The sequence below is a fragment of the Streptomyces sp. NPDC018045 genome (assembly GCF_044327445.1).
Lineage (GTDB): Bacteria > Actinomycetota > Actinomycetes > Streptomycetales > Streptomycetaceae > Streptomyces.
The window spans coordinates 1-99,793 of record NZ_JBIRFL010000026.1 but is presented as its reverse complement, the minus strand read 5'-3'; the positions used below and the strand labels follow the sequence as shown (position 1 = coordinate 99,793).

The following is a 99,793-nucleotide window of genomic DNA, read 5'->3' as shown; positions in this document are numbered from 1 at the left end:
CGCCTCACCGGCGAGAACACCATCTCCTGGCGCCACCCGACATCACCGGATCAAACACGCATGACGGGATGAAACAACGGGAGAAAACGACCTCTGAGGGCGCGGGCGATGTGCCGTGCGTCGGCGGCGGCCTGGTACAGCGCGCCGCTGAGCGGGTTGGTGTACCCGGCGAAGTACAGGCCGGGCGCGTCCGGGCTGGTGCGCGCGCCGGACACGAGCGGGTGCCCACGGGCGCCGAGGACGGGCAGGGGGTCGAGCAGGGGCTCCAGGCCGGGGCGGTAGCCGGTGGCGGCGACGACGATGTCCGGGGTCAGTTCCGTACCGTCGGCCAGTACGACCCGCGGTCCGTCGAGGCCGGTCACCGCGGCGACCGGCCGGACGTGCCCGGCCCGTACGGCGGCGACGATGCCCCGGTCGTGGACGGGGCTGGCGCCGTCCCGGGCGGAGCGGGAGTACAGGCCCTCGGCAGGGGCCGGCAGCCCGTGTGCGGACAGGTCCGGGAGGGACAGCCGCCGCATGAGGCCGGCGGCCCGGTCGCCCCAGGCGGGCGGGAGGCGGTGCGCCCAGAGGCCGAGGGCCTGCCAGCGGCTGCTGCCCCGGGGGACGATGTTCGGCGGGGTCCGTACGGAGAGCCAGACGCGCGCCGCCCCGGCCCGGCCGACGGCGACGGCAATCTCGGTACCGCTGTTCCCGGCGCCCACGACGAGCACCGTACGGCCGGTGCAGGACTCGGCACCGCGGTACTCCCGGGAGTGCAGCAGGCGGCCGGTGAAGGTGGCGCGGCCGGGCCAGTCGGGTACGTACGGGACGCGGTTGCGGCCGGTCGCCAGGACGACCGCGCGGGCGGGGTGTTCGCCGGAGCCGGTCCGCACGTACCAGCGGGCCGCCGCCTGCGCGTACGGGGTGTCCGCCGTGCACGCCGGTGCGGGCCGCAGGTGTTCGGCGGTGGTGTGCGTACGGATGTCGAGCCGGTGGTGGGTGGCGTAGCGCTCCAGGTAGTCGGCCCAGTCGTCGCGGCTCACCCATGTACCGCATCCGCGGGGCACGGCCAGGCCCGGCAGCCCGGACAGGGCGCGGGTGGTGTGCAGCCGCAGGTGGTCGTAGTGGCCGCGCCAACTGTCGCCGATCCGGGCGCCGCTGTCGATGACGACGGCAGGGACGCGAGCGCGTCGCAGCATCGCGGCGGTCGCCAGCCCGCTGGGCCCGGCACCGATGACGACGACGGGCGGGGGCGCGGAGTCTCGGGTAGCAGCCATGGTGACCTGCAAACGAATCGCCCGATGCCGGGTCACGGACGGCGGAAGCGGGCGGTGCGGCGGCGGGGCCGCCGTCGCGGGGGGGGGCGGGGGTTTGCCCAACTCACCCCGCGACGCGGCCTCGGCTCTTTCGGCAGCCCGCCCGACGCGCTCAGGCGTTGTCAGGAAGTACGGGGAACGCGCCGCATGGCCCACAGCACCGGGCCGCCGCCCGGCAGTTGCGCCTCCCCGAGCACGGCGAAGCCGAAGTGTTCGTAGATCGGGAGGTTGGCCGGCTTGGAGGACTCCAGGTAGACGGGCAGGCCCGCCGCGTCGGCCTGGGCCAGCCCGGAGCGCAGCAGCGCGGCCCCGTGCCCCTGCCCCTGGGCGGCCGGGTCGGCGCCGAGCACCGCGAGGTACCAGTGCGGCTCCTGGGGGGCGTGCTCGGCCGCCGCCGTGACGGCGTCGCGGAACAGTGAAGCCCGGTCGCCGAGGATCTCCTGGAGTTCCTCGACGGTCTCCGCGTCGGGAACGGCCTTCGCCTGTCCCTCCGGCGGCACCCAGAAGGCGGCCGCCGCGTCGGTGCGTTCGCACACGCCGTGGCGGGCGTACTGCCGGGTGAACAGGGTGGTGAAGTAACGGCCCAGCCCGGTCTCGCGGGTGGACTCCTCGGGGAAGAACCAACGCATCATCGGATCGTCGTCGAAGGCGCGGGCCAGGGTACTGCTGACCAGTCGGGCGTCATCGACCGTCGCCCTCTGCGGGGTGTTCGTTATCGGCACATCGGTCATTCTGCACCCCTGGTGATCTTCACGGGCCGGAGGGTGGGGTGTTCTCGTCCCGCTCGTCGCGAATCCGCGTTCAGCCGGCGGTGATCGCGAGCCGACCGGGCCGAAAAGCCGTTCCCCTCCTGCGTCCGAGCGACCCGAGCCGCCCTGCCGCCCCGGCCCCGGCCGCGGGACGGGGCCGGGGCGGGGCGGCACCGGGACCGGTCGGCGGCCCACCCGCCGATGCTCATCTGCCGCTCACCCGGCGCCCAGGGTGGCGCGGATCGTCTTGCCGCCCGTCGGGGCGTCGAGGACGTCGAGGGTGCGCGCGAGGGCGTACACGATCAGCAGCCCGCGGCCGCTCTCGTCGCCGTCGCCGGCCGGGTGGATCCGGGGCCGGTCCGGGCAGTCGTCGCTCACCTCGACCGTCAGGGTGCCGTCCTGGGCGCACAGGCTCAGCCGGCAGCTACTGCGGGTGTGGCGGGTGACGTTGGCGACCAGTTCCGTGACGACCAGCGAGGCGTCCGCCGGGTCGGCGGGGCAGGTCCCGGTGGTCCCGTCCCGGGTGAGGAAAGCGGCGGTCAGCCAGCGGGCCCAGAAGACGGTTTCGTGGGCGTGCGGCAAGAGGTATTCGGCCCGCGTCGTCCGGACGCGGGCGCGACGGCGGGTACCCAACGTTCGGCTCACTCCCCCCAAGGGCCAGCCGGCCCCCGTGGGTTGCGCCTCGGTGGCCGGATCGCGGCGGCTGGTCTGTACCACCCATGCCCCGTTCGAGTGACGGCCACGCACTCCGGGTGCCGTGTGTCTCCGGTGGGACGCTGCCCCGGCGCGTGCTTGTCCCCCCGGAATCGGGGGCATCACACCGGATGAGGCCGACGGGCGGGTCGGTGAACGCCCGGGACACCATCGGACCGCCCACGCGCTCGGCCACGACTGCCCGGCCACCTCGCAACGGGCCGGGACTCGTCCACCGACGGAGGAGACGCCCGTGTCTGGTCTCGCACGCTGCTTCCGTGGCCGCCGCGCTCCCCGCCGCCTCGTCCGTACCGGCGCCCGCTGGTGGCGGCACGACCGCGGGGCGCGCAGGCGGACGACCGGCTCGTACCTCAGGAGCGACGGACCGTGCTGGCGCGCGCGGCGGGAGGGGGAGACGCTGCTGCTGTCGGTCCACGGCGACCTGGATCTGGAGCTCGCCCGGCGGCTGGGTCCCGCCCTGCCCCAGGTGTCCTCGCCGGCCGTCCGCACGGTGGTGCTGGACCTGAGTCAGGTCACCTTCTTCGACTGCAGCGGGCTGCAGTGGCTGTGCGAGGTACGGGCCCTGGTGGCCGCGCACGGCGGGGAGACCTTTCTGCGCCAGCCGCCGCGCTGCGTGTACCGGGTGCTGCAACTGGTGCCCCTGTCCCGGCCGTTCGCCTTGCTGCCCGCCGCCGGTACGGGCTCCGCGCGCCCGGAAGGGACGGCGGGAAGCGGCCGTTCGGCGGGCAGCGGCGCCCGCCGCCTCGCCGTGCGCCGCCGGAGGGCCGCATACGGCCCCACCCGGCCGCACGGCGGCTAACGGGGCCCCTGGCGGGCCCGGATGCCGGACCGCGGCCGCCCGGCATCCGGGCCGCGGGCCCTCTCTCAGGGGTGGCGCAAGTCGCCGCCTCCGGTCCGGACACGCCTGGTACCCGTGCCCGCGTACGGATAGCGTGGTCGGCCCGGCCCATGGGTGTTGGTGCGAACGCGCTCGGAGGTGCGAGATGCCGCACGCTGACGGGTTGCTGGTCAACATGGTCGCCGACTGCGACGCGTGCGCGGTGGTACGCGTCAGCGGAGCCCTCGACCATGCCGGGGAGCAGTTCTTCCGTACGACGATGGGCGGCCATGTCGACGCCGGTTACCGCTACGTGGTCATGGACTGCTCGGCGCTGGTCTACTGCAACTCCCGCGGTCTGAACTGCCTGCTCGGGCTGCACTGGCTGCTCAGCCGCCGGCGCGGCCGCCTCCTGCTCGCCTGCGTGGGGCGCCGCGTGCTGTGGATGCTGGAGCACACCGGCAGCAGGGAGGTGCTGGTCGTCTTCCCCACCGTGACCCGGGCGCTGGCCAGCCTGCCCGTGCACCATCGCCCCACCTGGCCGCCGCCGCATCCGGTGAGCGCCGGTCCGGGCGCCTGATCCCGGACACGGGGCGCGCCGGCGCCGGATCACCGGCCGCCGAAGTCCTGGGGCCGGTCACGGCAGGCGTCCTCGACACCGGCGTAGCGGGGGAACTGCTCCGCGTAGCCGGTCAGCCGGAGCAGCAGGTCGACGGCTTCGTGGTCGTAGACCAGGCGCACCCAGCCGCCGACCGCCTCGCAGCGCGCCTGGGCCTTCATGAGTTCCTGGAGGCCGCTGCTGTCGATGAAGGTCACCCGCCGCAGGTCGGCGACCACGCGGGCCGGGAGTGCAGCATCGTTCCCTCTGAGCTGGTCCCGGAAGGCCGGTGCCGTGGCCAGATCGATCTCGCCCACCGGGCAGATCACCCGGCAGCCCTCCCTCAGCTCGGGACACCGGGTGTTCATGGCGGCCAACTCCTCGGGGACGGCGCGGCCCGCACGACCGGGTCTGCGGCGGGGCTGCTGGCAGCTTACGGACACCACACGCGCAGACGAAGCCGAAGGTTCATGAATCAATGAAACTTTCACGAAAGACTTCTACTGATCACCCAGCGATCGTCGTTGCCCGCTCGGCATCACAGTTCGCTCGGCCATCCCGGGCCGATCATCCAATAATCCGTGCACCGGTTCGAGAGGCGATACGGAGGCCGGACCGGAAGGCGCGATGCCGCCGGCCCGAGCCCGTCGTACGCATGACCGCCCCCACCGTGCACACGACCAGCCTGCCGTGCGCATGACCACTCCTACCGCTCCGCGGCCGCCCGATAGGTGCACACGTGAACGCCCGCACCACTGGTGACCGTGGAGACCAGTTCGAAGGTGCGCTTCCCGCCGTCCGCCGGGAAGATCGTCTTTCCGCCGCCGAGCAGTACGGGCATGATCATCAGCCGGAGTTCGTCGGCCAGCCCCGCCGCCAGGAGCGTGCGCGCGAGCGTGGGGCTGCCCATGACCAACAGGTCGCCGCCCTCGGTGGCACGCAGGTCCCGGACCCGGGCGACCGCCTCGCCGCCCGGGATGCGGACGGTGTTGTCCCAGGTCAGCTCGTCGTCCTTCAGCGTGCCGGAGACCACGTACTTCCTGATGGAGTTCATCCGGTCGGCGAACGGCTCGCCGCCTCTGTCCGGCCAGGCCGCGGCCATCGTCTGCCAGGTGCGCCGCCCGAACAGCAGGGCGTCGGCGCTCCTCAGGGCCTCGTCGAAGGCGCCGCCCACGGTCTCCGGATCGAAGAACGCCTGCGACCAGCCACCGTGCGCGAACCCGCCGTCGGTGTCCTCCTCGGGGCCGCCCGGCGCCTGCACGACACCGTCCAGACTCATGAACTCGTTGATCGCGACACGCATGGGGCTCGCTCCTCGTCCTCGGTACGGATGTCCGGCGCCGCGGCTCGCCGCGCCGCAGCGGCATCATCGGGCCCCCAGCCCGCCCCCACGAGTCGGCGCACCCCGTAAGGCCCCGGCCCGCGCCCCCGATCAGCGCTCAGGAGCGGGCCCGTGGTGGCGGTGGGCCCGCTCCTGAGGTCGTGCGCAGTGACGCGTCAGATCAGCACTTGTTGTCCGGGTGGACGGAACCGCCGTCGTCGAGGTTCTTGTTGTAGACCCAGCCGTTGACGTTGAGGCCGTCGATCCGTACGTGCGTCCACTTGTTGCCCGCGGAGTTCTTCACCCAGCAGTGGTAGAAGAGCACGCGGGCGGTGCCCACCGTGGCGACCACACCGCACTCCTTGTTGGGGCCGGTGCGGATCTTGACGGTGGCGTCGCGCGCGGTGCCCTTGGCGCCGGACTTGTTCGACCAGCCGGGGTGGGTACACGCGTCCGCACCGGAGGGCGCGGCGCCGGCGGACGGCGCGGTGACGGTGAGCGTGGCACCTGACAGGAGGAGCGGTACGGCGATGGCCACGGCGCATCTCGCGCGCTTCTTCAGTGTCATGGTTTTCCCCCTTGCTCGGCGGGCGCCCGTACGGCTGGCCCGGTTGCACCGAGCATGGCGTGCCGGAGCGTGATACGCGGGACACGAGAGTCATCTGTCCAGAAATCGCACCGGAGGGGCCAGTTCCTGAATGCGCCCCGTGTCCCCACTTGCACCCGTTGATCACCCCGCGTCCGCCCGGGCGTCCCGCTACGGCGCCATCTCGTACGCCCCGGAAAGGGCTTCGACGCGCTCCCAGACCCGCGCGGAGCGGGCCTCGTCGACGACCGGGCGGCGGACCGCGGACAGGGCCCAGTCCTGCTGGGCCTCGGTGGCCGAGTCCTTGCCGTGCAGTTCGACGGCGTGCGCGGAGAAGTCGCGGACGAGGACGGCGAACAACTCGTCGAGGACGTCCGTGTCGAGGTCCGTCAGGCGGGCCTGTTCGAGGATGAGCTGGCCGTGCACGACCAGCGCGAAGAGCTGGCCGACGGCGAGCAGCAGGTCGAGGTCGCGGCTCTGCTCCTCGTCGGGGGCGGCGGTGGTGACGAACGTGCACAGGGCGTCCGCCTGCTCCCGGAGGCGGGCGACGTTGGGCAGCTCGGCGTACGCGTCGTAGGCGGCGCGCCAGTCGTGGAACCGGACGGCCCCCAGTCCGCGGGCCGGGCCCTGCCGGAAGAGGAAGGCGTCGTCGGCCGCGTCGAGGCGGGTCGGTACGGGTGCGTACTCGGCCGGGTTCAGCAGATGGTTGCCCATGAACTTGAGGATCAGCGCGAGGTTGACGTGGACGGTGCCCTCCAGCTTCGGCAGGCCGCGGATCTCGGTGGCGGCCTGCGCGAAGTAGGTGTCCTTCTCGAAGCCCTTGGCGGCGATGACGTCCCACATCAGGTCGATGACCTTCTCGCCCTCGGTGGTCACCTTCATCTTCGTCATCGGGTTGAAGAGCAGGTAACGGCGGTCGTCGGGGCCGGCGGAGCGGAAGTAGTCGACGGCACGGTCGCTGAACAGCTTCATTCCGACGAGGCGTACGTACGCGTCGGTCAGCTCGCGGCGCACGTGCGGGAAGGCGGTGACCGGGCGGCCGTAGAGGATCCGGTTGCCGGCGTGGGTGACGGCCTCGTACATCGCGTGCTCGCAGATGCCGATCGAGGCGGTGCAGAGGTTGAACTTGCCGACGTTGACGGTGTTCAGCGCGGCGTCGAAGGCGGCGCGGCCGGTGTGCAGGATGTCGTCCGGGCCGACCGGGTAGGCGTCGAGGCGGAACTCGCTGACGTACTTCGAGGAGTCGACGACGTTCTTCACCAGGTGGTACGCCGGGTGGCGGCTGTCGGCCGCGAAGAAGACGTAGCCGTCGGGGCCCTCGACGTCGGTGCGGCGGCCGAAGACGGAGACGAGTCCGGCGGCGTTGCCGTTGCCGATGTAGTACTTGGCGCCCCTGGCGAGGAAACCGCCGTTGCCGTCGGGTTCCAGGAGCATGTCGGTGTGGTAGATGTCGGCGCCGTGCGCCTTCTCGGACAGGCCGAAGGCGAACACCTCACCCTCCGCGAGGAGTTCCGCCGCACGGGCGCGGGCGGCGGCGTTGTCGCTCTGCCAGACCGGTCCGAGGCCGAGGATGGTGACCTGCCACGCGTACCAGTAGTCGAGCCCGTAGAACCCGAAGATCTCGTTGAGGGCGGCGATGCGGGCGGTGTCCCAGCGCTTGTCCTCGGCACCGCCGGCCGCCGCGGCCGGGGTGAGGAAGGTGGCGAACAGTCCCTCCTCGGCCGCGAACGCGAGGAAGTCGGCCAGCCAGGCGCGGGAGCGGTAGTCCTCGATCAGCCGACGCTTGCCACGGCCCTCGAACCAGTCGACGGTGGCACGCAGCAGCCTGCGGGTCTCCGGGTCGAAGTGCGCCGGGTCGTAGGTACGCGGGTTGAAGAGCAGCGGGTCGGCCATGGGGTCCGCCTTTCGGGGTCGGGTGGGTGGTCGGGGTGTGGATACGGGAGGGGTATGTGGGCGCTACGGGGGTGGAGAGGCGGTACGGGCGCGGCGGGCGATTCCGAATACATCGGGCCGAACCGGGCGCCAGGCCACGGTTCTCGGCACGGCCGAGCGCACGGGCCGGACTGCAACCGGCCCTCCCGTTCCGCCGCTTGCGCTCACCCCGCGGGCCCGAGGCCGTGGAGCGTGGTGAGCACGTCCTCCAGCCAGGCGATCGTCATCCGCTCGTACGCGATGCCGCCGCGCAGCACGACGTGCTGGAGCTGCTGTCCGGCGTCGAGGACGGCCGGCGCTTCGGGACCGGTGAAGTCGCGCCGCTCCCCCGCCAGGTAGTGCGCGAGCCGGTCGGTGTGCACCTGATGGTGCCGTTCGACCTCACGGATCAGCGCGGCCGGGTCGTCGAAGGCCGCGCCGCGGATCTTGACGGCGAGGTCGTGGCGTACGCTCTCGGGCTCGATCGGCTCGTGCAGCCACGAGGAGAGGGCGTCCTGCCCGAGAGCGGCGACGGAGTACTCCTTCTTGTCCGGCCGCCCCTGCTGCGGCACCTCGCGGACATCGACCCAGCCGTCGGTCTCCATCCGTTTGAGGACGCGGTAGATCTGCTGGTGAGTGGCGGTCCAGAAGTAGCCGATGGACCGCTCGAACCGCCGGGCCAGCTCATAGCCGGAGCCCGGCTTCTCCAGCAAGGAGACGAGGATCGCGTGTTCGAGCGCCATACCCCGATCCTGCTATGCAACGAGTTGCATAGACAAGCGCCACCGCGCAGGTGAGACACGGGTCACCCGGTCGGCGCTCCGGACCGTCTCCTCAGCGATCAGCGAGACCGGACAAGACGCCCAGCCCGGCCCTGCCTACCTCGGCCCGTGTACCGCGCTACTCCTTGCGGTACGGACGGAGGCGGTCGTGCGAAGCACTCGCCGCGCCGGCCGCCGGGACGGACCGGCTCCGCGCGCCGGACGCACCCCGGACGTCCTGCGAGGGCACCGCCGGACAGGACTCGACCAGGATGAACGCCACGTCGTCGGCGAGGGCGCCGTCCGTGTGGCGCAGCAGGGCCTCCTCGACCGCGTCGGCGGCCTCGTCGAGCACTGCCCGGGAGCAGGCGGACCGCAGACCGGCGAGATCGACCATGTCGCCCTGGGGGCTGCGGGCCTCGGCCAGGCCGTCGGTGTAGAACAGCATGCGGTCACCGGGGGCGAGGACGGCTTCCTGGACGACCGGCATGGGGTGCAGGCCCAGCGGGGTGGTCGGTTCGGGCGGGGCGAGCAGGCGGGGCGGGGCGTCGGCGGGCAGGTGGAGGGGCGGGTGGTGGCCGCAGTTGGCCAGCCTGACGCGGGTGGCGGCGGGCCGGTCGGTGGTGCGGAACTCGGCGGCCAGGGCGGTGACGAAGTCCTCGGCACCGAGCATGGCGGCCAGGCGCCGGTCGGTGGCGTCCAGGACGGCGGGCAGGTCGGGGCGGGTGTAGGCGCTGTCCCGGAAGAAACCGATCGCGGCGGCCGACAGCCGCACGGCCTCCAGGCCGCTGCCCCGCACGTCCCCGATCAGCAGACGCAGCCCGGCGGACGTGTGCGCGAAGGCGTACAGGTCGCCCCCGATCAGGGCCTGCGGCGAAGCGGAGTGGTAGCGCGCGCACACGGCCACGCCACCGAGCCGGAAGGAGGTGGGCTGGAGGATGGCGCGCTGCGCGACGGACGAGGTCTCGGTCAGCTCACCTTCGTGCGACACACGCTGCGCGGCACTCCAGGTGGCGTACGCGCCGCCCAGCGCGAGCACGGCCAGGCGCACCTGCACGTCCCGTTCGCCGAGACCGCCCTCCCACACCGCGACACCGGCGGCCAGCACCACCACGTACAGGGCGACGGAGCCGGTAAGGGGGCCGTCGAGCCGGGTGGCGGCCAGCAGCGTACAGATCAGCAGCAGTCCGGCCAGACTGTGCCCCGCGCCCAGGACCAGGTCACCGACCGCTATGGGAACGCCTGAGAACAGCGCGAACAGCAGCCACCTGCGATCGCGGTCCAGGCGCATACGCCCTCTCCTCCTGCCTCGCGGCGCGGGAGGTCCCCGTGGGCAGCCCACCCCCGCCCGGCCCACCCGGGCAGATGTCGGCAACCGAACGGAATCGACAAGCACGGATCACGCGAGGGGCACTACCGACCGGCCTTGACCTCTCCTGCACCTTCCGCAGGAGATATGCCCGCTGGCCAGTCCACTTGCACATGCCGAACAGAGGTACGCCCATGGGGTGGTGGGAACCATGCGGGCATGTACGCGGGAGTGGCCATCGGGTCCGCAGGTCAGCCGGTGAGGCGCTTCAACCGGTCAACGCGGCAAGAGCGTTGGCGAGTGCTTCACCTCCTTGCTGGACCGCTGTCCCCGCAACCAGGGCCGGAAGGTCTTGCGCGATGCGGCGCAGTACGCCGCATCGCTCATCGGGGGACGTCAGCGAGGAGTCGATGTCATCGGCCATGGCGCGGAGCGTCCTCGCGTTGTACAGATCGTTTTCGTTCCTCGCGATGTCCGTCCTGAACGAGGCGAGGAGTTCGCGTACCGACTCGATGTCGACGGCGCCGTGGACCGAAGCTGATTGATACACCTGGGAGATGTTCTGTCCCACGACGTTCTGCAAGGGCGCATCATTGTTGCCGCCGATATTGATTCCCGAGCCACTTCCCGGCTCCTCAGGACGACGCCTTCCCAATGCCATCAGTTGTCTCCCTGATCCGTGTTCTTCTGCCTCACATCGCTGATGCCACTGCCCGCGACATTCTGGATGGGAGCGTTGTTGTCACCGAAAACCTGAATGTTGGTGATGACTGCGGCCACCTGCCTCTCGTATGCGGCGGTGTCGATGCCCAGTTCGTCGAGATACACGGCGACAGTCCGGAACACGCAGGTCTGCATCAGCACGACATGCCGCTTGGCGTCGTCGCTCATGTGCATGTCCACGACCTCTTCGGTCGAATATCGGTCGCGCAGGCTCACCGGGTCCTTCTCCGCCACCCGCGCTTCGGTCTTCTCACCGAGCCTGGCAGCCAGACGCCACAGTGTGACCGGGCCTGCCACCGAGTCCAGGAGAGACTGCACCGTCAGCCAACCGAGCAGGCGCAGCCCTCTCTTCCCGGCAGGTGCCACCGTCACCCGCAAATCGTTGTAGAGCGGCGTATTCACGTGCGGCCGTACGGTCAGACGCAACTCGCGCGCCTCCAAGGCGGCATGAACGAATACGCTGACCACAACTTGACCGCTCCAACTGATGCATTGCGCCCGTAAATACAGGCGGTTCGGCACACTGGAGGAAGAACTGCGTCCGAGTCCCCTCAGGTCGGGTGGTTCCGGCTCCGCGTCACGGGCACCTTGCAGCCACAGGACGGACGGTAGGCCGTTCACCTTCTCCATGGAGAAGCCGGGCAGCGGATCGGTGATCTCTCGGGCCCCGTGGCCCAGCTCGCTCAGGTCCATACCGATCCGGTGCAGCAGCTCGGACTGCCCCAGCCGCCCTGGTGACCTCCCCGGCTCTTTCGCCTTCAGCGGGATGTCGATATGTGCAGGGCCCCAGACCTCTCGTCCGGCTCCGACAAAGCGCTCCGGCGCGTCGTACGGCAGCTCCGGCCGCGTCTGGTCCTTCCCGATCCCGGCCAACCGGCGACCGGCCTTCGGAGCGACCCAGGGTATCCGGCCCACAGGACTGTCGTCCCGGCTCAGTACAGCGAGCGTCGCCCGGGCCAGGAGCCGGTCTCCCGCACACACCAGCCCAGTGGTGACAAGAAGAACGAACGGCAGCAGCACCAGCGACCAACCCATCCCGAGCACCCCGGTACCAGCGGATTCGAATGGCACCACCGCGAGAGCCCAGGGCACACACAACACGAAGTACGCCAGGCGCGGAGTCCGGGCCAGCCGGCTCGCCCTCCCTTTACGCGCCGCCCGGTACGCGGCCCATCGCATGATCAGGGCAACGAGCACGGCACCGCCCCAAACTGCGGTGGCCCACGGCATGACGTATCCGACGAATGCGCCCAGGAGGAGGATGCACACACGTCGTGCCCACCGCCGTCTCCGTGCACGGAGGCTGTGCGCCACCACTGGCACCAGGTCGAACCCGTACGACGGAACAGGCAACCGAGGCCCGTGGAGCACGTGGTCGACGACCCACTGCGCCGCTGGTTCCCCCAAAGGCGGGCAGTCGTCGCGGCCCTCCAGGTAAACGGGCCGCCGTGTGCTACGACGCGCCTTCTTCGGGGCCACCTCCTTGTGACGAACCTTGCGCCACCACGCCTTGACGTCGTCCACCCGGTCTCGGCGGGCGTAGACCGCCTGGCACAGGAGCCGCGTCACCTCGGACTCCGCGGGATCCTCCCGCGCCGCACGGGATCCGCCACTCCCCGGCCCGGCCTGCACCGGCACGGACGGTCCGTCTTCCGCTCCGCCTCGCACCCTTACGCGATCGCGCGCTCGTAGAAATCCCATGCCGCCCCCCGTTCAGCGATACGGCGGGCATCCTGGCGGCGAACGGCGCACTCCGCCAGTCCCGAACACGACAATGCCCACGGCACCCGACAGGCCGACCTTGCCACCGATCCGTTGCCGGTCGACGTCTGGCCGCAGAGCCTCCGTCTCACGAGTGACAACTGATCCGGCATGCAACAGGGATGAAGTCGACATCAGGTGCGGGAACGCAAACACCATGGGGCACGGGTGGACGACCGCCGCGCGACGGCACGGCTTCACCCCCTCCCCCGCGGAGGGTGAGAAGCCGTGCGGCGAGCGGGGGTGGTGACGGGGTGGTTCCGCTCGTCTGGGGTCCGATCTTGCGGAGAACGGTGGGCCGTGTCAACCAATAGGCGGAGGCTGTTCGGAAAGGGCAGGTCAGCGGGGTGAACATTCTGCGGGGGCGTCTACTGCCGTTTATTTGCTGGGGTGTTGAGGGGTACTGGTGTCCGGGTGCGCGGGCTAGGATGCGGCCATGTCGTCCACCCCCGAGCCGGATGTGCCGTCGCCGTCGCCCCCGTGCGGGGAGCCGGACGCGGCGCTGTTCGCGCAGCGTCTGCGGCGTCTGATCGACGTGATCTATCCGGCTGCCCAGGGGCGGCCGTACACGGACATCGAGATCGGCAGGCACACCGGCCTGTCCAACCAGTACGTGGGCAAGCTCCGCAAGGGGCAGTCCGTGCCGAGCCTGGTCAACGCCGGGCGGCTGGCGCGGCTGTTCGGGGTGTCCACGGACTACTTCCTCAATCCGCCCGACCACCCCGCCGTACGGTCCGTCGAACGCAACCTGCGGATGATCGAGACGCACCGTGCGGGCACACCGCAGCAGGTCGCGCACCGCTCCGCCGGGGGCGCGGCGGACGCCGGGCTCCTCGACGACGAAGAGGTGCGGCAGATCGCCGAGGGGGCCGCGGAGCTGCCGCCGGCCATGCGGGGGCCGGTGCGGGCCGTCATCGAGCAGTTGCGCAAGGCCATCGGGCTGGGCGGCGACGAGACCGTACGTGGCTGAGCGATGGCGGGCGGGGGCGGGCGGGGGCTGCGGGTGGCCGGTGGGTTGTGGTATGCCGTTGAGTTCGCCGAGACGGGAGGGGACCTGTGAGCGCCTCGCCTTCATCTGTCGGGCGTGCGGTTCGCTGGCGGTTGCCCGAAGGACAGGAGAGCGCGTTCGTGGGGTTACGTAGCGCCCGGCGCAAGTGCCGGGCCCTGCTGGAGCAGGCCGGCCTGCCGCCGTACTCCACCGTGCAGGAGTTGTGCGAGCGCCTCGGGGAGCGGCGCGGGCGCCCGATCGTGCTGGTCGCGCGGGAGACGACGCTCGATGAGCGGTCCGCGCAGTCCGGCCGGTTCGAGCAGCATCTGACCGAGGACCGGATCCACTACCCCTTGCACACCAGCGAGGCGCATCAGGCGCACATCATCTGCCACGAGATCGCCCACCTCCTGCTCGCCCACGTCCCCGAACTCGACGCGCTGGACCCTGAGGTGGCCCGGCTGGTCCTGGGCCGTTCGCACTACGCCGACCCGGCGGAGGAGCAGGCCGAGATCCTCGGCACCCTGCTGTGGCAGCAGCTCGCGCTGGCCCCCGACGAGGCGGCGAGCCCGTCGGTGGTCGGCTCGCTGGAGCACCGCGGGAGCCGGCATGTATGACCTCGTCGCCACCTGTCTCTACCTGGCCATCGGCGCGCTGTGGGTGGTGCTGGCCGTCTTCAAGTCGCGTGCCTGGCGGCGGCACCGGTTCCCGGCGCTGCTGGTCATGGCGGCGGCCTCGGCCGCCACGGCGGTCTCCTTCCTGTGCTCGGCCCCCGCCGTGGCGGCCGTCGTCAACGGGGCGTCCGGCGTCAGCTTCCTGGGCCTGCTGATCGTGTACGTCGCGAGGCTGCTGTTCGGCGCCGGTGCCGTCGTACTCGTCCTGCTGTGGGCGCCGCCGTCGCGGCGGCGGGCCGGGGAGCCGGCGTGGGCCGTTCCGTACGCGGCGGTGCGGACGGCGGTCCGGCGCAAGGTGGGGTGGGTGTACGGGCCGGTGATCGCGGCCATGATCCTGCTGTTCGCCTGCTTCCCGCCGGGGCTGGACAGTTCGCTGCCCCTGGACACCACGTACGCGGCGGAGCCGTCGGTCCTCGCCTTCCTGCTGCTCTACCAGGCGGCGTTCGCGTGGGGGCTGTGGCAGCTCGGACGTACCTGCTGGAGACACGCGGCCGCCGTGGCCGCGCAGCGGCTGCTGCGCCGGAGCCTGCGATGCCTGGCCGTCGGCAGCGGGCTGATCGGCGGCTACTGCCTCACCAAATGTGTCGCCATCGGCGCCGCGGCGGCCGGCACCCACGTCCTGGACCCGGTGGGGTCCATCGTCAGCCCGCTGTCCGGCTGTGCCGGCTGCCTGGTCCTCGCCGTGGGCTGGGCGGGCGCCGCCGCGGCCACCTGGCGTCAGCGGCGCGCCGACTACCGTGCCCTGCGGCCCCTGTGGGCGGCGGCCATGCAGGTGGACGGGCGGCTGGCGCTGGACGCGCCGCAGCGCCCGTGGGCGGAGTGGCTGACCGCGCGGGACCTGGAGTGGCGGCTGACCCGCCGTACGCGGGAGATCCGCGACGGGCAGCTCGCGCTGCGCCCGTGGGTCCCGGAGGACGTCGTGGCGGCCGCCCGCCGGTGTGCGGACGCGTACGCGGACATGGCGCCGCAGGAGAAGGAGGCCGCGGTCGCGGCGGCGGCGTTCGCCGGCGGCCTTCGCGCGCTGCGGGCCCGGCAGCGCCCGGAACGGCACTGCGCGCACCCGCCCGGGACGGATGTCGCCCCCGCCGACGAGCGCCGTCATCTCGTCCTCGTGGCCCGGCACCTCCAGGGGCCTTTCGTCACCCGGGTGCTGGCCGAGACGTGCTGAGAAGGAGGAGCAGGATGGGACGGACGAGAGGTGTGCGGGATGTCGGCTGACGGAGCGGGCGGCCGGGCCGGGGTGGAACCGGATGCTCACTGCGCGGCGGCGGATTCCCCGGACGGCGGTGTGGGCATGCCGCCGGCGGAAGCCGAAGCCGTTTACCGGCGGCTGGTCCGGCACGACCTCAGTGAGGACCTGGCGTTCGGGCTCAACATCGGCTTCTACCGTACGTTCGCCGTACCGCAGATCGCCGAACTTCTCGTTGCCACCGGGAAGATGACCGGCCAGGCGGAGGTGCGCGCCAAGACCACCGGGCTGATGATGCACCAGTTGTTCGCCGCCGGACTGGACAGTCCGCGAGGCGCCGAGACGGTGGCCGCCCTCCAGCGCATCCACTCCCGGTGGCAGATCGGCGACGACGCCTTCCGCTACGTCCTGTCCTGCTTCGACATCGCGCCGATGCGCTGGTGCGACACCTACGCGTGGCGCGCCACGACCGCGGCGGAGAAGGCCGCCTCCCACACGTTCTACCGTGGCCTGGCCGACCGGATGGGCATCCCCGGGGTCCCGGCGACCTGGGACGCGTTCGCCGGCTGGACCGACCGCTTCGAGCGGCGGCAGTTCGCGGCCACCGCCGCGTCCGCCACGTTGTGGGCCGCCACCCGCGGCATGCTGATCCGCCGCTTCTTCCCGGCCCCGCTCGGCCCGTTCGTCCGTACCGCCGCCGACGCGCTCCTGGACGAGCCGCTGCGCCGGGCCGTCGGCGCCCGCCGCCCCTCCGCTCCCGTACGCGCCCTGGTCGAGGGCGGGATGCGGCTGCGTGCCCGGCGCAACCGGCGCGCCCACGCCGACCCCGGCTACCGGCCGGACCTGCCGCCCGCCGTACGGGACCTCGCGTGAGCGCGTGACCCACTGATCGCGTGATCGCCTGATCGCCTGATCGCTTGCCGGTGGACCGCGCTTCCCGTTCGCCCGGCAGGCGCCCATCCCTCCTGCCCTTGGTGTCCAACGCGGGCAAACGACCGGTTGGACAGGCGCCTCGCCGCGGGCCCGTCCAACTGGACGCGGTTGACCCGGTACATCGGTGACCGCAAAGTGAGAACAATCGGTTCGTTAATTCTTGGCAGCGCCGATCTCCGCATCCCCGAATCGCCGGACCTCCGCATTCCCGAATCAGCGCATCACCAGATCGGCGGAAATCAGCCGATGCGGAATTGCGTCAATGCCATGGAATGCGTCGCGCTGCGGGCACGGAAAAGGCGGACATGAGGAATCGGACCCGGCGCCGGCCATCGGTCACCCCATTTCCTGGGGCCGGCTCTTCTTGAGTGAGCGGTCACCCGCAACCCGTCACCGTCGGCGTTCGCCTCCCGCCACCGCAGTTGACGACGGAGAAGGGATGTCAGGATGACCCAGCCCCACGAAATACCCGTACACGTCCGCCGGGAGCGCTTCGACCCGGTTCCCGAACTGCGGCGGCAGACGAAGGAGGCGCCGCTCACGGAGGCCGACATCGACTTCGGGCCCTTCGGCCGGGTGAAGTGGCTCGCCACCGGAGAGGCCGAGATACGGCAGGTGCTGGGCGACCTGAAACGGTTCAGCTCCGCGCTGCCCGACACCGGCGAGGACGGCACCGGGACCCCGACCCTGCCGGGAAACCTGCTGACGTGCGACCCGCCCGACCACACCCGCCTGCGGAAGATGGTGGCGCCGGAGTTCACGGCGCGGCGGACACGCAGGCTGGAGCCCCGCCTCCACGAGGTCGTGGCGGAGTGCCTGGGCACCATGGAGCGCGTCGGGCAGCCGGCCGACTTCATGCGGCAGTTCGCCTGGCCCATGGCGGGGCTGATCACCTGCGAGCTGCTGGGCATTCCCCGGGACGACCGGGCGGAACTGGCGCGTTACCTGGACATCTCCCAGAACGACGCCGGGTCCCCGGAACAGCAGACGGCCATCGGGAAGGCGTACTGGGCGTACATGGTCAAGCTCGCGAGCCGGCAGCGCCGCGATCCCGGCGACGGTCTGTTCGGCGCGGTGGTGCGCGCGCACGGCGCGGACATCGGCGACGAGGAGCTGGCGGGCCTCGGCGCGACCTTCGTGTCCGACGGGTTCCTGCAGGTCTCCAGCATGCTGGGGCTGGGCACGCTGGTGCTGCTGGACCACCCCGACCAGCTCGCGCTGCTCCGGCAGCGGCCGGAGCTGATCGACCGGGCCGTGGAGGAGCTGCTGCGCTACGTCACCGTCATCCACACGGTGACGCCCCGGACCGCCCTGGAGGACGTGACCATCGGGGACCGAGTGATCAAGGCCGGCGAACGGGTGGCCTGCTCCCTGTTCGCCGTCAACCGCGCGCAGGGTGAGAGTGCGTCCGACGGCTTCGACATCACCCGGGAGGCAGGGCCGCACATGGCCTTCGGGTACGGCATCCACCACTGCGTGGCCGCTCCGCTGGTCAAGATGGAGATGGCCGCCGCCTACCCGGCGCTGCTGCGCCGGTTCCCCGGACTGCGGCTCGCGGTGCCACCCGACGAGGTCCGCTTCCGGGCCTCGCAGACCCGGCAGTTCAGCCTGGAGTCCCTGCCCGTGGCCTGGTGATATCCAGGAGCCCGTGGCCCGGCGAGGCCCGGCGCGACCGTACCGTCCCGGCCCGGGTCCCGATGGTCACCGGCCCGGTCCGTCCGCCAAGGCGCGGGTGCCCGGGGCGCAGCTCTTGCTCAGTTCGTCGAACGCGGGGGCCGGCAGCCTGCGGGCGGAGCCGCGTCGGCCGGGGTCGAGGAGCGCGGACGCGGTGAGCAGCCACTGCGGGAGGGGTTCGACCCCGACGAACTCGGCCAGCCGGGTCAGCTCTTCGGCGGGACGGTCGATGAGGTCTTCGTAGGCGAGTGTGGAGCGCCGGCCGGCGGGCAGTTGGCCGAGGAACGCGGTGCCTTCGGTGACCAGTTCGGACCACAGGGCCCCGAATGTCCGCAGGGGGATGTCCCGGTCGAGTACGAGAGCCCGGTCGAAGCTCTCGTCCAGCAACGGTGACAGGTCCGCGGGGAGCGAGCGCACATGCCGGTCGGTGAGGTCGGCGAAACTGTCGACGCCGGCGCGTGCCTTGATCTCGCGCAGCAAGGAGATCGTGCGGTATCCGCAATGGCGGCTCATGGACAGGGCGCAGTCCGGCCCGTCCCTGAACATGTGTACGAACTTCGCGTCCGGGAAGGCGGCCCGTAGCTTTGGCGCCCAGCGGGTCGAGTAACCGGAGCGCTCGACGACGGCGGTCCGTCCGAACCGCGCGCAGAGCAGGCCGAACAGCGCTCGGTGGTGCCCGGCGGCGGTGCGCCGGGGCCACCGGACCACCGCCGCGTGGAGCTCGTCGAGGAGCCCGTCCGGATCGTCGGTGAGGTGGGGCAGCACCATCAGGGAGAGCGCGGGGATTCCGGCGGTCGTCGCCGTGTACCGTCCCGGCCGGCGGGTGTGGAGGAATTCCGGCATCGGCAGGCCGCTGCGGAGCATCCGGTCGAAGTGAGGGGTGGGCCGGAAGAGGAACTGCCAGAACTCCGCACCGGTCACCCTTTCCTCGGGGAAGGCGGCGTCGCCGACGGAGGCCATGAATTCGTTGAGGCTCAGGATGTCCGGGTGGGCGTTGAGGATGCGTGACAGAGCGGTCGAGCCGCTTCGTCCCGTTCCGATCACGAAGGTCAAGGAACGCATGGTCGGCCTCCGCGGCGTCGCGATACTCAGGGCCGGGGCCGCTCCGGCGCATGAAAGCTCCCGGCCGGAGGGCCGCTCCCTCCACATGAATACTCCCCTCCGCCAACGACTTCAGTGCCGGTTTCCGCGAGGCCACCGGCGCCGCCGGGCGCGCGGCGGCCGGGGTTCGCGCGCGGGACGGGCCATGATGATCCGGGGCGCGTGCCGGGCGCGTCCCGCTTCGGGCCGGGCCGAGCGAGGATCACGACGATGGACCGCAGTACAGCGAGCACCCCGCGCACTCCGCCGCGGCCGGTGGTCCGCCGGTTCGGAGGTGAACTCCCCCATGGGAGCGCGTGCCTGGTCCCGTGCGCTCCCTTGACAAGATCGGAGCGCCCTAAGAATATGGCTGGACGCTGCAACAGTGTGCCCAGAGGGACGCCCGTGACCGGTCCGGGCGTGACCGACCACCGTTGTCGGCGCCCCTCACCTCTGCCGCCGGTGCGTACCGGCTCCTCTCCCCCAGCCCCTTGCCGTGGCCGGCCCGCGCCCTGACGCGGGCCGGCCACGGCCGTCCACGGCGGCAGCGCGCGAAGACCACCCGATGCATCCATTCGTATGCGAGGACGGCGAGATGCCCGAAGGACCAGACCTGCCCGCGTTCCCGGACCGGGTGCCGTACACCGATCCAGGGACGCCCGACTGCCGCAGTCCGCTGCGGTACCTGTGGTGGCTGGTCGTGATGCAGCGCAAGCGGGTGCTGCTGGGCGCGCTGTGGGGCAGCGCCTGGATGTGCGCGCTGATGCTGCCCCCGTACCTGATGTCGCGGGCGATCGACAACGGCCTGCGGGGGCGGGACACCGGGGAGCTGGTCCTCTGGGTCGCGGTGATCCTCGTGCTCGGCGCGGCCATCGCGGCCCTGGGCATCCTGCGCCACCGCACCATGACACTGATCCGGGTGGACGCGGCGTACCGGACGGTGCAGGTCCTCGTACGGCAGATGACGCGGCTGGGGGCGGCGCTGCCGCGCAAGGTGTCGGCCGGTGAGCTGACCCACCTGCAGGCGGGCGACATCGGCCGGATCGCCCAGACCCTGACGATCACGGGGCCCGGGGTCGGCGCGGTGATCGCGTACGCCGCGACCGCGGTGCTGCTGTTCAGCATCTCCGCCGTCCTGGCGCTGGTGGTGCTGCTCGGGGTACCGCTGCTGGCGGTGACCATCGGGCCGCTGCTGGGCAAGCTGCACGGTGCCGAGGGGACGTACCGGGAGGAGCAGGCGTCGCTGACCGCCCGCGCGAGTGACATGGTCACCGGGCTGAGCGTGCTCAACGGCATCGGCGGCAAGCCGATGTTCGCCCGGCGCTACCGGGAGCGGTCCCAGGCGCTGCTGTCCCACGGCTACCGGGTCGCCGCGCTGACCAGTTGGGTGCAGGCGCTCGGCGTCTGCCTGCCGGTGCTGTTCCTGGCCACGGTCACCTGGATCAGCGCGCGGATGGCGGCCGACGGCACGATCACGGTCGGCGAGATGGTGGCGGTGTACGGGTACGTCGCCGCGCTCCTGGTGCCCGTCTCGTTCTTCATCGAGGGCGCCGACGACCTGCCGCGCGGGCTGGTCTCCGCGCGGCGGGTCGCCGGCATCCTGGCGATGCGGCCGGACCTCGCGGACCGCGAGGGGCTGGTGGAGCCGCCCGCCGGGCCCGCCGGTCTGTACGATCCCGAGTCGGGGCTGGAGCTGCCCGCCGGCCGGCTGACGGCACTGGCCTGCGCCCGGTCCGACGCGGCGTACGCGGTGGTCGAGCGGCTGGGCCGGTACACCGACTCCGAGGTCACCTGGGGCGGCGTACGACTGGCCGACGTGCCGCTCGACGAGGTGCGCCGCCGGATCCTGCTGTCCGACCACGACGCCTACCTGTTCGGCGGTCCGCTGCGCTCCGCCGTCTCCGTACGCGAGGACCACGCGGACGCGGACATCGGGCGGGCGGTGACGGCCGCCGTCGCGGACGACATCGTCGAAGCGCTGCCCGAGGGGCTCGACGCGCGCCTGGACAACCAGGCGCGCAATGTCTCGGGCGGCCAGCGGCAGCGGCTGCGGCTGGTCCGGGCGCTGCTCGCCGACCCCGAGGTGCTGCTGCTCGTCGAGCCCACCTCGGCGCTGGACGCGCACACCGAGGCCACCGTCGCGGCCCGGGTCGACGCCGCCCGGCAGGGCCGTACCACGCTCGTCGTGACCACGTCGCCGCTGCTGCTCGACCGGGCGGCGCGGGTCTGCCACCTGGTCGACGGCCGGGTCGCCGCCGAGGGCACGCACGGCGAACTGCTCGCGCGCGAACCCGGCTATCGCGCGCTGGTCTTCCGCGGCGGCCAGGACGGTGCACCGGCCGGCCGGGCGCCGGAGGTCAGGGAAGGAGCCGGCCGATGAGCGGCACGGGAGAAGAGTGGCGGCTGCCGGTCGCGGACGCCGCCGAGGTACGCCGGGCCACCGGGCACCTGCTCAGGGCCGACGGCCCGGCCATGGTCCGGGTCATCGCGCTGACCTGCCTCGCGTCGCTGGCGGGCCTGGCCGGGCCGTGGCTGCTGGGCCGGATCGTCAGCCGGGTCGAGGCGGGCGACGCCTCGCCCTCGCAGGTCGACCTCCTGGCGCTCGGCGTGCTGGGCTGCGCGCTGGCGCAGCTCGTGCTGACGCGGTACGCCCGCTGCTTCTCGCACCGGTTCGGCGAACGGGCGCTGGCCCGGCTGCGCGAGGAGGTCGTGGACCGCACGCTGGCCCTGCCGGCCCGGGTCGTCGAGCGGGTCAGCACCGGTGACCTGGTGACGCGTGCGTCCACGGACGTCGGCACGGTCGCCGCCACGCTGCGCAACGCCGCGCCGGACGTCTTCATCGCGGCCGTGCAGGTGCTGTTCATCTTTGTCGCGGTGTTCGCGCTGCATCCGCTGCTGGGGCTGTGCGCGCTGGTGGGGCTGCCCGTCGTGGGGGCGGTCAGCCGCTGGTACCTCAAGCGGGCCAGGGACGCCTATCTCGCCGAGGGCGCGTCCGCCGCCGGGGTGGCGGAAGCGCTGAACGCCACCGCGCAGGGTGCCCGCACCATCGAGGCGTTCCGGCTGCGCGAGCGCCGGGTGCGGGAGGCGGACCGGGCCGTGGACACCACCTACCGGGCCGGCCGGCGCACGCTGGCGCTGCGTACCGTGCTGTTCCCGGTCACCGAGTTCGCGCACTCGCTGCCCACGGCGCTGATCCTGCTGGTGGGAGGGGTCGCGTACCTCAACGGGACGGTCGGTCTCGGCGTGGTCGTGACCGGCAGCCTCTACATGTGGCAGCTCGTCGACCCGCTCGACCGCGCGCTGAACTGGGTGGAGCAGTTGCAGCGCAGTGGCGCCTCGCTGGCCCGCATCAAGGGGGTCGGCCTGGTCTCCGGCGAGCCGGCGACCGGGGTGCGGCAGCCGGCCGACGACCGTATCGAGGTGCGCGGGGTGCACTACGCCTACGCCTCGGGCCGCCACGACGTGCTGCGCGACGTGGACCTGACGGTACGTCCGGGCGAGCGGCTGGCCCTGGTCGGCACCTCGGGGGCCGGGAAGTCCACCCTCGGCAAGCTGCTGTCCGGCGTGGACACGCCGAAGTCGGGGTCGGTCCTGGTGGGTGGGGTGCCGGTGGCGGAGCTGGCCGCGGCGGACGAGCTGGGCAACCGGGTCGTCCTGATCACCCAGGAACACCATGTGTTCATGGGCACGCTCCGGGACAACCTGACGATGGCGGCGCCGGACGCCGACGACGACGCGCTGCTCGCGGCGCTCGCGCTGGTCGAGGCCGACTGGGCGCGCGCGCTGCCGGACGGGCTGGACACCGTCCTGGGCACGGGCGGCGTCCACCTGGACGCGGCGCAGGCCCAGCAGCTCACCCTGGCCCGGGTGGAGCTGGCCGACCCGCACACGCTCATCCTCGACGAAGCCACCTCGCTGCTGGATCCGGCGACCGCGCGGCAGGCCGAGCGGGCGATGGCCGCGGTCCGCGCGGACCGTACGGTGATCGCCATCGCGCACCGGCTGCAGACCGCCCACGACGCCGACCGGGTCGCCGTGATGGAGGCGGGCCGCATCGTCGAGCTGGGCTCCCATGACGAACTGATCGCCGCGGACGGCCCGTACGCGGCGCTCTGGCGGTCCTGGAACGGCGAGGACTGACCGCACGCGGGGGCGCCGTCCGGGCCGGTGACCGGCTCCGGGAGGCGCCCCGTACGGGTACCGAATCTTTCCGCTGCACGAGGGGACGTTGCCGTGCCTATGGCCGCCGTGAACGAGAAGGGCGCGGGCGCGAAGTTCGTGCTCGTGTGCGTGTGCTGTTCTGCCGAGCTGGAACCGGCGCTGGTGTACCGATGTCCGCGGTGTTCCGGGGCGCTGGAGCCCCGCTACCCGCTCGCGGGCGCGGCCCCGCGCGACCACGAGGACCCCGAGCGGGTCTACTTCGACTTCCTGCCGCTCACCTCCCCCGGGTTCCTGGACAGCCGGGTGACCGTCCGTACGCCGTGCCGTCCGGCGCCGCGGCTCGGTGCGGCGGTCGGGGTGCCGGGGCTGTGGGTCAAGGACGAGTCGCGGCAGCCGACCGGCACCACCAAGGACCGGCTGGCGTCGGTCGTGCTGGCGGTGCTGCGGCAGTTCGGGGTCAAGGAGTTCGTGGGTTCCAGTACGGGCAACAGCTCCACGGCGCTCGCCCGCGCGGTGCTGCGCGACCCGGCGATGCGGGCGCATTTCTTCTGCGGCGCGGAATTCGTCGGCAATCACGCCATGACGGAGAGCGAACAGATTTCGCTGACCGTCGTTCCGGGGACGTATGTGGACGCGTCCGCCGCGGCCCGCGCATTCGCCACGGAGAACCGGTTGCACCTCGACGCGGGTTTCTTCAACTGGGCCCGCCGCGAAGGGCTCAAGCTGGCCTACCTCGAAGCCCTGGACGCGATGGACCGCACCCCGGACGTCGTCGTGCAGGCGATCAGCAGCGGTATGGGTTTCCTGGCCGCGCACAAAGGGATGCGGGAATACCTGGAGACCGGCCGGATCGACCGGATGCCGCGGTTCCTCATGGTCCAGGAGGAGACCTGCGCCCCGGCCGCGAAGGGCTGGCGCGAGGGCCGTACCGAGCTGACCGAGGCCGACCGGATCGACCACCCCACCGGGCTGGCCACGGCCATCCTGCTCGGTGACGGCGCGCCGTACTACCCGTACCTGCACCGCATCGCCTCGGAGACCGGCGGTGCGATCGTCTCGGCGTCCCGCGCCGAGCTGGTCGAGGCGCGGCGGATGCTGGTCGAGCTGGAGGGCCTCGACGTGTGTTACGCGTCGGCGGCGACCGTCGCGGCGGTGCGCGCGGAGGCGGCGGCGGGACGGATCGGGAAGGACGCGACGGTGCTCGTCAACCTGACCGGGCGCAGCCGGATCGCGGCGGGTGAGAGCGTATGAGCGGGGAACGGGACATCGCCGTCGTCGGAATGGCCGGCCGCTTTCCCGGTGCGCGGAATCTGCGGGAATTCTGGGCGCAGGTGCGGGACGGGGTGGAAGCGGTCTCGTTCTTCACCGAGGAGCAGGTGCTGGCGGCGGGCGCGACGCCCGAGGATGTCGCGCGGCCGAATTTCGTGCGGGCCGGTTCCCGTATGGCCGACCTCGAACTCTTCGACGCGGAATTCTTCGGCTACACGCCGCGCGAGGCGGAACTGATGGACCCGCAGCACCGGGTCTTCCTGGAGACGGCCTGGGAAGCGCTGGAGCATTCCGGCTACGGGCCGGAGCACGTCACGGGTGACATCGGCGTGTTCGCGGGCGCGGGCACCAACAACTATCTGGCCAACATCCACACGCACCCCGAGGTGGTGGAGAGCGCCGGCGGTACGCAGGTGCTGCTCGGCAACGAGCTGGGTTTCCTCGCCACCCGGGTCGCCTACAAGCTCGACCTGCGCGGCCCGGCGGTCTCGCTGCGTACCGCGTGTTCCACGTCGCTGGTCGCGGTGCACCTCGCGTGCCGTGCGCTGCGCGCGCGGGAGTGCGACATGGCGCTGTCCGGCGGGGTGTTCGTCAACCTGGACCAGGAGCGGGGCTATCTGCACCAGGAGGGGTCGTTCCTCTCCCCCGACGGGCACTGCCGGCCGTTCGACGCCCGCGCGGCGGGCACGGTGTTCGGCAGCGGCGCGGGCGCGGTGGTCCTCAAGCGCCTCGACGACGCCCTGGCGGCCGGGGACACGGTGTACGCCGTGATCAAGGGATCGGCGGTGAACAACGACGGCGCGGTCAAGGCCGGGTTCACCGCGCCGACCGTGGCGGGCCAGGCGCGGGTGATCGGCGCGGCGCTGCGGGACGGCGGGGTGCCGGCGGGCTCCGTCGGCTACGTCGAGGCGCACGGCACCGGCACGGCGCTCGGTGACCCGGTGGAGCTGCGGGCCCTGGCGACGGCGTACGAGGGGGTCGCGCCGGGTTCGGTGGCCCTGGGCTCCCTCAAGGGCAACATCGGCCACTTGGACGCGGCGGCGGGCATAGCCGGTCTGATCAAGACGGTGCTGGCGCTGTGGCACGAGACCCTGCCGCCCACCGTGAATTTCTCGTCCCGCAATCCGGACATCGACTTCACCGGCGGGCCGTTCGCCGTGCAACGGGAGGCGGCCGCCTGGCCCCGGTCGGCGGCGCCCCGGCGCGCGGGGGTCAGTGCCTTCGGGTTCGGCGGCACCAACGCCCATGTGGTGCTCCAGGAAGCGCCGGCCGCCGCGCCGGGCGACGCTCGCGGGCGTTCCTCTCAGGTGCTGTTGCTGTCCGCGCGGTCCCCGGAGGCGCTAGAGGAGCTGAGCGAGCGGACGGCCGCACGGCTGCGGGCGGGCGACGTGAGCTTCGCGGACGCCGCGTACACCTCGGCCGTGGGCCGCAACCGCTTCCCGTACCGGCGGGTGGTGACGGGCCCGGACGGCACGGCCGCGGCCGCGGCCCTGGAGGCGCGGGACCCCGCGCGGGTCGCCACCGCGCACTGCGCCGGCGGCTCGCCGGGCGTCGCGTTCCTGCTCAGTGGGCAGGGCGGCCAGTATCCGGGCATGGCGCGGGAGCTGTACGCCGAGGAGCCGGTGTTCCGCCGGGCCGTGGACCGGTGTGCCGGGGTGCTGGCGGCCGGCGGCACCGGGGTGGACGTGGTCGGGCTGATGTTCGGCGACGGAGACGATCCGGAGGCGGTCGCCGCGCTCCAGCGGACCGAGGCGGCGCAGCCCGCGCTGTTCGTCGTCGAATACGCGCTGGCCCAGTTGTGGGAGTCGTGGGGCATCACTCCGGCCGCGCTGCTCGGGCACAGTCTCGGCGAGCTGGTCGCCGCGTGTCTGGCGGGCGTGTTCGCCGTGGAGGACGCGCTGCGGCTGGTGGCGCTGCGCGGGAAGCTGATGCAGGCGCAGCGTACGGGGTCGATGGTGAGCGTGGTGGCCGACCGGGCGACGGTCGTTCCGCTGCTGCCCGACGGCGTCGCCCTGGCCGCGCACAACGGGCCGAAGGACTGCGTGGTGTCGGGGCCGGCGGACGCGGTGGCGGCGTTCGCCGAGCGGTTGGCCGCGCGCGGTGTCGTCACCCAGCCCGTCGCCACCTCGCACGCATTCCACTCGGCGCTGATGCGGCCGATGGCGGCCGAGTTCACCGCCGCCGTCGCGGCGGTGCCCCGCCAGGCCCCCGGCGTCCGGTTCGTCTCGAACGTGACCGGGACCTGGATCACGGACGAGCAGGCGCAAGACCCCGAGTACTGGGGTCGGCACGTCCTGGCGCCCGTGGAGTTCGTCGCCGGGGTGGACACCCTGGCCGCCGACCCGGACCTGGTGCTCCTGGAGGTCGGCCCCGGCCAGACGCTGAGCAGCCTGGCCCGGCGCATCGTCACCGGCGGTGCCTCCCACCTGATCACGTCCTCGCTGCCGCACCGCCGCGACGCCCGCCACCCGGCCGAGGCGGTCCGGCGGGCGCTGGGGCAGCTCTGGCTGGCCGGGCGCGAGCCGGACTGGGCCGGTGTGTACGGGAACGAGCGCCGGCGTCGGGTGGCGCTGCCCTCGTACCCGTTCCAGCGGCAGCGGTACTGGCTGGAGCGCGGGACCGGCGGTCTGCCCGCCGCCCGGCCGTCCACCCGGCGTACGGACCTCGCCGACTGGTTCCAGGTGCCGTCCTGGGAACGCGCGCCCCTGCCGCCCGCCCCACGGGACCGCTCCGGAGAACGGTGGCTGGTGTTCACCGACGCGACCGGGCTCGGCACGGCGCTGGCCGCACGGCTGCGGCGGGACGGCGCCGAGACGGCGACGGTCGCCGCGGGCAGCGGCTGGGTGCAGGAGGAAGACGGCCGGTTCACGATCGGCCCCGGGGACGCGGACCACTACGCGCGCCTGCTGCGGACCGCGGGCGGGGACGGCCGTCCGCCCACGCACATCGCCCACTGCTGGACCGTCACCGAGGCGAGCGCGGCGCACCGGTCCGCGGCCGACACCGGGGTGCTGCGCCTGGGGTTCGAGAGTCTGCTGCTGCTCACGCAGGCGTTCAACGGCCTGCCGGACCGGCCGGGCTGCCGGATCTGGGCGGTCGGCAACGGCCTGCACGACGTCACCGGCACCGAACCGCTGATGCCGCTCAAGGCCACCGTGCTCGGTCCGTGCCGGGTGACGCCGCGCGAACACCCCGCGCTGGCCTGCCGCAGTGTCGACGTCCTGCTCGACGGGCCGCCCTCGGAGCGTCTGGTCGACCAGCTCGTCCGCGAGTTCGCGGTGCCGCCGGAGCACGCCGACGTCGCCTACCGGGGCGCGCACCGCTGGGTCCGCACCTACCCCCCGGCGCCGCTGCCGGCTCCGGCGGCCGGGGCTTCGGTGCTGCGTGCCGACGGGGTGTACCTGATCACCGGTGGCACCGGCGGGCTCGGGCTGGCGCTCGCCGCCCACCTGGCCCGGCCCGGCCGGAAGCTGGCGCTGGTCGCGCGGACGCCCGTACCGCCCCGGAGGGAGTGGGACCGGTGGCTCGGCCGGCCGGCCGGCGACCGGACCGGCGACGTCGTCCGCGCGCTGCACGGCATGGTGGAACAGGGCGCCGAGGTGCTGACGGTGCAGGCGAACGTCTGCGACCGGACCCGGACCGCGGAAGCGGTCGGTGAGGTGCTGGCCAGGTGGGGCAGGGTCGACGGCGTGTTCCACGCGGCGGGCCTGGCCGGCGGCGGACTCATCCAGCTCAAGACCCCCGACGAGGCCGCCGCCGTCCTGGGACCGAAGGTCGCCGGGACGCTCAACCTCGAACGCGCCCTGCGCGGGCAGCGGCTCGACTTCCTCGCCCTGTTCGGCTCCAACGCCGCCAACGTGGGGGACTTCGGGCTGGTGGACTACGTCGCCGCCAACAGCTTCCTCGACGCGTACGCGCACGCCCGTACGGGGCCGGACGCGCCCGCGCACCGGGTGGTCACGGTGGACTGGGGGCCGTGGCGGGACGTCGGCATGGCGGCCGCGACCGACCTCGGTGACGCGCTCGCGGACGCGCGCGGCAAGGACCTGGCGGAGCGCGGCATGGCCCCCGCCGACGCGCTGCTCGCCCTGGAGCGCGCCCTGTCCTCGTCCGAGGAGCCGCAGCTCATCGTCACCCCCGTGGACGCGCGCACCCTGATCGACAGCGCGTTCACGCTCACGGCCGGGGCCCCGGAGAGCGACGAGCGGGTGGCGGGGCTGGGCGCGCCCCGGCCGGTCCATCCGCGCCCCGAGGTGGCGAGTGCGTACGCGGCGCCCCGCAGCGCCACGGAGCGGCAGTTGTGCGCGGCGTGGCAGGAACTGCTCGGCATCGACCGGGTCGGTGTCGACGACAGCTTCTTCGACCTCGGCGGCAGTTCGCTGGTCGCCATCCAGCTCGTCGCGACGGTCAACAAGGCGCTGGGCGCCACGCTGACGGTCGCGCGGCTCTACGAGGCGCTGACCGTCGCGCGCCTGGCGGCCCTGGTCGACGGAGCGGCCGCCGCTCCCGCCGAGGACACCCGGCAGTCGCTCGACGAGGTGAAGAGCCGCGCCAGTTCGCGCCGGCAGCACCAGCAGAGCCGGATGGCCCGGTCCCGGGCGCGCCGACAGCCCTGAGGCGCGGGCCCGCCACCGGCGCCTCCCGCTCCGTACCGCCGTATCCGCGCGTACCGCCGTATCCACGCGTACTCCGTACACCCGTGCGTACGCGTCACCGTGCGCGTCCCGTTGTCCGAAGAGGTGTCCAGCATGCCCGCTCCCCCGCTCACACCGCGCCTGGCCCGGCTCGTCACGGACATCCGTACGGCCCTGCGCGCACCCGGCGGAGGCGCCCCCGCAGAGGCCGGACGGCGCGTCGCGGACGCGCTGGCCGCGCATCTGGGCCGCCCCGGCCTGCTGACGGCGGCCCAGTGCGCGGCCGATCCGCTGGACTACCGGCAGCACCTCCTGCACGCGGAACCGGACGGCACGTTCTCGGTCGTCGCGCTCGTGTGGCTGCCCGGCCAGCGGACCTGCGTCCACGACCACGTCGCCTGGTGTGTGACGGGGACGTACCGCGGCGTCGAGGAGGAACGGCGGTACCGCCTCGCGGACGACGGCACGGGCCGGTGCCTGGTGCCCGCGGGCCGCAGCACGAACGGGCCGGGCACCGTGGCCTTCGTCGCCCCGCCGGGCGACATCCACGAGGTCCGCAACGCCGCCGACGGCACCGCCGTCTCGCTGCACGTGTACGGCGCGGACCTCAGCCGCACCGGCACCAGCATCCGCCGGCGCTACGACCTGCCGGTCCGGCCGCCCGGCGACACGTCCGCGGAGCCGTCCGCGCCGGTACGCGACGGCGTTCGCCGCCCGTGAAGCAGCAGCCGGGAAGCGGCCCGTCCGCCACCGTGAACCGACATCGTGAGGAGTGAGACCGTGGCGAGTGGACCCGTCGAGGACACGTCGTACGGGCTGCGCGGGGAGACGCGCGCCGTCGGCGGCGCCGCGGGCGCCGACACCCTGCCGGGCCTGTTCTCCGCGCAGGCCGCGCGGACCCCCGGCGCGCTCGCGCTCGTCGGCGCGGACGGCGCCGGGCTGACCTACGCGGAACTGGACGCCCGGGTGGAGCGGCTGGCCAGGGCGCTGGCCGCGCGGGGCGCGGGCCCGGAGACGGTCGTCGCGGTGTCGGCGCCCCGGTCGGCCGGGCTGGTGATCGCCCTGCACGCCGTGCAGCGGGCGGGTGCGGCGTACCTGCCCGTCGATCCGGGGCAGCCGGCCGAGCGGGTCCGGTCGATGACCGAGGACGCGCGGCCGCTGCTGGTGCTGACGGCCGCCGACATCGAACGGCTCCTGCACGCGCCCACGGACGACGACGCGCACGGTGCGGACGACGCGGACGGCACACAGCGCACGGATGGTACGGGCCCCACCGCCGCCCGCCCCCCGCTCCCCCGCCCGCACCCGCTGAACCCCGCCTACGTCATCTACACGTCCGGCTCGACCGGGCGCCCCAAGGGCGTCGCGGTGCCGCACCGCGCCATCGTCAACCGGCTGGCCTGGATGCAGGCCGCGTACCCGCTGACCGCCGGCGACCGGGTGCTGCAGAAGACGCCGGCCGGCTTCGACGTGTCGGTGTGGGAGTTCTTCTGGCCGCTGTGCGTCGGCGCGTGCCTGGTGGTGGCCGAACCCGACGGGCACCGGGACGTGCGGTACCTGGCCGAGGTGATCCGGCGGCAGCGCATCACCACCGTCCACTTCGTGCCGTCGGTGCTGCGGCTGTTCACCGCCGAACCCGCCGCGGCCCGCTGCACCTCCCTGCGCCGGGTCTTCTCCAGCGGCGAGGCGCTCTCCGGGGAGCTGCGGGAGCGGTTCTTCGGCGTGCTCGGCGGTACCGAGCTGCACAATCTCTACGGCCCCACCGAGGCCGCGGTGGACGTGTCCTTCTGGCGGTGCCGCCCGGACGACGGGCCCGGGCCCGTGCCGATCGGCCGGCCGGTCTGGAACACCGCGCTGTACGTGCTGGACGCGGACCTGCGGCCGGCCGCCCCGGGAACGACCGGCGAACTGTACCTGTCCGGCGTGCAGTTGGCCCGTGGGTATGTGGGCCGCCCCGGGCTCACCACCGGGCGTTTCGTCGCCGACCCGTACGGTCCGCCCGGCTCCCGTATGTACCGCACCGGGGACCTGGCCGTACTGCGGCACGACGGGGCCGTCGAGTACGCGGGCCGGACCGACCACCAGGTGAAGGTCGGTGGCGTACGGATCGAACCGGCCGAGGTGGAGGCCGCGCTGACGGCGCATCCGGCGGTCGCCGACGCGCTGGTGACGGCCGCTCCCGACGGGACCGGCGGGACCCGTCTCGTCGGCTACCTCGTCCCGGACGCCGACAGCGCGGCGCCGCTGCGCACCGTGTGCCGGATGGAGGCCGACGGGGAACTCACCGCGCGGGAGCGGCACACCCTGCCGAACGGCATGGTCGTCGCCTCCCCCAACCCGGCGGAGACCGACTTCCTGTACCGGGAGATCTTCGAGGGCCGCGAGTATCTGCGCCACGGCATCGGCCTGCCGGACGGGGCGGTGATCTTCGATGTGGGGGCACACATCGGGCTGTCCTCGATCGCGCTCGCCCGGTCCTGCCCCGGCAGTGTGGTGTACGCCTTCGAGCCGGTCCCGCACCTGTTCCGGCTGCTGGAGCTGAACACCCGCATCCACGGTGTCGACGCCCGGCTGTTCCCGTGCGGGCTCGCCGAGGCGGCGGGCACCGCCGAGTTCACGTACTACCCGCACCTGTCGATCATGTCGGGCCGCTTCGGGGACGTGGCGCAGGAGCGCGGCGTGCTGGAGGCGTTCGTCCGCAACACCGCCCCGGCGGCCGCCCGGCCCGCGCCCGGTGCGGCAGCCGACCTCGACGCGCTGCTCGCCGAACGGCTGCGGCACACCGAGGTCACCTGCGCGCTGCGCACCCTCTCGGACGTGATCCGGGAGACCGGCGTGGACCGCGTCGACCTGTTGAAGATCGACGCGGAGAAGAGTGAGGCGGCGGTCCTGCGCGGGCTCGACGACGCGCACTGGCCGCTGGTCCGCCAACTGGTGATCGAGGCGCACGACGTGGCCGGCCGGGTCGGCTGGATCACGGAGCGGCTGGAGAGCCGGGGCTTCTCCGTCACGGTCGACACGCAGGCCGAGCTGGCCGGCACGGGGCTGGTCACGCTCTATGCCACCCGTGGCGGCGGGACGGCGGTGACCAGGGCCGGGTACGGAACGGCGGTGACCGGTGGCGCCCCGACGCACGGCACGGCGTCGGCGCCGGTGCTCCCCGGGCCGCCGTGGTCCGATCCGGAACGGTACGCCGCCGAGGTACGGCGGAGCGCGCTCGAACGCCTGCCCGCGCCCATGGTGCCGTCGTCGTTCGTCGTCCTGGACGCGTTCCCGCTCTCCCCCAACGGGAAGCTGGACCGTGCGGCGCTCCCGGCTCCCCGGCCGCACGCGGCCCGGCCCGCCACCGCCGGGGACGCTCCCCGTACCGCGGTCGAGGAGGTGCTCTGCGCGCTGTTCGCCGAGGTGCTCGGCGTGCCGGAGGTCGGTGTCCACGACGACTTCTTCCGTCTCGGCGGGCACTCGCTGCTCGCGATCACGCTGATCGGCCGGGTCCGCCCGGTGTTCGGCGCCGAGGTGAACCTGCGCAGTCTGCTGGAAGCGCCCACCGTGGCGGCCTTCGCCCGGCAGCTCGCGCACGGCACGGACGGCGGCGACCCGCTGGCCGGACTGCTGCCGCTGCGGCCGGGCGGCGACCGTCCGCCCCTGTTCTGCGTGCACCCCGGGGCCGGGGCCGGCTGGGTCTACGCGGGGCTGCTGCGCCACCTGGACGACCGGCAGCCCGTGTACGCCCTCCAGGACGAGCGGCTGACCGGCGGCGCGGCGGCCGCGAGCGTGGAGGAGATGGCCGGACGCTACCTCCGGCGGATCCGTTCCGTCCAGCCGGCCGGGCCGTACCACCTGCTCGGATGGTCCTTCGGTGGTCTGGTCGCCCACGCGATGGCCACTCGGCTCCAGGAGGCCGGGGAACAGGTCGCGCTGCTCGCCCTGCTGGACGCCTACCCGCTGCACGACCGTGCCACGCCCCACCCGCACCGGACCGGCGCGGGCGACGGGTTCGGGGAGCTGCTGCGCTCGTTGGGCCACCCGGAGCCCGGGTACGGCGGTGCCGTGCGGCTTCCGGGGTACGCCGGGTTCGCGGCGGCGGTACGCGACGATACCGCCCTCGCCGGCCTCGACGAGGCGCAGGTGACCGCCATGGCACGGGCGTTCCGGGAGAACACCGGCCTCGCGGACGGGTTCAAGCCGATGGTCTTCGACGGGGACATGGACCTGTTCACCGCCACGCTCGGCCGGGAGCCCGGCGCGCCGGGCGAGACGGACTGGGCGCCGTATCTGACCGGGCGGCTGCGGGTGCGCCCGGTGGCGTGCACGCACGGCGGCATGACGGGGCCGGGGCCGCTGTCCGAGATCGGTCCGGCGCTGGCGGCCCGGCTGGCGGAGGGGGCGGCGGTCGGCCCACCCGCCTGAACCCGCCGGGATCGGCCACACGAAAAGGGCCCGCCCGGCCGAGTGTCCTCCACTCGGCCGGGCGGGCCCTTTTCCGTTTCCGTGCCGCCGGTCACGCCGCGGCTCACGCTCAGCCGGCCGGTCCGCTCACCGCCTCCTCCAGCGACTCCGTCAGCTCCCTGACCGTCGGCCGGCTCAGCAGCCGGCGCAGGGAGATGTCCGGCACGCCGTCGTCCCTGATCGTCTCGACGATGCGTACGGCCTGGAGGGAGTCGCCGCCCAGCTCGTAGAAGTCGTCGTCCAGGCCGACGGGCAGGCCGAGCGTGTCCTGCCACACCGTCCTGATGCGCTCCATGAGCGGGGTGCCCCTCGGGGTGTCCGCGTCCCGGGCTCCGCCGTCCCGGGCTTCCGCGTCCACGGCGGGCCGGGCGGCGGGATCGGGCAGGGCCGCCACGTCCAGCTTGCCGTTGGGGGTCAGCGGCAGCTCCGGCAGCGCGGTGAAGGTGGCGGGCATCATGTGGCCGGGCAGCAGCCGCGCCGCCCCGGCCCGTACCGCGTCGATGTGGCCGCCGTCGAGGACGACATAGGCGTCCAGCCGCTGCGAGCGGTTCCCCTCCCCGCCCGTCCGCCGGACCGCCACGGCGGCGGCCCGGACGCCCGGCTGCTCGCGCAGCACCGACCGGATCTCGTCCGGTTCGACGCGGAAGCCCCGGATCTTGACCTGGCCGTCCAGCCGGCCGAGGTGTTCGAGTGTGCCGTCGGGGCGCAGCCTGCCGAGGTCGCCGCTGCGGTAGACCCGGCCGCCGCCGTGCGGGTCGGCGTGGAAGCGCCGGGCGGTCAGGTCCGCGCGGTTCAGGTACCCGTCGGCGACGCCCGCGCCGCCCACCAGGATCTCCCCCGCGACGCCCGGGGGCAGGGTCCGGCCGCGGCCGTCGGTCACGCGGACGTACCAGCCGGGCAGCGGCCTGCCGACCGCGCGGGTCCCCCGGCGCGCCAGGGCGGGCGTCAGGGTCTGCGCGGTGACGTGCACGGTGGTCTCCGTGATGCCGAACATGTTGACCGTCCGGCAGGTCTCGGCCGGGTGGCGCTCGTACCAGGGCAGCAGGAGCCGCGTGTCGAGCGGCTCGCCGCCGAACACCACCAGGCGCACGGCCAGGCCGGCCGGTTCGCGGCGGTCGGCCTCGGCGAGCTGCGCGAAGGCGGACGGGGTCTGGCTGAGGACCGTGACCCGGCGCGCGGCGAGCAGCGCGAGGAACCGGCGGGGGTCGCGTGAGTCCCAGTACGGGACGACGACCAGGTGTCCGCCGGTGAGCAGACAGCCCCAGATCTCCCAGACGGAGAAGTCGAAGGCGCTGGAGTGGAAGAACGTCCAGGTGTCGGCGGTGCCGAGCCGGTAGGTGTCGCAGGTGGCGTCGACGAGTGCGCAGACGTTGCGGTGCGGCACCATGACGCCTTTGGGCCGGCCCGTCGAGCCGGAGGTGTAGATGATGTAGGCGGTGTCGGCCGCCGTCACGCGTCCGGGGACGGGCACGGGGACGGCGCCGGCCGCGCCCCGCGCGTCGACGTCTTCCGGCGTCAGGCGGCGCGTCCCGCGGCGCGCGGGGAAGTCCGCGCGCGCGGTGACGACGACCGCCAGGTCCGCGTCGTCGACGGTGTACGCGAGCCGGTCGTCGGGGTGGTCCGGGTCCATCGGTACGTAGGTCCCGCCGGCCCGCAGCACGCCGAGCAGGGCGACCACCAGGGTGGCGCTGCGCTCCAGGCAGACGCCGACCCGGGTGCCGCGCCGGACGCCCAGGGCGCGGAGGCCGTGGGCGAACCGGTCGGCGGCGGCGCGTAGTTCGCCGTAGGTCAGGCGTACGGTCTCGTCGGAGAGGGCGACGGCCGCGGGGACGCGCTCCGCCATTGCGTCGAACGCGTCGGTGACGGTCCCGGTGAGGGTCGTCCGCGGTGGTTCCGCGTACCCGAGGGCGACCGTCCGCGCCTCTTCGGCGGCGTCGAGCAACTCGGCGTCGTCGACCGTGCGGTCCGGCGCGTCGAGCACCTGCCGGTGGACGTGGGCGACGTGGCGGCCCCACTGCCGCGCGAGGTCCGCGCACACGTGCCTCGGGTCGTGGGTGATCCGTAGCAGCGGCGCGTCGTCGGGGCCGTCGGCGAGGGTGACGGTCAGGGCGTACGCGTCACTCCCGGACGGAGACAGGAGCCCGAACCCAGCGCTCTCGCACGGGTGGTGACGTCTCATCAGCTCTTGGAGTGTATCGGTTCCGGCGACCGGCTCGTACGTCACCCGAGCCCCGTCCGCCGGGGACAGCGGAACGACGCGGCGCAGGCCGTGGGTGTCGTAGCGGGCCAGCACCGCGCTCGCCGCCGCGAACCATCCGGCGGCCTCCGTCGGGGTGCCGGGCGGCAGCGGGAGGTCGCAGACGCCGGGCTCCGCGGGCGCCTCCGGGTCGCCCAGCCCCCAGTCGAACGGTTCTCCTCCCAGGGCGGGCGCGGGGCTCACGCGTCCTCCCGGCCGTCGAAGGACCGGTGCCGGCCGTCCCCGCTCCCGCGGACCGGCGCGTCGGCCGTCGACGCGCGGATGACCCGCAGCAGGTCGGGCACCGCGTCGTTCAGGTACATGTGACCGCCGGGCAGCTCGACGTACTCGAAACCGAGGCCGGTGGTCTTCGACCACTCCTGGGCCTCGGCGGCGCTGACGCAGTCGTCGTCCCGCCCCCGCAGGGCGGTGACGGGCACCGGCAGGACGGTGTCCGGGTCCGGGTGGTAGTCCTCGTACATCTCCACGTCGGCGCGGAGTGTGGGCAGGATCAGCTCGCGCATCTGCGGGTTGTCCAGGGCCGGGTGGCGGGCTCCGGCGAACTCCTGGACGCGCTCCAGGAACTGCTCGTCGGGCAGGCCGGTGGCGCGCCGCGCCCGCCGGGAGCCGGGGCCGTGCGCCCCGCTGACGAAGAGGCGCACCACCTCGGTGCCGGTACGGGCCGCCATCGCGTGCGCCAGGGCGTGGGCGAGGGCACCGCCGCTGCTGTGCCCGAACAGGGCCACCGGGGTGCCCGCGGTGCTCTCCAGCACCTCGGGCAGGACCCTGCGCACCACGTCGGGGATGCTGCGCAGCGGCTCCTCCTCGATCAGCCGCTCCCGTCCGGGCAGCCGCACCGGGACCAGGTCGATGTCGGGTGCGGCGGGTGCGCGCCAGGAGCGGAAGAAGGCGGCACCGGCTCCCGCGAAGGGGACACAGACGAGCGACAACGTGGCCATGGGCGTTCTTTCTGCTGCGGGGACGGGCGGGTGGTCGGGCGCGCCGGCCGGCGGTCGCGGGCGTCGGGGCCGGGGTCAGGTGGCGCGGGCGGCCGCGCCGACGCGCCGGCCGGGGTCCGCCGCGACGGCCGCCAGCAGGGACGTGTAGCCGGTGGCCAGGTCCTGGGCGGTGTCCGGCGGGTACAGGTCGCGGGCGTAGGTGAGGTGGACGTCGATGCCGTCGGCCGTGCGCCGCGGTGTGTGGCGTTCCACCAGTTCGAAGCGGAGGTCGAAGCGCAGCGGTTCCTCCGCCGCCGGCTCCGGCCGTACCGTCAGGTGCGGGAGGTGCAGGTCGGGCACCGGGTTGTTCTGGAAGGCGAGCATGACCTGGAAGAGCGGGTGCCGGGTGGCCGAGCGGGCCGGGTTGAGCACCTGCACGAGGTGGTCGAACGGTACGTCCTGGTGGGCGTAGGCGGCCAGGTCGGTGGCGCGGACGCGGTCGAGCAGGTCGCGGAAGGCCGGCGCGCCGTCGGTCCTGGTGCGCAGGACCAGGGTGTTGACGAAGAAGCCCACGAGGTCGTCGAGGGCTTCGTCGGTCCGTCCGGCGACCGGCGTCCCGATGGGGAGGTCGGTGCCCGCTCCGCGCTCGGTGAGGAGGGCGGCCAGGGCCGCCTGGCAGACCATGAACAGGCTGGTCCCGGTCTCGCGCGCCAGGGTGTGCAGCGCCGACTGGACCTCGGGCGCCACGCGCGCGGTGGTCCGGCCCGCCCGGCGCGAGGGCGCCTCCGGGCGCGGGGCCGCCGGGCAGAGCGTCAGCCGGTCGGGCAGACCGGCCAGTTCCCGCTGCCAGAACGCGGTCTGGCGGCTCAGCGCGGAGTCCGGCGCGTCCGGTGTTCCGAGCAGCGCGTGGTGCCAGAGCGTGTAGTCGGTGTACTGCACGGGCAGATCGGGCCAGGCGGGCCGGATGCCCTGGGAGCGGGCCGTGTAGGCGAGCGCGATGTCCCGTGCCAGCGGGGTGAGCGACCAGCCGTCGCACACGATGTGGTGGAGCACCAGCGACAGGACGTGGTCCTGCCCGGTGAGCCGGAACAGCCGTGCGCGTACGGGCGTCTCGGCCGTCAGGTCGAACGGGTGGGCGGCCTCGGCGGTCAGCTCGCGCCGCAGGTCCTCCTCGGTGACGGTGTCGGCCGGCAGGCTCACCGGGGCTTCGTCCGGGTCGAGCACGATCTGCTGCGGGATGCCGTCCCAGTCGGGAAAGGCGGTGCGCAGGCTCTCGTGCCGGGCCACCACGTCGTTCAGGGCCCGTTCCAGCGCCGCGCGGTCCAGGCGGCCGCGCAGCCGCAGCGCCATCGGCATGGTGTAGTTCCCGTTGGGGCCGTGCAGCCGGCTCTGGAACCACAGCCGCCGCTGTACGGGGGCGAGCGGGATCACGTCGGGCCGGTCCACGGGCCGCAGCGGCGGCCGTACGGTGTCCTCCCGGCTCTCCAGCCGCTCGGTGAGCAGGGCCGCCGTGGGCGCCTCGAAAACGGTCCTGAGCGGGACCTCCACGCCCAGTTCGGCGCGCAGGCGGCTGATCAGGCGGGTGGCGAGCAGGGAGTGGCCGCCGAGGTCGAAGAAGGAGTCGTCGGCCGTGACCCGGTCCAGGCCGAGTACCTGGGCGAAGATCTTGCAAACGGCCTCTTCCCGTTCGGTGCGCGGTGCGCGGCCGGCGGAGGCGGCGCGGAAGTCGGGGTCGGGCAGGGCCCGGCGGTCGATCTTGCCGCTGGTGGTCGTCGGGAAGGCGGGCAGCACGACGACCAGGGCGGGGACCAGGTGGTCCGGCAGCCGGTCGCGGACGTGGCGGCGCAATTCCGCGCTGTCCGGCGCCGGGCCGGCCCCGGCGGGCACGACGTATCCGATCAGCCGCCGGTCGCCGCGCTCGTCGGTGCGGGCGACGGCCACCGCGCGGCCCACCGACGGGTGGCCGGCGAGCGCCGTCTCGACCTCGCCGGGTTCGATGCGGAAGCCGCGGATCTTGATCTGTCCGTCGGCGCGGCCGTGGAATTCCGCCTGCCCGTCCGGGCGGCGGCGCACCAGGTCGCCCGTACGGTACATCCGGTCGCCCGGCGGGCCGAACGGGCAGGCCAAAAAGCGTTCCGCGGTGAGGGCCGGCCGGTCCGCGTACCCGTCCGCGAGGCCGGGCCCGGCCAGGAACAGCTCGCCGACGGTACCGGTGGGCACGGGGCGCAGCCAGGGGTCGAGCACATAGGCACGGGTGTTGCGGATCGGGTGGCCGAGGAGGACGTCCGGGCCGTCGCAGTCGGCGGCGAAGCTGTCGCCGCCGGCCTCGGACGCGCCGTAGAAGTTGACCAGGCGGGAGCCGGGCAGGGTGGCGGCGAACCGGGCGGCGAGGTCCGGTGCGAGGGCTTCGCCGCTGGACACCCAGAGCCGGCAGGACGTCAGGTCCCGGTCGGCGGCCTCGTCCAGCAGGGCCTTGAGCAGGCTGGGGACGACGGTGACGCGGGAGTCCCCCGCGTCCTCGATGAAGGCGGCGAGGGCGGTGGCGCTCCGTGCGGTCGCCCCGTCGGCCAGCGCGACGCGGGCTCCGCCGAGGAAGGCGCCCAGCAGTTCGGTGGTGCCGTCGACGAAGCTCAGGGTGGTCTTGGCGACGACCGTTTCGGCCGGCCGGTACGGGAAGGCGTCCGCGTACCAGGCGAGGCGGTTGAGCAGGGCGCGGTGGCTGCCGGTCACGCCCTTGGGGTGCCCGCTGGAGCCCGAGGTGTAGATGAGCGTCGCGGGGTCGCCGGGGCGGGCCGGGGCGGGGCGGTCGTCCGCCGTCAGGTCCGCGTCGGACAGGCCCTCGGTGGCGGTGGCGAAGCCGTCGGCGCGGCCGGTGGCGGCGAGGACGACGGCCGGGCCCGCGCCGACGGTGTGCAGCATGTCCTCGGTGGTGACGACGACGGCGGGCCTGGCGTCCCGGAGCAGGAACGTCACCCGCTCCGAGGGGTGTTCCGGATCGACCGGCAGGTAGGCGGCGCCGCACTTGAGCACGGCGAACAGGGCGACCGGCAGGTCCGCGGTGCGGGGCAGCATCAGGGCGACGCGGTCCCCGCGGCCCGCGCCCTCGGCGGCGAGCCGGCGGGCGAGCCGGTTGGCCCGGGCGTTCAGCTCCCGGTACGTCAGCTCGTCGCCGCCGGCGACCAGCGCGACGGCGTCGGGGGTACGGCGCACCCGCTCCTCGAAACGGTCCGCGACCGTGCCGTCCGGGACGGGATGTTCGGGCCCGTGCCCCTCCGCCAGGAGGGCCGCCCGTTCCGCCGGGAGCAGCGGCAGCAGGTCGCGGACCGTGCGCTCCCGCCCGTCGGCGACCATGGCCAGCAGCCGCACCAGGCGGTCGGCCCACGTCCGGGCCTCGTCGGGCCGCAGCACACCGGGCTGGGCGCCGATCCGTACCTGGAGCGCGGCGCCCGGTACGACGGTGAGGCCGAGCGGGTAGTGGGTCGCGTCCCGGATGTCGGCGGCGGCCAGGCGCAGGCCGGGTGCCAGTTCGTCACCGGCGGCGGCGTCCACCGGGTAGTTCTCGAACGCGGTGACCGTGTCGAAGAGGACGGGCAGCCCGGCCAGCCGGTGGATCTCGGGCAGGCCGAAGTGGTGGTGCGGCAGCAGCCGTTCCTGTTCGTCGCGCAGCCGCCCGAGGTACGCGGCCACCGGCTCGTCCGGGCGCAGCCGGACCCGTACCGGCAGGGTGTTGGTGAGCAGGCCGACCATGGACTGCACGCCGGGCAGCTCCGGCGGGCGCCCGGAGACGACGGTGCCCAGTACCACGTCCTGGCTGCCGGTCAGCCAGCCGAGCAGAACCGCCCAGGCCCCCTGGACGACGGTGTTCAGGGTGACGTGGCAGCGCCGGGCGGTCTCGGTCAGCGCCGCGGTAGCCGGTTCGGGGAGCGCCGAGGTGACCAGGTGGGGCAGTTCCGGCCGGGTGCCGGGGTGCCCGGCGCCGGCCACCAGGGCGGGCCGCTCCAGGCCCGCGAGCGATTCCCGCCAGGCCGCGGCGGCCGCCTCGCGGTCCTGGCCGGCCAGCCACCGCAGGTACGAGCGGTACGCGGGCGGTCCGGGCAGCCCGGCGGTGCTGCCGCCCTGGGCGTACGCGCGGAAGATCTCCTCGACCAGGGTGGGGAAGGACCAGCCGTCGAGCACCAGGTGGTGGTTGGTCAGCACCAGCGTCCAGGCCGCCGCGCCGGTGCGCAGCAGCCGGCAGCGCAGCAGCGGCGGGCGCGCCAGGTCGAAGGGTGTACGGCGCTCCGCGGCGGCCAGCCGGTCCCGGTGCGCGGCGCGCCGCTCCGGGGCGACGCCGCGCAGGTCGGACTCGGCCCAGGGCAGGGTGGCGTTCCGTACGACGAACTGGAGGGGGTCGCCGTCGGCGCGCGTCCGGAAGCCGGCGCGCAGCGGCGCGTGACGCTGGACGACGGCGGAGCAGGCCCGGTGGAGCAGCGCCGGGTCCAGGGGCCCGGTCAGGTCCAGGGTGAGCTGCGCGGTGTAGACGTCCGTCGCGTCGCCCGCGAGCAGCGCGTGGAAGTAGAGCCCCGACTGGAGCGGGGTGAGCGGAAGGACGTCTTCCAGTCTGGACATCCGCATGTGGCTAGTCCCACCCCTCCAGTTCGGCTTCCAGTTCGTCGACCTCGGCCTGGCTCAGTCCGGTCAGGGTGAGGTCGGAGGGCGTGTGGCGGCTGACGGCCCGGCCGCCGGCGCGGGCCGCGATGTCGGCCAGCGCCTCGTCCCACAGCTCGGCGACGCGGTCCAGGTCCGCCGCCGCGAGCCACCCGGCGGGGGCGCTCCAGGCGGCCTGGATCTCGGGGCCCGCGGCCCCGTCCCGTACGAGCACGTCGAGCGTCAGCCCGTGGCCGGCCGGGGTGCGCGGGTCGCGCCCGTCGCGGAGCGCGTCGACGCCGGGCAGCAGGGTCCAGTCCGCGTCGCCGCGGCCGGGCAGGCGTCCCAGGTAGTTGAAGAGGATCTGCGGCCGGGCGAGGGCCGCCAGTTCCGGTCCGGCCGTCGGGTTCAGGTGGCGCAGCAGGCCGTGTCCGAGGCCGTCTCCGGGGACGGCCCGGAGCTGTTCCTTGACGTGCATGACCGCGACGTCCGCCGCGCCCGTGGCGGCGGTCAGCCGTACGGGGTGGATGCTGGTGAACCAGCCGACCGTACGGGACAGGTCGGCCGGCCGGCCGTCCGTCTCGCGGCCGTGTCCCTCCACGTCCACGAGTACGTCGTCGCCCGCCGGGATGCCGCGCTCGCGGCGCCACCGGACGACCGCGCGGGCCAGCGCGGTGAGCAGCACGTCGGGGACGGTGCCGTGGACCGCGGCGGGCGCGTCGGTGAGCAGCGGGGCGCTGCGGGTGTGGTCCAGCACCTGGTACCGGCGGCGGCTGGTGCCCGCGGTGTCGGTCGCCGGGTCGAGCGGGCGCGCGCCCAGCGGCGGGTCGTCCGTGCTCAGCACGTCCTTCCAGTGGGGCAGTTCCGCGAGGCGGTCCGGGTGTCCGGCCTCCTCGCGCAGCAGGCTGCTCCACCGCCCGAACGAGGTGCCGACCGGCGGCAGTTCGGGGGCCGCGCCGGCGTCGTGGGCCTGCCGGGCGAGGGCGAGGTCCCGCAGCAGGGTGTGCCAGGAGGCGCCGTCCACCGCCAGGTGGTGCACCACCAGCAGCAGTACGCCGGGCCGGTCGCGGCCCGCGTCGAACCAGCAGGCCCGGAGCATGGCGCCGGACCACGGGTCGAGGCGGGCGGCCGTCTGGGGGAGGTGGGCGGCGGCGCGGGCGGCGAGCGTGGTGGGGTCGGCCGGCGGGCCGGTGACGTGCTCGACGAGCGCGGCCGTCTCGACGCTGCCCGCGGGAGCGATGTCGAGGTGCCACCGCCCGCCGTCGTCCACCAGCCGGGCCCGCAGCATGTCGTGGTGGTCCACCAGCGCGCCGAGCGCCGCACGCAGGCCGTCCTCGGTGAGGCCGACCGGGGCGCGGACGAGGACCGACTGGTGGTAGGTGTCCACCGGGCCGCCCAGTTCGCACAGCCACTCCATGACCGGGGCCGTGCTGACGGGCCCGGTGACGGTGTCATGGCCGGGTGTGCCGTGCGGGTCGGTCTCCTCGGGTGGCGCGGGCTCGGCGACCCGTGCCAGACCGGCCGGTGTCTCGTGGGCGAAGACCTGCTTCAGGGTGATCGCCCAGCCGGACTCGCGGGCGCGGGCGACGAGCTGGATGGCGGTGATGCTGTCGCCGCCGAGGTCGAAGAAGGCGTCGTCCGGGCCCGCGTCGGGTGTCCCGAGGACGTCCCGGAACAGGGTGAGCATCGCGGCCAGGGCGTCCTGGCCGGTCTCGCCGGAGGTTTCCGGCACCGGCTGCCGCGGCTGCTCGGCCGGGACGGCACGTACCGGCCCCACGGGGGTGGTGCGGGGCCACCGGCGGGCGGAGCGCGGGGCCGGGCCGATGGCCGCGTGCGGCTCGTCCGCGGCCGTCTCCAGCAGGGCCCGCAGCGTCCGCTGGACGTGCGCCAGGTCCTCGGCGTCGTACCGCGCGGCGCTGCCGTCGACGTCGAGGCTCAGCCCCGCGCCGTCCTGGCGGCCGCAGACCCCGACGGCGAGGTCGTCGACCGGTCCGTTGGAGAGGTTGTGCGCGGTGACGGCGTGGCCGCCGAAGCGGAAGGCGTACGGGAAGGTCATGACGTTCACCAGGGGGCCGGTGGCGCCCTGCTCGCCGACGGCGTACCCGAGGTCGCGGTGGAGGTCCTCGGAGCGGTACCGCTGGTGCGGCAGCGCCCGCTTGATCTCCTCGGCGGCCTGCCGTGTCAGCTCCGCCCAGGTGGTGGCGGGGCGCACGGCCAGCCGGACCGGGACGACGTTCGACAGCATGCCCGGGGTGGCGCGGGCGAGCGCGCCCCGGCGCGCGGTGACGGGGAGCGACAGGAGGACGTCGTCGGCGCCGGTGGCGTGGTGCAGGCAGGCGGCGACGGCGGCCACGACGGCCGGTGCGACGGAGCGGCCCAGGGCGGCGCGCAGCCGCTCGGCCGGGCCGGCCGGGACCTGCCCGGCGTGGCGCAGAACGGGCGCCCCGGCGTCCCGGGGCAGGCGGGAGAGCGACACGGGCGCCGGGCGGTCGGCCAGCTTCCGTGTCCAGTGGTCCCGGTCCGCCGCGAAGGCGGCGGACTCACGGTACGCCTCCTCGTCCGCCAGGAGGGCGGTCAGCGGCGCGAACGGCGCCGCCTCGGGCCCGTCGGCCGGCCGGCCGTACAGGTCGGCGACGCGCTGCGCGAACAGGGCGGCGCCGAACCCGTCGATGGCCAGGTGGTGGGCGCGCTGGTACCAGAAGTACCGGTCCGGGGCGATCCGGAACAGGCAGACCGTGCAGGCCGGTTCGCGGGTGACGTCCAGCGGCCGGGCCAGGTCCTGGCGCATCCACGCCAGCGCGGTCCCGGCGGCCCGCTCGTCGGCCGCGAGGTCGAGGTGGTCCACCCGTGGCGCGGGGCCCCGGCGTACCGACTGCCGTGGTCCGGCCGGGGTGTCGGTCACCCGGACGCGCAGCGCGTCGGTCTCCGTCCAGGCGCGCGTCCAGGCCGCCCGGAAGGCGTCGGGGTCGACCGGTCCGGCGATGTCGAAGTACTCCGCGATCTGGTAGCGGCCGCCCTTGGCGCCGGCCTGGTCCGCGAACCAGATGCCGAGCTGCGCCCGGGACAGCGGCAGAAGGGCGTCGGCGGTGCCGGCCATGTCAGGCTCCGCCCCCGCCCGCGGTCCCGGCGCGTACGGCGTCGGGCCAGCCGTCGGGGTCCGCACCGAACTGGCACAGGAAGGCGTACACCAGGCGCTCCAGGCCGAAGCCGACGCAGGCGCTGCGGACCGGCCCGTCGTCGCCCTGGTCGATGCCGAAGCCGCGGCCGAACAGGTCGTCGTGGAAGTTGAAGGAGCCGACGGCGATGCTCCGGTCCGGGGCGACGTCGAGCCGCAGCTCGTACTTCAGCTCCATCAGCCGCTGCGACCAGATCCGCTCGGAGGTGTCGGCGGCGCAGAAGAACGGGTCGTTGCCCACTTCGCAGAAGCCGCTCAGGCCGAGGTCCGTGGCGTAGTCGAAGACGGTGCGCATGAACGTCTCGCGGGCGGCGAGCACGGCGTCGCGCGGGCCGAAGAAGACGATCTCCCGGATGGTGAAGTCCCAGAGGCGTTCCAGGGTCGTGGCGTAGGCCGCCTCGTAGCGGAAGGACTTGCCCCGGGAGGTGACCACGTGCACCCGGCCGGCCTCCAGGTTCCGGCCGCTGTACTGGTGGAAGGTGTGGTAGCACATCGTGGGCGGCAGGCAGTAGTCCACGTTCCGGCACGAGGCGAGGACGGCGGCGTCGATCCCCTTGCCGCCGTACGCGGCCCGGAACTCCTCGTACACGTCGATGTCGTTGTGCAGCCGGGTCACGAACATCAGGTGGTGCGGGAAGGAGGCGAAGTAGCCGGCCGTCTCCAGGGCGCGGGTGCTGATGAGCGTCGGATAGCGGTACTCGGCCGCGGTGAAGTGCCGCGCGAGCAGGCCCTTGACGGCCCGGTCGAAGTAGGCGAGGAGGGACAGCAGGGGCTCCCCGAGGGCCACCTGGCCCTCGCCGACCGCGCTGACCGCGCCGGTCTCCGCGAGCCGGGCGAAGGTGCCGCCGTCCTCGACGGTGCGCCGGTGCGGTGAGGTCCACACCGACTTGGGCGCGGTCGGCCACTGTTTGCGTACGTCGGCGTCCACCAGCCGGTTGACCTTGTCGGCCACGGCGGCCCGCGCCAGTGGCCGCTGCGACAGCAGGGTCACGCCCCGTACCTCGCCGCCCTCGGTGACCAGCTCGAATCCGCTGATCTCCGGTGAGACGAAGTACAGGCGCCGCTCGATCTCGGACGCGAGACCGTCCGGTACCGGGGTGTGCAGGTCGATACGGGTCCGGCAGGGCCCGGTGCCGTCGGCGGCGGCCGGCGGCCCGGCCGGGGGGTACGCGTGTGTCATGGGTGGCTCACTCCTGGCCGGACGGGATGACGGGGCGAAGGGGGCGCGCCGGTGGCGCTGGTGCGGGGCGGCCGTGCGGCGGGCCGGACGCCCGCCGCGCCGCGCGGGCGGCCGCTCAGGCGGCCGCCGCGGTCTTCGCGGTGACCAGGTCGGCGATCCCCTTGACCGAGCGGAAGTTGTCGAACTCCATGTCCTCGGGCCCGAGCCGCAGCGAGAACTCCCGCTCGACGAAGAGGGCGAGCTGCATCGCGAAGAGGGAGTTGACGAGCCCGAGGGCGAAGATGTCGTCCTCGTCGGCCAGTTCGTGGCCGCCGAGCTGCGGTGCCAGGAACTCCTTGACCCGGTCCCGCACGTCGTCGTACGTCATGGTGCTCTCCTTGGGGTGGAAGGTGCGTTCAGTAGGTGTAGAAGCCGCGGGAGGTCTTCCGGCCGAGCAGTCCGGCGTCGACCATCTTCTGGAGGAGCGGCGCGGGCCGGTACTTGCTGTCCTTGAAGCTCTCGTACATGACCGTGATGGAGTTCAGGATCGTGTCGAGGCCGATGAGGTCCCCGGTCTCCAGCGGCCCCATCTTGTGTCCGAAGCAGCCCTTGAACATCCGGTCGACCTGCTCGGCCGTCGCGACCTGGTCCTGTACGCAGAAGATCGCCTCGTTGATGGTCAGCATCAGGACCCGGTTGGTGACGAAGCCGGGGGCGTCCTGGACGACGATGCCTTCCTTGCGCAGGTCCCTCAGCAGTCCGAGCCCCGCCTCCAGGGTCGCGGCGGAGGTGAAGTGGCCCTGGACGACCTCGACGGTGTCCATGAGCGGCACCGGGTTCATGAAGTGCATCCCCAGCACCTCGGCCGGACGGCCGGTGACCGACGCCACCCGGGTGACGGGTACGGCCGAGGTGTTGACGCCGAACACCACGCCGGGGCGGCAGACGGTGTCGATACGCTCGTACACCGCGCGCTTGACGTCCCAGTTCTCGGTGACGTTCTCCACGACGAAGTCGGCGTCGCGCAGTGCCTCCAGGTCCGTGCCGCAGGCGACGCGGCCGAGGACGGTGCCGGGGTCCTCCTTCGGCTGCCCGCCGCGGAACAGGCCCTGCATCCGCAGGTCGCGTTCCATCTGTTCGCGGGCGCTCGCGAGCTGGCTCTCCGCGATGTCGACCAGGATCACGTCGAACTCGGCCTGGGCGAGGGCCTGGGCCACGCCGCGGCCGATGGTTCCGGCGCCGATCACGCCTACTGTCCGCACGTTCACGCACTACCGCCTTCGGGGGATCGAGTGGGTGGGAAGGGGAAAGGGGCCGGGTCGGCCGGTGCCGCTACCGGGCGGACCGCAGGTCGTCGACGAGCCGCCCCAGCGCGTGGACGGTGGGGCCTTCGTAGACGATGGTCAGCGGGACGGCGAGGGCCAGTTCCTGCCGCAGGCGGTGCACGACCTGGAGCCCCAGCAGGGAACTGCCGCCCAGTTCGAAGAAGTTGTCGTGCACGCCGACGTCCGCCACGCCCAGCAGTTCCTGCCAGACCTCCGCGACCAGCCGTTCGGTGTCGGTGCCGGGCGCGACGTAGGGGTTGCGCAGGGTGGGCCGCTCGTGGCGGCGGGCCGGTGCCGGGGTGTCCGCGGCGGGCGCGGCCCACTGGTCCCGGCGGCGGATCAGGTCGCCGGTGGACAGGATGGTCTGGGGCTGCGGGACGCTCTCCAGCAGTGCCCGGGTCACCCGGCGGCCCTCGTCGGGGGTGAGGGCGAGTTCCTGGACGGCGGCGCCGATGCCGTCCGGTGTCTGCGGCCCGAAGCGCCAGGCTTCCCAGTTGACGCTGGTCCACGGCCGGCCGGGGCCGTGGTGCCGCTGGGCGAACGCGTCGAGGACGGCGTTGGCGGCGGCGTACGCGGTGAAGCCGAGGCCGCCGAGGAGCGCGGCGACCGAGGAGCACAGGACGGCGAAGTCCAGTTGCTGGCCGGCCAGTACCTCGTCGAGGACGTAGGTGCCGTACAGCTTGGGGGCGAAGTGCCAGTCGCTCTCCTGCTCACCCAGGTCGGCGACGACACGGTGCGCGCCGGGGCCGGTGGTGCCGGCGCAGTGCAGGAGGCCGTCTATCCGCCCGTACGCCTGGACGACGGTGTCCTTGACCTCGCGCATCCGGTCCAGGTCGGACACGTCGGCGGCGACGACCATGACCTGGCTGCCCAGGTCCTCCAGCGCGCGCACGGCGCCGATCCGCTCCCGTACCGCTGCGGGCAGTCGCGGATCGTCCCAGGCGTCGCGGTCCGGCAGTCCGGTGCGGCCGAGCAGGACCAGGCGTACCGGGTCCTGTTCGGCGATGACCCGGGCCATCAGCAGGCCGATCTTGCCGAGGCCGCCGGTGATCAGGTACACGCCGTCCGCCTTGACGGCGGTGCCGTCGCGGCGCGGGGGTTCGGCGGGCACGTAGGTGGGGGTCCAGCGGTGCCGGCCGCGCAGGGCGACGGTGCGGTCCCCGGGGGCCCGGGACAGATCCTCCAGGAGGCGGTCGATCGTGCCGGGCCCCGGCTCCTCGCCGTCGAGGCGCAGGTCGAGGTGGACGCAGTCGAGTGCGGGGAACTCCTGCGGGAGCACCTTGCAGGCCCCCTGGACGGCCGCCTTGGGCGGGCACAGCGGCTCGTCGCCGGTGACCGCGTGGACCTCGCTGGAGATCACGTCCCAGCGCTGGGGCCGGCTCATCAGCTCGGTCTCGGTGGCCCGGGCCCAGTGCACGAGGCTGTCGAAGCCGCGGTGGAGCAGGGCCCGTACGTCCTCGGGTGCGGGCGGGCGGCCCGCGTCGGCGCCGACGCTCCAGCAGTGCAGTACGCGGTCGGGCAGCGGGCCGCTCTCGCGCAGCGCCTCGGCCAGCCGGCCGTAGTGCTCCGGCCGGGCCGGGTCCAGGACGTAGTCGTGCTCCGTCTTGCGGTCCCAGGCGCTGCCCATGGACACCGTCCGCACGGTGGCGCCGCAGCTTTCGAGCCGGGCGGCGAGGCCCCGGCCGACGCCGTGTTCATCGGTGAACACCAGCCAGTGGTGGGCGGCCAGTTCCGCCGGGGAGGCCGCGGGGGCCGGGCCGGCCTGCTGCCAGGACGGCGCGTAGAACCAGCGGGACAGCTCCGGCCGTCGGCCTGGCGCCGCGTCCGTGGTCAGCGGCGCGGCTGCGGGTTCCAGCCAGTACGTGCGGCGCTCGAAGGGGTACGTGGGCAGCGGGACGCGCCGGGCGCCGGTGTGCGGCGGGAACGGGGTCTCGCGGCCCGCCAGCCACAGGCGGCCCGCCGCGGCGAGGAGGGCCGCGCGGTCGGTCTGCCCGTCGAAGGCGCCCGGCAGGGAGGCGACCACGACCCGGTCGGTGACGGTCCCGGCGGCCGGGTGCCGCAGGGCGTCGGTGGCCAGGGTCCGGCCGGGGCCGACCTCCACGACGGCGATGTCCGGCACGGCCCACAGGGTGCCGAGGCCGTCCGAGAAGCGCACCGGGCTGCGCAGGTGCCGGGCCCAGTACGCGGGGTCCGTGGCCTGCTCGTCGGTGATCCAGGTGCCGGTGACGTTGGAGACGAACGGCACCGCGGGCGGGTTCAGGCGGACCTCGCGGACGAGGGCGGCGTACGGCTCGACCACCGGGTCCATCATCGGCGAGTGGAAGGCGAAGCGGGTGGTCAGCCGGCGGGAGGCGATACCGGCCGCCAGCAGGCCGGCCGCGACCCGTTCGACGGCCGCGGTGGTGCCGGACAGCACACAGCTCTGCGGGCCGTTGACGGCGGACACACACACCTCGGTGTCCGTGTGGCGGGCCGCCTCGGCCTCGGACAGCGGCACCGCGAGCATGGCGCCCTCGCCCTGTTCCTCGATGAGCCGGGCGCGCTCGACGACCAGGCGCAGGGCGTCCGGCAGCGAGAAGACCCCGGCCACGCACGCGGCCACGTACTCACCGAGGCTGTGCCCGATCATCGCCTCCGGTTCGACGCCCCAGGAGGCCCACAGCCGGGTCAGGGCGTACTCGACGGCGAACACCGCGGCGTAGCCCAGCCGCGGCTGGTCGAGGGGGTGCTCGCTGCGCTCCGGCTGGAGCAGCATCCGGCGCAGGTCCAGGCCGCTGCCGGTGGTCCCGCCGGGGTTCTTGACGGCTTCGGTCAGGTGGGGGCGGATGTCCTCGCCGAGCAGCGGCAGCAGGAGGTCGGCACAGTGGTCCAGGGCGTCCCGGAAGACCGGTTCGCCGGCGTACGCGCCGGCGGCCATGCCGGGGTGCTGCGCGCCGAAGCCGGTGAACAGGAAGGCCACCGGCCGGTGCGCGACCCGGGTCTCGGCGGTGAGCAGCCGGCCGCCGTCCGGGTCGCCGAGGGCGTTCAGCGCGTCCTCGGTGCTCCCGCACACCAGCGTCCGCCGGTACGGGAACGCCTTGCGCCCCTGCTGGAGGGTGAACGCGACGTCCTCCAGCGGCAGTTCCGGGTGGGCGCGCAGATGGTCGTGGAGCTGTCCGGTGGCCGCTTCGAGGGCTTCGGGGCTCTTCGCGGAGAGCACCAGGAGCTGTTCGGCGGGCGTCTCGGGCCGCGGGGCGCGGGGGCGCGCCGGGGCCTGTTCGAGGATGAGGTGGGCGTTGGTGCCGCCGAGGCCGAACGAGCTGACCGCGGCCCGGCGCGGCCCGTCCCCCGCGGGCCAGGGCCGCAGTTCCGTGGGGACGTGGAACGGCCCGTCGGCCAGGTTGAGCCGCGGGTTGGGCTCCTCGAAGTGGAGTGACGGCGGGATGTCTCCGTGCTCGACGATCAGCACCGTCTTGATCAGCCCGGCCACGCCCGCCGCCGAGTCGAGGTGCCCGATGTTGGTCTTCACGGAGCCGAGGGCGCAGTGGCCGCGCGGCACGCCGGCGTAGGCGGCGGTGAGCGCGGAGACCTCGATGGGGTCGCCCAGGGCGGTGGCGGTGCCGTGCGCCTCCACGTAGCGGACGGTGTCCGGTTCGACGGCGGCGTTGGCGAGCGCGGTGGTGATGACGTCCGCCTGGGACGCGGCGCCGGGCGCGCTGAATCCGGCCCGTCCCGCGCCGTCGTTGTTGACGGCGCTGCCCTTGATGACGGCGTGGATGTGGTCACCGTCGGCGACCGCGTCCTGGAGGCGCTTGAGCACCACCATGCCGACGCCGTCGCCGCCGACGGTGCCCTGGGCGCGGGCGTCGAACGCCCGGCAGAGTCCGTCGGGCGCGAAGATCCCGTCCTCGCGGTAGTGGTAGCCGTCGCGGCGCGTCACATCGATGGCGACGCCGCCGGCGAGCGCCGTGTCGCACTGATACGACAGCAGGGCCTGGCAGGCCTGGGCGACGGCGACCAGGGAGGTGGAGCAGGCCGTCTGGACGGTGAGGGCGGGGCCGTTGAGGCCGAGTTTGTAGGCGACGCGGGTGCTGAGGAAGTCGGGGCGGTTGCCGATGACGACCTGATTGCCGCCCATCACGTCGACCGCCGCGCGGTTGGCGGCGATGTTGAAGAGCAGGTACGTGTTGTTCCCGGCGCCCGTGTAGACGCCGGTCAGGCCGTCGTCGCGCGCGGGGTCGTGCCCGGCGCTCTCCAGCGCGGCCCAGGCGCATTCGAGCAGCACCCGGTGCTGCGGGTCCATCAGCTCGGCCTCGCGCGGTGAGTAGCCGAAGAAGGCCGCGTCGAAGGTGTCGGCGTCCTCCAGGAGGTAGCCGGCCGGGACGAAGCCCGGGTCGTCGAGCGTCTCGGCGGGGACGCCGCGGGCGGCCAGTTCCTCCCGGTCGAAGCGGGTGACGGCACAGGTCCCCGCCTTCAGGTGGGTCCAGAACTCCTCGACCGTACGGGCCTTGGGGAAGCGCCCGGCCATGCCCACGACGGCGATGTCGAGGCTCTCCTCGAACGTGTCGGGCTCCTCGGGGGACGGCTCAGTCATCACGGCCTCGCTTCGCTCGCAACTGCTGTTGGCGGCGCTTCATCAGCGCGTTGTGCTGGACGGTCCGGGCCCGGTGGGCGGTGGGCGCGGGCCGGTCGGGGCGCCGCGAGAGGTAGGCGGCCTGGGCCCGTACGGAGGTGTGCTCGAACAGGTCGAGCAGGTCGATCTCGCGGCCCGCCACCGCCTGGAGCCGGTGCTGGAGTTCGACCAGGAGCAGGGAGTGCCCGCCGATGTCGAAGAAGTGGTCCTCGACGCCGATGTCCCCGGCCGGCAGCAGGTCCTGCCACACACCGGCGATACGGCGTTCCAGCTCGTTGCGCGGCAGCGCGGCGGATGCGTCCCGGCCGGGGGCGGTGGCGGCCGGGGCGGGCAGTGCCCCTCGGTCGACCTTGCCGTGCGGGGTGAGCGGCAGCGTGTCCAGGACCACCGTGGCCTGGGGGATCATGTGCGGGGAGAGCCGTTCGCGCAGGTGGCGCGCGAGGTCGTCGGCGGCGAATCCGGCGGGGGCGTGCGGCGCGACGTACGCCACGACCCGCCGGTCCCCCGGCGTGTCCTCCCGGATGACCGCCACCGCGTCCCGTACCCCGGTGTGACCGGTCAGCGCGGCCTCGATCTCCCCCAGGGCGACGCGGAAGCCCCGTACCTTGATCTGGTCGTCCCGGCGCCCGAGGAAGGCGAGGGTGCCGTCGGGGAGGCGGCGCACGAAGTCGCCCGTCCGGTACAGCCGGGCGCCGGGCCGGCCGCCGAGGGTGTCCGGGACGAAGGCGGCGGTGGTGAGGTCGTCCCTGCGGTGGTAGCCGCGGGCCAGGAGTCCGCCGCCGATGAGCAGTTCGCCGGGCACGCCGGACGGTACGGGCCGCAGGTCCGCGTCGACGACGTACGCCTGGGTGCCGGGCAGCGGGACGCCGATCGGCGCGGTGTCCCAGGCCGCGTCCAGGTGGTCGGCGACCGTGAGGGTCAGCACGCCCACCGTCGTCTCGGTGGGGCCGTAGTGGTTGAAGACCCGGCAGTGTGGCGCCAGGCGTTGCAGGTCGCTCAGCCAGCGCCAGTCGGACGCCTCGCCGCCGACGACGAGGACGCGGCGGGGCAGCAGTTCGGTGAAGCGGGGGGACGCCTGGAGGGCGCGCAGGTGGGACGGGGCGATCTTCAGGCAGTCGACGCGGTGCCGCTGTGCCCAGTCGGCCAGCTTTCCGGCGTCCAGGGCCGTCCCGTGGGGCAGCAGGTGCACCTCGCCGCCGGTGCACAGCGGCGGGACCAGCGCCGTCACGCTGGAGTCCACGGTGAGCGGCTGGACCATGGCGAAGTTCATCGGCGCGTCGATGCCGAGCCGGTCGATGACCGCGTACGTGTAGGCGACGAGCTGCCGGTTCTCTACGACGACCCCTTTGGGCCGGCCCGTCGATCCCGAGGTGTAGAGGAGGTACGCGGCGTGGTCCAGCGCTCCCGGCGGGGCGGGTACGTCGTGGCCGGGCCTGCCCTCCAGGGCCGACCAGGCGGCGTCGAGGGCGATGACGTCGTAGCCGGTGACCGCCGCCGGGTCCCGGGCGATGACGACGCGGACCGCTGCGTCGTCGAGGATGCCCGCCCGCCGTTCGGCGGGGTCCCGGGGGTCGACCGGTACGTACGCGCCGCCCGCCTTGAGCACGCCGAGTGCCGCCACCACCAGTTGCACGCAGCGGTCCATGCAGATGCCGACGGTCACCTCGGGCCCGGTGCCCGCCTCCCGCAGCAGGTCGGCGAGTTGGTTGGCCCGGTGGTTGAGTTCGCCGTACGTCAAGGACGCCTCCGGTGAACGCACCGCGACGGCGTCCGGGGTCTTTCCGGCCTGCGCCTCGAAGAGCTGGTGGAAGGCCGCGTCGGGGACGGCGGCCGCCACGCCGTTCAGCTCGGTGACCGTGCGCTCCTCCTCGGCGGTGAGCAGCGGCAGCTCCCCCAGTGTCCGGCCGGGCTCCCGCGCCGCGCCGTCGGCGAGCGTCGTGTAGTGCGCCAGGACGCGGCGGGCCGTGGCGCGGTCGAACACGTCCTCGGCGTACACCAGGTGACCGGTCACCCGGCCGCCGTCCTCCGTGCAGCGCAGCTCCAGGTCACCGTGGGCGGCACCGTTGTGGACGAGCGGGTACGCGGCCGTGACCGTGCCGAATCCGTCGGACGGCGGTGCGGTGTGGAACGCGAAGCCGGGCCGGCCGAGGACGGCCAGGAGGGGCACCGGCCGCTCCCCCGGCTCCCCGGCGTGCCGGCCGCCCGCGCCGTCCAGGGCGCGCTGTACGTTTCCCGCCAGTTCGCGGAGCGTCTGCGTACCGGCGACCGTGACCCGTACGGGCGTGATCGTTTCCCGGCCGTCGGTCGCGCGCGCCGGGGCCGGGGTGGTGACGACGATGTCCGGCTGCCCGCTGTAGCGGTGCAGCAGTGCCATCTGGAGCGCGAGCAGGACGGCGGGGAGCCCGGCGCCGCGGGAGGCGCCCAGGTTCCGCAGGGCGGTGACGGCTGCGGCGGGCAGCTCGAAGGGGAGCGCTCCGGCGGCGAAGTCGCGCCGGGCGGGCCGCGCACGGTCGAGCGGGAGTTCGGGGACGGGCGGCAGGTCCGCCTCGGGCTCCGGGGGCTTCGGGGCTTGCTCCGCCACCCTGGCGGGCCGGGGCCGGGTGCCGGTGACAGTGCCCGCGATCCCGGCGGATGCCGCACGGTACGCCGCGGCCGTGTCCCGCAGCAGGTCCCCGGCGGACGTGGCGTCGCCCACCAGCCGGTGGACCACGACCACCAGCAGATGGTCGTCGGCGGCGCACCGGACGAGGCAGGCGCGCGCGAGGGGCCCGGCCGCCGGGTCGAAGGGGGTACGGACCGCCGTGGCCACCAGCTCGTCGGTGCGGGAGGCACGCGCGTCCGTGTCGAGTGCGCTCACGTCGTGTTCGGCGAGCGGCAGTTCACCCACCGGGCCGGGGGTGCGCACCGGTACGCCGTCGACGGCCCTGAAGCGCTCACCGAGCGACGGCTGTGCGGCGGCCGCGGCACGCAGGGCGGCCGCGAGGGCGTGCGGGTCCAGTGCGCCGCGCAGCCGGGCCGCCACGGGCACGTGCGCGAGGGGGGCCTCCGGCGCCGAGCGGCTGATCAGCCACGCCTGCTGCTGGGCGGACGAGAGAGGCACCGGACCGGCCGGTGCTGGGGATAGCGTCATGGAGACTGCCTCGGGATCGTGGGGAGTCACGCGGTGACGGGGTGTCCGCGGATGATGGGGTCCACGGGTGGTGGGGACCGCGGGTGACGGAGGCCTTCGGTGATCGGCCTGCCCGCCGGTTTCAGTCCGTGCGCGGGGCCGTGGCCGCCGGGTGACGGATGCTGCTGCTCCAGCGGCCGAGCATCGACTGGTGCAACTGGGTGGTGCCCTCGATGATCTCCATGACCTTGGCGTCCCGGTACAGCCGGCCGGCCGGGGCGTCCGGCCCGACGCCGTGCGCGCCGAGGATCTGTACGGCGTCGGACGCCACCCGGTTCGCGGTGACCGAGGCGAAGTACTTGGCCAGCAGGGTCTGGTTCACCGCGTCCGGGTCGCCTTGTTCCTTGCCGGTGCCGGCCTCGTGGCACAGCAGGCGGGCCGCGCGCGACCCGGCGACCATGTCGGCGAGCATCCGCTGCACCAACTGGTGGTCGATGAGCGGTGAGCCGTACTGCGCGCGGTCCCGGGCGTACCGCGAGGCCGTCTCCAGGCACGCCTGGGCGAGGCCGACGCAGCCCCAGGCCGTGCTGTAGCGGCCGATGTCGAGCGCGGTGGACGCGACGAAGGCCAGCCCGGCACCGGGCCGCCCCACCATGGCGCCGGCCGGCAGCCGGCAGTCGTCGAGGACGATCTCGGCGAGGGACGAGCCGCGCAGCCCCAGCAGGCCCCGCAGCGGCTCGGTCCGCAGGCCGGGGGTGTCCCGTTCGACGAGGAAGGCGGTGTGCCGGCCCTCGTACTGCGCGAAGACCAGGAAGACGTCGGCGAGGTCCGCGAAGCTGATCCACTTCTTGTGGCCACTGAGGACGAAGCCGGAGCCGTCGGGGCGGGCCACGGTCCGCACGCTCTTGGCGTCGCTGCCGACGTCCGGCTCGGTCAGCGCGAAGGAGGCGACGGCGTCCCCCTCGGCGAGGGGTTTGAGCCAGGTGTCCCGCTGTTCGGCGGTGCCCCACCGCCAGAGGGCGTGGGAGACCATGTCGGCGCAGGCCACGAAGTTGCGGACGTTGGAGCAGGTGCGGCCCAGCTCTTCGGCCAGCAGGCCGTAGCTCACCGTGTCCAGGTCCGAGCCGCCGGCCTCGGCGGGCAGCAGCGCGGAGAGCCGGCCCTCGCGGGCGAGGTCCTTGACGAGGTCGCGCGGCATCGCCTGGTCCGCGTCGACGGCCTGGGCCCGGGGCGCCACCACCCGGTCGGCGAACTCCCGGAAGGTGCTCCAGGCGCTCCGCTGCGCGGGCGTGAGCTGACTGATCATCAGGGGTTCCTTCCCTGTCGGTACGGTCCGCGGCGGTGCGGTGCGAGGGCGTGGGTCACGGCCCGGTGACGAGGTGGGCGGCCAGTCGCGCCAGGAACGCGTCCTCGTGGTCGCGGAGGAAGAAGTGGTCGCCGTCGATCTCCTCGACGGTCACGGCGGCGTGGGTGTACTTCGTCCAGGCGTCGGCCGCGGCCCGGTCGGCCTCCCGGTCGTCGGCGCCGCAGAAGACGGAGACGGGGCAGTCCAGCGGGTCGGCGGCGGGGGCCCGGTAGTGGTCCAGGATCGTGTAGTCGGCCCGGATGACCGGGAGGTAGAGCTCCATCAGCTCGGGGTTGGACAGCAGCTCTTCGGGGGTGCCGCGCAGCGCGCGCAGGCGTGCGGTGAGTTCGGCGTCCGGCAGGTCGTGGTTGGTCTCGGCGGGGGTGGCATCGTGGGGCGCCAGGCAGGCGGAGACCAGCAGGCGGCGCGGCGCGGGGAAGCCGTGGGCGAGCAGGTGTCGGGTGAGTTCGTAGGCGAGGATGCCGCCGAAGCTGTGCCCGAAGACGGCGTAGGGCGCCTGCCGGGCCTCGTCCATGGCGCCGGCCAAGTCCGTCAGCAGGGCGCCGAGTTCGCGGGCCGGCGGGTCGGTCCAGCGGGCTCCCCGGCCGGGCAGTTCCAGCGGCCGTACCGTCACCGTGGGCGGCAGCTTGGCGGCCCACGGCTCGTAGATGCGGGCCGAGGCGCCCGCGTACGGAAGGCAGTAGAGCGTCAGGCCCGGCGCCCCGCCGTCGTCCGGGGCCGCCGATGCCGTCCCGGACGACGGCGGGGCGGTGAGACCGAGCAGTCCGCCGACCGTGGGGTGGTCGTGGATCTGCCGCAGGGTGACGCGGTGGCCGAGCGCTTCGGACAGCCGGCGCTGGAACGCGACGACCAGGATCGAGTTCCCGCCGGCCGCGAAGAAGTCCTCGTCGTCGGAGGCGGCGTCGGCCTTCAGGGTGTCCCGCCAGGCCCGCAGGACGGCGGCCCGGCGGGCGGGGGTGGCATCGTTCATGGCGCGCGTTCCTTACCGGCCGGCGTCGGCCAGAGAAGCGCGGTCCACCTTCCCGGAGGTGTTCCGGGGCAGGGACCGCACCACGTGGATCTTGCTCGGGCAGTGGCTCGCGGGCAGCCGGGTACGGATCCAGGCGGCGACCGAAGCGGCCGTCACGTCCTCGGGGGCGACCACGTACGCGGCGATGCGGGCGCGTTCGGCCCGGTCCGCGTGGTGGACCAGCGCCACCGCCTCGGTCACCGCGGGGTACTCCTCCAGGACCGACTCCACCTCACCCAGCTCGATGCGGTGGCCGCGCAGCTTGATCTGGCCGTCGACGCGCCCCAGGTACTCCAGGGTCCCGTCGGCCGTGCGGCGGGCGCGGTCCCCGGTCCGGTACGTGCGCGCCGGTCCGTGCGGGGTCCGCCGTACGGCGAAGCGCTCGGCGGTGAGGTCCGGCCGGCCCAGGTAGCCCGAGGCGAGGCCGTCGCCGTAGAGGTGGACCTCGTCGTCCTCCAGGAAGACGCCGCTGCCCGGCAGCGGGTCGCCCAGGTGGACGGCGTCCGGCGCGGTGATGCGGGCCGCGGTGGCCCAGATGGTGGCCTCGGTCGGCCCATAGAGGTTCCACAGCTCGCTGCCGTGGTCGAGCAGGGCGGCGGCGAGGCTGGGGGTGAGCGCCTCGCCGCCGCACCAGACGCGGGGGCGGCGTCCGGGCGGCGGGCCGCCGGCGGCGAGCAGCAGCCGCCAGAAGCTGGGGGTGGCCTGGATGACGTCCGGGGTGTGCCGGGCGGTGAACTCCGCGAAGACCTCGGGGTCCGTGCGGGCCTCGCCGGGCACCGCGACGAACCGGGCCCCGACGGCCAGCGGCACCAGCATCTCGGCGAGCGAGATGTCGAAGGACAGCGCCGTCATGGCGAGCATCGTCTCCCCCTCCCGCAGCCCGGGGGTGCGGGCCAGGGCGCGGATGCGGGAGGCGAGGGAGTCGTGCGGGACCATGACGCCCTTCGGCCGGCCCGTGGAGCCCGAGGTGTACATGACGTAGGCGACCTCGTGCAGGGCGCGGCCCTCGTCCCCGTCCGGCGCGGGTCCGGTGCGCTCGGTGGTCGGGAGGTGCTCGGCCACCGTGAAGGCGCCTTCCCGCGGTGCGCGGAGCAGTGCCGCGGGCCGGGCGTCCGCGAGGACGCGGGCACGGTGTGCGGGCGGGGCGTCGAGGTTGACCGGGAGGAGCGCGCAGGCGGTCTGCGCGCCTGCCAGCAGGGCGATCGCCCCGTTCACCGGGCTCGGCGTCTCCAGGGCGAGCAGTGCTCCCGGCCGTACCGTCCGCCGGATCAGGGCGGCCAGTTCACCTGCCTGCCGGGCGATGTCCCGGTAGGTGTGGAGGCGTTCGCCGACCGCGGCCGGTGCGAGCGGGGTGCGTTCCGCCTGTGCGCGCACCAGGTCCCAGACCGTCTCCATCCGTCACTCCCCCTCGGCCCGTACCTGCTCCGCCACCCGTTCGGCGAAGTCAGCGAAGACCGGGCTGGCGAACATCACCTCGAACGGCAGGGTGATGCCGAACGCCTTCCGGGTCGTGGCGAGGACGCGTGCGGCCTTCAGGGAGTGCCCGCCTATCTGGAAGAAGTTGTCGGCGGGGGCCGGGGTGCGGCCCAGCACCTCCCGCCAGATCTCCGCGACCCGGTCGGTGACGGAGTCCCCCGCCGGGCCGCCGTCCGGCTCGCCGCCGGGTGCGGGGGCCGGGGGCAGCAGGGCCTGTAGGGCGGCCCGGTCGAGCTTGCCGTTGGCGTTCAGCGGCAGGGCCTCCAGCCGGCGCAGCACGGCCGGGCGCAGGTATTCCGGCAGGGCCTCGGCGAGCGCGTCGCGCAGTTCGCTCTCGCTCGCGGTGCCCGCGTGGAAGCCCCAGAGTTCGCCCCCGTCCTCGTCGGGGCGCAGCACCACCGCCGCCTGGTCCACACCGGTGACGCGGAGGGCGGCCCGCTCGACCTCGGCGGGCTCGACGCGGTGGCCGCGCAGGCTGAGCTGCCCGTCGCGGCGCCCGGCGAACTCCAGCTCGCCGTCGGCGGTCCAGCGGCAGATGTCCCCGGAGCTGTACCACCGGCCGCCGTCCGGCCGGTGGACGAACAGCTTGCGGGTGAGGGCCGCGTCGTGCCGGTACCCGAAAGCCAGCACCTCGCCCCCGATGAGCAGTTCGCCGGGGACGCCCGGTGCGGTGACGACCGTGCCGTCCTCCGCGACCAGTCGGACCTCGGCGCCCGGGACGGGCCGCCCGATGGTCGGTGCCCCGCCGTTCTCCGGGGCGTCCGGGCGCTGCCGCAGGTCGCCGCCCGCCGTGGTCACCACGGTCGCCTCGGTGGGCCCGTAGTGGTTGAAGACGGCGGCCGGGAAATCGGCCGGCGGGCGGACGCGCAGGCGGTCGCCACCGGTGGTGAGGATCCGCAGGGTGCGGGGCGGCCGGGGGGCCGCGAACATCCGCTCCGCCAGCGGGGTGCTCAGGAAGCACTGGCGGACGGACCACCGGTCCATGAAGCGGCCCAGCGCTTCGGTGTCGGTGGTGGCCAGGCCGTCGGGCAGGACGAGGGTGGCGCCGCCGGCGAGGGCCGACCACACCTCCCACGCCGAGGCGTCGAAGCCGAGTCCCGCGAAGGCGCCGACCCGTACACCGGGCCCGGTCCCGTAGGTACGGGTGTGCCAGCGGACCAGGTTGCCCAGGGCGGCGTGGCCGACCTCGACGCCCTTGGGGGTGCCGGTCGAGCCGGAGGTGTAGATGACGTACGCGGTACCGTCCCCGGCCTCCGCATCCACCGTCTCGCCGGTGAGGTCCGCCGTGACGGCGTCCGGCGCGTCGCCGTCGGGCGAGAGCACGGCGAGGGGCCGGGCGTCATGGAGGATCGTCTCCCGCCGTGCCCGCGGCTGGGTCACGTCCAGCGGCAGGTAGGCGGCCCCCGCCCGCCAGGCGCCCAACTGGGCGGCGATGTTCTGGACACCGCGTGGGAAGGCGGTGGCGACGAGCGCGCCGGGGGCGAAGCCGGGCAGCGCCGTCAGCCGGGCCGCGACGGTGCCCGCGGCGTCCCACAGTTCGCGGTAGGTGACCCGTACGGAGCCGCCGGACGGGTCCCCGACGATGACGGCCACCGTGCCGGGGCCGCGGGCCACCCGGTCCTCGACCAGTTGCGGCACGGTGCCCTGTGCGGTCTTCGCGGTCACAACCACTCCTGTTCGACGGCTCTTTCGGGGGCCCACGGTCCGGGGCCGGTCAGCGGCGTACGCGCAGCCTGAGGTGTTCCAGTACGGTCACGCCGTGGTGCGGGCGCAGCACCGGCGGTCCGGCCGGCTCGACGTGGCTCCACCGCCGGGCGAGCCCGCCGAGCGCGGCGCCCGCCTCGATGCGGGCGAGGCCGGAGCCCAGGCAGTAGTGCGTCCCGTATCCGAAGGTCAGGTGCCGGCCGGTGCGGCGCCCGGGGTCCAGGACGTCCGGGTCCCGGTGGACGCGGGGGTCGCGGTTGGCGACGCCGAGCATGAGCAGGACCAGGTCGCCCGGCTCGATCCGCTGTCCGGCGGCCTCCACGGGGGCCACCGCGACGCGGGCGACCTGCTGGACGGAGGTGTCGAAGCGCAGCAGTTCCTCGACGGTCGCGGCGATGTCCCGGGTGGTGGCCGTGCTCCACTGTCCGGTGTGCAGGAGGGCGCGGACGGCCTTGCCGATGAAGGTCGAGGTGGTGTCGAACCCGGCGAAGACCAGCAGGCTGGCCGTGGCGGCGATGTCCTCGTACTCGATCCGGCCCGCTTCGTGGGCGCGGGACAGGACCTCCAGCACGGTTCCCTCGGGTACGCCGGGCGTCTTCAGCGCCGCCGCCACGACCTCTTCGATCTCCGCCAGCGCGCCGGTGCCCCGCTCCACCACCTCGGGCAGGTAGTCGGCGACGAGCAGTGCCGCTATGTCCAGCGCCCATCCGGCGAGCCGGGGCGCCACCTCCTCCCCGACGCCGAGCAGCCGGCACACCACGCGGCCGGCCAGCGGCACCGCCAGGCCGGCCATCACGTCGACCTCGTCGGTGACGTCGGCCAGCAGGTGGTCGACGGTCTCCTCGACGAACGCCTGGAGCGCGGCGAGCCGCCGGGTGGCGAACAGCGGGGTGATCAGGCCGCGCAGCAGTTGGTGGCGCGGCTCGTCCTGGAACATGAACCAGCGGCGGACGATGCCGGCGGTGCGCGGCGCGCCGTCGGCGCCGTCCCGTTCGTCGTGCAGCCGGGTCCTGCCGTGCTGTGGCCAGGCCGCGGAGAGCGCCGGACTGCGCAGCAGGGCGGTGACCTCGGCGGCGCCGGTGACGACCCAGACGCCCAGGTCGTCCTCGCGCCGGACGGGCTCGGCGTCCCGGAGGGCGAGGTAGTCCATGCACGGGTCCACCGGCAGCAGTCCGGTGTCCCGTCGGTAGGGACACGTGAGGTCCATGTGGTGTCGCCTCTGGGGGTCGGGGGCAGGCCGCGCGCCCGTACGGTGCGCGGGGCCACGAAGGAGCGGGTCCTGGGGATGGGCGGGTGCTACGGGGCGAGGACGCCGGCGAGGACCGCGGCGGCCCCGGCGTGGGAGAACAGGCCCACGGCATCGGCGGGGAAGCGGTGGGCCCGGCCCGGCGCGGCACCGTCCCACTCGGCCGCCGCGCTGAGCAGGACGTGATCCGGCCGCCTGGGCAGCGTGCGACCGTGCGCGCCCGCCGCCAGGGTGTAGCTCATCCAGGCCCGCTGATGTGCGGTGAGCGTCTCGAAGATGTCCTCGGGCAGGTCGGGGGCGCAGCGCTCGACGAGGGAGCGCAGGAAGGTACGGACCACGGCCAGGGTGTCGTCCGGGTCGCGGCCCAGGATGCCGGGCACGTCCGCCGGGTCGAGGTCCTCGTCCATGCCGGTGGCCATCTCGGCCAGCAGGCCCTGGGTCTCGGCGGGGGTCGGGAAGACCGGGTCGGCCAGGACCAGCACGGTGTCCGGGCCGAGACGGGCGGCGAGTTCGGAGGCGAGGCCGGAGCCGGAGCAGTAGCCCAGCACCACGGCCGGCTGTCCGCCGGTGTCCGCCTGGAGAGCCCAGTGGTCGGCCTGTTCACCGATCGTCCGGACGGCCTTGCCGATGTCCGGGTGGTCGAGCGGGTCGATACGCAGGCAACCGTCCCGTACGGCGGGCGGGAGCAGGGGGGCGAACGATCGCGGTGTGGTCTCCCGGGCGAACTCCACCGCGATCACGCGGTACGGCTGGGCTGGCATGGCGTTCCCCTTCGGGAGATGACCGGCGGAATCGCGGTGGTGGTCAGGGCAGCACCGGCAGCACCACGCGGGACGGGTACCGGGGCCCGCGGTGGATCCGCACCACGGGTGCGGGAGTGATCTCCTCGACGTGCGCGTTGTCCCGGTCGCAGCACGTGACGCTGATGCGCAGGCGCCGTCCGGCGGCGAAGGCGTACGACGTCGGGTGCAGGTCGGCGACGAGTTCCGCCGGCACGCCGGGCAGGGGTGCGACCGCGTCCCGGGTGCCGCGGTGGTACGGCAGGCCCATGGTGTCGAACGGCGCGTCGCCGAGGGCCCGGTGGGAGGCGCGGACCGCGGCCTCGGTGACGTAGTGCGAGCGGCCCGCGTCGTCCACCTCGCTCAGGTGGACGAAGAACGCGGCGTCCGGGTGGGAGGCGGTCACCCACAGGTGGACGACGGGGTGGCCGGTGACCTCCAGGTCGCGGGGCAGGGCCGGCGAGGTGTAGGTGAGCGCCTTGCGGTCGTTGGGCGTCAGGTCGTAGTGGAAGCCGTTGGCGTAACCGTCGGCCCACCGGGTCGTCGTGCCCGAGGTGGTGGTGTAGTCGATCCGGTAGGCGTCCGCGGTGTCGTCGGTCGCGGCGGGCTCCCCGGGCCCGGCCAGCCGCCCGTCGTTGACCGAGGCGATGGTGCCGGTGGGCCCGGCGCCGAAGTGGAACGCGGTGGGGCGGGTCTGCGGGGGCGGCCACCGCTCGGCCGGGTGCCAACCGGTGCGCGCGGTGGCGCCCATGGTGTAGTAGCGGACCGGCGGCTCGTCCGTGACGCCGTTGTCGATGCCCTTGAGCCAGTGGTCGTACCAGCGCAGATGCTCGCGGGCCAGGTCCGCGTTGGTCCAGTTGTTGTGGCTCCACGGGCCGATGACCATCCGCTGCGGGTTGGTCAGGTTGCGGAACCACAGGGTGGTGTCCCGGGCCCAGATGTCGTGCCAGCCGCCGAGGTGGCAGACGGGGACGCCGGAGGCGCTGACCGCCGCGCGCACGGCGGCCGGGTTGACGTCCTCGTACGGTGCCAGGCCGGTCACCGGGTCCGTGCTGTCCCGGAACTCCAGCGTCGCCGCCTGGTGGAAGACGTCCGCGTTGGACCGGTGCGCGGCGAGGAAGCCGTCCTCCGCGCCGTCCTCCGAACCGGCGCCGTCCGCGCCCGCCTCGGTGTCGAGGCGCCGCACCAGCTCGCTCCAGTTGCGGGCGAAGTCGTCCCGGAAGACACCGCCCGGCCGCAGGAACGCGTACAGGTCGAACATCGCCATCTGCGGGACGATCGCCCTCAGGTGGGGCGGTGCGGTGCCGGCCGCGAGGAGCTGGTTGATGCCCGAGTACGACAGTCCGTACATGCCGACGCGGCCGGTGCACCAGGGCTGTGCGGCCAGCCATTCGGTCACCGCGTAAGCGTCGGCGGACTCCGCCGCGCTGAACTCGACGCGCCGGGTGCCCTCCGAGGCGCCGCTGCCGCGCGCGTCGACCACGGCGACGACGTACCCGTTGCGCAGCAGCTCCTTCAGCCAGGGCTGCGCGTCCAGTTTCGTCAGGACGCCGCCGTTCACGGCCTGGGCCCGCCGGTAGCGCTCGTGGCACCACACGGCCGGCAGCGGTTCGGCGGTCACGGTGCCGTCGCGCTTGGGGCGGAAGATGTCGGCGGCCAGCCGGGTCCCGTCCGGCACGGTGATCCGTACGCTGGTGCGCTCGGCGAGGTCGGCCTCGGCCAGGAAGGCGACGATCTCCGCCTTGCGCGCGCCCAGTTCGGCACGTAGCGCGGCCGTCATGGCGCCCGCCGGGGCGTCGAAGCGCAGCCGGCCGCGGTCCGCCCACAGGGCGATGCCGTCGGCCCGCAGCGCGAGCAGCAGGTCCACCACGCTGCCGTCCGGTTGCCGCGCCGGTGCCGTCACAGTTCGCCCTGTTCGCGCTCGCCGGTGGTGTCGACGGCGCTCTGCTGACGGCCCAGGGCCCAGCGCAGCGACTCGATGTGAGTGGCCAGGCCCTCGATCGTCGGCGTGTCGACGACGGCGCGGACCGGGATGTCGAGATGCAGTTCCTCCCGCAGTCTGCCGACGACCGCGAGCAGGGAGAACGAGTCGCCGCCGCTCTCGAAGAAGTTGGCCCGTACGTTGACGACGTCCAGGCGCAGCACGTCCGCCCAGGCCGCCGCGACCGTGCGTTCCATCGCGGTACGCGGCGGCAGCGCGACGGTCTCGGGGACGGGCGCGGCCGACGGCCGGGGCAGCCGCCCCCGGTCGATCTTGCCGGTCGGCGAGGCGGGCAGGGCGTCGAGCCACACGTAGCAGGCGGGCCGCATCACGAGGGGCAGTTCCGGCGCCACGTGCGCGCGTACCGCGGCCTCGTCGCGGTCGCCCCCCGGGGCCGGTACGAGGTAGCCGATCAGCCGCTGATCGGGTTCGAGCACCACCACGGCGTCGGCCACGCCCGGGTGGCCGCGCAGGACGGCCTCGATCTCCTCCAGCTCGACGCGTACGCCGCGGATCTTGACCTGGCTGTCGACCCGGCCCAGGAACTCCAGCTCGCCGTTGGGCAGCCGGCGCACCAGGTCGCCCGTACGGTAGCGGCGGTGACCCGGGCGGGCCGGGTCCGGGACGAACTTCTCGGCGGTCAGGGCGGGCCGGTTGCGGTAGCCGCGGGCGACGCCGTCCCCGCCGATCCACAGCTCTCCCGGGATGCCGATCGGCTGGGGGTTGCCCCACCGGTCGACGACGGCGCAGGAGGCGTTGGCGATCAGCTCGCCCAGCGGCATGGAGGTGCGCTCCGGCGGCTCGTCGCGCATCCGGCCGACGAGGGCCGCGCCCGCGGTCTCGGTCGGCCCGTACTCGTTCCAGATCTCGCAGTGCTCGGAGACCACCTTGCGGGTGCGGGCCACGAGGTCGGCGTCGAGGTTCTCGCCGCCCATGGAGACGTGGCGCAGCGTCGGCAGGGCGATGCCCGCGTCCGCGATGCCGCGCATCTGGGTGGGTGTCAGGTAGAGCAGGTGGATGGTCCGGTCGTTGAGGAACCGGGCGGTGGCCTCGGGGTCGGCGCGTACCTCACCGGGCAGCATGACCAGGCATGCGCCGGCGGTCAGCGCGTGGAACATCTGCTCCACGGACCAGTCGAAGTGGTAGAAGAGGTTGTGCGCGACCCGGGTGCCCGGGCCGATCGGCCGGGTGTCCTGCGCCCACTGGATCCACGGGGTGACCGCGGAGTGCGGCAGCCCGACGCCCTTCGGGTTGCCGGTGGTGCCCGAGGTGTACATCAGGTAGACGAGCTGCGCCGGGTCGAGCGCGGAGCCGGGGGCGGCGGTGTCGTCGGCCGCGCCCTCCTGCGCGGCGCACACGACGTCCACGCCCTCGACGACCGCGGCCGGCAGCCGGCCCCGCAGCGCGGTGCTCGTGACCAGGATCTTCATGCCGCTGTCGGCGACGACGTACGCCAGCCGCCCGGCCGGGGCGACCGGGTCGAGGGGGACGTACGCGGCACCGGCCTTCAGAATGCCGAGGATGCCGACGATCAGGTCCACCGACGGCTCCGCGCACAGGCCCACGAGGTGGTCCGGGCCGACGCCCCGCGCGGCCAGCTCCGTCGCCAGCGCATGGGCGCGGCGGTCCAGTTCACCGTAGCTGACCCGTTCGGCAGCGCACTCCACGGCGTCCGCCCCGGGTGTCCGGCGCGCCTGCTCCTCGAAGAGGCGGTGCAGGAAGCGGTCGGCGGGGTACGGGCCGCAGCGCGCCGCCGACCAGCTCTCGATCTGCCGGCGTTCGTCGTCCGGGAGGAGGGTGAGCCGCGACAGCCGCTTGCCGGGGGCGGCCACCGCGTCGGCGGCCAGCACGCGCAGGTGCTCCAGGATGCGCCACGCCTTGTCCTCCACGAACAGGCCGGTGTGGTACTCCAGGGCGATCCGGTAACTGGTCTCGGTCTCCGTGACCGCGAACACCAGGTCGAACTTGACCGCCTGCACGTCCAGGTCGACGCTCTCGATCGCCAGGCCCGGCAGCCGGGGCATCGGCACCTCGCGCTGGAAGGCCAGCATCACCCGGAACGGGCTCCGCGACCGGTCAGCGCAGACCGCGTTGACGACCCGCTCGTACGGCACGTCCTGATGGGCGAAGGCGGCCAGCGTGGTGTCCCGTACGGCCCCGAGCAGTTCGGCGAACGTCGGGTCGCCGGACAGGTCGCTGCGGACCGCCAGGGTGTTCAGGAAGCAGCCGAGCATGTTCTCCAGCTCCGGCAGGTCCCGGTTGGCGCTCGGGGTGCCGACGACGATGTCCGTCTGGCCGCTGTAGCGGTGCAGCAGCACGTCGATCAGGGCGAGGACGGTCATGAACGGGGTGGCGTCGTGCTCCTGGGACAGCTCCCGCAGCCGGCGGGCGACGGCCCGGGGCAGCTCGACGGCCACCGAGGCGCCGCGTCCGGCCGGCTCGTCGCGCGCCGGCAGGTCGGTGGGCAGGTCCAGCACGGGCAGCGGCCCGCGCAACTGCTCCTTCCAGTACGCCAGTTGTTCGTCGAGAGCGGCGTCCCCGACGGTGCGCCGCTGCCAGGCGGCGAAGTCCGCGTACTGGACGGCGGGCCGCTCGCCCGGCCCGCCCGCGCCGCTCCCGGCCCGCGCGTACAGCTCCAGCAGTTCGGCGACGGCCCGTTCGAAGGAATGGACGTCGGTGATGATGTGGTGCTGATTGACGAGCAGGACGTGCCACTGCTCGTCCAGCCGGTACAGCTCCACCCGGAACAGCGGGCCGCGCTCCACGTCGAACGGCCGTCGGGCGGCCGCCGGCAGCCGGTCGGCCATCACCTGCTCGCGCTGCTCCTCCGGTTCGGACCGCAGGTCGACGACGGTCAGCGGCAGGTCGGCGGTGGGCAGGACGATCTGCTGGGGCACCCCGTCGACGGCACGGATGACCGTACGGAACACCTCGTGCCGCTCGACCAGCGCCCCGACCGCCGACCGCAGCGCCTCGACGTCGAGGGGCCCCTCGATCTCCACCGCCGCGGGGACGTTGTAGCGGGAGCCGGGCCCGTGGATGTGCTCCTCCACCCACATGCGCTGCTGGGCGAAGGAGGTGGGCGCCTGGAACTCCTGCCCCGCCGGGCGGTCGAGCGGCTCGATGGCCGCCCGGGCCCGCGGCGCGGCGGCCGGCGCCGACGCCCGCAGCTCCTCGATCGAGGCGGCCAGCGCACCGGCCGTCCGGCTCTCGAACAGGACACTGAGCGGAATGTGCAGCCCCAGCTCCGCACGGAGCCTGCTGATCACGCGGGCACCCTGGAGCGAATTGCCGCCGAGGGCGAAGAAGTTGGCGTCCGGGCCGGGGATCTCGGTGCGCAGCACGGCAGCCCACACCGCCGAGACGGCCTCCGCCACGGACAGGGGCGGCCTGTCGTCCGCCGGCCCGGTCGCGGCCTGCTCAGTCATGTCGTTCCACCCATTCCCTCGTCGTTGCCAGGAGCCCGGAAGGCGGTGCCGCGCGGCTCGGCGGGGAGCCGTGGCGGCGGTGCGCCGGGTGCGTGCCGGAGGTCCCGGCGGTGGTGCCGTCAGACGGCGCGGTGCGCGGCGGCGATCCGTCCGGCGATCTCCGCCAGGACGGCGGGGCGTGCCGCGTGCACGAAGAAGTGGTCGCCGGGGAACATCCGCAGGTCGAAGCCGCCGGTCGTCAGCTCGCCCCAGCGCTCCAGCGGCGCCCCGTCGGCCGGGCCGTCCCCGGTGCCGCCGAAGGCGGTGACCGGGCAGGTCAGCGCGGTCGACGCGGCGTACCGGTGGTTCTCCACGACGGCCAGGTCGGCCCGGATCGCGGGCAGCAGCAGCGCCATCAGTTCCGGGTCCGCCAGGACGGCCTCCGGGGTGGCGTGCCAGTCCCGCAGCGTACGGATCAGGTCCGCGTCGGGGCGGGTGTGCAGCGGCGGGTCGGGGACGGTCCTGGTCTGCGGCGGCACGCATCCGGAGACGAACAGCCGCCGTGGTGCGCCGGCCTCCAGCCGTTGCAGCGCCCGCGCCAGCTCCCAGGCGATCAGGGCGCCCATGCTGTGCCCGAAGAAGGCGAACGGCCGGTCCAGGCAAGGAATCACCGCCGGGACGAGGGCGTTGAGCACCTGGCTCATCCGGTCGAGCGGCGCCGCCGTGGTGCGGTCCTCGCGGCCGGGGAGCTGGACCGCCCACGGCTCGACGGTCTCCGGCAGCCCGTCGGCCCACCCCCGGAAGGCCGAGAGCCCGCCCCCGGCGTACGGGAAGCAGAACAGCCGGATGTCGGCGTGCGGGCGGACCGCGAGTGGCCTGAGCAGCGCGTTCACCGGGCGGCCCGGTCCGTCGCGCGCTGCCGCAGGCTGCCCAGCCGGCGGCCCCTGGACGGGGCGGACCGGCGTTCGCGCCGCGCCGCGCGCAGGGGTTCGGCCAGGCCGGAGAGGGTCACGGACGCGTCCTCCAGTGCTGTTCGCAGTACGGCGAGGAACCCCGCCTGAATGTCCAGCACCTCGCTCCTGGTGAGGCGGCGGGAGTTGTAGTTGAAGCGCAGCGCGAGCCCGTCGTCGCCCGGCTTGCCGTACAGGCAGATGTCGAGCTGCGAGGTCTGGTACGCCGGGGGCAGGAAGTCCGTGAACTGGAACGCGCAGGAGAAGACCGGGTTCCGGCCGGTCCGCGCCGCGGCGCCGACCTGCTCCACCAGCCGTGCGAAGGGGTAGCGGCTGTGTGCGTAGGAGCCGACGCTCTTGCGCTGGGCCCGGCGGACCAGGTCACCGAAGGTGTCGGCGCCGGACATCGTCAGGCGCACCGAGAGCGGGTTGACGAACGTGCCGACCATGCCTTCCAGTTCCTTGGTGTCCCGGCCGGAGAACGGCACGCAGACCACGATGTCGTCGTCCCCGCCCACATCGCGCAGCGCGGCCGCGAAGGCGCTGAGCAGCAGGACGTGGAGCGTGACGTCCAGCTCCTTGGCCAGCCGCCCCAGCCCCGCGGCGAGGTCCGCTCCGGTCGCGAAGTCCAGCGTCTCGTTGACGACGTCCTCGGTGGGCCCGTCGTGGTCGCCCACGTGCAGCGTGGGCAGCGGGGCGCGCAGTTCGCCGAGCCAGTAGTCACGCATCGCCGCGCTCTCCGGCCCGGCCAGCCACTCCCGCCGGTCGCGTACGAACCCTTCGAAGGTCACCGGCAGCGGCGTCAGCGGTGGTTCCTCGCCCGCCACGACCGCCTGGTAGGTGGTGAGCAGTTCCCGCAGCAGGATGCCCATGCTGGTGCCGTCCGCGACGATGTGGTGGACGGTCAGGTGGACGCAGTGGTGGGCGGCGGCCAGCCGGTAGATCCGGACCCGGACCGGCGGGGTGCCCAGGTCGTCGAACGGGGTCGCGTTGTCCCGGTGGATGAGGCGTTCCGCCTCGCCGGCCGGGTCGGCGGCCTCCGTGAGGTCGATCAGCGGCACCTCGGGGACGTGATCGCGCAGCACCTTCTGGCGCGGGCCGTGCTCGGTGTCCTCGAAGGCCAGCCGCAGGGCCTGGTGCCGTTCGGTGAGGAAGGCGATGGCCGTACGGAAGGCCGGGACGTCGACCTCCTCGTGGACGTACTGCCACACCGGCAGGTTCAGTTCGGCGCGTCCCTCGCCGAGCTGGTGCTGGAGCCACAGACCCTGCTGGGCGTTCCACAGCTCGAAGCCCGCGTCGGCGTCGGGGCCTTGCTGCCGGTCCCCCTCCTGGGCGGGGCCCGGGGCCGAGGGCGCGCCGGCGTCGTCGTGCGCGGGCCCGCCGGGGGCGCCCTGCTCCGGCGCCAGGTGGGCCGCGAGGTCGGCGACGGTCGGGTGGGCGAACAGGTCGGCGATGGTCAGTTTGACGCCGAGGGCCTGCTGGAGGCTGTTGGCCAGGCGCAGGGCGAGCAGGGAGTCCCCGCCGAGGTCGAAGAGACCGGCGGACACATCGATCTCGTCGAGGCCGAACTCGGCCGCCCACAGGCGCCCCAGGTCGCGTTCGAGGTCGGTGTAGTCGTCACCGGGGCGGCCGAGCAGGGTGACGGCGGTGGGCGTCGCCGGCCCGGCGGACCGCGTACCGCCGGCCGCGGCCGACCGCGCGGCCACGGTCCGCCGGATCGGGTCGCTCAGGAGCAGCGGCGCGGTCGCCATCCGGGCGCGCAGCGCTTCGGGGTCCAGCGTTCCCAGCATGGCGTAGTTGATCTCGCCGACGATCACCTGGGTGTGCGGTGACCGGGTGATCGCCTCGTAGCTCGCGATGCCGTCCTCGATCCCTACGGAGCGGAAGAACCCCTGGTCCTGCCGGACCCCGTGGTCGGCGGCCATGCCGGTGCCGAGCCAGTCGGTCCAGTTGACGGTGACCGTGCGCGGGCCGCGCCGGGCCCGCCAGGCCGCGAACCCGTCGAGGTGGAGGTTGGCCGCCGTGTAGTCGCTCTGCCCCGCCGCGCCGAACAGCGCGGTGGTCGAGCTGAACAGGATCATCTCCGGCGGGTCGTCGGCGGTGACGGTGTCCAGCACCAGCGCGCCGGTGACCTTGGGCGCGAGGGTCGCGGCGAAGACCTCGTCCGGCTTGCGCAGCAGGAAGCCGTCCCCGGCCGTGCCCGCCGCGTGAACCACCCGGGTGATCCGGCCGAGGTCGTCGCGTACGGCGGCGACGACGCGCGCCATGTCGGCGGCGTCCGCGACATCGCCCTGGTGGCAGACGACGTGTGCGCCCCGTTCGGCCAGCTCCTGGAGCACCCGGACCTGTGCGGCCTGCCGGTCCGGGCCGTCCCGCAGGATCGCGGGCCACTGGTCGCGGGGCGGCACCGCCCGGCGGCCGACCAGGGCGATCCTGGCGCCGGGCCGCCGGGCGCCGACGGACCGGGCGATCTCCAGGCCGAGGCCGCCGAGGCCGCCGGTGATGAGATGGACGCCGTCCTCGGCCGGCGCGTCGTCCATTTCCGTGGTGTCCGGCTCCGTGGTGTCCGGCTCCGCCGCGAGGAGTTCCGCCGCTACGAGTTCGGCCGCGTAGCGGCGCTGCGCGCGCAGGGCGACCTGCCCGAGGGGATCGCCGGAGAGGATTTCCGCCACCAGCGTCTGCGGCGGCACGTCGTCGGCCACGTCCACGCACCGGCAGCGGATCTGGTGGTGCTCCTGGCCGATGACCTTGGCGAGTCCGAACAGCGCCGAGTGGGCGGGGACGAGATACGGCTCGTCACCGGTGACGCTGTTGACGTACGGCGCGACCACCGTGATCCGCCGGGCGTCGGCGCCCCGCTGCCCCAGCTCCCGCGCCAGGCGCAGCAGGCCCATGACGCCGCTGTCCAGCAGCCGTTGCTGGGCGGGCAGGTCGTAGGTGCCGCCCCCGGTGCCCTCCGCGACGTACACGATGTCCGCCGGCAGTGCGTGGCCGGTCCAGTCGGTGTCCGGCGCGGCCGTCCCGACCTGTACGCCCGCGTCCCGCAGCCGCGCCGCCGTCGTGTCGCGCAGCGCCGACTGCGTACCGACCACCAGTGCCTGCCGGACCTCGCGCGGGCGGTCCCCGCCGGGTGCGGCGGGGACCCAGGCCAGGGTGTGGTGAACGGCCGCGGCGCGCGCGTTCCGGAGGGTGTGCCGCGGGCTGTTGACCCGCTTCGCGGTGAAGCCCTCGATCTCCAGGACCACGGTGCCGTCCATGGCGCAGACCAGGACATCGGTCTTGCGGATCTCCGCGCTCTGCCGGAACCCGTCGGTGGGCCGGACGAAGCTCAGGCAGCGGGCGGGGAGCGGGGCGTGGACGACCAGCCGGTCGTAGGCCAGCGGCAGGTAGAAACCGGCGCCGGTACCGCCACCGGTACCGTCCCCGCCCTGTTCACCGCCCTGTTCACCGTCCTGCTCGCCGTCGAACATCGCCCACTGGTGGAACCCGGTCGCCTGGTCGAGCAGCGCCGGGTGCAGCGGGTAGGTGCCGGTCTCGGCCGCGTACGCGGCGGGCAGCTCCAACCGCCCGGCGGCACAGCGGACACCGACGTCCACCGTGCGCAGGCTGCCCTGCCAGCGGCTGCCGAAGTCCATCACGTGGTGGGCGGCCTGGAGCGCGGCGGCGTCCACGCTCTTGAGGCCGCAGCGGGACAGGAGCCGTGCCACGTCCTCGGGCGGCCGGGCGGGCTGGGCGTCGGCGGTGAGGCTGCCGCGTACGTGCAGGGTCCACTGCTGCCCCGCGGGGGCGGCCGGGTCGTGGCTGACCACCTTGAACTCCGCGCCGCCGGCGGCCTGGCGCACGATGGTGTGCGCGGTCCGCGGCCGGTCCGCCGTGACCAGCAGCGGGACCTGGAACTCCGTCCCGGTGACGGCCGTCACCGGTGCGCCGAGGAGCACCGAGCCCGCCGCGCGCGCCATCTCCAGGTACGTCGTCCCCGGCACGATGGCCTCGGACAGCATCTTGTGCTCGCTGAGCACCCAGTGCCGTTCGAGGTCGAACTCGGTGCGGAAGACCACCTCGTCCACCGTCTGGACCAGCAACTCGTCGAGGAGCGGGTGCGGCCCGGGGGCGGCCGGCCGCGCGGCCGGGGACGCGGGCGCGGCTTCGAGCCAGTAGCGCTTGCGCTCGAAGGGGTAGGTCGGCAGCGGCACCCGGCGGGGGGTCTCGTTGCTGTGGTAGGCGGCCCAGTCGGGGGTGACGCCCGCCTGCCACAGCAGGCCCAGCGCGCGCTGCGCCGACGCCAGTTTGCCGCGGCCGGAGCGCGGGTGCGGCAGCGAGGCGGCGACGGTGCGCGGGTCGCCGTCGGGGAGGCAGCGGGTGACCAGGCTGCGCAGGGTCTGGCCGGGGCCGACTTCGAGGAAGGCCACGTCGGGTTCCTGGGCGACGGTCGCGATGCCGTCGGCGAACGCGACGGGGGAGAGGAGGTGCCGCCCCCAGTAGGCGGGGTCGGTGGCCTGTTCGGCGGTGATCCAGGTGCCGGTGACGTTCGAGACGTACGGCAGCGTGGGCTCGCCGCGCGGCACCGCCGCCACGGCCTCGGTGAACGGTTCCACCACCGGCCGCATCAGCGCCGAGTGGAAGGCGTGGGTCGTCGGTACGGGCCGGGCCGCGATGCCCTGGCGCGCCGCGGCGTCCGCGTACCGCGCGACCGCCTCTGCGGTGCCCGCGACGACGCAGTCGGCCGGGCCGTTGTGCGCCGCCAGGGACAGGCCGTCGGTCAGCAGGGCCTCGGCGGTGGCCCGGTCGGCGACGACGCTCAGCATGGCGCCGGGCGCCTGCCGCTGCATCAGGCGGCCGCGCAGGCTCACCAGGCGCAGCGCGTCGTCGAGGGTGAAGACGCCGGCCAGGCAGGCGGCCACGTACTCACCGAGGCTGTGCCCGATCATGGCGCCCGGGGTGATGCCCCAGGCGTTCCACAGCCGCGCCAGCGCGTATTCGAGGGTGAACAGGGCGGGCTGGGCGTACTCGGTGCGGGCCAGCAGCCGTTCGGCCTCCTCGTCCCCGGCGCCGTGGACCAGCAGGTCGCGCACGTCGCGGTCGAGTTCCGCCGTCAGCACGGCGGCACAGCGGTCCACGGCGGCCCGGAACACCGGCTCCCCCGCGTACAGTTCGTCGGCCATGGCGGCGTACTGGGAGCCCTGGCCGGTGAAGAGCATCGCGACGGACGGCGGGGCGGCGGCGGCCTCGCCGGTCGAGACCAGCGCCGGGTCGCGGGCCAGGAGCGCCGCGGCGGCGTCCGCGGCGGTCGGGGCGACGACGGTACGGCGGTGGCGGAACTCCGCGCGGCCCAGGGCGAGCGTGAAGGCGGTGTCGGCGAGCGGCCGCCGGTCGTCGCGCAGGTGCGCCGCGAGCCGGTCGGTGACCCGGTCCAGTGCCTGCGGGGTACGCGCGGACAGGACGAGCACCTGGGACGGGCGGGCCGGGGCCGGGGCGCCCGGGACGGGGGCCTCCTCCAGGACGACGTGGGCGTTGGTGCCGCCGAAGCCGAAGGCGCTGACGCCGGCGCGGCGCGGCCCGTCCGGCCGCTCCCAGGGGGTCAGCTCGCCCTGGACGCGAAACGGGGTCCGCGCGAAGTCGATGTCGGCGTTGGGCTCGGTGTAGTGCACCGTGGGTGGCAGCGTGCCGTGGCGCAGGGCGAGGGCGGTCTTGAGCAGTCCGGCGATGCCCGCGGCGGCGTCGAGGTGGCCGAGGTTGGACTTGACCGAGCCGAGGGCGCAGTAGTTGGTACGGTCGGTGCTCTGCCTGAAGGCCCTGGTCAGCGCCTCGACCTCGATGGAGTCGCCGATCTTCGTGCCGCTGCCGTGCGCCTCCACGTAGCTGATGCTGTCGGCGGCCACGTCCGCCACGCCCAGCGCCTCCAGCACCACGGCGGACTGGCCGGCGACGCCCGGCGCGGTGAAACTCGCCTTGCCGGAACCGTCGTTGTTGACGGCGGTGCCCTTGATGACGGCGTGGATGGTGTCGTGCGCGGCCAGCGCGTCGGCGAGCCGCTTCAGGACGACGGCGCCCACACCGTTGTTGAAGACCGTGCCCTCGCCGGCCGCGTCGAACGGCCGGCAGTGGCCGTCCGGCGACATGATGCCGCTCTCCTGATAGCGGTAGCCCCGCAGGGGCGGCACCTTGAAGGCCACCCCGCCCGCGATCGCCGCGCCGCATTCGTGGTTGAGCAGGCTCTGGCACGCCAGGTGGACCGCGACCAGGGAACTGGAGCACGCCGTGTGCACCGGCACGCTCGGACCCCGGAGGTCGAGCTTGTAGGACACGCGGGTGGTCAGGAAGCCCAGTTCGTTGCCGATGCCGACGTTGGAGGCGCCGATGGCGGCGCCGCCTTCCAGGTTCGCGAACACCTGCGGGAGATAGGCGCTGGTGCCCGCGCCGCCGAAGACGCCGACGCCGCCCTCGACACCGCCCGGGCGGTATCCGGCGTGCTCCAGGGCCTCCCACACCGTTTCCAGGAAGACGCGGTGCTGCGGGTCCATGATCGTGGCTTCCCGCGGCGTATATCCGAAGAACTCGGCGTCGAAGAGATCGATGCCCTCCGTACGGGCGCCGGCCTTGACGTAGTCGGGCCGGGAGAATTCCTCCCGGGAGACCCCCGCGGCGGCCAGTTCGGCGTCGTCGAAGAAGCTGACGGATTCCTTGCCGTCGCACAGGTTGCGCCAGAACCGGTCGAGGTCGGGAGCGCCGGGAAAACGTCCGGCCATGCCGACAATGGCGACGTCGCAGCCGAATTCCTGCTCACCATAGGCGTCTTGCACTGGGCCACCCATTCTGTCGCCGGATTGCGCCCGCCCACCAGGACGGCTTCTCGGTACGGGCGCGGCAGTGCCCTTCGTTCACGAGGGGCGGTTACGCACACCGGCCCGGTGACCGTTCGCACGGTCGACGGGCCGGGATACGCGGCGCACGCGCGCCGGGAGGAGAAAGAAGGAGAATGGCGACGGGCCGGCGAGGACACTCGGGGCCGGTTCTACCGCCGCGACCAGATTGACCAGACACTTTGGCCACTGTGAGATACATATTCTTAGCCGGGTGACGCCCGTGTCAAGAGTTTTCTTCCGTACGGACTCCGCCGCCCCGGACGCCGCAGCCGGGCCCGGGACGGCGGCCTCGTGTCAGAGCGCCGTCAGCCGCGCCAGCCGGCCGGGGAAGCACGCGCCGAGCGCGGTGGCGAACGCGGCCGGGACCCGGTCGGGCCGGTGGCTGACCACCAGATGCGGCCCGTCCGCGCGGTACGGGCGCAGCTCCGCGACGAGTTCGACGGGGATCCCGAAGGGCGCGGGGCGGAAGAACGCGCTGCGGGCCCCCGGGAGATCCAGCGGCGCGGGCGCGTGGTTCTGCAGTGCGAACATCGTCTGGAACAGCGGCGGCCGCTCGTCGCGGGGCGGGTTCAGCAGCCGTACGACGTCGCCGAAGGGCACGTCCTGGGCGGCGAAGGCGCCGCGTACGGTCGCGGAGACCGCGGCCAGGTCCTCGGCGTCGGTCGCTCCCGCGGCGAACCGCAGCCGCATGCACAGCACGTCGATCAGGCAGCTCACCGCCGTGTCCAGCACGCTGTCGCCGCGCAGGGCGATCGGGGTGCCGACACCGAAGTCCGGTTGGCCCGCCACCTCGGCCACCGCCCTGCCGTAGGCCGTCAGGAGGACGGCGTACGGGGTCGTTCCGTAGGCCTGCGCACAGCGCGCGACCTGATCGAGCGCCCCCGGGGGCAGCGGCACCTCCAGCACCCGCGGGTGGCCCCGGGACCCGAGCCCGTCGGGCGCCTGTGGGTACACCAGTTGGGGTATGCCCGCCAGCTCCGCCCGCCAGTGGTCCTGCTGCGCCGTCACCTCCACGCCGTCCAGGTGGGCGCGGCGGGCCCGGGCCACCTGCTCCAGGGTGGGGGCCGGCGGGAGCGCGGGGGCGCGGCCGGCCCGTTCCGCGGCGTAGGCGGCGGCCAGCTCCCTCGCCATGATCGACTCGGACCAGCCGTCGACGGCGATGTGGTGCGCGGCGACGCCGAGCAGATGGGACGCGCTCCCCTCGACCGTGACCACGGCGGCCCGCCAGATCTCCGCTGCCTCCAGGCGGAACGGCTGCCCGAGGACGTCACGCAGGACGGTGCGGGCGCGCCCGGCCGTCGGTGCCGTCCGTACCGTCACCTCGGGCGGCGCCACGTCGGCCGGCTCGGCGACCGGCTCCTCCTCCAGCCGGTAGGAGGTCCGCAACGACTCGTGCCGCCGGTGCAGGTGCCCGACGGCGCGGCGCAGCGCCGCGATGTCCAGCTCGCCGTCGACCCGCCAGCCCATCGTGCAGTGCTCGGTGAGCCCGTCGGGGTCGAAGACGTGCCGGACGAGCATGTCGGCCTGCTGAGGGCCGAGCAGGCCGGCCGGCTCCGCTTCCGGTGGCGGAGCGGGCGTACCGGGCGGGCTCTCCTGGCCGAGCCACCGGGCGAGTCCCGCGACGGTCGGGGTGCGGTAGATCCGGGACAGCGGCAGCTTCCGGTGGCGGGGTTCCCCGAAGGCAGCCCGGATGCGGAGGAGGAGCCCGGTGGCGAGGAGCGAATGGCCGCCCAGCTCGAAGAAGTCGTCGTGGACGCCGACCGGTTCGCGCTCCAGCATTTCGGCGAAGAGCGCGCACAGCACCGTCTCCTCGGCGGTGCGGGGCGCGACGACCGACCGGCCGGTCGCGGTGACGTCCGGGAGCGCGGCCCGGTCCAGCTTGCCGTTGCCGGTGAGCGGCAGCGCGTCCAGCGTGCCGATCGCCGCGGGCACCATGTAGGACGGCAGTTCGCGGGCGGCGTGCGCGCGGACCGCGCCGGGGTCCGGTGCGGTTCCGGGTGCGGGGACCACGTACCCGAGCAGCCTCGGTGTGCCGTCCCGGGCCTCCCGTACGGTGGCCACGGCCTGGCGCACGCCGGGGTGGCGCGCCAGAGCGGCCTCCACCTCGCCCAGTTCGATGCGGAACCCGCGGATCTTCACCTGACTGTCGGCCCGGCCCAGGAACTCCAGGAGCCCGTCGGCGCGCCGGCGGGCCAGGTCACCCGACCGGTAGCCCCGGACGGGGCGCCCGTCCCGGCCGGGCAGGGTCACGAAGCGCTCGGCGGTCAGCTCCGGGCGCCCGAGGTAGCCGAGGCTGACGCCGGGGCCGGTCACGACGATCTCGCCCGCCTCCCCCGGGGCCACGGGGCCGAGGTCCGCGTCCACCAGGAGCAGGTCGAGGTCGGGCAGCGGCCGCCCGATCACGCTGGGTCCCGCGGTCGCCTCCGGCCGGCGTATTCGGTGGTAGGACGCGTGCACGGTGGTCTCGGTGATGCCGTACATGTTGACCAGGGACGGCGTGGCGTCGCCGTACTTGTCCGTCCACCCCGCGAGGTCGGCGTGGTTCAGGGCCTCGCCGCCGAAGACGACGTGGCGCAGCGGGAGACGCCCGGCATGGCGCGCGTCCTCGGCCGCGAGCTGCCGGAACGCCGAGGGTGTCTGGTTGAGGACGGTCACCCGCTCGCGTTCGAGGAGGTGGCGGAAGGCGGCCGGGTCCTTGGCGACGTCGCCGGGGACGAGCACGGCGCAGCCGCCGTACAGAAGCGCGCCCCAGATCTCCCAGACCGAGAAGTCGAAGGCGAAGGAATGGAAGACCGTCCACACGTCGTCGGCGGTGAAACCGAAAATGTTCTCGGTCGCGGAGAACAGCCGCAGCAGATTCGCGTGCGAGACCTCCACTCCTTTGGGGCGGCCCGTCGTGCCGGAGGTGAAAATGACGTAGGCGCGCTGTTCGGCCGGTATCGGCTCGGACTCGGGATCGGCGTCCGGCCCGTCGTCCCGCAGGCATTCCTCCACCAGAATGCGGTCGATTCCCGGCGGCAGGCCGGCGGCCGGCCGTGGTGATGTCACCACGGCGGCCGGAGCGGCTTCTTCGACGATGTAGGCATTTCTCGCCGGCGGGGACGCCGGGTCCAGCGGAAGATAGGAAGCTCCCGCTTTCAGTACGGCGACGGCCGCCACCACCATCTCGACGGACCGGTCGAGCAGAATGGCGACCGGCTGGCCCGGGGATGGCGCCGTCTTCCGTATGTGCGCCGCGAGCCGGGAGGATTCCCGGTCGAGGTCCGCATAGGTCAGGCTCCGCCCGGCGCATTTCACCGCGGTCCGCAGCGGATGGGCGGCAGTTGTCGCGCGAAAGGCGTCCACCAGCGATATGGGCGTCTTCCGTGTCGTACGGTCGTTCATGGTGCGCTCGCTTCCCTTCACCGAGGGTCGTGGCGTGTTCCGCCCGGGGAGAGCCGGTGCGCCCGTCGCGGGCGGCCGGCGGTGGTCCGGCCCGGCGGCCGGTGTCCGCACCCCGCCTCTCAGCCGACGGACGCGAGCACATCGGCCTTGAAGTAGTAGACCCGGCGGCCGCTCGTCCGGCGGCGCCAACTGTTCTCGGAGGCGAGCCGGTAGACGTTGCTGATGGACAGCCGCCACAACTGCGAGACCTCCTTGGCGGTGAGCCAGCGCAGCCCGGACTGGCTCTGTCGGGTCACCTGCCGTTCCAGCTCGCGCCATTGGTGCGCGGGCCAGACGTGCTGGGTGTCCACGTCGCAGCGGACCTCGCTCGGCAGGAGCTGTTCGTCGGCGCGGATCACGGCGACCAGTGAGCCGCCGCAACTGACCTCGACACAGGGGCCGACCCGGAACCGGCGGGTCTGCTGCGGATAGGCGGCGCGGGTCGCGGTGGCCGCGGTCTCGGCGATCTCGGTCACCACGTCGCCGGCCGCCGGGTGGCCGCACAGCCACGCCGCGTGCCGCAGCAGGAAGGAGGTCATGGCCTCGACGGTGCGTTCCGGCGGGGCGCCGCCGTCCGCCGGGTCCGGGACGCGTTCGGCGGCGACCAGGTCGCACCAGGCCAGCAGCCGGGCCCGCAGGGTGTCCCGGGCTTCCACCGCGACCGCGTTGAGTTTGATCCCGAAGGACCGGGTGCCGGAGACCTTCTGCCCTTCCTGGGGCGCAGCCGCCAGCATGTTCTCGCACTGCCGGTAGAGCGCGGGCAGCGACTTCAGGTGGCGCCGGAACCCGTCGAAGCACCGCGCGCAGATCAGCAGGTCACCCGTCACCGGACGGGGTGCCCGGTCGGTGCCCGGGTGCCGGCCGGCACATTCACCACTCTGACATGCATCCATCAAAACATGACCTCGCTGTACAGATCGAGCGGACCGTGAGGAGAGGAATGAAGAGGCGCTGCCGGCGCATGACCACGCCGGAGCGCAGCACGTCCGGCGCAGCCGGAAGCGTGCGGAGATGAAGGTCGGGAAAGGCACGGCGGCAGGCGGCGGTCCGGCACCGGCCGGGGGCCCGGCTCACGGGCCCGTACCACTGCGCCGTCATGAGGCCGGCGCGACATGCGCCGACGGAGAGGAAGTGCGCGACGCCGGTCAGCGGCGGACAGCCGCGGCGCGGCGATGCCCACCGGGCCGCGGTGGCCGAGCGGCACCCGCGCGGCGGAAGAGCGTCACATGCGGTATCTCAGGGCCCCGCGGCCCCCAGGGCGCCCCGCGCCGACAGCGGGTGACGCCTGACGGGCGGGCACCGGAATCCGGCCCGGGCGCGAAGGCCCGTTCGACACCCGCACCCGGTCACCGGACAGGACGCGCGGTACGCGCCTGCCGGAAGCCGGCCCGGGACGCGTCCCGTCGGCCGGTGACCTCCTGCCGCCATCGGGCGCGCGACAAGCGCCGGCGGCTCGTGTTTTTCTCGAATTCCTCATGCGGAACCGTCCCCCGTTCGGCATTTACCTGACACAGCAGAGCCACGACAGCCGATGTCGCGCCCGACGGCGGCCGGCCACAAGGAAATCCCCTGTGCCGGACCGCACCCGGGTGGCGGCTAGCTCGACGCGGCGGTGAGCGCCCGCCGCCCGGAAAGCCCCGATGGCGCCGCCACGGCAGCGATGCGACCCGCTGCCGCCGGACGGCCGAGCGCGGTCAGGCCCGGCAGTACACCGCCGGACGGGTCAGGCCCCGCGGGGAACGAGGCGTGGTGATCCACGGGTCGTTCCGTCAACCGGCCTGCGGTCCGCTCCCCCATCGACAACTCCAGTCGTTGTGCGCGGCGTTCGTCTCACGACCCCACTGGTCCGCAGATCTTGGCTGGCGGCCCTGAGCCCGTCAATCCCTTTGTGATCCACGTCACGCTCCGAGCATACACCGCACTCCGCTTCGCTCCCGGGGCGTGCTGAAGGATCAGCTCCGGTACCGGAAAACCCGAGCAACAGCGCCCAATGACCGTCATGAAGACGGCAGCTCACAACCGATTCCGGAAAGACGCCGGAACCTTTCGTTCACCCTGCGCGGCGGTACCGCACAAACCCCGTACCGGCGCGCTCCGCGCCCTCCGGCGCACACCACCGAAGGGACCTGCGGCGGCCCCGGATCGACCGCCGGTCCACGCCCGTCGGCCCGGGGCACTTTCACTCCGGCGGCCACCACTTCGACCCGCCCGGCAAAAGCGGACTTCTCCCTGGAACATCCTGAGCACGATGGGCATATTCGCCCTGGAAAACGACCGCTCACGCGGCCTCCATTGGCCTTCTTCGGTCTCCATTACCGCTATGCGGACGGTGAGCGGCCCGGCGGCACCGCCCGCCCGTCACGCTCCGCCACCCGCCCCGCCCCGTCGCGTACCTCGGCGCCCGGCTCCCCGCGGCGCCGGGCATCGCATGTCCGCCCACACCGCGGCCGGGACCGCGGGCGGCCAGAAGCACGCATCGCGGAACGGTGGTGAGGAATCAGGAAAACCATGTCGAGCACCTGCCGTGGTCGGCAGGATGAGGGCATGGGCCATGAGAATGTGAGTCGGGGCCGGATGCGGCCGATCGCGGTGCGGCATCCGGAGGATCCGGTGGAGGCGGTCATGGAGGCCGACGCGCTCGACGCCGCACTGGACACCACGACGATACTGGTGCGCGGCCCGCTGTTCGGGGTGGCCGCACAGGACACCGGGCAGGCACCGCGGTGGCGGGTGGTGAGCGCGGTGGAGGCAGGCTGCCCCCAGCAGGCCCGGGACAGCCTCAACTCCTTGCTGTGGTACCGGGCCAAGGACGAGGCCCGGGACCGGGAGGAACGGCGTGCCCTGCTGGCGGCGGTCGCCCGGCTGGAGACCGAATGCGTCGACGACCTCACCGTGCTCGGGACCCGCTACCGGATCGTGCGTGCCGAGGAGTACGCGGGCATGGGGCCGGACGGCATCGAGCAGCCCCGCCCGACCGACCCCGAGCCGGCCGTGCCCGACTGGGGCCGCGGCGCCCGGGAGTCGTTCGACGACGACCTGGACCTGGACCCGGACGCGCCGGTCACACCGGCCCAGGCCGCGGAGCGGCTGGCGCTGCGCAGCCTGGCCTACACCGGGTCCCGGTTCCCCGAAGACGTGCGTGGCGACTCCCACCGGGCCCTGGAGACGCATCCCGACGTCATGCTGCTGCCCACGACCTTCAGGATCGTGGAGAAGAGCGGTCCCGGATGGCAGACCGGCGGGGGCCTGCACGCCAGTGCGCACGGCGCCCGCAGATCGCTGGACTTCGCCCTCACATGGCTCCAGCCGCGCCTGCGGGGTCTCATTCCCCACGACATCGACGGCAGGGACATCGACGCCCGTACGGTGGCCGCCGAGGGCACCGACCCCGCGGCCGGAGAGCTGGCCGAGTACGCCCGGGCCGCCGACCGGCTCCGCTCCGAGCACGTCAACCAGGTCGAGGTCCACGGCAGCGTTCACCGGATCTGCCGGGTCCGCCGGCTGCTGCGCTGGGGCCCCGACGGGCCCGAAGGGCCACGCCCGTCCGACACCAACAGCCAGGCCCCGTGCCAGATCCACCCCCGCATGGACGAGGACGGGAACATTCACCACGAGCAGGAGAACGACGCTCCCTGAACGTCGCCGGAGGCGGTCGCGGACGTGCCGTACGGTCGCGGACATGCGTACGTCGCGCAGGCCCCGCCCTCGGCAGCTCCGGGCATCGTTGGCCGCTCCCGTCCGCGAGGCGCCCGGCGGCGCCTCGCGTCGCGGGTGCGCGATCGTGACCACCGGACACCCGCGGCCCGGCGCCCTGCGCATGATCACTCCTTCGCGGGTGGGCCGGGAGCCCCGGGACGTGGCGCGGCGGCCTCTCGGCCCGGGTGGTCGCCGACCTTCAGGGACGCCGGGTTCCGCTGCGGCAATGTGGTGAAGGACGGGCCGGCACGGCGACGCGGGGGCACAATGCTGGTAATGCCCGTGCAAGCAGGTCGCCGGCATCGGCACGCCAGGTCAGAAGGAAGACCGCGATGGCTGAGAACACGCTGACGGGGTTGGTCAAGGAGTTGCAGCCGGGCGGGGCGGGGCCCTCCCACCGGTGGTGCGGGCACCTGGCCGCCTTGCTGGCGGTGGACGGCGCCGCGGTCACCTTCCGCCTGGACGGCTCCGAGCTGCTGTGGTCGAGCACCGAGACCGGTACCCGTCTGGACGATGTGCAGTACACGCTCGGTCAGGGACCGGCCCTGGACGCCGCCCGCGACGGCAGCCTGCTGCTGCTGCCCGACCTGGAGCGCGCCCTCGCGACGCGCTGGCCCGTCTTCGTCACGGAGGCCCTGGCGCTGGGCGTACGCGCCGTCTTCGCTTTCCCGCTGTGTCTGGGGGCGGCGCGGATCGGCGCCCTGGTCTGCCACCGGTCCACTGCGGGGTCGTTGCCCGCACGGGCGCTCGACGACGCCCTGGCGGTGAGCGACGTCCTGGCGGTGTTCCTGCTGACGGGTGCCCAGCGAAATCCGGAGACGTTCGGCCCGGCGATCGAGACGATGGACCTGCACCGGGCGGAAGTCCACCAGGCCACCGGCATGCTCAGCGCCCAACTGCGGGTCTCGCTGCCCACCGCGCTGGCCCGGCTGCGTGGGCACGCCTACGCCACCAGCCGGCCGATCGCCGAGGTCGCCCGCGACGTACTGGCCAGACGCCTGCGGCTGCCCGACCGCTGACCACGGGACGCCCGGCCGCCGTCCGCCCCGACTCGCCCCGGCGACAACCGCTCGCTTTTCGCCGCGCAGAGGAAGCGAAACCATGGACCGCGAACAGCTCGTGACCGAGACCTTCATCGAACTGGCCAACACCCTCGTGGACGACTTCGATGTCATCGCCTTCCTCCAGCAACTGTGTGTGCGCTGCGCCGAGCTGCTGGAGGTCCGCTCCGCCGCCGTGTTCCTGGCCCTGCCCGGCGAGCCGCTGCACCCGGTCGCCCCCTGCGACCCCGGCCCCGTCCTGACCGAGCTGCTCGCCGTCGCCCAGCGCGACGGCCCCGCCCTGGAGTGCCATCGCACCGCCGCCGCGCTCAGCCCGGTCGATCTGAGCGCCGGCGCCGACCGGTGGCCCGCCTTCGCCTCCTGCGCGCACCGCGCCGGATACCGCTTCGCCAGCGCCCTGCCCCTGCGGCTGCGCCATCAGCCCCTGGGGGCCCTGCTGTTGCTGCGTACCGCCTCCGCCCCGGTCCCCGAGGCCGATGTACGCCTGGCCCAGGCGCTGGCGGACGCCGCCGCACTCGGCCTGGTCAACGCCCGGACCCTTGCCGAACACCGCACCGTCAACACGCAGTTGCGCACCGCCCTGCACAGCCGCATCGTCATCGAGCAGGCCAAGGGCGCCCTGAAGCACCGGCTGAACACCACCACGGACCTCGCGTTCGAGACCATGCGCCGCTACGCCCGCCACCACCACCGGCGCCTGACCTCCGTGGCACAGGAAGTCATCGACGAGGGACTGCTGCCCGTGGTGCCCGCACCCCCGCGCCTGCCGGGACAGCCGGGACAGGGACACGAGCCCGCCGCCGTACAACACCCGGGCGAAACCGCACCATCCATGGACGCAAGCCGATGGTCTGCGGACAGGGCCGGGCGGTCCGGAGGCGCAAACGCCGTGTCGTGACCGCATCACACCCGGCCTCGGGAAAGACGGCAGCGCGGGGAGCCGCGTCCGGGACGCGGCCCGTCACCGCCCGGCCCGTCACCGCCCGGCCCGGCTCCGGGCGTCCGGTCCGGTACGGGCGGGCCGGTCAGGGCGGGTCGTGGTCGCGTTCGAGGAGCAGGCGGCCGTCCAGGACCCGGTGGGCGACGTCGAGCAGGGGCTCATCGTGGCGGTAGGCGTGGGCCCGCAGGCGGACCAGGGCGGCCTCGGTGCTCAGATGCTGCTGAACCGCGAGGGCCCCGGCGGCCTGGTGGACGGCCGGCGGGAAGCCGGGCGGGCCGGGGGCGACGGGCGCGCCCGTGGTGCTGACGAGGTGGGGGTGGGCGTCCAGGGTCAGGGCGGCCAGGATGCGGGCGTAGGCCTCCAGGCGGGCCCGTGCCGCGGGGCCGAGGGTGGTGGGGGTGGTGTGGTAGAGGTCGATGGCGCCGATCCGCACCGGCCCGACCTCCAAGGCGATGGCGGTCACGGAGCGGATGCCCAGTGCCGCGGCGGTCTCGGCGAAGGCCGGCCAGCGTTCGGGGCACTTGCCCAGGTCGGGGACCTGGATCAGGGCGGTATCGAGGTAGGCCTCGGTGCACGGGCCCTCGCCGCTGACCAACTGGGTGTTCTCCAGGCGCGCGCTGCGCTCGTCGGTGGCCAGGGCGACGGTCCGGATCCGCCCGGTGGTGATCACGACGACGCCGAGGCTGTCGGCATCGAGGTCCTCCGCGCAGGCGAGGCCCGCGGTGGCCAGGGACACGTCCGACAGGTCCTGGCGGGCCGCCGCGGCGATGCGGGCCCAGGCCGCGCTCTGCTGTGCTGCGTCCACCGTGCGGCTCCTCGCTTCCGACCACGGGCTGCCGGTGTGCGGCCCCGGTGCCCGCTGCGGCCAGCGTATCCCCGTCGCGGCCCGCCGGGGGGGGAGGCGGCACGAGGGGAAGATCAATACCGCCCGGGGGCCGTCGGCGGTGGTCCTGCCCGCCGTCCCGCCAGGTGGTCCTGGCCGCCGTCCCGCAGTACGTACGATGGTGCACGCGTGAGACACGCGCGCGGGCGCGCAGAGAAATCTTCCGCCGGGCAGCGACGCCCGGTCGCGACGATGCGGGGCGGCCGCGGGGGCCGGGCGCGGCTCGGGCGACCCGGCGTGTGCGGGGGTGGCGGGTGACTGCTGGGCAGGGGCAGCCCGATGGTCTTGTCCGGGGCTGGTTGGGGGTCAGGGAGAGGGGTAGGCGTGGAGACAAGCTCCGTGGATGCTTGCACCGGCAGCGTGATGCGGGTGCCGGTGTTCGGGTGGGACCGTGTGAGGAGGACGTGGCGCGGGCCCCACCGGCGGGGACGCACCGCGGCCCTGTGCGACCGCCTGTCACCTGTAGCACCGGGAAGTCATCATGTCGGGCCCATGCACCTGCCGGGGGCGAGTTCCGTCGCTCCTTCGCCTGGCCGCTTCACCGCACGCCGGGGCCGAGGGGTGCGGCGATGACTGAGCACCCGATGCCGGGAACGGAGCGCGAGGAAGTAGTGGCGGCCGCGTTCAGCGAGCTCGCCCAGACCCTGATCGGTGACTACGACATCATCCACTACCTGCACACCCTCGCCGACCTGAGGACGTCCCGGTCCCCGGGCTGCCGGTCACCCTCGACATGCCGGGCGAAGTCGCCGACTTCCTCCGCGCCACCGCCCTGGAGCCCGCCGAGCGCGCCACGCTCGACCAGAGGATGCCCGTACGACGCGGCCAGGGCGCCCGTGGTGCGGAGAACGCCGCTGCCACCGTGAGCCCGGAATCGGCCGTATGCGGTCCGGCCCGCTATGTGGCCGACCTTGTGAGGGTGACGAGGCCCCCGCGCAGGCCCGGCAGCGGGCCGCGCTGCGCGGGCCGGCCCGGTACGCGGTGTCGGCGCCCGACCCGCGACGGTGCGGTACGGGGCCGGGACCTCGTCGGCGAGGAGGCCACGACAGTACCGGCCGGGACGTGTTCACGCCCGGCCCCGGGGTGGCCACCGCGCTCGGCCGGACCGAGGCGGTCACCACGGCGGTCGCGCGGCAGTGTGCGCGTGGCGGCCGAGAACGGCCGGTTCGGCACCCCCGACGGCCGATTCCGCACCGCCGGGGACAAGGCTCCGGGGGCGCCGGAACCCCCGGTTCGGCCCCCGCGGCGCCCGGGTGCCCATGCCCGTCTAAGGTGCGGTGATGACACCGCACACCTACCTCTCCGAACTGTTCTCGCTGGACGGGCTGGTCGCCGTGGTGACCGGCGGCAGTTCCGGCATCGGACGCTCCATCAGCGGGGCCCTGGCCCGCTCCGGCGCGAGCGTCGTGGTCGTGGCGCGCAAGGAGGCCCACCTCACGGCCACGGTCGAGGAGTTGACGGCCGACGGCTGCCGGGCGGCGTGGGTGAGCGCCGACCTCGGTACGCGTACGGCCGTGCGCGCGGCGGCCGACCGGGCGGCCGGCGTGTTCGGCGAGCCCGACATCCTCGTCAACTGCGCCGGGGTCAACCTGCGGCCGCCCATGAACGCACTGGACGACGAGGTGTGGGACACCACGATGGCGGTCAACCTGGAGGCGCCCTACCTCCTGGGGCAGCGCTTCGGCCCCGGCATGGCCGAGCGGGGCTTCGGGCGGATCATCCACATCACGTCGCAGCAGGCGCACCGGGCGTTCGTCCGCAGCGGCGCGTACGGCGTGTCCAAGGGGGCGTTGGAGTCGCTGGCCCGTTCCCAGGCCGAGGCGTGGTCGCCGTACGGCGTCACCTGCAACACGCTCGTGCCGGGCTTCGTCATGACGCCGCTCAACGCCCGGCTGTCGTCCGACCCCGAGACGGTGGCGGCGCTGGCCGCCCGCACCATGGTCGGGCGCAACGGGCTCGCCGAGGACTTCGCGGGTGCCGCGGTCTTCCTCGCGAGCCGCGCCTCATCGTACGTCACCGGGCAGGCGCTCTTCGTGGACGGGGGCCTCTCCGTCCACTGACTACACTGCGCACAGCGTCGCACGGCAGCGCCGGCCGCCTCCGCGGCGGGCCCCCGCGGGCGCACCGCACCTGATCCGGACGAACGGCGAAGGAGTGGCACATGAACCGCTGCGCGGGCGAGATCCCGGGACCGTTTTGGTGGACGCCATGAGCGCCGGGGCGGAGCACCGTACCGAACGCATCGCCCTGACCCCGGCGGCCGAGGAGCTGATCCGGCGGCTCCGGGCGGCTCACGGGCCGTTGATGTTCCACCAGTCGGGCGGGTGCTGCGACGGCAGCTCTCCGATGTGCTACCCGGCGGGCGAGTTCCGTACGGGCGCGGCGGACGTGCTGCTGGGCCGGCTGTCCGTGCCGGGCGTCGCGGAGGCCGTGGACTTCTGGATGGCGGCGGATCAGTTCGCCCGCTGGCGGCACACACATCTGACGGTGGACGTCGTACCGGGACGCGGCGGGGGCTTCTCCCTCGAAGCTCCCGAGGGGGTGCGCTTCCTGATCCGCTCGCGGCTGTTCACCGAGGAGGAGCGGGCGGGGCTCGGCGACTGAGGCCGGGACTCCTGCCGAGCGGCGCCCATGGACATGGTGAGGCCCCGCGCACGGGGGATGACGCGGGGCCTCACCCCATTGAACGATCGAACCGGGGTAGGGGTTCCCCACCGAAGCGGACTTTACGAAAAGTTTTCGTCACCCGGCACAGGCGCCCGCCCGCCGTGCTCACGCCTCGTCCTGCACCAGCCGCTCCAGCATGTCCTGGAAGTCGATGTCCACGACCACCCGCAGCCCGTCCCCGTCCGGCTCGCTCAGCCGCGTCATCGTGCCCTGCCGCCACCAGTACACGTTGGGGCTGATCGCCCCCGCCGCGTCCTCGTGGCCCGCCGCGGCGAACTGCGCCATGGCCTGGAGCGCCGGGACGACCTGCGCGTCGTGGATGGGGTGGAAGGCGAGCTGGTGGCGGAAGGGCAGCGCGACCAGCGCGCCGTCTCCGGTCAGCGGCGTCCCCATGACCCGCTCGACCAGGTCCGCCAGGACCAGCACCCGGCTCGCGGTGAAGAACGAGTCGCCCAGCACCACCTCAAAGGCCGAGCCGTCACCGCGCCGTACCGTCTCGTGCCCCTCGACCGGCAGCGCGCGCAGATTGTTCAGCGCCCTGATGCGCAGCTCGGGCACCTCGCCGAGGTCCGCCAGCGAGTCCTCGCTGAGCATCTGCACGGCCTCGGGCAGATCCAGCGCGAGGACCTCGCGCAGGCCGGGGGCGGGCGCGTGCCCGTACCGGAAGGAGTCCGCGGGCGGCAGCGTCTCCTCGGCGACCACCCGCGGGAACAGCCGGGCCCGGATCTCGTCCTCCGACAGGGTCTCCATCGGTTGCGGACCGTCCATGGTGCGCAGCACCTTGCCGACGTGGTCGCGGATGGTCGCGGGCCACACCCGCTCGCCGCGCCGGTCGCGGTGGCAGACCGCGGCGAGATTGCCCAGGCCGAACTGCCGGCCGCCGGAGTCGGCGACCACCCCCGCGTACACCGTGACCTCCAGGCCGCGTTCGGCGAACGCCTGCCGGACGTGTGACCGGAAGACGCCGCCCTCCCGCTCCGAGAAGAACGCGAACTCCCCGTCACGCGGGGCTTCGCGCGGGTCCCGCTTCGGTCCACGGCGGAACAAGCCCATCTCTTCCTCCCGGCGACGGCCACGATGCCGCCCGATCGTAACGGGTGCGCCGGAGCCCCTCGACCGGTCCTCGGCCCGGTCACACCCCGGCTCCCCCGCCACACCGCCGCACGGCCGGCCGGGGTCCATCATGGTCATCCTTCCCACGAAGAGGGCTGGTCATGGCGCCCACGAGCGGCGGAAAGGGGGACGGGCCACGGGCGCGGGCAGGCACCGTCCGGACCGCGATACGCTGCGGTGCCCGCCTGACGGGCGGCCGGCGCCCGGCAGCGCCCACCGCGTCCGTCCGCCCCGGGCGCCTCCGCCGCCGGACCGCTTCCCCATCTCGGCGCGGCCGCCACCGGCGGGAATGCGACGTCCGAATCCCGCCAGCCGTCGCGCCCCCGCGGCGGCACGGTGGAGGTGACGGACGGGCCGGTGAACGGCACGAGAGCACAGAGAAAGGGGCCGGACGATGACGGCCACGACGGTCCACACGACACTCGCCGGCCCGCTGGGCGACCTGCTGCTGGTGGGTGAGCCGTCCGCCACCGCGCCGGGCGGCACCGCGCTGGCCTCCCTGTCCGTACCGGGCCAGAAGGGCGGCGCCACGGTCGACGGGACGTGGACCCACGACCCCGCGGCGTTCACGGAGATCGCCGCGCAGCTCACCGCCTACTTCGAGGGCGACCGCACCCGCTTCGACATCGAGTACGTGCCCGGCGGCACCCCCTTCCAGCAGCGCGTCTGGCAGGCCCTGGAGGCCGTCCCGTACGGCGAGACGGCCACCTACGGCGAAATCGCCACCCGCATCGGCGCCCCGCGCGCCGCGGTCCGCGCGGTCGGCACCGCCATCGGCCGGAACCCGCTGCTGATCGTCCGCCCCTGCCATCGGGTGATCGGCGCCGACGGCACCCTCACCGGCTACGCGGGCGGCCTCCACCGCAAGGAACAACTCCTGCGCCTTGAGGGCGCGGCGTGCGTGACGGGCAGGCTCATGGCCTGAGCAACGGCTTCCAAGACCGTGCCGGCGGAGCCGTGTCCGCTCCGGGTCCCGCACGGGCCGTCCGGCGTTTCCACGTGATCCGGCCGACATCCGGGCCGGCGCTCCGCGCACCGGAGCGGGGATGGGGAACGGCGCCAAGCCCCCCTGTCCCGGCGCCGTTCCGCCCGCCGCTCCTCCCTTCCCCCCACCGCCCGCTGACGCGGGCCGGGAGGAGCGGCCGGGCAGTGGCTGGACCCGAGTCGGGCGATCCCCCGCATCACCCGACCCAGGCAGCCTCGACCGGAGCCCGCCCGCGGCGGGACGGGCGTCCGAAGCCATGCCGAGTATATTGGCTCCGGGCCAGTCAACGCAGCGGCTACACCATGACCATTTTCGAGCGGCGCCCTCCGCAGCCCCGATGATCATGCTCCGGCCCGTCTCCCGTGTGAGCTCCCGGCGCGGTGACCACGCCAGACACCCCCGCATTCGTACACTTGAACGATCCAGCGGTGATGGGCCGCGGCAACGGAAATGGGGCTCACGTGAGGGGTGCCGAGGGTCTTGCGGCGGTCGGCGAGGGAGCGTATGTGCTGCGCAATGTGGGCAGCGGCCTGCTGCTGGAGGTCGAGGGCGGCCGCACGGGCAGCGGGGCGAACGTGCGGCAGGGCGCGGAGGACGGTTCACCGGCCCAGCGGTGGCGGGTCACCGAGGTCCACCCCGGCAGCGGGCTGCGTCACCTCACCAACGTGGGCAGCGGCAAACGCCTGGACGTCACCGGCGCCTCCACCGAGAACGGCGCCAACGTGCAGCAGTGGAAGGCGAACAACTACGGCGCGCAGGAATGGCTGCTGGAGCAGGACGTGGCCGCGCCCGGCACGTTCACGCTGACCAACTACGCCAGCGGACTGCTGCTGGAGGTCGCCGACGACAGTACGGAGCCGGGGGCCAACGTCCAGCAGTGGGAGGACCGGGACCGCCCGGGCCAGTGGTGGAGGCTGGAGAGCCGCTGACGCGGACAGCCCGGGCCGTACCGGCCCGCGGTCCGGCGGCCCCGGAGCCGCCGCCGGCTCAGAACCCGGCGGCGCGCTCGATGCGGTCGAGCAGGCGGTGGCGGCGTACGGCGTGGGCGAAGTCCGGGGCGTGGTGGGTGCCGGCCGCGAGGTCGGCCCGGATCTGCTCGTAGGCGTGGGCCACGGTGTACGCATCCTCCGCGGCGCGGCCGGTGAGCGCGGGCAGCGCCGCGTCGTACGCGCCGGGAACCGGCAGTTCCGCGAGCGTCGCGTCCTCGCCCCGCGCGCCGTGCACGGTGACCCGGCCGAACTGCAGATGGCCCGAGTCGCCGGTGACCAGCAGGTCCCCGGCGGTCCCGTTGATCTCCCAGTGGAAGTTGGTGGCGCGGGACAGGCCGCCGCGGAAGTGGACCGAGGCCACCGCGCCGCCTTCGAGTGCACCGCTGACGGCGATCTGGTCCGGTACGTCCATCCGTGCCGGCTCACCGGTCACGTCGTTGTGGACCTTCGGGCGGCGGGTCGCCATGACGGCGCCGAGGTCGGTGAACTCGCCGAGGGCCATGGTCACGGCGTCGATGGTGTGGCCGAAGGGGATGGTGAGCAGGGAGCCGCCGTTGCCCCGGTCGAGGAGGTAGGCACCGCCCGGCTCGAACCGCGCGCCCCAGCGGCGGCCCGAGGCGATGACGCTGGTGGACAGCACCTCTCCCACGTACCCGTCGGCGATCAGATCCCGTACGTACCGGACGGGCGGCGCGGACCGGGCCTGGAGCCCGACGAAGGTGCGGACACCCTTGGCCTCGGCGACGGCGGCCAGTTCCTCGGTCTCCGCGAGGCCGTTGCCCAGCGGCCATTCGCTGAGCACCATCTTCCCGGCTTCGAGGGCGGCCAGAACCAGTTCGCGGTGGTGCGGGACCTTCACGGCGACGACCACCAGGTCGACCTCGTCGCGCCGTACGAGTTCCCCGGCGCCGCCGAGGGCCGGCGGAACGCCGTACTTCTCCCCCGCGGCCCGCGTGGATTCCGGGGTGCCGGCGGCCAGGGCGCGAAGTTCGAAGCCCGGTACGGCGGCAAGTGCGGGCAGGTGGGCGCGGGCGGCCCAGCCGCCCGAGGCGCTGAGGCCGATGATGCCGACGCCGATCGGGGCGGCGGAGGGAGGGTGCGCGGGCATGGCGGAGTCCTTTCACCGGTCACACGGTGGTGCGCTCGGGGCCGAGCGGTGATCACGACCGTAGCCCATGTTCACGTAAAAGCGAACATGCGTCCGGGGCGGTCACGGATGGGGCCGGTGGGGGATACTGAGGCCATGGCCAGCCGTACGTCCTCCCCCCTGCTCCACCCCGACGAGCGGGACTTCGACCTGTTCGCCGTGATGAGCGCGCTCACCGACCCGGTCCGGCTGAGCATCGTCCTCAAGCTCGCCACCGAGTCCGCGGTGCCCTGCGGAACCTTCGATTTGCCCATCGCCAAGTCCGCGCTCAGCCGGCACCTGCGGGTGCTGCGCGAGGCGGGCGTGATCAGTCAGCGGGACGAAGGCACCCGCCGGGTCAACTCACTGCGCGCGCAGGAGCTGGACCGGCGCTTCCCCGGCCTGCTCACCCTCGTACTGAAGGAAGGCGCCGGGCGGGGCGCGCCACAGCCCGTGGCCGGCTGAGACCTGGGACCGGCGCTTGCCGCACCCCCTTCGCCCACTGCCGCGCCTCTCCGCGCACCGCCGCGGCAGCCTCCCCGGGACGCCCGCCGGGAATGCCGGCCCGCCGCCCTGCGCTGACCCCGTCACGGGCGCCCCGCACGACGCCCGGAGGCGTAGACGGCTCACGAGGGGATTGGCACATGCCGAACACGGCGCGGGAATGGCGGCTCGTCGCACGGCCTGCAGGGCGTCCGGCGCCCGGTGACTTCCGGCTGGTGGAGCGGGAGTTGCCGCCGCTCGCCGAGGGGGAGGTGCTGGTGCGCAACCGGTTCCTGTCGGTGGACCCGTACATGCGGGCCCTGATGGGCACGGAGCACTCCGGCTCCCTGGCCCACCCACTCGACCGGCCGATGGGCGGCGGCGCCGTGGGCGAGGTGGTGGAGTCGCGGTCGGCCGCTCTCGCCCCGGGGGACCTGGTGCTCAGCGATCTCGGCTGGCGCACGGCCGCCGTCGCGCCCGCCTCGCACTTCACGCGGCGCGAGCGGATCGCGGACGTACCGGACTCCGCGTACCTCGGCGTACTCGGCATGCCGGGGCTCAGCGCGTATGTCGGCCTCACCGAGATCGCCGGACTGCGGGCGGGCGACACCGTGTTCGTCTCCGGCGCGGCCGGCGCGGTGGGCAGCCTGGCCGGCCAGATCGCGCGGCTGCTCGGCGCCGAGGCGGTGTACGGCAGCGCCGGGTCGCCCCGGAAGGTGGCGTACCTGACGGACACGCTCGGGTTCACCGCCGCCTTCGACTACAAGGACGGCGATGTACGCGGTCAGCTCGCGCGCATCGCGCCGAAGGGCATCGACGTCTACTTCGACAACGTCGGGGGCGAGCACCTGGAGGCCGCCATCGACCTGCTGAACCGCGACGGCCGGGCGGCGCTGTGCGGGGCCATCTCCACGTACAACGCGACCACGGCGCCACAGGGACCGCGCAACATGACCGAACTGGTCAAGAAGCGCCTCACCCTGCGCGGCTTCGAGGTCGGTGACCACGCCGGTCTGCGCCCGCGGTTCGAACGCGCGGCGGCCCGGTGGCTGGCCGACGGGCAGCTCACCTTCCGGGAGACCGTCGAGGACGGCATCGACCGCGCGGTGGACGCCTTCCTCGGCATGATGGACGGCCGCAACATCGGCAAGATGCTGGTACGGCTCTGAGCGGAGCCCCGCCGACCTGCGCGAGATCCCTCCCGCCAACGGCCGGGAGGGATCTCGGGAGCGTATACACCACCGCGCGCACGCAGCCGCGCTCAGTCGTCAGCCATCTGTGCGCACCGGACCGGCACCGGCGGCCGGGACCGCGTTCGTCGCGTCCTCGACCAGCCCTTCCGTCCATGTCCGGCCGTAGGGGTGTCCTTACGGGCGAAGGCATCAGGTTTCGACGCACAGGCCGGTACGGAGCTTGCCGAGGGTGCGGGCCAGGAGCCGGGACACATGCATCTGCGAGATGCCGAGCGCCTCGCCTATCTTGGACTGGGTCATCTCGCGGCCGAACCGCATCTCGATGATCCGGCGTTCCCGCTCGTCCAGTTCCTGGATCAGCGGGGCGAGGGCGTGCAGGTTCTCGACCGTCTCGATGGCGGGGTCGGTCTCACCCATGGTGTCGGCCACCGTGCGGGCCTTGCCGCTCGCCGGACCGTCCTCGGACTGCTCGTTGGGCGAGTCCAGGGAGCCGGCGGCGTAGCCGTTGGCGGCGACGAGGCCGTCGAGGACCTCCTCCTCGGTGATCTTCAGATGGGTGGCCAGGTCCTTGACCGTGGGGTCGCGGTCGAGGGCGCCGGCGAGCTGCTCCTTGGCCTTGGCGATCTCCACGCGCAGCTCCTGGAGCCGGCGCGGGACGTGCACCGCCCAGCTCGTGTCGCGGAAGAAGCGCTTGATCTCGCCGACGATGTACGGCACCGCGAAAGAGGTGAACTCCACCTCGCGCGACAGGTCGAACCGGTCGATCGCCTTGATCAGACCGATCGTGCCGACCTGGATGATGTCCTCCATCTCGCCGCTGCCGCGGTTGCGGAACCTGCTGGCGGCGAACCGCACCAGGGACAGGTTCATCTCGATGAGCGTGTTGCGCGCGTACTGGTACTCGTGTGTGCCTTCTTCAAGGTGGCAGAGCCGCTCGAAGAACAGCTTCGACATCTCACGCGCGTCCTTGGGAGCGATCTTCCCCGCGTCCTCGACCCACGGCAGTCCCTCGGCAACGTCCCGTGACTCGCCGGCCGACCGGTCCGTACCGGCCGTCTGCCCGAGCTCCACAGTCTGCACTGCTGCCGTTGTCATGACTCGCCCTTTCCTGCGTCGACGACGATGTGAGGGAGCGGGTTCCCAGATCCACACCGCTCATTCCTCACAGATCAAAAACAGTCGACGCAGGTCGTGCCATCAGTGGCGCAATACAGACCAACAGACGGGATATATGGGGGCATTTACCACTGATATCTACAACTCGGGCAAGCAGGGCAAACAGCAGCGATTCATGAGGGTGCCTCAGGGAGGAGGCGCCGCCTGTCCCGGCGCCTCCGGCGGCGTCTCGCTGAACGCGTCCGCCGGTATGTTGGGCATGGCCTGGCTGGTGATGCGGTAGCGCCCGTCGAGGGGCTCGTCGACGCCGGTCACGTGGACGGTGAGCGGACCGGCCCATTCGTAGTCGTGCTCGGCGGCGTGCCGGGCCAGGACGTCGGTCAGTTCCCGGCCGATCTGTCCGCCGCGCCCGCCGAGCTGCTCGTGGACCGCGGCGGCGAGTTCCACCTTGTAGGCGTTGGGGACGAGGACGCGGCGCCTGCCGCACACCACGGCGTGGCTGTCGCATTCACGTCGCAGGTCGTCGCAGAGTTCGACCGGATCGTTGCCGAGCACCTTGTCGACCAGCGCGCTCTCCCAGTGCTCCACCGTCTTTTCCATGCGCGTGAGCAGTCCCATGCCCAGCCGGGTGCCCGGATCGGGGTATCCCATTCGGCACGGCGGGCGACGGCGGCGACGGCCTGCCCGCCGCGCCCTGCCCGTACCGGCTACGGGTGCTGGATCTCCGGCGGGACCGGAGGCGCGGGCGCCGCGGGAGCCGCCGGGGCCGCGAACGGCGGCGGTTCCTCGGTCGCCGACTCGGGACGGGCCGGCCGCGGCACGGCCGGAGCCGGGGGCGGGGTGGGCGCGACGGGCTCGGGTGCGGCCGGCCGGGGCGGAGCGGGAATCCGGATCTCGGGTCCCTGGTTTTCACGGGATGTGGACATGGTGTCTTCCTTTCAGTCGTCGCATCGATAGGGGCAGGTCTTCCGGCACCGGGGTCCGCTACCGCATGACACGGCGGGCGAACGAGCGCATGGCGAGCCACACGAAGCCCGCCGCGCCCACGAGGAGCGCCAGCAGGAAGGCCCAGGTGGGCAGGTGTCCGATCTGGGGGGTGAGGGCGGCGCGCAGGCCCTCGTTCATGTAGACCATCGGATTGAGGAGCACGGCGTACTGCAGCCAGGGGGTGCTCTCCAGCGCCGTCCACGGGAAGTAGACGCAGCCGAGCATCATCGCCGGGAACATCACCAGCGTGAAGAGGACCTGGATCTGGCGCGGGTCGATGCGGGTGGCCAGATACATGCCGATCGACGAGGCCAGCACCGCGCCCGCCAGCAGGACGAACATCAGCATCGGCCAGTTGGCGACCTCAACGGCGGGTCCGTGGCCCTGGGCGTGCACCAGCAGGACGACGGGGAAGACCAGGAGGCCGGCGACGAGGCCCTCGACGACGGCGGAGAGGATCTTCTGTAGCCCCAGCACCCGGACCGGCACCGGCGCGAGCGCCCGGTCCTCGATGGCGCCGGGCCCGGACAACTCCATGACCAGCGGGAACGTCACAGCCGCCATCGCCTGTAGGACCATGGACGAACCCACCAGCCCCGGCACCATGATCGTCGAAAAGGCCTCTCCCCCGGGCCCGGCTCCGCCACCCCCGACCTTCGGCAGTACGTAGGCGAAGACGAAGACGAACAGCAGCGGCTGGATGACGATGCGCACGGCGCTCATCACGAAGTTGCGCCGCAGCACTCTGGCGTCGCGCGCCATCATGGCCACGAAGGTGCGCAGGGCGCGGCTCTTGGCGGCCGGCGCCTCGGTCAGCACGGTGGTGGTCATTCGCGGAACTCCCGTCCGGTGAGGGTCAAGAACACGGTCTCCAGGCTGGGGCTGATCCGGGACGCGTCGACGACGGTGAGCCCGGCCTTGGCGGCCAGCGCCACCAGGTCGCTGAGCACGCCGTCGGGGTCCTGGGCGAAGACCCGTACCTGTCCGTCCACGGCCTCCACGCGGTCGGCGCGCGCCATCGCGCGGACTGCGTCGAGGTCGAAGGTGCCGCCCTCGTACACGATGGTGACGACGGTCTCCGCGCCGATCGACTCACGCAGCGCCTTGACGCTGTCGCAGGCCAGGACCCGGCCGTGGTCGATCACCGCGAGGCGGTCGCACAGTGTCTCGGCCTCTTCCATGTAGTGCGTGGTGAGCAGGATCGTCTGCCCTTCGGCCTGGAGTCCGCGCAGGATGTCCCAGAGGTGGATGCGGGACTGCGGGTCGAGCCCGGCCGTCGGTTCGTCCAGGAAGAGCACCTGCGGGCTGTGGACCAGGGCCCGCGCGATCATGACGCGCTTGAGCTGCCCGCCGGAGAGTTCGAATACCCGTGCCCGGGCGCGGTCGGTCAGCCCGAAGAGGCCGAGCAGCGCCTCGGACCTGGCCCGGGCGGCCCGGCGGCCGAGGCCGAAGTACCGCCCGCGGAACTCCAGGTTCTCCGCCACGGTCAGCTCGATGTCGAGCGTGTTGTCCTGCGCCACCACGCCGATGCGCCGCTTGACCGCCACCGCGTCGGCGGCCACGTCCAGGCCGCAGACCTGGGCGCGGCCCGCGGTGGGCCGGATCATCGTCGTCAGCATCCCGATGGTGGTGGACTTGCCGGCGCCGTTGGGCCCGAGCAATCCGAAGAACTCCCCTTTCGTCACGCTCAGTCCGAGGCCGCCGACGGCCTCCACCTCGCCGCCGCCCGGCCCTGGGTAACTCTTGCGCAGGCCGTCGGCGTGGATCGCCAGATCGCCGGACATCCGGGCACCTTCCTGTTCTCGCCGCCCCGTGGGAGTGGCCGTTGTCGCGGGGTGTCGGGTCATGTCGTGCCGCTCCCGTTCGGGTGGCGGGCGTCTTCCACCGGCGCGGCGTCCGGCGGGTCGAGCCGGAGCCGGCCGGTCCTGACCGCGGGTTCCGCGGCGACCTGCCGCAGTACGCCGGTGAGCTGGGCGGCGAGGGCTTCGACGGTCCGCCGCTCGTACACGTCGGCGCTGTACCGGACGACGCCTTCGACGCCGGCCGGGCCGCTTCCCGGGGTCCGCAGTTCCCGCAGGGTGACGGCCAGTTCGCTGCGGGCCGCGCCCCGGTTGCGGTGGGCGGGCTGCAGCGGCTCCGCCGTCAGCCCCGGCAGGTCCCAGGGCGCTTCGGGCAGGTTCTCCATGCCGGCGATCATCTGGAACGGCCGGTGTCCCAGGCGTTCCTCGACGAGTTGGGACGGCAGGTCCTGGTGGGCGTAGGCGGCGAGGTCGGCGGTGCGGACCCGGCGTACGAGTTCGGCGAAGGTCGGGTTCCCGCCCGCGTCCGCGCGGAGCACCAGGTGGTCGGCGAAGAGGCCGACGACGTCGCTCGCCGCGTGGTCGGCCCGGCCGGCGGAGACCGTGCCCATCGGTACGTTCTCCGCGCCCCGCCGCGCCCACAGGGCGGCGATGGCCGCCCGCAGCACCATGAACAGGGTGGCCCGCTCCCGCCGCGCGGTCTCCAGCAGCGCCCGGTGCGTGGCCTCGTCGACCGCGAAGGTGACCTGGCCGCCCAGGCCGGTGGGGTGCGCCGGTGGTGTCCGGTCCCAGCGGAGCAGGGGCTGGTCCGGCAGGTCGGCGAGGACGCCGGTCCAGTACGCGAGGCGGCGTGCGAACGGGCTGTCCGGCTCGTCCAGCCGCGCTGTCCGCTCGTGCAGGCGTATGGCGAAGTCCGCGTACTGGACGGGCAGCGGTGCCCACCGGGGTGCGCCGCCCGCCGCCCGCGCGGCGTACGCCGTGGACAGGTCGCGGGCGATCAGCCCGGTCGACCAGCCGTCCGCGGCGATGTGGTGCACCGCGATCTGGAGCACGTGGTGGTCGGGCGCGAGGGTGAAGAGGGTCGCTCTGCTCGGCGGCCCGGTGGCCAGGTCGAAGGAGCGGGCACGGGCCGCCTCCATCGCCTCCGGCAGTTCGTCCTCGGTGACGGGGACGGCGGTCAGCGGCGCCCGGCCGGGGGCGGTGACCTCCTGTCCGCCGGTGTCCGGGAAGCGGGTGCGCAGGGCTTCGTGCCGGGTCACCACGTCGTGCCAGGCCGCTTCGAGTGCGTCCGTGCGCAGCGGGCCGCGGAGGCGGACCGTCAGCGGGATGTTGTACCTGCTCTCGCCGGAGAGCATGGACCGCTGGCCGGGGGTGAGCGGTATGACGTCGGGGCGCGGCCCGGCGGCCGGTCCGTCCCGGTCGCCGGTGTCCGTCAGCCGTGTGGCCAGGGCGGCCGGGGACGGCGCCTCGAAGAGGGCCCGCACGTCGAGGTCCTTGCCGAGGACGGCCTGGACGCGGCCGGCCAGGCGGGTCGCCAGCAGCGAGTCGCCGCCGAGGTCGAAGAACCCTTCCTCGGCGCCGACCCGGGCCACGCCCAGGACTTCGGCGAACAGGGAGCAGAGGATCTCCTCGACGGGTGAGCTGGGGCCGCGTCCGCCGTAGCCCGACGGGTGGTCGGGTGCGGGCAGGGCGGCCCGGTCGACCTTGCCGTTGGCGGTCAGCGGCAGCTCGTCCAGGACGACCGTCGCCGACGGCACCATGTAGTCCGGCAGCCG

Annotated in this window: 64 protein-coding genes and 1 pseudogene; 23 read left to right on the top strand and 42 right to left on the bottom strand. The window is 73.8% G+C overall.

Annotation, left to right across the window (positions count from 1 at the left end; genetic code table 11):
* Positions 1–50: 50 nt before the first annotated feature.
* From ACH4EB_RS33065 to ACH4EB_RS33055, 3 genes are all read right to left on the bottom strand, one after another.
* The gene (locus ACH4EB_RS33065) at positions 51–1,256 is read right to left on the bottom strand and encodes a flavin-containing monooxygenase (RefSeq protein ID WP_398351914.1); all 1,206 of its coding nucleotides are present in this window, start codon (positions 1,254–1,256) and stop codon (positions 51–53) included.
* A 161-nt stretch (positions 1,257–1,417) separates the two neighbouring features.
* Positions 1,418–2,026 (bottom strand): GNAT family N-acetyltransferase, encoded by a 609-nt coding sequence (locus tag ACH4EB_RS33060; RefSeq protein WP_398351913.1) that lies wholly within the window; start codon positions 2,024–2,026, stop codon positions 1,418–1,420.
* A 234-nt stretch (positions 2,027–2,260) separates the two neighbouring features.
* Positions 2,261–2,677: an ATP-binding protein gene (locus ACH4EB_RS33055; RefSeq protein ID WP_398351912.1), complete on the bottom strand. Its 417-nt coding sequence runs from the start codon at positions 2,675–2,677 to the stop codon at positions 2,261–2,263.
* Between the two features lie 313 nt (positions 2,678–2,990).
* Here ACH4EB_RS33055 and ACH4EB_RS33050 point away from each other — a divergent pair, with 313 nt between their 5' ends.
* A complete protein-coding gene (locus ACH4EB_RS33050) occupies positions 2,991–3,557 on the top strand; it encodes an STAS domain-containing protein (RefSeq protein ID WP_398351910.1) in 567 nt (188 codons plus the stop codon).
* Positions 3,558–3,741: 184 nt separating this feature from the next.
* Complete coding sequence (locus ACH4EB_RS33045) at positions 3,742–4,155, top strand: STAS domain-containing protein (RefSeq protein ID WP_398351909.1); 414 nt, start codon at positions 3,742–3,744, stop codon at positions 4,153–4,155.
* A gap of 29 nt (positions 4,156–4,184) precedes the next feature.
* Here ACH4EB_RS33045 and ACH4EB_RS33040 read toward each other — a convergent pair whose 3' ends face one another.
* From ACH4EB_RS33040 to ACH4EB_RS33005, 8 genes are all read right to left on the bottom strand, one after another.
* Positions 4,185–4,541 (bottom strand): STAS domain-containing protein, encoded by a 357-nt coding sequence (locus ACH4EB_RS33040; protein WP_398351907.1) that lies wholly within the window; start codon positions 4,539–4,541, stop codon positions 4,185–4,187.
* A gap of 338 nt (positions 4,542–4,879) precedes the next feature.
* Positions 4,880–5,476: a dihydrofolate reductase family protein gene (locus tag ACH4EB_RS33035; RefSeq protein ID WP_398351906.1), complete on the bottom strand. Its 597-nt coding sequence runs from the start codon at positions 5,474–5,476 to the stop codon at positions 4,880–4,882.
* Positions 5,477–5,675: 199 nt separating this feature from the next.
* Complete coding sequence (locus ACH4EB_RS33030) at positions 5,676–6,062, bottom strand: SH3 domain-containing protein (RefSeq protein ID WP_398351905.1); 387 nt, start codon at positions 6,060–6,062, stop codon at positions 5,676–5,678.
* Positions 6,063–6,251: 189 nt separating this feature from the next.
* On the bottom strand, positions 6,252–7,973 hold the full coding sequence (locus tag ACH4EB_RS33025) for an acyl-CoA dehydrogenase family protein (RefSeq protein ID WP_398351904.1): 1,722 nt from the start codon (positions 7,971–7,973) through the stop codon (positions 6,252–6,254).
* 203 nt (positions 7,974–8,176) lie between these two features.
* Complete coding sequence (locus ACH4EB_RS33020; protein WP_398351903.1) at positions 8,177–8,734, bottom strand: PadR family transcriptional regulator; 558 nt, start codon at positions 8,732–8,734, stop codon at positions 8,177–8,179.
* A gap of 157 nt (positions 8,735–8,891) precedes the next feature.
* Complete coding sequence (locus ACH4EB_RS33015; protein ID WP_398351902.1) at positions 8,892–10,043, bottom strand: PP2C family protein-serine/threonine phosphatase; 1,152 nt, start codon at positions 10,041–10,043, stop codon at positions 8,892–8,894.
* Between the two features lie 286 nt (positions 10,044–10,329).
* A complete protein-coding gene (locus ACH4EB_RS33010) occupies positions 10,330–10,722 on the bottom strand; it encodes a hypothetical protein (protein ID WP_398351901.1) in 393 nt (130 codons plus the stop codon).
* A complete protein-coding gene (locus tag ACH4EB_RS33005; RefSeq protein ID WP_398351900.1) occupies positions 10,722–12,053 on the bottom strand; it encodes a hypothetical protein in 1,332 nt (443 codons plus the stop codon). The genes ACH4EB_RS33010 and ACH4EB_RS33005 overlap by 1 nt, the downstream gene beginning before the upstream one ends.
* Before the next feature lie 928 nt (positions 12,054–12,981).
* Here ACH4EB_RS33005 and ACH4EB_RS33000 point away from each other — a divergent pair.
* The 5 genes from ACH4EB_RS33000 (at position 12,982) to ACH4EB_RS32980 (ending at position 17,964) form a co-directional block, all read left to right on the top strand.
* Positions 12,982–13,515, top strand: a complete 534-nt coding sequence (locus ACH4EB_RS33000) for a helix-turn-helix domain-containing protein (protein WP_398351899.1) — start codon at positions 12,982–12,984, stop codon at positions 13,513–13,515.
* A gap of 158 nt (positions 13,516–13,673) precedes the next feature.
* The gene (locus tag ACH4EB_RS32995) at positions 13,674–14,150 is read left to right on the top strand and encodes a hypothetical protein (RefSeq protein WP_398351897.1); all 477 of its coding nucleotides are present in this window, start codon (positions 13,674–13,676) and stop codon (positions 14,148–14,150) included.
* Positions 14,143–15,375, top strand: a complete 1,233-nt coding sequence (locus tag ACH4EB_RS32990) for an MAB_1171c family putative transporter (RefSeq protein ID WP_398351895.1) — start codon at positions 14,143–14,145, stop codon at positions 15,373–15,375. The genes ACH4EB_RS32995 and ACH4EB_RS32990 overlap by 8 nt, the downstream gene beginning before the upstream one ends.
* A 39-nt stretch (positions 15,376–15,414) precedes the next feature.
* Complete coding sequence (locus tag ACH4EB_RS32985) at positions 15,415–16,269, top strand: oxygenase MpaB family protein (protein WP_398351894.1); 855 nt, start codon at positions 15,415–15,417, stop codon at positions 16,267–16,269.
* A 507-nt stretch (positions 16,270–16,776) separates the two neighbouring features.
* Positions 16,777–17,964 (top strand): cytochrome P450, encoded by a 1,188-nt coding sequence (locus ACH4EB_RS32980; protein ID WP_398351892.1) that lies wholly within the window; start codon positions 16,777–16,779, stop codon positions 17,962–17,964.
* Between the two features lie 66 nt (positions 17,965–18,030).
* Here ACH4EB_RS32980 and ACH4EB_RS32975 read toward each other — a convergent pair whose 3' ends face one another.
* Positions 18,031–19,065 carry a sulfotransferase family protein gene (locus tag ACH4EB_RS32975; protein ID WP_398351891.1) on the bottom strand — a complete coding sequence of 345 codons (1,035 nt, stop codon included), beginning with the start codon at positions 19,063–19,065 and terminating at the stop codon, positions 18,031–18,033.
* 613 nt (positions 19,066–19,678) lie between these two features.
* Between ACH4EB_RS32975 and ACH4EB_RS32970 the strand changes: the two genes are divergently transcribed.
* The 6 genes and pseudogenes from ACH4EB_RS32970 to ACH4EB_RS32945 all read left to right on the top strand — a co-directional run.
* Positions 19,679–21,463, top strand: a complete 1,785-nt coding sequence (locus tag ACH4EB_RS32970) for an ABC transporter ATP-binding protein (RefSeq protein ID WP_398351889.1) — start codon at positions 19,679–19,681, stop codon at positions 21,461–21,463.
* On the top strand, positions 21,460–23,223 hold the full coding sequence (locus ACH4EB_RS32965; protein WP_398351887.1) for an ABC transporter ATP-binding protein: 1,764 nt from the start codon (positions 21,460–21,462) through the stop codon (positions 23,221–23,223). The genes ACH4EB_RS32970 and ACH4EB_RS32965 overlap by 4 nt, the downstream gene beginning before the upstream one ends.
* A gap of 99 nt (positions 23,224–23,322) precedes the next feature.
* Entirely contained in the window at positions 23,323–24,495 is a 1,173-nt protein-coding gene (locus ACH4EB_RS32960; RefSeq protein WP_398351916.1) for a pyridoxal-phosphate dependent enzyme, read from the top strand.
* A complete protein-coding gene (locus tag ACH4EB_RS32955) occupies positions 24,492–29,129 on the top strand; it encodes a beta-ketoacyl synthase N-terminal-like domain-containing protein (protein WP_398351886.1) in 4,638 nt (1,545 codons plus the stop codon). Before ACH4EB_RS32960 ends, ACH4EB_RS32955 begins: the two co-directional genes overlap by 4 nt.
* A gap of 132 nt (positions 29,130–29,261) precedes the next feature.
* Positions 29,262–29,867, top strand: a complete 606-nt coding sequence (locus ACH4EB_RS32950) for a cysteine dioxygenase (RefSeq protein WP_398351885.1) — start codon at positions 29,262–29,264, stop codon at positions 29,865–29,867.
* A 105-nt stretch (positions 29,868–29,972) separates the two neighbouring features.
* Positions 29,973–33,557: pseudogene (locus ACH4EB_RS32945) on the top strand (amino acid adenylation domain-containing protein); the annotation flags it as partial.
* A 109-nt stretch (positions 33,558–33,666) separates the two neighbouring features.
* On the opposite strand, the gene ACH4EB_RS32940 reads toward ACH4EB_RS32945, so the two are convergent.
* The 21 genes from ACH4EB_RS32940 to ACH4EB_RS32840 all read right to left on the bottom strand — a co-directional run bounded on the left by ACH4EB_RS32940 (position 33,667) and on the right by ACH4EB_RS32840 (position 79,807).
* A complete protein-coding gene (locus tag ACH4EB_RS32940; protein WP_398351884.1) occupies positions 33,667–36,036 on the bottom strand; it encodes an amino acid adenylation domain-containing protein in 2,370 nt (789 codons plus the stop codon).
* Positions 36,033–36,791: a thioesterase II family protein gene (locus tag ACH4EB_RS32935; protein ID WP_398351883.1), complete on the bottom strand. Its 759-nt coding sequence runs from the start codon at positions 36,789–36,791 to the stop codon at positions 36,033–36,035. The genes ACH4EB_RS32940 and ACH4EB_RS32935 overlap by 4 nt, the downstream gene beginning before the upstream one ends.
* 75 nt (positions 36,792–36,866) lie before the next feature.
* Entirely contained in the window at positions 36,867–41,378 is a 4,512-nt protein-coding gene (locus tag ACH4EB_RS32930; protein WP_398351882.1) for an amino acid adenylation domain-containing protein, read from the bottom strand.
* 10 nt (positions 41,379–41,388) lie between these two features.
* Complete coding sequence (locus ACH4EB_RS32925; RefSeq protein WP_398351881.1) at positions 41,389–44,493, bottom strand: condensation domain-containing protein; 3,105 nt, start codon at positions 44,491–44,493, stop codon at positions 41,389–41,391.
* A gap of 1 nt (position 44,494) precedes the next feature.
* Positions 44,495–45,751 (bottom strand): hypothetical protein, encoded by a 1,257-nt coding sequence (locus tag ACH4EB_RS32920; protein WP_398351880.1) that lies wholly within the window; start codon positions 45,749–45,751, stop codon positions 44,495–44,497.
* 115 nt (positions 45,752–45,866) lie between these two features.
* Positions 45,867–46,118 carry an acyl carrier protein gene (locus ACH4EB_RS32915; protein WP_398351878.1) on the bottom strand — a complete coding sequence of 84 codons (252 nt, stop codon included), beginning with the start codon at positions 46,116–46,118 and terminating at the stop codon, positions 45,867–45,869.
* Positions 46,119–46,146: 28 nt separating this feature from the next.
* On the bottom strand, positions 46,147–46,998 hold the full coding sequence (locus ACH4EB_RS32910) for a 3-hydroxyacyl-CoA dehydrogenase family protein (RefSeq protein ID WP_398351877.1): 852 nt from the start codon (positions 46,996–46,998) through the stop codon (positions 46,147–46,149).
* A gap of 64 nt (positions 46,999–47,062) precedes the next feature.
* The gene (locus ACH4EB_RS32905; RefSeq protein WP_398351876.1) at positions 47,063–51,628 is read right to left on the bottom strand and encodes an SDR family oxidoreductase; all 4,566 of its coding nucleotides are present in this window, start codon (positions 51,626–51,628) and stop codon (positions 47,063–47,065) included.
* Positions 51,621–54,797, bottom strand: coding sequence for an amino acid adenylation domain-containing protein (locus tag ACH4EB_RS32900; RefSeq protein WP_398351875.1), 3,177 nt, complete (start codon positions 54,795–54,797; stop codon positions 51,621–51,623). Before ACH4EB_RS32900 ends, ACH4EB_RS32905 begins: the two co-directional genes overlap by 8 nt.
* 121 nt (positions 54,798–54,918) lie before the next feature.
* On the bottom strand, positions 54,919–56,082 hold the full coding sequence (locus ACH4EB_RS32895) for an acyl-CoA dehydrogenase family protein (protein WP_398351873.1): 1,164 nt from the start codon (positions 56,080–56,082) through the stop codon (positions 54,919–54,921).
* 55 nt (positions 56,083–56,137) lie between these two features.
* A complete protein-coding gene (locus ACH4EB_RS32890; RefSeq protein WP_398351871.1) occupies positions 56,138–57,112 on the bottom strand; it encodes an alpha/beta fold hydrolase in 975 nt (324 codons plus the stop codon).
* Between the two features lie 12 nt (positions 57,113–57,124).
* Complete coding sequence (locus ACH4EB_RS32885) at positions 57,125–58,546, bottom strand: amino acid adenylation domain-containing protein (RefSeq protein WP_398351869.1); 1,422 nt, start codon at positions 58,544–58,546, stop codon at positions 57,125–57,127.
* A gap of 3 nt (positions 58,547–58,549) precedes the next feature.
* On the bottom strand, positions 58,550–60,292 hold the full coding sequence (locus tag ACH4EB_RS32880; protein ID WP_398351868.1) for a non-ribosomal peptide synthetase: 1,743 nt from the start codon (positions 60,290–60,292) through the stop codon (positions 58,550–58,552).
* Between the two features lie 49 nt (positions 60,293–60,341).
* Complete coding sequence (locus ACH4EB_RS32875) at positions 60,342–61,538, bottom strand: cytochrome P450 (protein ID WP_398351867.1); 1,197 nt, start codon at positions 61,536–61,538, stop codon at positions 60,342–60,344.
* Between the two features lie 89 nt (positions 61,539–61,627).
* On the bottom strand, positions 61,628–62,338 hold the full coding sequence (locus ACH4EB_RS32870) for a hypothetical protein (RefSeq protein WP_398351866.1): 711 nt from the start codon (positions 62,336–62,338) through the stop codon (positions 61,628–61,630).
* 43 nt (positions 62,339–62,381) lie between these two features.
* Positions 62,382–64,259, bottom strand: a complete 1,878-nt coding sequence (locus ACH4EB_RS32865) for a CocE/NonD family hydrolase (RefSeq protein WP_398351865.1) — start codon at positions 64,257–64,259, stop codon at positions 62,382–62,384.
* Positions 64,256–67,765, bottom strand: a complete 3,510-nt coding sequence (locus ACH4EB_RS32860) for an amino acid adenylation domain-containing protein (RefSeq protein WP_398351864.1) — start codon at positions 67,763–67,765, stop codon at positions 64,256–64,258. Before ACH4EB_RS32860 ends, ACH4EB_RS32865 begins: the two co-directional genes overlap by 4 nt.
* Positions 67,766–67,884: 119 nt before the next feature.
* The gene (locus ACH4EB_RS32855) at positions 67,885–68,637 is read right to left on the bottom strand and encodes a thioesterase II family protein (protein ID WP_398351863.1); all 753 of its coding nucleotides are present in this window, start codon (positions 68,635–68,637) and stop codon (positions 67,885–67,887) included.
* Positions 68,634–75,494, bottom strand: a complete 6,861-nt coding sequence (locus ACH4EB_RS32850; RefSeq protein ID WP_398351862.1) for an SDR family NAD(P)-dependent oxidoreductase — start codon at positions 75,492–75,494, stop codon at positions 68,634–68,636. Before ACH4EB_RS32850 ends, ACH4EB_RS32855 begins: the two co-directional genes overlap by 4 nt.
* A 357-nt stretch (positions 75,495–75,851) precedes the next feature.
* Positions 75,852–78,941, bottom strand: a complete 3,090-nt coding sequence (locus ACH4EB_RS32845) for an amino acid adenylation domain-containing protein (RefSeq protein WP_398351861.1) — start codon at positions 78,939–78,941, stop codon at positions 75,852–75,854.
* A gap of 119 nt (positions 78,942–79,060) precedes the next feature.
* Complete coding sequence (locus ACH4EB_RS32840; protein ID WP_398351860.1) at positions 79,061–79,807, bottom strand: helix-turn-helix transcriptional regulator; 747 nt, start codon at positions 79,805–79,807, stop codon at positions 79,061–79,063.
* Positions 79,808–81,524: 1,717 nt separating this feature from the next.
* Between ACH4EB_RS32840 and ACH4EB_RS32835 the strand changes: the two genes are divergently transcribed.
* The 3 genes from ACH4EB_RS32835 (at position 81,525) to ACH4EB_RS32825 (ending at position 84,635) form a co-directional block, all read left to right on the top strand.
* A complete protein-coding gene (locus ACH4EB_RS32835; RefSeq protein ID WP_398351859.1) occupies positions 81,525–82,616 on the top strand; it encodes a DUF5954 family protein in 1,092 nt (363 codons plus the stop codon).
* 392 nt (positions 82,617–83,008) lie between these two features.
* On the top strand, positions 83,009–83,695 hold the full coding sequence (locus ACH4EB_RS32830; RefSeq protein WP_398351857.1) for a GAF and ANTAR domain-containing protein: 687 nt from the start codon (positions 83,009–83,011) through the stop codon (positions 83,693–83,695).
* A gap of 82 nt (positions 83,696–83,777) precedes the next feature.
* The gene (locus tag ACH4EB_RS32825) at positions 83,778–84,635 is read left to right on the top strand and encodes an ANTAR domain-containing protein (protein ID WP_398351855.1); all 858 of its coding nucleotides are present in this window, start codon (positions 83,778–83,780) and stop codon (positions 84,633–84,635) included.
* Between the two features lie 127 nt (positions 84,636–84,762).
* On the opposite strand, the gene ACH4EB_RS32820 is transcribed toward ACH4EB_RS32825, so the two are convergent.
* Positions 84,763–85,482, bottom strand: a complete 720-nt coding sequence (locus tag ACH4EB_RS32820) for a GAF and ANTAR domain-containing protein (RefSeq protein WP_398351854.1) — start codon at positions 85,480–85,482, stop codon at positions 84,763–84,765.
* 647 nt (positions 85,483–86,129) lie between these two features.
* Between ACH4EB_RS32820 and ACH4EB_RS32815 the strand changes: the two genes are divergently transcribed.
* From ACH4EB_RS32815 to ACH4EB_RS32805, 3 genes are all read left to right on the top strand, one after another.
* Positions 86,130–86,426 (top strand): hypothetical protein, encoded by a 297-nt coding sequence (locus tag ACH4EB_RS32815; protein WP_398351852.1) that lies wholly within the window; start codon positions 86,130–86,132, stop codon positions 86,424–86,426.
* Between the two features lie 414 nt (positions 86,427–86,840).
* Positions 86,841–87,620, top strand: coding sequence for an SDR family NAD(P)-dependent oxidoreductase (locus ACH4EB_RS32810; protein ID WP_398351851.1), 780 nt, complete (start codon positions 86,841–86,843; stop codon positions 87,618–87,620).
* 148 nt (positions 87,621–87,768) lie between these two features.
* Positions 87,769–88,164 carry a DUF779 domain-containing protein gene (locus ACH4EB_RS32805; protein WP_398351850.1) on the top strand — a complete coding sequence of 132 codons (396 nt, stop codon included), beginning with the start codon at positions 87,769–87,771 and terminating at the stop codon, positions 88,162–88,164.
* A gap of 168 nt (positions 88,165–88,332) precedes the next feature.
* Here ACH4EB_RS32805 and ACH4EB_RS32800 read toward each other — a convergent pair whose 3' ends face one another.
* On the bottom strand, positions 88,333–89,280 hold the full coding sequence (locus ACH4EB_RS32800; protein ID WP_398351848.1) for a hypothetical protein: 948 nt from the start codon (positions 89,278–89,280) through the stop codon (positions 88,333–88,335).
* Between the two features lie 454 nt (positions 89,281–89,734).
* On the opposite strand from ACH4EB_RS32800, the gene ACH4EB_RS32795 reads away from it, so the two are divergent.
* Positions 89,735–90,265, top strand: a complete 531-nt coding sequence (locus ACH4EB_RS32795) for a methylated-DNA--[protein]-cysteine S-methyltransferase (protein WP_398351847.1) — start codon at positions 89,735–89,737, stop codon at positions 90,263–90,265.
* Positions 90,266–90,756: 491 nt separating this feature from the next.
* On the top strand, positions 90,757–91,254 hold the full coding sequence (locus ACH4EB_RS32790) for an RICIN domain-containing protein (RefSeq protein ID WP_398351915.1): 498 nt from the start codon (positions 90,757–90,759) through the stop codon (positions 91,252–91,254).
* 58 nt (positions 91,255–91,312) lie between these two features.
* On the opposite strand, the gene ACH4EB_RS32785 is transcribed toward ACH4EB_RS32790, so the two are convergent.
* A complete protein-coding gene (locus tag ACH4EB_RS32785) occupies positions 91,313–92,422 on the bottom strand; it encodes a Gfo/Idh/MocA family protein (RefSeq protein WP_398351846.1) in 1,110 nt (369 codons plus the stop codon).
* 135 nt (positions 92,423–92,557) lie between these two features.
* Here ACH4EB_RS32785 and ACH4EB_RS32780 point away from each other — a divergent pair, with 135 nt between their 5' ends.
* Positions 92,558–92,905 carry an ArsR/SmtB family transcription factor gene (locus tag ACH4EB_RS32780; protein ID WP_398351845.1) on the top strand — a complete coding sequence of 116 codons (348 nt, stop codon included), beginning with the start codon at positions 92,558–92,560 and terminating at the stop codon, positions 92,903–92,905.
* Positions 92,906–93,084: 179 nt separating this feature from the next.
* On the top strand, positions 93,085–94,092 hold the full coding sequence (locus ACH4EB_RS32775; RefSeq protein ID WP_398351844.1) for an NADP-dependent oxidoreductase: 1,008 nt from the start codon (positions 93,085–93,087) through the stop codon (positions 94,090–94,092).
* Positions 94,093–94,305: 213 nt separating this feature from the next.
* On the opposite strand, the gene ACH4EB_RS32770 is transcribed toward ACH4EB_RS32775, so the two are convergent.
* From ACH4EB_RS32770 to ACH4EB_RS32745, 6 genes are all read right to left on the bottom strand, one after another.
* Positions 94,306–95,211 carry an RNA polymerase sigma factor SigF gene (locus ACH4EB_RS32770; protein ID WP_398351843.1) on the bottom strand — a complete coding sequence of 302 codons (906 nt, stop codon included), beginning with the start codon at positions 95,209–95,211 and terminating at the stop codon, positions 94,306–94,308.
* A 207-nt stretch (positions 95,212–95,418) separates the two neighbouring features.
* On the bottom strand, positions 95,419–95,850 hold the full coding sequence (locus ACH4EB_RS32765; protein WP_398351842.1) for a DUF3662 domain-containing protein: 432 nt from the start codon (positions 95,848–95,850) through the stop codon (positions 95,419–95,421).
* Between the two features lie 89 nt (positions 95,851–95,939).
* Positions 95,940–96,158 (bottom strand): hypothetical protein, encoded by a 219-nt coding sequence (locus ACH4EB_RS32760; RefSeq protein ID WP_398351841.1) that lies wholly within the window; start codon positions 96,156–96,158, stop codon positions 95,940–95,942.
* A 58-nt stretch (positions 96,159–96,216) separates the two neighbouring features.
* The gene (locus ACH4EB_RS32755) at positions 96,217–97,050 is read right to left on the bottom strand and encodes an ABC transporter permease (RefSeq protein ID WP_398351839.1); all 834 of its coding nucleotides are present in this window, start codon (positions 97,048–97,050) and stop codon (positions 96,217–96,219) included.
* Positions 97,047–98,003, bottom strand: a complete 957-nt coding sequence (locus tag ACH4EB_RS32750) for an ABC transporter ATP-binding protein (RefSeq protein ID WP_398351838.1) — start codon at positions 98,001–98,003, stop codon at positions 97,047–97,049. The genes ACH4EB_RS32755 and ACH4EB_RS32750 overlap by 4 nt, the downstream gene beginning before the upstream one ends.
* A 59-nt stretch (positions 98,004–98,062) precedes the next feature.
* A partial coding sequence (locus ACH4EB_RS32745; RefSeq protein ID WP_398351837.1) for a condensation domain-containing protein occupies positions 98,063–99,793 on the bottom strand: 1,731 nt, incomplete at its 5' end.

Bases quoted from the DNA above. Each gene is read 5' to 3' on its own strand.
- ACH4EB_RS32950 (WP_398351885.1), top strand. From the start codon at position 29,262: ATGCCCGCTCCCCCGCTCACACCGCGCCTGGCCCGGCTCGTCACGGAC.
- ACH4EB_RS32870 (WP_398351866.1), bottom strand. From the start codon at position 62,338: ATGCCAGCCCAGCCGTACCGCGTGATCGCGGTGGAGTTCGCCCGGGAG.
- ACH4EB_RS32775 (WP_398351844.1), top strand. From the start codon at position 93,085: ATGCCGAACACGGCGCGGGAATGGCGGCTCGTCGCACGGCCTGCAGGG.
- ACH4EB_RS33060 (WP_398351913.1), bottom strand. From the start codon at position 2,026: ATGACCGATGTGCCGATAACGAACACCCCGCAGAGGGCGACGGTCGAT.
- ACH4EB_RS32760 (WP_398351841.1), bottom strand. From the start codon at position 96,158: ATGTCCACATCCCGTGAAAACCAGGGACCCGAGATCCGGATTCCCGCT.
- ACH4EB_RS32970 (WP_398351889.1), top strand. From the start codon at position 19,679: ATGCCCGAAGGACCAGACCTGCCCGCGTTCCCGGACCGGGTGCCGTAC.
- ACH4EB_RS33030 (WP_398351905.1), bottom strand. From the start codon at position 6,062: ATGACACTGAAGAAGCGCGCGAGATGCGCCGTGGCCATCGCCGTACCG.
- ACH4EB_RS33010 (WP_398351901.1), bottom strand. From the start codon at position 10,722: ATGGCATTGGGAAGGCGTCGTCCTGAGGAGCCGGGAAGTGGCTCGGGA.
- ACH4EB_RS33015 (WP_398351902.1), bottom strand. From the start codon at position 10,043: ATGCGCCTGGACCGCGATCGCAGGTGGCTGCTGTTCGCGCTGTTCTCA.
- ACH4EB_RS32975 (WP_398351891.1), bottom strand. From the start codon at position 19,065: ATGCGTTCCTTGACCTTCGTGATCGGAACGGGACGAAGCGGCTCGACC.
- ACH4EB_RS32935 (WP_398351883.1), bottom strand. From the start codon at position 36,791: ATGGCCACGTTGTCGCTCGTCTGTGTCCCCTTCGCGGGAGCCGGTGCC.
- ACH4EB_RS32955 (WP_398351886.1), top strand. From the start codon at position 24,492: ATGAGCGGGGAACGGGACATCGCCGTCGTCGGAATGGCCGGCCGCTTT.
- ACH4EB_RS32750 (WP_398351838.1), bottom strand. From the start codon at position 98,003: ATGTCCGGCGATCTGGCGATCCACGCCGACGGCCTGCGCAAGAGTTAC.
- ACH4EB_RS32980 (WP_398351892.1), top strand. From the start codon at position 16,777: ATGACCCAGCCCCACGAAATACCCGTACACGTCCGCCGGGAGCGCTTC.
- ACH4EB_RS32925 (WP_398351881.1), bottom strand. From the start codon at position 44,493: ATGGCCGGCACCGCCGACGCCCTTCTGCCGCTGTCCCGGGCGCAGCTC.
- ACH4EB_RS32890 (WP_398351871.1), bottom strand. From the start codon at position 57,112: ATGAACGATGCCACCCCCGCCCGCCGGGCCGCCGTCCTGCGGGCCTGG.
- ACH4EB_RS32825 (WP_398351855.1), top strand. From the start codon at position 83,778: ATGGACCGCGAACAGCTCGTGACCGAGACCTTCATCGAACTGGCCAAC.
- ACH4EB_RS33020 (WP_398351903.1), bottom strand. From the start codon at position 8,734: ATGGCGCTCGAACACGCGATCCTCGTCTCCTTGCTGGAGAAGCCGGGC.
- ACH4EB_RS32845 (WP_398351861.1), bottom strand. From the start codon at position 78,941: ATGAACGACCGTACGACACGGAAGACGCCCATATCGCTGGTGGACGCC.
- ACH4EB_RS32835 (WP_398351859.1), top strand. From the start codon at position 81,525: ATGGGCCATGAGAATGTGAGTCGGGGCCGGATGCGGCCGATCGCGGTG.
- ACH4EB_RS33035 (WP_398351906.1), bottom strand. From the start codon at position 5,476: ATGCGTGTCGCGATCAACGAGTTCATGAGTCTGGACGGTGTCGTGCAG.
- ACH4EB_RS32915 (WP_398351878.1), bottom strand. From the start codon at position 46,118: ATGACGTACGACGACGTGCGGGACCGGGTCAAGGAGTTCCTGGCACCG.
- ACH4EB_RS32755 (WP_398351839.1), bottom strand. From the start codon at position 97,050: ATGACCACCACCGTGCTGACCGAGGCGCCGGCCGCCAAGAGCCGCGCC.
- ACH4EB_RS32810 (WP_398351851.1), top strand. From the start codon at position 86,841: ATGACACCGCACACCTACCTCTCCGAACTGTTCTCGCTGGACGGGCTG.
- ACH4EB_RS32875 (WP_398351867.1), bottom strand. From the start codon at position 61,538: ATGGACCTCACGTGTCCCTACCGACGGGACACCGGACTGCTGCCGGTG.
- ACH4EB_RS32765 (WP_398351842.1), bottom strand. From the start codon at position 95,850: ATGGGACTGCTCACGCGCATGGAAAAGACGGTGGAGCACTGGGAGAGC.
- ACH4EB_RS32805 (WP_398351850.1), top strand. From the start codon at position 87,769: ATGAGCGCCGGGGCGGAGCACCGTACCGAACGCATCGCCCTGACCCCG.
- ACH4EB_RS32920 (WP_398351880.1), bottom strand. From the start codon at position 45,751: ATGACACACGCGTACCCCCCGGCCGGGCCGCCGGCCGCCGCCGACGGC.
- ACH4EB_RS32785 (WP_398351846.1), bottom strand. From the start codon at position 92,422: ATGCCCGCGCACCCTCCCTCCGCCGCCCCGATCGGCGTCGGCATCATC.
- ACH4EB_RS32990 (WP_398351895.1), top strand. From the start codon at position 14,143: ATGTATGACCTCGTCGCCACCTGTCTCTACCTGGCCATCGGCGCGCTG.
- ACH4EB_RS32795 (WP_398351847.1), top strand. From the start codon at position 89,735: ATGACGGCCACGACGGTCCACACGACACTCGCCGGCCCGCTGGGCGAC.
- ACH4EB_RS33045 (WP_398351909.1), top strand. From the start codon at position 3,742: ATGCCGCACGCTGACGGGTTGCTGGTCAACATGGTCGCCGACTGCGAC.
- ACH4EB_RS32900 (WP_398351875.1), bottom strand. From the start codon at position 54,797: ATGACGCTATCCCCAGCACCGGCCGGTCCGGTGCCTCTCTCGTCCGCC.
- ACH4EB_RS32960 (WP_398351916.1), top strand. From the start codon at position 23,323: ATGGCCGCCGTGAACGAGAAGGGCGCGGGCGCGAAGTTCGTGCTCGTG.
- ACH4EB_RS32930 (WP_398351882.1), bottom strand. From the start codon at position 41,378: ATGTCCAGACTGGAAGACGTCCTTCCGCTCACCCCGCTCCAGTCGGGG.
- ACH4EB_RS32885 (WP_398351869.1), bottom strand. From the start codon at position 58,546: ATGGAGACGGTCTGGGACCTGGTGCGCGCACAGGCGGAACGCACCCCG.
- ACH4EB_RS32965 (WP_398351887.1), top strand. From the start codon at position 21,460: ATGAGCGGCACGGGAGAAGAGTGGCGGCTGCCGGTCGCGGACGCCGCC.
- ACH4EB_RS32905 (WP_398351876.1), bottom strand. From the start codon at position 51,628: ATGACTGAGCCGTCCCCCGAGGAGCCCGACACGTTCGAGGAGAGCCTC.
- ACH4EB_RS32860 (WP_398351864.1), bottom strand. From the start codon at position 67,765: ATGACTGAGCAGGCCGCGACCGGGCCGGCGGACGACAGGCCGCCCCTG.
- ACH4EB_RS33040 (WP_398351907.1), bottom strand. From the start codon at position 4,541: ATGAACACCCGGTGTCCCGAGCTGAGGGAGGGCTGCCGGGTGATCTGC.
- ACH4EB_RS33025 (WP_398351904.1), bottom strand. From the start codon at position 7,973: ATGGCCGACCCGCTGCTCTTCAACCCGCGTACCTACGACCCGGCGCAC.
- ACH4EB_RS32985 (WP_398351894.1), top strand. From the start codon at position 15,415: ATGTCGGCTGACGGAGCGGGCGGCCGGGCCGGGGTGGAACCGGATGCT.
- ACH4EB_RS33000 (WP_398351899.1), top strand. From the start codon at position 12,982: ATGTCGTCCACCCCCGAGCCGGATGTGCCGTCGCCGTCGCCCCCGTGC.
- ACH4EB_RS32815 (WP_398351852.1), top strand. From the start codon at position 86,130: ATGACTGAGCACCCGATGCCGGGAACGGAGCGCGAGGAAGTAGTGGCG.
- ACH4EB_RS32790 (WP_398351915.1), top strand. From the start codon at position 90,757: ATGGGCCGCGGCAACGGAAATGGGGCTCACGTGAGGGGTGCCGAGGGT.
- ACH4EB_RS32780 (WP_398351845.1), top strand. From the start codon at position 92,558: ATGGCCAGCCGTACGTCCTCCCCCCTGCTCCACCCCGACGAGCGGGAC.
- ACH4EB_RS32770 (WP_398351843.1), bottom strand. From the start codon at position 95,211: ATGACAACGGCAGCAGTGCAGACTGTGGAGCTCGGGCAGACGGCCGGT.
- ACH4EB_RS33065 (WP_398351914.1), bottom strand. From the start codon at position 1,256: ATGGCTGCTACCCGAGACTCCGCGCCCCCGCCCGTCGTCGTCATCGGT.
- ACH4EB_RS32830 (WP_398351857.1), top strand. From the start codon at position 83,009: ATGGCTGAGAACACGCTGACGGGGTTGGTCAAGGAGTTGCAGCCGGGC.
- ACH4EB_RS32800 (WP_398351848.1), bottom strand. From the start codon at position 89,280: ATGGGCTTGTTCCGCCGTGGACCGAAGCGGGACCCGCGCGAAGCCCCG.
- ACH4EB_RS32895 (WP_398351873.1), bottom strand. From the start codon at position 56,082: ATGATCAGTCAGCTCACGCCCGCGCAGCGGAGCGCCTGGAGCACCTTC.